Annotated in this window: 97 protein-coding genes and 1 pseudogene (1 of these 98 running past the window's edge); 43 read left to right on the top strand and 55 right to left on the bottom strand. The window is 59.6% G+C overall.

Annotated elements, in window-relative coordinates; all coding sequences use genetic code 11:
- Positions 1-400 precede the first annotated feature (400 nt).
- Entirely contained in the window at positions 401-808 is a 408-nt protein-coding gene (locus tag CQ009_RS08360; RefSeq protein ID WP_064119419.1) for an HPF/RaiA family ribosome-associated protein, read from the bottom strand.
- Between the two features lie 200 nt (positions 809-1008).
- Positions 1009-1956: a LysR substrate-binding domain-containing protein gene (locus CQ009_RS08355; protein ID WP_007914183.1), complete on the bottom strand. Its 948-nt coding sequence runs from the start codon at positions 1954-1956 to the stop codon at positions 1009-1011.
- A 135-nt stretch (positions 1957-2091) separates the two neighbouring features.
- On the opposite strand from CQ009_RS08355, the gene CQ009_RS08350 reads away from it, so the two are divergent.
- The 3 genes from CQ009_RS08350 to CQ009_RS08340 all read left to right on the top strand — a co-directional run bounded on the left by CQ009_RS08350 (position 2092) and on the right by CQ009_RS08340 (position 5479).
- Positions 2092-3468: an L-serine ammonia-lyase gene (locus CQ009_RS08350; RefSeq protein WP_105705538.1), complete on the top strand. Its 1377-nt coding sequence runs from the start codon at positions 2092-2094 to the stop codon at positions 3466-3468.
- An 86-nt stretch (positions 3469-3554) separates the two neighbouring features.
- Positions 3555-4856: a serine/threonine transporter gene (locus CQ009_RS08345; RefSeq protein ID WP_064387955.1), complete on the top strand. Its 1302-nt coding sequence runs from the start codon at positions 3555-3557 to the stop codon at positions 4854-4856.
- Positions 4857-5161: 305 nt separating this feature from the next.
- Positions 5162-5479, top strand: coding sequence for a DUF3509 domain-containing protein (locus CQ009_RS08340; protein ID WP_064387956.1), 318 nt, complete (start codon positions 5162-5164; stop codon positions 5477-5479).
- On the opposite strand, the gene CQ009_RS08335 is transcribed toward CQ009_RS08340, so the two are convergent.
- Positions 5476-5976 (bottom strand): phosphate-starvation-inducible protein PsiE, encoded by a 501-nt coding sequence (locus CQ009_RS08335; protein ID WP_105705536.1) that lies wholly within the window; start codon positions 5974-5976, stop codon positions 5476-5478. The genes CQ009_RS08340 and CQ009_RS08335 overlap by 4 nt on opposite strands.
- 326 nt (positions 5977-6302) lie before the next feature.
- Here CQ009_RS08335 and CQ009_RS08330 point away from each other — a divergent pair.
- A pseudogene (locus tag CQ009_RS08330) lies at positions 6303-6557 on the top strand (YebG family protein); the annotation flags it as partial.
- 176 nt (positions 6558-6733) lie between these two features.
- Here CQ009_RS08330 and CQ009_RS08325 read toward each other — a convergent pair.
- Positions 6734-7753 carry a Glu/Leu/Phe/Val dehydrogenase dimerization domain-containing protein gene (locus CQ009_RS08325; protein WP_105705534.1) on the bottom strand — a complete coding sequence of 340 codons (1020 nt, stop codon included), beginning with the start codon at positions 7751-7753 and terminating at the stop codon, positions 6734-6736.
- A gap of 185 nt (positions 7754-7938) precedes the next feature.
- Here CQ009_RS08325 and CQ009_RS08320 point away from each other — a divergent pair, with 185 nt between their 5' ends.
- Positions 7939-8742: a SirB1 family protein gene (locus tag CQ009_RS08320; RefSeq protein ID WP_105705532.1), complete on the top strand. Its 804-nt coding sequence runs from the start codon at positions 7939-7941 to the stop codon at positions 8740-8742.
- Positions 8743-8821: 79 nt separating this feature from the next.
- Here CQ009_RS08320 and CQ009_RS08315 read toward each other — a convergent pair whose 3' ends face one another.
- The 4 genes from CQ009_RS08315 to hmgA all read right to left on the bottom strand — a co-directional run bounded on the left by CQ009_RS08315 (position 8822) and on the right by hmgA (position 13580).
- The gene (locus CQ009_RS08315) at positions 8822-10177 is read right to left on the bottom strand and encodes an aromatic acid/H+ symport family MFS transporter (RefSeq protein WP_105705530.1); all 1356 of its coding nucleotides are present in this window, start codon (positions 10175-10177) and stop codon (positions 8822-8824) included.
- Between the two features lie 142 nt (positions 10178-10319).
- A complete protein-coding gene (gene maiA, locus CQ009_RS08310) occupies positions 10320-10955 on the bottom strand; it encodes a maleylacetoacetate isomerase (protein WP_064387962.1) in 636 nt (211 codons plus the stop codon).
- A gap of 12 nt (positions 10956-10967) precedes the next feature.
- Complete coding sequence (gene fahA / locus CQ009_RS08305) at positions 10968-12272, bottom strand: fumarylacetoacetase (RefSeq protein ID WP_105705528.1); 1305 nt, start codon at positions 12270-12272, stop codon at positions 10968-10970.
- A 3-nt stretch (positions 12273-12275) separates the two neighbouring features.
- Positions 12276-13580 (bottom strand): homogentisate 1,2-dioxygenase, encoded by a 1305-nt coding sequence (gene hmgA, locus CQ009_RS08300; RefSeq protein ID WP_105705526.1) that lies wholly within the window; start codon positions 13578-13580, stop codon positions 12276-12278.
- Positions 13581-13744: 164 nt separating this feature from the next.
- Between hmgA and CQ009_RS08295 the strand changes: the two genes are divergently transcribed.
- Positions 13745-14527, top strand: coding sequence for an IclR family transcriptional regulator (locus tag CQ009_RS08295; protein ID WP_105705524.1), 783 nt, complete (start codon positions 13745-13747; stop codon positions 14525-14527).
- 21 nt (positions 14528-14548) lie between these two features.
- On the opposite strand, the gene CQ009_RS08290 is transcribed toward CQ009_RS08295, so the two are convergent.
- The 3 genes from CQ009_RS08290 to CQ009_RS08280 form a co-directional block, all read right to left on the bottom strand.
- Positions 14549-17098 carry a LuxR C-terminal-related transcriptional regulator gene (locus CQ009_RS08290; RefSeq protein WP_105705522.1) on the bottom strand — a complete coding sequence of 850 codons (2550 nt, stop codon included), beginning with the start codon at positions 17096-17098 and terminating at the stop codon, positions 14549-14551.
- A gap of 139 nt (positions 17099-17237) precedes the next feature.
- Positions 17238-18605, bottom strand: a complete 1368-nt coding sequence (locus CQ009_RS08285) for a DUF1329 domain-containing protein (RefSeq protein ID WP_064387967.1) — start codon at positions 18603-18605, stop codon at positions 17238-17240.
- Positions 18606-18628: 23 nt separating this feature from the next.
- Entirely contained in the window at positions 18629-20422 is a 1794-nt protein-coding gene (locus tag CQ009_RS08280; protein WP_064387968.1) for a DUF1302 domain-containing protein, read from the bottom strand.
- Between the two features lie 530 nt (positions 20423-20952).
- Here CQ009_RS08280 and CQ009_RS30050 point away from each other — a divergent pair.
- Positions 20953-21381 (top strand): HNH endonuclease signature motif containing protein, encoded by a 429-nt coding sequence (locus CQ009_RS30050; protein ID WP_177430965.1) that lies wholly within the window; start codon positions 20953-20955, stop codon positions 21379-21381.
- Complete coding sequence (locus CQ009_RS08265; RefSeq protein WP_201783034.1) at positions 21378-21644, top strand: bacteriocin immunity protein; 267 nt, start codon at positions 21378-21380, stop codon at positions 21642-21644. The genes CQ009_RS30050 and CQ009_RS08265 overlap by 4 nt, the downstream gene beginning before the upstream one ends.
- A gap of 45 nt (positions 21645-21689) precedes the next feature.
- Here CQ009_RS08265 and CQ009_RS08260 read toward each other — a convergent pair whose 3' ends face one another.
- The 5 genes from CQ009_RS08260 to CQ009_RS08240 form a co-directional block, all read right to left on the bottom strand.
- A complete protein-coding gene (locus CQ009_RS08260; protein WP_105705516.1) occupies positions 21690-22601 on the bottom strand; it encodes an SDR family oxidoreductase in 912 nt (303 codons plus the stop codon).
- 210 nt (positions 22602-22811) lie between these two features.
- Positions 22812-23714 (bottom strand): alpha/beta fold hydrolase, encoded by a 903-nt coding sequence (locus tag CQ009_RS08255; protein WP_064387971.1) that lies wholly within the window; start codon positions 23712-23714, stop codon positions 22812-22814.
- Positions 23714-24496: a class II aldolase/adducin family protein gene (locus tag CQ009_RS08250; protein ID WP_105705514.1), complete on the bottom strand. Its 783-nt coding sequence runs from the start codon at positions 24494-24496 to the stop codon at positions 23714-23716. Before CQ009_RS08250 ends, CQ009_RS08255 begins: the two co-directional genes overlap by 1 nt.
- Before the next feature lie 131 nt (positions 24497-24627).
- Positions 24628-25314: an LrgB family protein gene (locus CQ009_RS08245; RefSeq protein WP_105705512.1), complete on the bottom strand. Its 687-nt coding sequence runs from the start codon at positions 25312-25314 to the stop codon at positions 24628-24630.
- Positions 25304-25690 carry a CidA/LrgA family protein gene (locus CQ009_RS08240; protein WP_064387974.1) on the bottom strand — a complete coding sequence of 129 codons (387 nt, stop codon included), beginning with the start codon at positions 25688-25690 and terminating at the stop codon, positions 25304-25306. Before CQ009_RS08240 ends, CQ009_RS08245 begins: the two co-directional genes overlap by 11 nt.
- Positions 25691-25787: 97 nt before the next feature.
- Here CQ009_RS08240 and CQ009_RS08235 point away from each other — a divergent pair, with 97 nt between their 5' ends.
- Positions 25788-26675: a LysR family transcriptional regulator gene (locus CQ009_RS08235; protein WP_105705510.1), complete on the top strand. Its 888-nt coding sequence runs from the start codon at positions 25788-25790 to the stop codon at positions 26673-26675.
- Here CQ009_RS08235 and CQ009_RS08230 read toward each other — a convergent pair.
- Positions 26665-27120 carry a flavodoxin gene (locus CQ009_RS08230; protein WP_105705508.1) on the bottom strand — a complete coding sequence of 152 codons (456 nt, stop codon included), beginning with the start codon at positions 27118-27120 and terminating at the stop codon, positions 26665-26667. The two genes, CQ009_RS08235 and CQ009_RS08230, sit on opposite strands and share 11 nt — an antisense overlap.
- A 154-nt stretch (positions 27121-27274) precedes the next feature.
- Here CQ009_RS08230 and CQ009_RS08225 point away from each other — a divergent pair, with 154 nt between their 5' ends.
- Together CQ009_RS08225 and CQ009_RS08220 are read left to right on the top strand one after the other, a co-directional pair.
- Positions 27275-27748 (top strand): PAS domain-containing protein, encoded by a 474-nt coding sequence (locus tag CQ009_RS08225; protein ID WP_064387977.1) that lies wholly within the window; start codon positions 27275-27277, stop codon positions 27746-27748.
- A gap of 54 nt (positions 27749-27802) precedes the next feature.
- Positions 27803-28408, top strand: coding sequence for a hypothetical protein (locus CQ009_RS08220; RefSeq protein WP_064387978.1), 606 nt, complete (start codon positions 27803-27805; stop codon positions 28406-28408).
- A gap of 3 nt (positions 28409-28411) precedes the next feature.
- Here CQ009_RS08220 and CQ009_RS08215 read toward each other — a convergent pair whose 3' ends face one another.
- Positions 28412-29371 carry a MerR family transcriptional regulator gene (locus tag CQ009_RS08215; RefSeq protein WP_064388013.1) on the bottom strand — a complete coding sequence of 320 codons (960 nt, stop codon included), beginning with the start codon at positions 29369-29371 and terminating at the stop codon, positions 28412-28414.
- Between the two features lie 211 nt (positions 29372-29582).
- Between CQ009_RS08215 and CQ009_RS08210 the strand changes: the two genes are divergently transcribed.
- The 6 genes from CQ009_RS08210 (at position 29583) to CQ009_RS08185 (ending at position 32674) form a co-directional block, all read left to right on the top strand.
- Positions 29583-30149: an antibiotic biosynthesis monooxygenase gene (locus tag CQ009_RS08210; RefSeq protein WP_064387979.1), complete on the top strand. Its 567-nt coding sequence runs from the start codon at positions 29583-29585 to the stop codon at positions 30147-30149.
- A 133-nt stretch (positions 30150-30282) separates the two neighbouring features.
- Positions 30283-30993, top strand: a complete 711-nt coding sequence (gene folM, locus CQ009_RS08205) for a dihydromonapterin reductase (protein ID WP_105705506.1) — start codon at positions 30283-30285, stop codon at positions 30991-30993.
- 21 nt (positions 30994-31014) lie between these two features.
- Entirely contained in the window at positions 31015-31575 is a 561-nt protein-coding gene (folE, locus tag CQ009_RS08200) for a GTP cyclohydrolase I FolE (protein ID WP_064387981.1), read from the top strand.
- Positions 31576-31947 carry a dihydroneopterin triphosphate 2'-epimerase gene (gene folX, locus CQ009_RS08195; protein ID WP_053117178.1) on the top strand — a complete coding sequence of 124 codons (372 nt, stop codon included), beginning with the start codon at positions 31576-31578 and terminating at the stop codon, positions 31945-31947.
- A gap of 99 nt (positions 31948-32046) precedes the next feature.
- A complete protein-coding gene (locus tag CQ009_RS08190; protein ID WP_064387982.1) occupies positions 32047-32343 on the top strand; it encodes a DUF1244 domain-containing protein in 297 nt (98 codons plus the stop codon).
- Positions 32336-32674, top strand: a complete 339-nt coding sequence (locus CQ009_RS08185; protein WP_064387983.1) for a HopJ type III effector protein — start codon at positions 32336-32338, stop codon at positions 32672-32674. Before CQ009_RS08190 ends, CQ009_RS08185 begins: the two co-directional genes overlap by 8 nt.
- 214 nt (positions 32675-32888) lie before the next feature.
- Here the strand turns inward: CQ009_RS08185 and trxB are convergent, their stop codons facing one another.
- The gene (trxB, locus tag CQ009_RS08180; protein ID WP_064387984.1) at positions 32889-33851 is read right to left on the bottom strand and encodes a thioredoxin-disulfide reductase; all 963 of its coding nucleotides are present in this window, start codon (positions 33849-33851) and stop codon (positions 32889-32891) included.
- 311 nt (positions 33852-34162) lie between these two features.
- Here trxB and cysZ point away from each other — a divergent pair, with 311 nt between their 5' ends.
- Both cysZ and CQ009_RS08165 read left to right on the top strand, forming a co-directional pair.
- Positions 34163-34915 (top strand): sulfate transporter CysZ, encoded by a 753-nt coding sequence (gene cysZ, locus CQ009_RS08170; protein WP_064387985.1) that lies wholly within the window; start codon positions 34163-34165, stop codon positions 34913-34915.
- A gap of 53 nt (positions 34916-34968) precedes the next feature.
- Positions 34969-36168: a glycosyltransferase family 1 protein gene (locus tag CQ009_RS08165; RefSeq protein WP_105705503.1), complete on the top strand. Its 1200-nt coding sequence runs from the start codon at positions 34969-34971 to the stop codon at positions 36166-36168.
- Positions 36169-36276: 108 nt separating this feature from the next.
- Here the strand turns inward: CQ009_RS08165 and CQ009_RS08160 are convergent, their stop codons facing one another.
- The 3 genes from CQ009_RS08160 to CQ009_RS08150 form a co-directional block, all read right to left on the bottom strand.
- Positions 36277-37380 carry an NADH:flavin oxidoreductase gene (locus CQ009_RS08160; RefSeq protein ID WP_105705501.1) on the bottom strand — a complete coding sequence of 368 codons (1104 nt, stop codon included), beginning with the start codon at positions 37378-37380 and terminating at the stop codon, positions 36277-36279.
- Positions 37381-37546: 166 nt separating this feature from the next.
- The gene (locus tag CQ009_RS08155; RefSeq protein WP_064387988.1) at positions 37547-38029 is read right to left on the bottom strand and encodes a glutathione peroxidase; all 483 of its coding nucleotides are present in this window, start codon (positions 38027-38029) and stop codon (positions 37547-37549) included.
- A gap of 123 nt (positions 38030-38152) precedes the next feature.
- Positions 38153-38638: a peptidylprolyl isomerase gene (locus CQ009_RS08150; protein ID WP_064387989.1), complete on the bottom strand. Its 486-nt coding sequence runs from the start codon at positions 38636-38638 to the stop codon at positions 38153-38155.
- Between CQ009_RS08150 and CQ009_RS08145 the strand changes: the two genes are divergently transcribed.
- From CQ009_RS08145 to CQ009_RS08135, 3 genes are read left to right on the top strand one after another with little or no spacing between them, the layout of a single operon-like run.
- A complete protein-coding gene (locus CQ009_RS08145; RefSeq protein ID WP_064387990.1) occupies positions 38607-38933 on the top strand; it encodes a DUF3565 domain-containing protein in 327 nt (108 codons plus the stop codon). The genes CQ009_RS08150 and CQ009_RS08145 overlap by 32 nt on opposite strands.
- A 60-nt stretch (positions 38934-38993) precedes the next feature.
- Positions 38994-41093: a phosphate acetyltransferase gene (gene pta / locus CQ009_RS08140; RefSeq protein WP_105705499.1), complete on the top strand. Its 2100-nt coding sequence runs from the start codon at positions 38994-38996 to the stop codon at positions 41091-41093.
- On the top strand, positions 41094-41999 hold the full coding sequence (locus CQ009_RS08135) for an acyltransferase (RefSeq protein ID WP_105705497.1): 906 nt from the start codon (positions 41094-41096) through the stop codon (positions 41997-41999).
- A gap of 170 nt (positions 42000-42169) precedes the next feature.
- Here the strand turns inward: CQ009_RS08135 and cysN are convergent, their stop codons facing one another.
- The 3 genes from cysN to CQ009_RS08115 form a co-directional block, all read right to left on the bottom strand.
- Positions 42170-44068, bottom strand: a complete 1899-nt coding sequence (gene cysN, locus CQ009_RS08130) for a sulfate adenylyltransferase subunit CysN (RefSeq protein ID WP_064387993.1) — start codon at positions 44066-44068, stop codon at positions 42170-42172.
- 9 nt (positions 44069-44077) lie between these two features.
- Complete coding sequence (gene cysD, locus CQ009_RS08125; protein WP_007912374.1) at positions 44078-44995, bottom strand: sulfate adenylyltransferase subunit CysD; 918 nt, start codon at positions 44993-44995, stop codon at positions 44078-44080.
- 248 nt (positions 44996-45243) lie between these two features.
- Positions 45244-46002, bottom strand: coding sequence for a Nif3-like dinuclear metal center hexameric protein (locus tag CQ009_RS08115; protein WP_038357546.1), 759 nt, complete (start codon positions 46000-46002; stop codon positions 45244-45246).
- Between the two features lie 103 nt (positions 46003-46105).
- Here CQ009_RS08115 and algW point away from each other — a divergent pair, with 103 nt between their 5' ends.
- The 3 genes from algW to CQ009_RS08100 all read left to right on the top strand — a co-directional run bounded on the left by algW (position 46106) and on the right by CQ009_RS08100 (position 50189).
- Positions 46106-47263, top strand: a complete 1158-nt coding sequence (gene algW / locus CQ009_RS08110; RefSeq protein WP_064387994.1) for a Do family serine endopeptidase AlgW — start codon at positions 46106-46108, stop codon at positions 47261-47263.
- A gap of 88 nt (positions 47264-47351) precedes the next feature.
- The gene (locus tag CQ009_RS08105; RefSeq protein WP_105705493.1) at positions 47352-49457 is read left to right on the top strand and encodes a TonB-dependent siderophore receptor; all 2106 of its coding nucleotides are present in this window, start codon (positions 47352-47354) and stop codon (positions 49455-49457) included.
- A gap of 12 nt (positions 49458-49469) precedes the next feature.
- Complete coding sequence (locus CQ009_RS08100) at positions 49470-50189, top strand: DUF4198 domain-containing protein (RefSeq protein ID WP_064387996.1); 720 nt, start codon at positions 49470-49472, stop codon at positions 50187-50189.
- 221 nt (positions 50190-50410) lie between these two features.
- Here the strand turns inward: CQ009_RS08100 and hisC are convergent, their stop codons facing one another.
- From hisC to CQ009_RS08050, 10 genes are all read right to left on the bottom strand, one after another.
- Positions 50411-51463, bottom strand: coding sequence for a histidinol-phosphate transaminase (gene hisC, locus CQ009_RS08095; protein WP_105705490.1), 1053 nt, complete (start codon positions 51461-51463; stop codon positions 50411-50413).
- Positions 51464-51466: 3 nt separating this feature from the next.
- Complete coding sequence (gene hisD, locus CQ009_RS08090) at positions 51467-52804, bottom strand: histidinol dehydrogenase (RefSeq protein WP_064387998.1); 1338 nt, start codon at positions 52802-52804, stop codon at positions 51467-51469.
- 125 nt (positions 52805-52929) lie between these two features.
- Entirely contained in the window at positions 52930-53565 is a 636-nt protein-coding gene (gene hisG, locus CQ009_RS08085) for an ATP phosphoribosyltransferase (RefSeq protein WP_007912384.1), read from the bottom strand.
- Positions 53566-53689: 124 nt separating this feature from the next.
- Positions 53690-54955, bottom strand: coding sequence for a UDP-N-acetylglucosamine 1-carboxyvinyltransferase (gene murA / locus CQ009_RS08080; protein ID WP_007912385.1), 1266 nt, complete (start codon positions 54953-54955; stop codon positions 53690-53692).
- 22 nt (positions 54956-54977) lie between these two features.
- Positions 54978-55217, bottom strand: coding sequence for a BolA family protein (locus tag CQ009_RS08075; protein ID WP_008085051.1), 240 nt, complete (start codon positions 55215-55217; stop codon positions 54978-54980).
- Between the two features lie 115 nt (positions 55218-55332).
- Complete coding sequence (locus CQ009_RS08070; RefSeq protein ID WP_064387999.1) at positions 55333-55638, bottom strand: lipid asymmetry maintenance protein MlaB; 306 nt, start codon at positions 55636-55638, stop codon at positions 55333-55335.
- Positions 55635-56282, bottom strand: a complete 648-nt coding sequence (locus tag CQ009_RS08065; RefSeq protein WP_064388000.1) for a phospholipid-binding protein MlaC — start codon at positions 56280-56282, stop codon at positions 55635-55637. The genes CQ009_RS08070 and CQ009_RS08065 overlap by 4 nt, the downstream gene beginning before the upstream one ends.
- Before the next feature lie 11 nt (positions 56283-56293).
- On the bottom strand, positions 56294-56761 hold the full coding sequence (mlaD, locus tag CQ009_RS08060; RefSeq protein ID WP_053117111.1) for an outer membrane lipid asymmetry maintenance protein MlaD: 468 nt from the start codon (positions 56759-56761) through the stop codon (positions 56294-56296).
- On the bottom strand, positions 56761-57558 hold the full coding sequence (mlaE, locus tag CQ009_RS08055; RefSeq protein WP_064119368.1) for a lipid asymmetry maintenance ABC transporter permease subunit MlaE: 798 nt from the start codon (positions 57556-57558) through the stop codon (positions 56761-56763). The genes mlaD and mlaE overlap by 1 nt, the downstream gene beginning before the upstream one ends.
- Positions 57558-58367: an ATP-binding cassette domain-containing protein gene (locus tag CQ009_RS08050; RefSeq protein WP_064388001.1), complete on the bottom strand. Its 810-nt coding sequence runs from the start codon at positions 58365-58367 to the stop codon at positions 57558-57560. Before CQ009_RS08050 ends, mlaE begins: the two co-directional genes overlap by 1 nt.
- 275 nt (positions 58368-58642) lie before the next feature.
- On the opposite strand from CQ009_RS08050, the gene CQ009_RS08045 reads away from it, so the two are divergent.
- The 10 genes from CQ009_RS08045 (at position 58643) to CQ009_RS08000 (ending at position 65760) form a co-directional block, all read left to right on the top strand.
- Complete coding sequence (locus tag CQ009_RS08045; protein ID WP_064388002.1) at positions 58643-59617, top strand: KpsF/GutQ family sugar-phosphate isomerase; 975 nt, start codon at positions 58643-58645, stop codon at positions 59615-59617.
- Positions 59618-60142 (top strand): HAD family hydrolase, encoded by a 525-nt coding sequence (locus tag CQ009_RS08040; protein ID WP_105705488.1) that lies wholly within the window; start codon positions 59618-59620, stop codon positions 60140-60142.
- Between the two features lie 8 nt (positions 60143-60150).
- Positions 60151-60723 (top strand): LPS export ABC transporter periplasmic protein LptC, encoded by a 573-nt coding sequence (lptC, locus tag CQ009_RS08035; protein WP_105705486.1) that lies wholly within the window; start codon positions 60151-60153, stop codon positions 60721-60723.
- Positions 60710-61255 carry a lipopolysaccharide transport periplasmic protein LptA gene (gene lptA, locus CQ009_RS08030; RefSeq protein WP_064388005.1) on the top strand — a complete coding sequence of 182 codons (546 nt, stop codon included), beginning with the start codon at positions 60710-60712 and terminating at the stop codon, positions 61253-61255. The genes lptC and lptA overlap by 14 nt, the downstream gene beginning before the upstream one ends.
- Positions 61255-61980 carry an LPS export ABC transporter ATP-binding protein gene (lptB, locus tag CQ009_RS08025; RefSeq protein ID WP_008085069.1) on the top strand — a complete coding sequence of 242 codons (726 nt, stop codon included), beginning with the start codon at positions 61255-61257 and terminating at the stop codon, positions 61978-61980. The genes lptA and lptB overlap by 1 nt, the downstream gene beginning before the upstream one ends.
- A gap of 276 nt (positions 61981-62256) precedes the next feature.
- A complete protein-coding gene (locus tag CQ009_RS08020; protein ID WP_064388006.1) occupies positions 62257-63750 on the top strand; it encodes an RNA polymerase factor sigma-54 in 1494 nt (497 codons plus the stop codon).
- A gap of 73 nt (positions 63751-63823) precedes the next feature.
- On the top strand, positions 63824-64132 hold the full coding sequence (gene hpf, locus CQ009_RS08015) for a ribosome hibernation-promoting factor, HPF/YfiA family (protein WP_007912419.1): 309 nt from the start codon (positions 63824-63826) through the stop codon (positions 64130-64132).
- Between the two features lie 12 nt (positions 64133-64144).
- Entirely contained in the window at positions 64145-64609 is a 465-nt protein-coding gene (gene ptsN, locus CQ009_RS08010; RefSeq protein WP_064388007.1) for a PTS IIA-like nitrogen regulatory protein PtsN, read from the top strand.
- A gap of 2 nt (positions 64610-64611) precedes the next feature.
- Positions 64612-65469, top strand: a complete 858-nt coding sequence (rapZ, locus tag CQ009_RS08005) for an RNase adapter RapZ (RefSeq protein ID WP_064388008.1) — start codon at positions 64612-64614, stop codon at positions 65467-65469.
- A 15-nt stretch (positions 65470-65484) separates the two neighbouring features.
- Positions 65485-65760 (top strand): HPr family phosphocarrier protein, encoded by a 276-nt coding sequence (locus CQ009_RS08000; protein WP_008085079.1) that lies wholly within the window; start codon positions 65485-65487, stop codon positions 65758-65760.
- 91 nt (positions 65761-65851) lie between these two features.
- On the opposite strand, the gene CQ009_RS07995 is transcribed toward CQ009_RS08000, so the two are convergent.
- The 6 genes from CQ009_RS07995 to pmbA form a co-directional block, all read right to left on the bottom strand.
- Positions 65852-66745 carry a ZIP family metal transporter gene (locus CQ009_RS07995; protein WP_064388009.1) on the bottom strand — a complete coding sequence of 298 codons (894 nt, stop codon included), beginning with the start codon at positions 66743-66745 and terminating at the stop codon, positions 65852-65854.
- A 30-nt stretch (positions 66746-66775) separates the two neighbouring features.
- Positions 66776-67387 carry a superoxide dismutase gene (locus CQ009_RS07990; protein WP_064388010.1) on the bottom strand — a complete coding sequence of 204 codons (612 nt, stop codon included), beginning with the start codon at positions 67385-67387 and terminating at the stop codon, positions 66776-66778.
- Between the two features lies 1 nt (position 67388).
- A complete protein-coding gene (locus CQ009_RS07985; RefSeq protein WP_016984162.1) occupies positions 67389-67829 on the bottom strand; it encodes a hypothetical protein in 441 nt (146 codons plus the stop codon).
- Positions 67830-67858: 29 nt separating this feature from the next.
- Positions 67859-69235, bottom strand: coding sequence for a lyase family protein (locus tag CQ009_RS07980; protein WP_105705484.1), 1377 nt, complete (start codon positions 69233-69235; stop codon positions 67859-67861).
- The gene (locus CQ009_RS07975) at positions 69216-69623 is read right to left on the bottom strand and encodes a hypothetical protein (RefSeq protein WP_064388012.1); all 408 of its coding nucleotides are present in this window, start codon (positions 69621-69623) and stop codon (positions 69216-69218) included. Before CQ009_RS07975 ends, CQ009_RS07980 begins: the two co-directional genes overlap by 20 nt.
- A 247-nt stretch (positions 69624-69870) precedes the next feature.
- On the bottom strand, positions 69871-71217 hold the full coding sequence (pmbA, locus tag CQ009_RS07970) for a metalloprotease PmbA (RefSeq protein ID WP_105705481.1): 1347 nt from the start codon (positions 71215-71217) through the stop codon (positions 69871-69873).
- A 109-nt stretch (positions 71218-71326) separates the two neighbouring features.
- Between pmbA and yjgA the strand changes: the two genes are divergently transcribed.
- Positions 71327-71851, top strand: a complete 525-nt coding sequence (gene yjgA, locus CQ009_RS07965) for a ribosome biogenesis factor YjgA (protein ID WP_025109468.1) — start codon at positions 71327-71329, stop codon at positions 71849-71851.
- A 114-nt stretch (positions 71852-71965) separates the two neighbouring features.
- Here the strand turns inward: yjgA and tldD are convergent, their stop codons facing one another.
- The 8 genes from tldD to mreB form a co-directional block, all read right to left on the bottom strand.
- The gene (gene tldD, locus CQ009_RS07960; RefSeq protein WP_064387936.1) at positions 71966-73408 is read right to left on the bottom strand and encodes a metalloprotease TldD; all 1443 of its coding nucleotides are present in this window, start codon (positions 73406-73408) and stop codon (positions 71966-71968) included.
- 4 nt (positions 73409-73412) lie between these two features.
- Entirely contained in the window at positions 73413-74273 is an 861-nt protein-coding gene (locus CQ009_RS07955; protein WP_105705479.1) for a carbon-nitrogen hydrolase family protein, read from the bottom strand.
- Between the two features lie 132 nt (positions 74274-74405).
- The gene (locus tag CQ009_RS07945) at positions 74406-78209 is read right to left on the bottom strand and encodes a YhdP family protein (RefSeq protein ID WP_105705477.1); all 3804 of its coding nucleotides are present in this window, start codon (positions 78207-78209) and stop codon (positions 74406-74408) included.
- Between the two features lie 75 nt (positions 78210-78284).
- A complete protein-coding gene (gene rng, locus CQ009_RS07940) occupies positions 78285-79742 on the bottom strand; it encodes a ribonuclease G (protein ID WP_064387933.1) in 1458 nt (485 codons plus the stop codon).
- A gap of 58 nt (positions 79743-79800) precedes the next feature.
- The gene (locus CQ009_RS07935; RefSeq protein ID WP_105705474.1) at positions 79801-80397 is read right to left on the bottom strand and encodes a nucleoside triphosphate pyrophosphatase; all 597 of its coding nucleotides are present in this window, start codon (positions 80395-80397) and stop codon (positions 79801-79803) included.
- A 37-nt stretch (positions 80398-80434) separates the two neighbouring features.
- Positions 80435-80926 carry a rod shape-determining protein MreD gene (gene mreD, locus CQ009_RS07930; RefSeq protein ID WP_064387931.1) on the bottom strand — a complete coding sequence of 164 codons (492 nt, stop codon included), beginning with the start codon at positions 80924-80926 and terminating at the stop codon, positions 80435-80437.
- Positions 80926-82041: a rod shape-determining protein MreC gene (mreC, locus tag CQ009_RS07925; RefSeq protein WP_082355403.1), complete on the bottom strand. Its 1116-nt coding sequence runs from the start codon at positions 82039-82041 to the stop codon at positions 80926-80928. Before mreC ends, mreD begins: the two co-directional genes overlap by 1 nt.
- Before the next feature lie 141 nt (positions 82042-82182).
- Positions 82183-83220 (bottom strand): rod shape-determining protein MreB, encoded by a 1038-nt coding sequence (gene mreB, locus CQ009_RS07920; RefSeq protein ID WP_002555108.1) that lies wholly within the window; start codon positions 83218-83220, stop codon positions 82183-82185.
- A 211-nt stretch (positions 83221-83431) separates the two neighbouring features.
- Between mreB and gatC the strand changes: the two genes are divergently transcribed.
- The 6 genes from gatC to CQ009_RS07890 all read left to right on the top strand — a co-directional run bounded on the left by gatC (position 83432) and on the right by CQ009_RS07890 (position 88642).
- Entirely contained in the window at positions 83432-83719 is a 288-nt protein-coding gene (gene gatC, locus CQ009_RS07915; protein WP_007915356.1) for an Asp-tRNA(Asn)/Glu-tRNA(Gln) amidotransferase subunit GatC, read from the top strand.
- A 16-nt stretch (positions 83720-83735) separates the two neighbouring features.
- Entirely contained in the window at positions 83736-85187 is a 1452-nt protein-coding gene (gene gatA, locus CQ009_RS07910; protein ID WP_105705472.1) for an Asp-tRNA(Asn)/Glu-tRNA(Gln) amidotransferase subunit GatA, read from the top strand.
- 10 nt (positions 85188-85197) lie between these two features.
- Positions 85198-86643, top strand: a complete 1446-nt coding sequence (gene gatB / locus CQ009_RS07905; protein ID WP_105705470.1) for an Asp-tRNA(Asn)/Glu-tRNA(Gln) amidotransferase subunit GatB — start codon at positions 85198-85200, stop codon at positions 86641-86643.
- Positions 86644-86788: 145 nt separating this feature from the next.
- Positions 86789-87160: a septal ring lytic transglycosylase RlpA family protein gene (locus tag CQ009_RS07900; RefSeq protein WP_105705468.1), complete on the top strand. Its 372-nt coding sequence runs from the start codon at positions 86789-86791 to the stop codon at positions 87158-87160.
- Positions 87161-87206: 46 nt separating this feature from the next.
- On the top strand, positions 87207-88268 hold the full coding sequence (locus CQ009_RS07895) for a calcium/sodium antiporter (RefSeq protein ID WP_064387927.1): 1062 nt from the start codon (positions 87207-87209) through the stop codon (positions 88266-88268).
- The gene (locus CQ009_RS07890) at positions 88265-88642 is read left to right on the top strand and encodes a carboxymuconolactone decarboxylase family protein (RefSeq protein ID WP_105705465.1); all 378 of its coding nucleotides are present in this window, start codon (positions 88265-88267) and stop codon (positions 88640-88642) included. The genes CQ009_RS07895 and CQ009_RS07890 overlap by 4 nt, the downstream gene beginning before the upstream one ends.
- Positions 88643-88725: 83 nt before the next feature.
- On the opposite strand, the gene CQ009_RS07885 is transcribed toward CQ009_RS07890, so the two are convergent.
- The 5 genes from CQ009_RS07885 to kdgD all read right to left on the bottom strand — a co-directional run bounded on the left by CQ009_RS07885 (position 88726) and on the right by kdgD (position 95430).
- On the bottom strand, positions 88726-89667 hold the full coding sequence (locus CQ009_RS07885) for an AEC family transporter (RefSeq protein WP_105705462.1): 942 nt from the start codon (positions 89665-89667) through the stop codon (positions 88726-88728).
- Positions 89668-89920: 253 nt separating this feature from the next.
- Positions 89921-91474, bottom strand: coding sequence for a galactarate dehydratase (gene garD / locus CQ009_RS07880; RefSeq protein WP_105705458.1), 1554 nt, complete (start codon positions 91472-91474; stop codon positions 89921-89923).
- A gap of 11 nt (positions 91475-91485) precedes the next feature.
- Positions 91486-92850 carry an MFS transporter gene (locus tag CQ009_RS07875; protein ID WP_064387923.1) on the bottom strand — a complete coding sequence of 455 codons (1365 nt, stop codon included), beginning with the start codon at positions 92848-92850 and terminating at the stop codon, positions 91486-91488.
- A gap of 147 nt (positions 92851-92997) precedes the next feature.
- On the bottom strand, positions 92998-94443 hold the full coding sequence (locus tag CQ009_RS07870; RefSeq protein WP_064387922.1) for an aldehyde dehydrogenase family protein: 1446 nt from the start codon (positions 94441-94443) through the stop codon (positions 92998-93000).
- A gap of 75 nt (positions 94444-94518) precedes the next feature.
- Entirely contained in the window at positions 94519-95430 is a 912-nt protein-coding gene (kdgD, locus tag CQ009_RS07865) for a 5-dehydro-4-deoxyglucarate dehydratase (RefSeq protein ID WP_016984321.1), read from the bottom strand.
- 296 nt (positions 95431-95726) lie between these two features.
- Between kdgD and CQ009_RS07860 the strand changes: the two genes are divergently transcribed.
- A complete protein-coding gene (locus tag CQ009_RS07860; protein WP_105705455.1) occupies positions 95727-96107 on the top strand; it encodes a hypothetical protein in 381 nt (126 codons plus the stop codon).
- Between the two features lie 4 nt (positions 96108-96111).
- Here the strand turns inward: CQ009_RS07860 and CQ009_RS07855 are convergent, their stop codons facing one another.
- On the bottom strand, positions 96112-96261 hold the 3' portion of the coding sequence (locus CQ009_RS07855) for a FadR/GntR family transcriptional regulator (protein WP_175559635.1). 600 nt of this gene lie beyond the right edge of the window; only the last 150 of its 750 coding nucleotides appear in the window; its start codon lies beyond the right edge, outside the window; it ends in the stop codon at positions 96112-96114.

The raw sequence follows: 96261 nt of genomic DNA, 5'->3' as shown, positions 1-96261 counted from the left end.
CTCGGTCGGCCCTCTCCCGGAGAGAGGGGGTACTGATGGCGGGATGCTTCAGAAATTCATAAACCTGAAAGTACATCACCCGAATCCATAATCGACTCGGTCTCTCAGGTCGACGTACCTCTTCAGACACCTCGGTCGGCCCTCTCCCGGAGAGAGGGGGCACTGAATGCGGGATGCTTCAGAAATTCATAAACCTGAAAGTACATCAGCCGAATCCATAATCGACTCCGTCTTTCAGGTCAACGTACCTCTTCAGACACCTCGGTCGGCCCCCTCTCCCGGAGGGAGAGGGCTGGGGTGAGGGGCCGCTCTCTTATGCCCTGCGCAAAAACCGCCACAAACAAAAACGGGCCTGCTTCCGCAGGCCCGTTCTCATTGGGTGGCTTACAAAATCAGCGCATCAACTGTTGATCGCTGCCTGCTCATTCTCATCAAATTCTTCCGCCAAGAGCTTGTCATTGGCCTTGCCGGTGAATGGCACTACAGCGGCGCGTGGTTTACCTCGCAGTTTGCCGAACAGGTGCTCCAGTGCGTGCTCGAGTTTTTCGGCAGCGCCGTCGATTGCCTGTTCCAGCGAATCGGCTTTATGGGTCACGGAAATCGGTTGATGGCCTTTTGGCCGCGCTTCCAGTTGGCAGCGCAAGTCATGGGGACCTGGTTTGTCACCGTTCTCGTCGCTCAGGTGGACTTCGACACGGGTCAGGTCTTCTTCATAACGGTCGAGCGTGCTCTCAATGGTTGTACGTACCCACTCCTCCAGTCGTTTACTGCCTTGAACATGGTTATCGCTGTTGACTTGGATTTGCATAGTTCATCCCTTATTTCAGCTAGCTCGTGAGAGGCCTTGAGTTGAATTTCCTGACCTCCTGGTTACAACAATCGGCCCGACCGGCGAACATTTCAACCCCTGGAAAAAGATAAATATTCATTCGCAAAAAAAGCCGGACAACCGAGCAAAGCACTGTTAAGGTCGGGAGTTGGGTCGCTTTGCAATCCGGCAAAATTTGCTCACAATTGCCCGTCGTTCAACGGGTGCAAGCTGCGAAAAATCCCTGCCTCTTCCACCAGCCAATCATGCACCGCACGCACGCCCGGATGGCTCAAGGCCCCCGGCGCATAGAGCAACACGTAGCGTTTGTGATTGGGTACCGACAGGCCGAACGGCACAATCAACGTCCCCCGTTCCAGCTCATCGTTGAGCAACGTGCGCCGGGCAATCGCCACGCCCATACCGGCAATCGCCGCTTCGATGGTCAGGTGATTGCGATTGAAAGTGTGCCCGCGCCGTACGTCGGCGCCCTCGAAGCCGATCGCGTTCAAATAAAATTCCCATTCCGCGTATTCATAACTGCCACGCCAGGCAGTGATGTCGTGCAGCAGCGGAAAATGCACCAGATCCGCCGGCCCATGCAGTGGCGGTCGTCCACGCAACAGGCTCGGCGCGCACACCGGGAAAATCTGCTCATCGAGCAACGCTGTGGATAACAAACCCGGGTAACTGCCGTCGTTCAAGTCGATAGCCAGATCAAAGTCACCCTCGTGCAACGGCACGCTGCTGTCCTCGGCCACCAGCCGTAGCTGAATGTCCGGATAGCGCTGCTGCAGACGTGGCAAACGCGGCGTCAGCCACTTGCTCAAGAACGAGGGAATCGAACGCACCCGCAAGATTCCGCTGATCATCCCGGCATCCAGTCGACGCAATTCCGCATCAATGCTGCCGTACGCCTCGTTGACGGTAATGGCCAACCGCTGCCCTTCTGCACTCAATTCCACGCCGCGCGCACGCCGGTGAAACAGGCGAAAACCGAGGCGCTCCTCCAGTTGGCGAATCTGCTGGCTGACCGCTCCCGGCGTGATGTGCAGCTCTTCCGCACAGCGGGTGAACGACAGGTGCCGCGCGGCACAGGAAAACACCTGCAGCCAGACGTATGTCTGGGCATGCAATTGACGACTCATCGTTTAGTCCCGCTAAAGGCTTACTTAGGAAGTTTCGTTAGTCACGTAGGACCGAGGTAGGCAGTATCGCCGACATTGCGCTTGTCCTACAAAAAATGGCAGCGATTCCTACTCCATTGCTTGTAAGGGTTTAGCATGGCTATCAGTGTTTTCGATCTATTCAAAGTCGGCATCGGCCCGTCCAGTTCCCACACCGTCGGTCCGATGCGTGCTGCCGCGACCTTCGCTCAGGCGCTGATTGATCAGCATTTGTTGAACGATGTGCGTCGTGTGGAAATCCGCTTATACGGCTCGCTGTCGGCTACTGGCGTCGGTCATGCCACTGACCGCGCCACGGTCATGGGCCTGATGGGTGAGTGGCCGGACAGCATCGATCCGTCGACCATCGATCCACGCATCCAGCAACTGCGCGAGACAGGCCAACTGTCCCTCGCCGGGCAAAGAGAAATTGCCTTCGACTGGCAGCGCGATCTCCTGCTGCTGGACGAGAGCCTGCCCTACCACCCCAACGCCATGTCGCTGACAGCCTTTGGCGAAACGGCCGAGCTGTTCGAGCAAACGTACTACTCGGTCGGCGGCGGTTTCATTATCGAAGCGGCCGAAGCGGAGTCCGGCGTAGCGCCGGCCGGTGATGTGGCGTTGCCGTACGACTTCTCCAGCGCCGCTGAACTGCTTGCACTGTGCAAACAGCACAACCTGCGCGTCTCCGAACTGATGATGGCCAACGAGCGTGCGTGGCGCACTGACGCGGAAATCCGTCAGGGCCTGCTGCACATCTGGTCGGTGATGCGCGAGTGCGTCGAACAGGGTTTGCGACACGAAGGCATCCTGCCCGGCGGGCTGAATGTGCCGCGCCGCGCCGCGAAATTGCATCGCAGCCTGTTGGAAATCGGCAAGCCGAACGTGATCAGTTCGACGCTGTCGGCGATGGAATGGGTCAACCTGTTCGCCCTCGCCGTCAACGAAGAAAACGCCGCGGGCGGGCGCATGGTCACCGCACCGACCAACGGTGCAGCGGGGATCATCCCGGCGGTTCTGCACTACTACATGAAATTCAATCCGGATGCGTCTGACGATGACGTCGTCGCTTTCTTCTTGGGCGCGGCCGCCGTCGGCATTCTCTGTAAGAAAAATGCCTCGATTTCCGGCGCTGAAGTCGGCTGCCAGGGCGAAGTCGGTTCGGCCTGTGCGATGGCCGCTGCCGGCCTCGCGGACGTGCTCGGCGCCACCCCGGAGCAACTGGAAAACGCCGCCGAAATCGGCCTTGAGCACAACCTTGGCCTGACCTGCGACCCGGTCGGCGGCCTGGTGCAAGTGCCTTGCATCGAGCGCAACGCCATCGCCGCCGTAAAAGCGATCAACGCCACGCAAATGGCCCTGCGCGGCGACGGCAACCACTTCATTTCCCTCGACCGGGTGATCCGCACCATGCGCGACACCGGTGCCGACATGCATGACAAATACAAAGAGACTTCACGGGGCGGCCTGGCTGTGAACTGGGTGGAGTGCTGAGGCGCATTCCCTGACTGCCCCGGCAGACCGCATTCGACGGTCTGCCAACCGTGAGCCCGAGCAAGAATAATAACGAGGCGATACCGATGACCGATGTACGTACACCTGCTGCCGAAAAACCCGCTGTAGACCGCACACGCAATACAGAAACCACCCACAAGGGCTGGAGCAAATTCGACACCACCTGGATGCTTGGCCTGTACGGCACGGCGATCGGTGCTGGCACCTTGTTCCTGCCGATCAACGCCGGTGTCGGCGGTTTCTGGCCGTTGCTGATTCTCGCCGTGCTGGCCTTCCCGATGACGTTTTTTGCCCACAGGGGCCTGACTCGCTTCGTGCTGTCCGGGCGCTCCGGGGACATCACCGAGGTGGTCGAAGAACACTTCGGCATCGGCGCCGGCAAGTTGATCACGTTGCTGTATTTCTTCGCGATCTTCCCGATCCTGCTGGTGTACAGCGTGGCGCTGACCAACACCTTGAGCAGCTTCCTCGAACACCAACTGCACATCGCCCCGCCGCCTCGGGCGATCCTCTCGCTGGCGTTGATTCTGGGTCTGATGGCCATTGTCCGCTGTGGCCAGAGCGTCATCGTCAAAGCCATGAGCGTGCTGGTTTACCCGTTCGTCGCCGCCTTGCTGCTGCTCGCGGTCAGCCTGGTCCCGAACTGGAATGGCGCGTTTTTCGCCAGCGCCCAAGAGGCGATGCCGATGTCGGTGTTCCTCAAGACAATGTGGCTGGCGATCCCGGTAATGGTGTTCTCGTTCAACCATTCGCCGATCATTTCCGCCTTCGCCGTTGATCAGAAGCAACGTTACGGCGATCAGGCCGAACGCAAGAGCAGCGGCATCCTTGCCATGGCTCACGGCATGATGGTCATCACGGTGATGTTCTTCTGCTTCAGCTGTGTGCTGGCGTTGTCGCCGGCAGATCTGGCAGCGGCGAAGGCGCAGAATATTTCGATCCTGTCGTACCTGGCCAACCACTTCCAGACTCCGGTCATCGCTTACGCCGCGCCGCTGATTGCACTGGTGGCGATCACCAAATCCTTCCTCGGTCACTACATCGGCGCCAGCGAAGGCTTTCAGGGCATGATCGTGAAAAGCCTGCGCAGCCGTGGCCGGGTGATGTCGGCGAGCTGGCTGAACCGAGCGACCGCGCTGTTCATGATCCTCAGCTGCTGGGCGGTGGCAACGTTCAACCCAAGCATTCTCGGCATGATCGAAACCCTCGGCGGGCCGGTGATTGCCTGCCTGTTGTTCCTGATGCCGATGTACGCCATCCGCCGCGTGCCGGCCTTGCGCCAGTATTCAGGCCAGGCTTCCAACGTGTTTGTGGTTCTGATCGGCCTGATTGCACTGTCAGCGATCATCTACTCGTTTCTGCCCTGAAAACGCGCCATAAAAAAAGGCGAGCCAAGCGGCTCGCCTTTTTTATGCCCGTGTTCATTGTTCGACAATTTTCCCGGCACAGCCCTTGCAAACTCCCCCTGTAGGAGCTGTCGAGTGAAACGAGGCTGCGATCTTTTGACCTTCATGACCGAAATCAAAACATTGAAGATCAAAAGATCGCAGCCTTCGGCAGCTCCTACATGAGCAACAGAGACAGGACACGGAATGGCCGATGATCCGGTTTGGCGAACCAACCCGATCACGGCCGGTCAACAACTGCACGTTCAATCAGGCGGTGACGCATCATGGACAACCCTTTTCAGATCATTACCGATGCCTTCGCGCCGGACTATCAGATCAATCTGAGCATTCAGGGCCTGGACGGCAGCATCATGCTGACCCTGTCCAACAGCGGTCACATCGTGGCCAAACGCATGATCAGTGCCGAGCAGCGCAACGATCCTGCGCGCCTCAAGCGCCTGGTGCAGAGCATTCAATTCGGCATCGCCATCGAACAGGGTCACAGCGCCATGGCAATCCTCGAAGCGATGACCAGCGGCACCGGGCTGACCCCGCCACCGCCACGCGTCATCGGCCAGCCCCGACCGACGGCCGGGCTTTAAAGCTCGCCCTTTTCGACTTCAGGATGCTCGCTGGAACCGCTACCCAGTGTGCGCTGCGGTTTCTCGATCTTCACCGAAGGAAACTGCGACGAAGCGTAACGCACCACCAGAATCGCCAGCGCCAGCAGCAGAATCCCGCCGCACAGGTAGATGATGCCCATGTCCGGCGGGTTGTGGTGCGAGACGTTGGAGATCAGCAAACGGGTCAGCGCGGTGATCGCCACGTAGATCAGGAAGCGCACCGGCATGTGGTTGGTCTTGAAATAAATCCCGACCATCGCCCCCAGTTCGAGATAGATGAACAGCAACAGAATGTCATCGATCTTGATGTGGCCTTCCTCGAGCATGCCGAGAAACTCCATCACCGCCGCGTATGCCGTCACCGCACCGATGGCAAACAGCGCCAGGTAGTGGAAGGTCTCGACGAACAGGTTGCCCAGGGACTCGGCCAGTTGATGCACGTTTTGCCGCAGTTTCTCGGCCCAGTTGTTTTTCACGATGAGGTTCCTTAGCCCGATTCGAGCGGATGATGCGTGTTGGACGTGACGGTTTTCTGCACGTAACGGTTTTCATGCAGAAAAGAGGCCACGCCATCATGGCGAGCCGCCGCGAAACCCGCGCCGTGGCGTTTGGTCGCACCGCTGTGCTTTTGTGGGAGCGAGCCTGCTCGCGAATGCAGCGACACGGTCTCCCTGACAAACCCGAAATCCGGTCTACATTAAAAAGCCACTACCCATGGCGCAGGGATTCGCTTATCCTTTTCGCTGTATATGGATACAGTAGTCGTCAAGACAACTTAATGTGAAGGCATGTGAGGTGGTGAATGGCCGTCGAAGTGGTATACCGCAGCAGCCGAGATCTGGAGCGCTTGTTCATGGATAAAGCCGAAGCTGACCGTCATGACAAAATGCTCGAACTGGCCGAATATCTGGCCGATGTGCTGCAAAAAGCCGTTCCGTCCCTGACGGAGCAGCAAGTGGAAGAAGCCGGGATCTACATGGCGAAGAACCGCGATGTGTTCGCCCGGGCATTCAAGAGCCAGCCTGACGCATTGTCCGAGCTGCTCAACGCCCCGGCCGAGGCTGCTGAACAAGCTGAGGTGGTGGAAGCAGCTGAAGCGCTGGCCAAGCCTGCTAAAGCGGCAAAAGCGCCGAAGTAATCAGCGCCACATCAAAAGATCGCAGCCTTCGGCAGCTCCTACAGGGATAAATATTCCAAATGTAGGAGCTGCCGAAGGCTGCGATCTTTTGCGTTTCAGCGATACAAAACCTTTTCCGCCAACTCATCCGCCACCCGCGCCGGCGAACGCTTCTCCGCCTGTGCATGGGCGAACACCTCGGTCAGCCGAGAACTGATTTTCGACAGATGCGCAGTAATCGTCGGCAATTCCTCGCCACGATGTTTCAGCGAGACGTAAATCAGCCCACCCGCATTGATCACATAATCCGGCGCATACAGAATTCCGCGTCGCTCCAGTTGATCGGCGACATCCAGATGCGTCAGTTGATTGTTTGCCGAACCGGCCACGGCCGAACACCGCAGTTGGGTGACCGTGTGGCTGTTCAGCACACCACCCAGACCGCACGGCGCGAGGATGTCGCACGGCGTGCTGAGCAATGCATCGTTGGCGATCGGATGGGCGTTGAGTTGCTCCATCGCCAGTTGCACCTTGCCGTGGTCGATATCGCTGACCAGCAACTCAGCCCCGGCGGCGTGCAGTTGCTCGGCCAAGGCAAAACCGACATTGCCCAGGCCCTGAATCGCAATGCGCAAGCCTTCGAGATTATCGCTGCCCAGCCGGGCCATCGCCGTTGCGCGAATGCCGGTGAACACACCCATCGCTGCGTGTGGCGCCGGGTCGCCGGCCGAGGTGGTGCTAGTGACATGCTGGGTCTGTTGAGCGATGCAATCCATGTCCGCCACCGACGTACCGCTGTCGATCGCGGTGATGTAGCGGCCGTCGAGCTGATTGATGCAGCGGCCAAACGCTTCAAACAGTGCGCCGCGGTTTTCCACATGCACCGGACGCACGATCACCGCAACCCCGCCGCCCTGCTGCAGACCCGCCAGCGCGGCTTTATAGCTCATGCCCTGAGCGAGGCGAATGGCATCCTCAACGGCAGATTCGTCATTGGGATAGGCAAGATAACGACATCCGCCCAAGGCTGGCCCGAGGCGACTGTTATGAATGGCAATGACCGCCTTCAACCCGGACACCGGGTCAACGCTAAGGTGCAGCGATTCCAGGCGAGTGCTTTGCATGAGCGCAAACATCGTTGGGCTCCCGAATCACTTCTTGTAGAACGCCAGTATAGGCCTGCGCCTGAAAATTGCTGGAGCGCACCGGAATAAGCGCCCGTAGCGACAAGCGCTTTGCGGCATAACCGTTGCGCGGCGAACCCAGGCACTGGACGAATGACACGGACGGGGCTAAAACGAGGCATTCCCCGGAGATTTCAATGAGTCCGCGCCAACGTTTTTTCGACTGTCTGCACCGCTCACCACCTGCGCTGTTCGAAGCCGCGCTGTGGATCGCGGCCGAGCACGATAAAGCCGTCGATCCCGCGGTACTCTTGCTCGACTTCAAAGAGCTGCAACAAAAGGTCAGCTACGGTTTGCCGATGCTGCCGGTCAGTGAACTGGCGCAGCCGCTGCTGCGGCGCATGATTGAACTGGGATTCGCCCAGGACGACTTCTTGCCGCTGCGCCCGCAGGCGGCGTTGCTGCATAAAGTCTTGCAGACGCGGCGCGGTCAGCCCCTGGCGCTGGCGTTGATTGCCCTCGAGCTGGCACGCGGCCTGGAGATTCCACTGGTCGGCGTCAATTTCCCCGGGCATTTTTTATTACGCGTACCCGGCGCGGATCATTTGCTAGATCCTTGCGGCGGTCGACGCCTGTATCCGAATGATTGTCGCGAACTGTTGCAGCGCCAATACGGGCCGAACATGAAAATCAACGCCGAGCACCTGTTGACCGCCACGCCGGTGCAGATGCTCCAGCGCCTGTCGCGCAACTTGCGCCAGTTGCACCTGACGCATGATGACTTTATTGCCGCATTGATCGACGCCGAGCGCGTACTCGAGTTGGGCGATGGCGCTGCCGCCGATTACCTGGCGCGGGCCAGTCTGTATCAGCGGCTTGATTGCCCGAATGCCGAACGCTTCGACCTTGAGCATGCCCTGCTGCTGAGCGACGACCCGATTCAACGACTGCGCCTGACCGAACGCCTCGGCCACCTGCCGCCCAACTCCGTCGTCCATTAAATGCAAAAGATCGCAGCCTGCGGCAGCTCCTACAGGTGATCTCATGTAGGAGCTGCCGCAGGCTGCGATCTTTTGATCTTCAGGATTTGACCGGCGTCCCGACACCCACCGCCGAACCATTTTCGGAGGGCGAGCGCACTTGAATGATCAGCAGCGCAGCAATCACCGCCGGAATCGCGCAGAAAAAGAAAATCTGCTCCACCGGAATGTGCATCGCCAGCAGCAGGCTGCCGAACAGCGGCCCGAGGATTGAACCAAAACGCCCCACGCCCAACGCCCAACCGGTACCGGTCGCGCGCACATGCGCCGGATAGAAATTGCTGGCAAAGGCATTCAACGTCAGTTGCCCGCCAATGATGCAGAAGCCAGCGGCGAAAACGCAGGCCACCAGATAACGCGGATTGTCATGATTGAGTCCGAGCAGAATCGTGCACAGCGCTGCACCTGCCAACACCGCCGACAGCAAACGCACCTTGCGCTGCAAGCGGTCAGCGAACCAGGCCATGCAAATCGCGCCCAAGGTCCCGGCGAACAGGAACATCGACGTCACCAGATTGGCTTCGTTGAGTTTCAGGCCACTTTCCAGCAGCAGCGTCGGCAGCCAGCTGATCATGAAATACAGCAGGATCAGGCTGACAAAAAACGTCGCCCAGATCAGCAAGGTCGGTCGCGCGTAGCCGTTGCGAAACAACTCGACCACCGTCAGCTTGCTGCCCTGCTCGCGTTCGTTCTGCTCGAGGCTGGCAACGGGTGGCTGCCAGTCCGGCAACATCCGCGCGGTGACTTTGCGCAGTCGCGCATACGGCGGCGCATCACGCAGCAGACGTGGCAGCGACTCCGGCAGCATCCACCACAGAAACGGAAACAGCAGCAACGGCGTGACGCCACCGGCGAGGAACACCGCTTGCCAACCGAATTGGTCGATGAAGCCTGCGGCGACGAAACCACCGGCTGCCCCACCGAATGAAAAGCCACAGGCCGCCAGCGTCACCATCAAGGTGCGCAAACGCGGTGGCGAGTATTCCGACATCAACGCCATGGCACTGGGCATCGCCCCGCCCATGCCGATGCCGCAGATAAAGCGCGCGATCATCAGCGTATTGAGCGAATCAGCGAAGACCATCAGCACGGTCAACGTGGCGTAGATCAGTACGCAAGCGAGCAGAATCCGTCGCACGCCAAAGCGATCGGCCAGCGGCGTAACCGCCAGTGAACCAAGGGTGAGGCCAAGCAGGTTGGCACTGAATACCGGGCCGAACGCCGATTTTTCCAGGCCCCAATCCTGCGCCAAAGCAGGTACCACGTAACCGAGAACCTGGGCGTCGTAGCCGTCGGTGACCAGCAACAGCGCGAGCAGGATCAACAGTAACCACTGATAGCGGGACACAGGACGGGCGTCGAGTGCCGTCCGGAAGCTGGCAATCTGGTTGTGCATCGCAAGGTACCTGTTTTGTTTTTATGATTATGCGAATAGCGATATTCCCTTGTAGGAGTGAGCCTGCTCGCGATAGCGGTGGTTCAGTCAGAACATGAGTGACTGACACTCCCTCATCGCGAGCAGGCTCACTCCTACAGGGTTATGGGGTGTCTGGTTGGTTGGCGGGATGGGCCTTGATGAACGCTGGATGTTCAGCCGCAAGTGCGGCGACCCGGCGGATTTTCGGGTAAGCCTCCAGCGAAACATTGAACCGCTGCGCCGCATACAACTGCGGGATCAGGTACACATCGGCCACGCACGGCCACTCGCCAAAACAGAAACCCTCGTCGCCAATCAACTCCTCCACCGTCGCCAACCCTTGACCGATCCAGTGGCTGATCCACTCGACCACCTGCGGCTCGTCCTGCCCCGACTGGCGCAAGCGATTGAGTACGCTGACGTTGTGCAACGGATGCACATCGCAACCGATCACCGCCGCCACACCGCGCACTTGGGCACGGGCAACCAGATCTTCCGGCAATAGCGGCACCTGTGGATAACGCTCCTCCAGATACTCGATGATCGCCGGCGATTGAATCAGCAACTCACCACTATCGGTACGCAGGGCCGGCACGCGGCCCTGTGGGTTGATCGCCAGATACGCCGCTTGCCGATGCTCGCCGCCGGCCGGCGCAATCAGGTTGACCGGCAATGCCTGATAGTCGAGCCCCTTCAACGCCAGCGCGATGCGCACCCGGTAAGACGATGTCGAGCGGTAGTAGGTATAGAGATCCATGAGCCGCTCCTGTCAGCGCGCCGCGAGCACTTTGCCGCGGCACTCACCGAAGCCGATCGACGCGAAACCGTCACGGGCACAACGTGCGCGAAGGATGATTTCGTCACCGTCCTCGAGGAATTTACGCACTTCGCCAGACGCCAGCTCGATCGGTTTTTTACCGCCCTCGGTGATTTCCAGCAGGCTGCCGAACTGACCGTTTTCAGGACCGGACAATGTGCCCGAGCCGAACAGGTCACCGGCCTGCAACTGGCAACCGTTGACGCTGTGATGCGCAACCATCTGCGCCACGGTCCAGTACATGTAACGGGTGTTGCTCAGGGTCAGGCGATGGGCCGGCAGGTTCTGCTCGCGCATGGCTTCGGTGAGCAGCAGCACTTCCAGTTCGATGTCGAAGGCGCCGCCGTCCTGATCACGCTTGTCGAACAGATACGGCAACGGTTGCGGATCACCTTCAGGACGCTTCGGCTGCGCGGTACGGAAGGGTTCCAGCGCTTCGGCAGTGACGACCCACGGCGAAACGCTGGTGATGAAACTCTTCGACAGGAACGGCCCCAGCGGCTGGTATTCCCAGGCCTGGATATCACGCGCCGACCAGTCGTTGAGCAGGCAGAAACCGGCGATGTGATCAGCGGCATCACCGATGGCTATCGAGTCGCCCATCTCGTTGCCCTGACCGATCCAGATGCCCAGTTCCAGTTCATAGTCCAGGCGTGCGCATGGGCCGAAGGTCGGCTCGCTCGCTCCCGCCGGCAAGGTCTGACCTTTAGGGCGGCGTACATCGGTGCCAGAAGCACGCACTGTAGAGGCGCGGCCGTGATAGCCGATCGGCACGTGCTTGTAGTTCGGCAGCAGCGGGTTGTCCGGGCGGAACAGTTTGCCCACATTTTGCGCGTGCTCGATACCGACGTAGAAGTCGGTGTAATCGCTGATGCGGGCCGGCAGATGCAGTTGGCAATCGGCAGCCAATGGCAGCAGTGTTGCGCCTTGGGCTTCGATGCTGCCTCGGTGCGTGCTGCCTTCGCTGAACAGTTCCAGCAGGCGCGTACGCAGGGCAACACGCGCCTCGCGACCGAGATTGAAAAACGCGTTCAGCTGTCCGCCCTGCATGGCTTCCACTGCACTGCGCGCAGCACCGTCGAACAGCCCGGCTTCCAGCGCCACTTGCAGATCGAAGATGTGCTCGCCAATCGCCACCCCAGCGCGCGGTGCCGAACCATCGCTGCTGAACACACCCAGCGGCAGATTCTGCAGCGGGAAATCGGCGTGGCCGTTGGCCGAGGCGACCCAACTGCGGGTGATGGAATTCTGCGTCATGGGTTATCTCCGGGTAGGGTCGAACGTAGCGGGCAGCGTGGCCCAGCAAGCGTCGTAAGTGGATTGCAGTTGTGGGCAGTCGAGGGCGAAGCGGCTTGGGCGCAGCACCTGGCTGGTCTCGAACATGAAGGCCATGGTGTTGTCGATCTTTGCCGGTTTGAGTTCGGCGTTGATTGCTTTGGTGCAGGTCTCGCCATCCGGGCCGTGCGCGCTCATGCAACTGTGCAGCGAGGCGCCACCGGGCACGAAGCCTTCGGCCTTGGCATCGTATTCACCCTGGATCAGCCCCATGAATTCGTTCATCAGGTTGCGGTGGAACCAGGGTGGACGGAAGGTGTTTTCGGCGACCATCCAGCGCGGCGGGAAGATCACGAAGTCGAGGTTGGCCAGGCCGTGCACGCTGGTCGGCGAGGTCAGCACGGTGAAGATCGACGGATCCGGGTGATCGAAACTCACCGTACCGATCGTATTGAAACGGCGCAGATCGTATTTGTACGGCACGTTATTGCCGTGCCAGGCGACCACGTTCAACGGCGAATGATTGAGTTCGGTGGCCCACAACTGACCGAGGAATTTCTGCACCAGCGTGGTCGGTTGCTGGAGGTTTTCGTAGGCCGCGACCGGCGTCAGGAAGTCGCGCGGATTGGCCAGACCGTTGCTGCCGATCGGTCCCAGATCCGGCAGGCGCAGTGGCGCGCCATGGTTTTCGGCGACGTAACCGCGTGCTTGCGGGTCGAGCAATTCAACGCGGAACTTCAGGCCGCGTGGCAGCACGACGATTTCCAGCGGTGCGACGTCCAGCACGCCCAATTCAGTGGCGATGCGCAGACGGCCGAGTTGCGGCACCAACAGCAATTCGCCGTCAGCGTTGAAGAACACGCGCTCCATCGAACGGTTGGCAACGTAGTTGTAGATGCTGATCCCGGCCGGTTTCTCCGCACCGGTGTTCGCCGCCATGCTCACCAGACCGTCAATGAAATCGGTCGGCTCGGCCGGGATCTCCAAAGGATTCCAGCGCAGGCGATTGGGCGTCACTTCTCCCAGCGGCCCACCAGCCAGTTGCCGTTCCAGTTTGACGAACGCCGGGTGATTGGCCGACGGCTGAATGCGGTACATCCAGGTGCGCCGCGCTTCACTGCGGGTCATGGTGAACGCGGTGCCGGAGAACAATTCGGTGTAGAGACCGTACGGGGCTTTTTGCGGGGAGTTCTGGCCGACGGGTAGCGCGCCGGGCAACGCCTCAGAGCTGAATTCGTTGCCGAAACCGGACTGGTACGCCAGCGCCTGCGCGGTTGAATCGAGGTTCATGGAGCCTCCTGAACAGGGAGTCGGCAGTGGCCCATCGCTCTGGCTCAGAGGTTTCGGCACGCCGGGGTTGTTATTATCGTAATTCGATTACGCATAACGTAATTTGCTCGCTATCCAGCGTCAAGCTATAAAGACGCCCATTCGTATCGGAACCCGGCCGCACCATGGAAAAAACCAGCGACAGCAATGGCAAACAGAAAGTCCGCTCCGCCGAGGTCGGCACCGACATCCTCAAGGCCCTGGCCGAGTTGTCGCCATCGACTTCGTTGTCGCGCCTGGCCGAACACGTGCAGATGCCGGCGAGCAAGGTGCATCGCTATCTGCAGGCCTTGATCGCCTCCGGATTTGCCGAGCAGAACGCCGCTACCAACCATTACGGTCTTGGCCGTGAAGCGCTGCGCGTCGGCCTCGCCGCACTCAACAGTATGGACGTGCTGAAAGTCGCCGCCCTGCCACTGGCCGAATTGCGCGATGAGCTCAACGAAACCTGCTTCCTCGCGGTCTGGGGCAATCAGGGCGCAACCGTGGTGCACATCGAACCGGCGGTGCGCGCGGTGACCGTTGTAACGCAATTGGGCTCGGTGCTGCCGCTACTCAGTTCATCGACGGGATTGGTGTTCAGCGCATATCTGCCGCATCGGGAAACCGATGAACTGCGCGAAAAGGAGATCGCCGTAGCCGATCATCCGTTGAAGGATGACAAAGCCTACGCGACGCAGTGCGAACAGATCCGCGCGCGCGGCTTGCATCATGTCCACGGCCTGCTGATGCCCGGTGTCGATGCGTTGTCGGCGCCGGTGTTCAATGCCGTCGGCCAGATCGCGGCGGTACTGACGATTGTCGGCCCGACCTCGTTGTTTCACGCTGACGAAAATGGCCCTGCCGCCCGGCGCTTACTCGCGGCAACGCGCGCGGTGAGCTGGCGCATGGGCTATGACGCGGGCTAATTGACTTCGACCCTGTTCACATCAACACAGCCCGAGCACTTTAGCCTTTGCCACCGCTTGCGTTCTGCGCTCCACGCTTAACTTGGCGTTTATCCTGCGCGCATGGGTCTTGACGGTATGCAGCGAAATGTACAGTTGCTCGGCGATCTTCTGATTGGACTCGCCTTGGGCAATCAGCTTCAGCACTTCAACTTCACGCCGGCTCAACAGCGCCTCGGCGCCGACCGCAGGGGTTGCAGCGATGGCCTCGGCGGCTGCGCGGATCAGCGTTGTTTCAGGATGACGCAAGCGCCACTCGAGCAGCGATTGCTGCAACTGACACCGCGCTACCAACGCTTGCCCCTGATGCAGCGCTCGTTGAGCCAATGACACTTCACCTTTGTGCCAGGCGAGTTGCGCCAGCACCAGGTGCAACTCGGCTTCGAGGTTCAACATGCCTTTTTGCTGCGCGCCGATCAACGCGTGCTGGATCTCAATCAGATCGATCAGCTCAGGCTGCATCTGCGCCCTGGCGGTGAGCAACAGATATTCGAGACGCGGAATCAGCTCCAGAGTCGCCGGTGGCGCTTGCCGTGCCTGCGCCCCTTGAAAGTGGCGCAATACCCTGCTCAGCGCTTCATGCGCCAGCTCCGCCCTGCCCTGCTGCAACCAGAATTGGCTGCTGACCTGCAACAAGACGCCGCGATACACCGTGTCCGGAATCTGCCGCTGCTGCATCAACCGCTCAGCATCGCGCAGGTACACAAATGCTCGCGCGTAATCCTGCTGATTGGCCGCCAGTTGGGCCAGCCCCAGAAAACCATACAGCACGCGCTTGTCATGACTGCGCAGGCAGTCCTCCAGCCCCCTCTGGAATAGCTCGGCGGCGCGTGTTTCCTCCCCCATGCACAGTGCCAGCCTGCCACGCCGCAACGCGATGCGACCAAGCAACGGCACGGGGCGATGTTCACGCTGACAAAGCAATTGCTGCATGCCGGCCAACAAACTGTCGGCGCGGGCCGGCGCACCGCGCTGCTCCAGCAGTTGTGCGTGGTCGAGTTCCAGCAACCCCTCGAACAGCAATGACCCTTGAGCACGCGCCAGACACAACGCCTCGCGGTTTATGCCCTGGGCCAGTTCCAGTTCGCCACAGAGCAAGGCTTGCTGGGTTTGCCCCGACAGGCACAACAGCCGCGCAGGCCAGGCATCGCTTGCCAACTCGGCCAGCGCTTGACGGAAATGCTCACGCGCAGGCGCCATTCGCCCCTGCAAATGTAGCAACCAACCTTGCAGCGCCTGCCATCGCGCCACCCATTGCCGCTGCTTTTGCGCCGAAGGTTGCGGAACGAATCTCGACATATGTTCGATGCTGGCAGCGGCCTGATCAAAACGGCCGGCGAACAGCAGCGCCGCCGTCATCAATCCGACCAATTGCGGCGAGCCCAACGTCAATTCTTCGCCTTGCTGCTCGTGCAGGCGCAACAGCAGCACTACCGTTTGATCGTCAAACAGATGCTCGAAAGTGAAGTGCTGCAACAAGCTCACCGCCACCTCGAACTCTTCGGCCAAAAGAGCTTGCTCGAACGCCGAGCGCCAGTCCTCCCGCGCGGTAAACCACTGGCACGCGCGCCGATGCCAAGAGCGCCCCTGTGGCCAGCGTGACTGCTGAATCACACGGGTCAGCGGCGGAAAAATCTGCAGCCATTGCGCCGAATCCTGCCACGGTTCGATAAAACAACCGAGGCTGTGCAACGTGCGCAAGAGATCAGCGCCTTCGCCGGCTCCGAACAGATGCTCACACAGTTCATTATTGAAGCGCGGTAAATGCGCCAATACACGCCAGGCCTCCGCCAGCTCCGGCGACAGGCTGTTGAACAGTTCGTGTTGCAGGTAATCGAGCAAGGTGTCCACCCGTTGCTGCGGCTGATTGCTCTGCGCCCAATCGCACTTTTGCAGCAACGCCATGCGCACGCCGGCGCACCAGCCACCGGTACGTTGCACAATGCGCCCGGCAACACTCAGCGCTTGCTCGGCAGGCAAATGGTGCAGCACCTGAGCGATTTCACTTTGGCTCAAGGCCAGCGTCACGGGTTCACACTCATACAGCTCATCGTCGAGCAACAGGCGCGGCCAGTTGCACTGCGGGCGCCGGCGCGTGCCGATCCACCAGATCAAGGCCGGACTGCTGACTGCCAACAATCGATCGAGCAAAGCATCCAGCACCGGATCCGGCTGACGGCAATAATCGTCGATAAACAGCCACGTCGATACCGACCAGCGAGCCAGGGCAGCAACCAGGCCGGCTTCATCCGTGTCGATCAAGCCCAGCGCTTGCGTCAACCGCCGACAGAATTCACCCTTACTGAGCGCGCCGCCCGCCAGCGCTATCCAGTGCACCGAACACTGTGCCGGCGCCTGCAACAGACATTCGGTGAGCAGTGCACTCTTGCCGCTGCCGGCCGGCGCGCAGATCAGCCTCACCCGTGCCTCTGACGCCAGCAATGGTTCGCACAAGCGTGCGCGCGTCTGGTGGTGAGAGGACAGTCGGGGAAGAAATCCGGGGCGATCCAGGCACGGTGTCATGGCGGTCATCGGGTGAGCCTTTTTATCGTTGTACGGTCACCCTAGCCCTCTCCAGTGAGCTTGTTGACGAGTATTCAGCGCGCTGATTGCCAGCCATAAAAAAGGCGACCGTGCGGTCGCCTTTTGTACAGCCGGTGTATCGCAAACGTTACCGAACGCCCTCTGCGCGCAGGGCCGACGGGGTGTAGTCGGCGGCCTTGGCTTCGAAGCCGAATTCGAAGCTGTGTTTCTCTTCGTTCTTCATTCCCAAGGCAATGTAGCGGCCGGCAATGATGTCGTAGAGGGCTTCCAGCGTATAAGCCTGAGCCTGGTGATCGTAGTAGTACTGCGCATGTCCTTCGGCGACCCGCCACAGTTGACCGCGGCCATCGTAGTGATCAACCAGTGCCACCTGCCAGCTGTCCTCGTCGATGTACATGTGGCGCTTGGCATAGATATGCCGCTCGCTCGGCTTCACCGTGCCGATGACTTCCCAGACACGGTGCAATTCATAACGGGTCAGGTCCTGGTTGATGTGCCCGGCCTTGACGATGTCGTCGTACTTGAGCGTCGGTGAATCAAGCTTGTAGCTGTTGTACGGAATGTACATTTCCTTCTTGCCGACCAGTTTCCAGTCATAGCGATCCGGGGCACCGGAAAACATGTCGAAGTTGTCCGAGGTACGCAGACCATCCGCTGCGGTGCCCGGACCGTCATACGCCACCTGCGGCGCGCGGCGCACCCGGCGCTGACCGGCGTTGTAGATCCACGCCAGACGCGGCTCCTTCACCTGATCGAGGGTCTCGTGCACCAGCAGCACGTTACCGGCCAGACGCGCCGGCGCAGTCACCGATTGCTTGAAGAAGGTCAGCACATTGGCCGCTTTGTCCGGATCGAGATCCTTCATCAACTGCGGCACGGCGATTTCTTCTTCGAAGCGGATAGGCGTGTAGCTGCCGTTGGTCTGCGGCGTCACCTGCGTGATGATGCGTTTGACGTTGCCACCGTGGTAACGAGTGATGTGGTTCCACAACACCTCGACGCCGTTTTTCGGAATCGGGAAGGCGTAATAGCGATTGCCAGTGAAATTGGCCAGGCCGTTACCATCGTTGATCGTCGTCACGTTCAGCGCACTGCGTTTGGCCGACTCGTAGATGTCCGCGGGGGCGGCGACGGTTCGGTGAGTCGGATAGACCGGGATCTTGTAGGTTTGCGGGTAGCGTTTGAACATCGCCACCTGGCCTTCGGAAAGCTTGTCCTTGTACTTGTCGACGTTGGCCGGGGTGATGGTGAACAACGGTTTTTCGTTGGCGAACGGATCGGCGAGAAAACCCTTGCTGTCCACCGTCCCGGCGTTCTTCGGAATCCCGCCGGTCCATGGCGGAATCGAACCGTCAGCATTACCGGCCTTCTCGGCGCCGAGCGGGGTCAGGCTGGTGCCAAGCTTGTTCGCCTCATCCGCTGACACCGCCGCCATCACGTTGGCCGCCAGCAGACTCAGGGCGAGGACACCACATTGCAGAATCATTTTGCGCATTGCTTTCATCCTTCTCGGGCAGATCAGAAGTTCACGCCGAAGCTCAGGGCCACGAAGTCACGGTCTTCGAGAACGTTGTAGTCACCACCAAAAAAGTCGGTGTAACTGAGGCTCGCGGTGTAGGTGTTGCGATAGTCGGCATCGACGCCGACGCTGATCGCTTTCGCCCCTTCGTTGAACAGCCCGTTAGGGCCGTAGCCGGCGACGTCATGCGACCACGACAGGTTGGGTTTGAGGTTGATGCCGCCGATCACGTTGGCGTAGTCGAGGATGGCCCGGGCGCGGTAGCCCCACGAAGTCGAGGTGACAAAACCGTCGGTGTCGCCACCGAAACCATACTGGCCGTAGACCGAATCGCGGCCATAACGCAGCTGGCTGCGCGACTCCAGACCGCCGACATGCACGACCGCCGCTTCACCGACCACGGTCAGACGCTCAGCGCCCAACACCTGATCGAAGAAGTGCGTGAGCGTGCTCTGGATCTGCGTGACTTCCTTGCGGCGATAGCCCTTGTTGTCCGCACCCGGCGCGGTTACCAGTGGAGATGCCGTGCCACCGGCAATCGGGTTGAGCAGTGCCAGTGTCAGGTCATTGGTGTTGACCTGTACCGGCGCGTTTGGCCGATAGCTGATCTCGCCGGTCCAGGCAGTGCCGGTGGGCAGCGTGGTCGAGAAGCTCGCGCCGTAGAGACGAATGTCTTCCGGGTATTCAAGGTAGTACTGACCGCGCCCGAGCATCACGCTTTGCGCCAGGCCTGAGCCGCTGCCAGGCGCCAGCCCGTTGGCGATACCGACCATCGCCGGCAACGCCGAGAGGGTCGATAGCCCCGCCGTGGTAGTACCCACCGACGGCGTGCGACTGTGGTAATTCATGAAATAGAGACCGTACTCGGTGTCATCACCGAGCCAGCGCAATGCCGTACCCCACTGCCCGGAATCGCGCGCATCGCGGTCGCCGCCACGGGGAATCACCACGCCTTCGCGCGTCACCTGAATGCCTTGGCCAAACGCGGTGGTCAACGGCACCAATGGTGCGATCGCCGGGTTGCCAACGGTGTAACCGTTGTTGCAACCGTCCGCTGCCACATCGACGCCGAAGAACGTGCCGCAGTTGTCGAGAACGGTCTGGTCCCATTCCAGTTGATAGAAACCTTCAACCGAGAGTTTGTCCGTCAGGCTCTGCGAGCCGAACAGCATGTTCACCGGGATCAGGCCTTCCTTGATCTCCGCACCGGGACGCCGGAACGCGGAGACATCGATCGGGTTGATGCTGTTGATCGAGTTGCCAATGAACGTGCTCTCGCCCCAACTCACCACCTGTTTTCCCGCGCGCACGGTGCCCGGCAGGTCAGCGATGGTGTAGTTGTGATACACGAAGGCATCGAGAATCTGCGCACCGGACGACTTGGCGCCCTCCTTGCGGCCACTGTCACTGATCGGCTTGAACTCGCGGTCTTCGTCCTTGAGCTCGAAGTCATACCAATACTTGCCACGCACAAACACACCGGTGTCGCCGTACTTCAGTTCGAGGTCGTGAATACCTTTGAAGATTTTCGAGAAGGTCTCGCCCTTCTTGAAGTTCAAACGCCCGTCATCCCCGGTGGAAGATTGCCCGGTGCCGCCGTTGACCGTGCCGACCAACGACTTGTCGGCATCGCGCAGGCCCCAACTCGCGCCCACCGACAGCGACGAGTCGAACGTCCCCTCGATCTCGCCGATATTGAACGAAACCGCGTGCGCCTGGGCGCAGCAACCCAGAGCCACCGCAGCGGCCAGCGCCTGCGGTGTGAAGATGGCGCGCATTGTTGTTTTTGTCATGCGTCTTCCCCGGTGAGTGACAGAAGACCCCACCCTACTGCCGGGCAATCTGGTCGATAAGCGCTCCAAGGAGGTATTCGCGTTGTCGCTCGAAAGGATGAATGCCCGCACGCACCGTGGCTTTGCGCAACTCATGAGTGAGCTGGATGGAGGATCATCAATGCAGCGCATGGCGCACATCGGGTCACGGGACTGTTGCATGCCCCGCAACAGTGCATGTCCGGAATCGGTATTTTTCCTACGCGCTCATGACCTTATTCTGAACGCGCTTTCACGGCAGCCGCCGAAAAGCGCGAAGCCAGCTACGCTGATTCACTGAAGCGATTGGCAACAGATTTCAGAGGAATCGAAGGATTCGGTTTCTTAACCCCGTGTTCACTGACGTTGATTTGTAGCTCCTTGATCCAACGTCTTACCTTGGCCGCTGCGTTTGCAGCGGCCTTTTTTATGCCTGATGAAAAGTTAAACGCCTCCCTCAGCGAAAAACTTCCGAGAACAATGTCGGACGTTTCTCTGTTCGCAGGAGAACGATGACCGACAAATTGAAAGTCCTGGAAAGTTCTTCCAAAACAAAACCTGTTTACTTACGAAGTTCTCAGATTTTGCAACCTGAAATCTGTTGTAACTTGAAACGCCTCAAACACTCGCCGGTGACATGGACGTCACTATTGGCCGCACTGACTTGCCGGCGACTTATCGCGCACATTCAAAAGGATATGAATATGCAAAAGCCTCCACCATGGGAATTGACCGAAGCTATCCATACAACGGCAATAGCGAGCAAAGGCCTGTCACCAAGTGCAGACATTGCAGAACACATTGGCAAGAGAAGAAAATTTGAAATCCACCATATCAATCCGATAAATGAGGGTGGCTCAGTCTACGATATATCCAACCTGACCCTATTAACACCAAAGCAGCATATCGATGCACATTCCAAAAAAGGCGAGACTCCATGATCAAACTTAAAAGCAAACTTGAAGAGTACACAGAGTCGGAATATGCGAGCCTTATCAACAGATTATTTGAGGGAAATTACTCCTCAGAAAAAGAACACGACGCGATAGTCGATAACATTGTGGATACATCGCAGCATCCCAATGGGACAAATATTTTGTATTATCCTGAAGACGGTGTCGAAGACAGCCCTACTGGTGTGCTGATAGCGATAAAACAATGGCGCGCTGCCAACGGAAAACCAGGCTTCAAACCTGAAGAATAACAACCAAGCGAGCAGGCATCTTGGCCTGCTCGCTTGGTTCTCCATTTACAACGAATACTTCTGCAAATTCGCCATCATTTCCTTCAGCGCTTCGATATTGTCCTTCGGATGCGCCGCCTCCTCAAAATCGCAAATCTGCTGCCAGTGCGCCGCGACATCTTCCGGCGAGAACCCGACTCGTGGATCAAAGCCGGCGCCGAGGCTACGCTCCCAACGCACTTTGCCCATCCAGCCACCGCCGACCTCGAACAACCCGGAAGTCTCCTGGCATTGCTCGCTGGCCAGATACACCACCAACGGGCTGACCAGTTCCGGTTTGAGTTGTTCGAACACTTGCGGCGGGATCAGGCCTTCGGTCATGCGCGTGCCGCCCGTGGGTGCGATGGCATTGACCAGAATGTTGTTCTTGCGGCCTTCGATGGCCAGGGTGCGGGTCAGGCCGTACAGGCCGAGTTTGGCCATGCCGTAGTTGGACTGGCCGAAGTTGCCGTAGATGCCTGAAGTCGAAGCGGTGAAGATCACCCGGCCATAATTTTGCTCGCGCATATGCGGCCACGCGGCGCGGGTGACTTTGTAGGCGCCTTCGACGTGAACCCGGTAAACCAGATCCCAATCGGCGTCATCCATTTTGTGGAAGGTCTTGTCGCGCAAGATGCCGGCGTTGTTCACCACCACGTCAACACGGCCAAACACATCGAGGGCGTTCTGCACCAGTTTGTCGCCGTCGGTGACGGAGTCGTGGTTGGCCTCGGCGATGCCGCCGGCCTCACGGATTTCCGCGACCACGCGGTCGGCGGCGGAGGCATTGGCGCCCTCGCCCTGAGCCGAGCCGCCGAGGTCGTTGACCAGCACTTTCGCGCCTTGTTTGGCGAACAGCAGAGCGTGCGCCCGTCCGAGGCCACCACCGGCTCCGGTGACGATTACGACTTTATCTTCGAAACGCACAGACTCATTCATCAGGGCAACTCCAGCAGTCCAATGGAACATTGACCCCGAGTGTCAGGCACGGGGCTTTTGGTCACAATGAACACGGTTGGGGCTGAATGGTGTGCGATAAGGCTGAGGGATAGTGAGACACGGTAGTACTAAAAATCAAAAGATCGCAGCCTGCGGCAGCTCCTGCACAAATCTATGTAGGAGCTGCCGCAGGCTGCGATCTTTTGATCTTCAGGAGCAGGCGACTTTGCGCGGCGGCTGCACAAAACGCTCGCGAAACTCCAGATAATGCTTGAGCACCTGCACCGGCGCTTCGGTCTGTGGATAGTGACCGATACCCGGTAACTGCACCGTGTCTGCGTCAGGAATCAACTCCCGATAGCGCTCGACCATGTGCGCACCGGAGATCGGGTCGACTTCACCATCAATCAACCGCAGCGGAATTTCCCCACGCTGCATGGCCGCCACCCAGCGGTCGCGCTGAACGCGGCGCTCGGGAATATAGTTGATCAACTTGTGCATGATGCGCGGCCCGCGATTGCTGTCGACCAGGCTCCAGAAATCATCCATCTCGCTTTCACTGGGCCGAGTCTGCGGGCCGAAGATCTGGCGAAAGCTTTTCACCAGGGCATCACGGGTAAACGCGCGGCCGATCATCCAGCCCAGCGGACTGAGCAGCAGCTTTTGCATCAGCACCGGACGATGGGTTTCCGGAAACAGGCCACCGTTGAGGAATACGCAACTGGCGATTTCGATGCGATCTTCGTAATGCCGGGCCAGCAGTTCTTGCGCAACGCTGTCGCCGTAATCGTGCGCCAGCACATGCACCGGTTGCTCGATCTGCAAATGCGCGAGCAATGCCTGTTGCAGATCGGCCTGTTCCAGCAGGCTATAGGTGTGATTGAGTGGTTTCGCCGAGTCGCCAAAACCAAGCATGTCACAGGCGATCATCCGATAGCGCTGAGCCAGTGGCTGCCACAGGTAATGCCAATCCCAACTCGCCGTCGGGAAGCCATGGATCAGCAGCAGCGGCTCACCTTGCCCCGTCGTCCAGTAACGAATCGGCTGGCCACGGAAGACAAACGTCTGGCTGCGTTTGCGCCAGACACACAGAGGAATCTCGGCGAGAGGCATTAGAGTTTATACCCCGGGTCTTGTTTATCGAGTTTGCGCAGCAACGCTGGCCAGGCCAGCGCGCCACCCATGCCTTGAGCACTTTTGGTGACGCCGGCGATCATCGCTTTGGCGCCCGCCAGAATCTGCGGTTCGATGGCGATGAGTTCCGCGCCACCGGTTTGCGCCATCACCTGGATGTCGCAGGCGCGCTGGAAGGTGAACATCATCAGAAAGGTGTCGGCGATGGTGCCGCCACAGGTCAGCAGTCCGTGGTTGTGCAGCATCAGGAAATTGTTTTCGCCCAGATCGGCCTGCAAGCGCGCCTTTTCTTCGTGGTTCAGCGCCACGCCTTCATAGGCGTGACAGGCCAGGCTCGACAGCACGAACAGCGACTGCTGGCTGATCGGCAACACGCCTTGCTTTTGCGCCGACACCGCGACGCCCGACGCGGTGTGGGTATGCAGCACGCAAACCACATCGTGCCGCACTTCGTGCACAGCACTATGGATGGTGTAGCCAGCGGGATTGATCTCGTAAGGGCTGTCCATGAGCTTGTTGCCGGCCTGATCGACTTTCACCAGGCTCGACGCAGTGATCTCATGAAACATCAGGCCGAACGGATTGATCAGGAAATCTTCGGTGCCCGGCACCTTGGCGGAAATGTGCGTGAAGATCAGATCGTCCCAGCCATGGGCGGCGACCAGACGATAACAAGCGGCGAGATCGACACGGGTCTGCCATTCTGCGGCACTGACCTGGTCTTTGACATTCAGGGACGATTGGACGGGGGCTACGCTCACTGTATGCACCTCTGCGTTCTTATTGTTCTGCACGTGACAGCAGTCTAGTCAGGTGCAGGCAATCGCGTAGTTGCATTGGCAGCCAGCTTGATGACTGATCGAGTCAGCGATGCAAACAGCTTGGATCCATGTCAAAGCAACGACGCCAACAAAGGCGCGGCGAACAGATTGAGCAGTCCGGTGAGGACCATCACCAGGCCCGCCACAGAGCCTTCTTCACCGCCGACTTCGTGCGCCCGACTGACCCCGGCACCGTGTGCGCCCACACCGAACAACGCGCCCCGCGCCAGGGCGCTCCGCAACGGCAGCCACTTGAGCAGAACCCCGCCAAGCATCGCGCCGAACACGCCAGTGAACATCACGAACACGGCGGTCAATTCTGGTACGCCGCCGAGGTTTTGTGCCAACGGCATGGCGAACGGCGTGGTGATCGAGCGTGGCACCAGCGACAGGGTCACCGAACTGTCGAGCGCCAATGCCTTGGCCAAGCCGAACGAGGTGCCAATCGAAGCCGCACTGCCCGCCACCATGCCCAGCATCAGCGCCGACCAGTGCCGCATCAATAAATGTCGTTGCTGCCAGATCGGCACGGCGAAGGCGACGGTCACCGGGCCCAGTACCAGCATCAGCCAATGAGTGTTGCTGGAATATTCGGCGTACGCGGTGTGCAGCGGTACGGCGAGTGCGAGAAGCAACGCCGGCACCAGAATCAGCGGCGACAACACATAACGCCCGGTGCGCCGATAAATCCAGCGGCTGAACAAGTACGCCAACAACGTGAAGGCGAGCCAGAACATCGGCATCCATTCAAGCTTCATGGGAACGCCTCGCGCGCACGGCCAGTTCCACGGTGAACGCGGTCACCAGCATCACCATCAGGGTGCTGGCGGCGATCACCAGCAAAATCCGCCAGCCGTCATCGCGCAGCAACGTGCCGTAATCGAGCAGGCTCATCAACGCGGGAATGAAAAACAGCAACATCTCGGCCATCAACAGGCCCGCGCCCAATTGCAGCGCTGCCGGTTTGACCCAGCCGAACGCGAACGCCAGCAGCAACAGCGCCATGCCAATCACCCCGCCAGGAATAGGCCAGGGCAACCACGCGGCGATCAGGCAGCCGAGCAGGTAGAGACCGAGCAGTACGGCAAGTTCGACGAACAGACGGGAAAAGTGTTTGAGACGGGCGGCGTTCATGAGGTTGGCTCCTTACAGAAGCCTATTTTACGAAGCGACCTGCCATCCCCAAAGCGAATTGTTAGACTCGTAGCCATTCCAAACTGGAATCAGATTTATGGAACTCAAACAGCTGCGCAGTTTTGTCGAAGTCATGCATCAGGGCGGTTTTACCCAAGCGGCGAAAACCCTGCACATCAGTCAATCAGCGGTGAGTAAACAGGTCGCGCAATTGGAGCAAAGTCTCGGCACGCCGCTGCTCGAGCGGCTCGGCTCACAGCTGCGCCTGACCGCCGCTGGCAGCGTGGTGCTGCAACGCGCCGAAGCCATGCTGCGTTTGCGCAATGAGCTGCTGGTCGAGTTGGACGACCTCAGTCATCTGGCCCGTGGCGAGCTGCGCCTCGGTCTGCCGCTGTTGGGCAGCGATGCCCTGTTTGCCGGGCTATTCGCCGAATACCGCCGGCGCTATCCGAACATCAGCGTGCAGTTACTCGAGGGCGGCAGCCGTCATATCGAGCAAGCTGTGCTCAACGGTGAACTGGAATTGGGTGGCAGTCTGTTGCCGAAGGATCCGCAGTTTGACTGTCAGCCGTTCTGCGACGAGAAGCTCGATGCGTTGCTGCCGGTCGATCATCCGCTGGCCGAGCGCGGCGAGATCGGCCTGGAGGAACTGGCCGACACACCGTTCCTGCTTTATCAACGCAGCTTCGTGCTCAACGACCGCTTGCTGCAGGCGTGCCAGCAAATGGGCTTCACGCCGAAGGAAGGCGGGCGCAGCGGGCAGGCGGATTTTCTCGCAGCGCTGGTCGCCGCCGGGCAAGGCGTGGTCCTGTTGCCCAGGGTGGTCGCACGCGGGCTGGTGCGGCCAGGCGTGGTGCGCCTGACCTTGCGCGCGCCGGATTATCTGCGTTGGGACATCGCGTTTATCTGGCGTCAGGGCGCTTATCTGTCGAATGCCGCGCAGGCGTGGCTGGCACTTTTACGCGAGCGGCCGATCAGCCCTTGAGTGCGTCGATCAACTGCGCCAGCCATGGCTCGGCGTCGGTTTCCGGGGTCACGCTTTCGCTGGCATCAATGCGCAGCATGTCCTGCACCTCACGCACGCCCAGTTCGCCGAACAGTTCGCGCATCTGCTCGCCACCACCGCAGAACGTGTCGCCATAACTGGCGTCGCCCAACGCAATAACGGCACCGGGCAAACCGCGCCAGGCTGCCGGCAACTGATCGCGAATGGTCGAATACAACGGTTGCAGGTTATCCGGCAACTCACCCATGCCAGTAGTCGAGGTCACGGCGAGCAACGCTTCGGGACCGAACGTTTGAAGGTCCGTCAGGCTGGCGCGCGAGTTGTAGAAGGTTTCAAAGCCAGCGGCTTTCAACAGGTTCTGGGCGTGGCGGGCGACTTCTTCGGCGGTGCCGTAGACCGAACCGGAGAGGATGGCGACTTTCATCAATCTGATCCTGAAACTGAAAAAATGAGCGGCGATAGTAGCAGCCTGAACTGCAAAGCTGCGATTGGATCTCATCTGCCGATAATGGCCAGTAGACAGCGCCGATGGTTCTTCTAGAATGCGAGCCACTGACAACTCTTGAAAGGATTCAAAGATGATCAAAGCCAGTCTGCTGCAAATGGTGATCAATGCGTCGAACGACGGCATCGTGGTCGCCGAAAAAGAAGGTGAGCAGGACAACATTCTGATCTACGTCAACCCCGCTTTCGAACGTCTCACCGGTTACAGCAGCGAAGAGATTCTCTACCAGGACTGCCGGTTTTTGCAGGCAGGAGATCGCGATCAAGAGAGTCTTGAGCTGATTCGCAACACGCTGCGCGACGGCGGAACGTGCCGGGAAATCCTGCGCAACTATCGCAAGGACGGCACGCCGTTCTGGAATGAACTGTCGCTTTCAACGGTGAATGCTGATGATGGAATGACTTATACCGTCGGCGTGCAGAAAGACGTAACGGTTCAGGTCAAAGCTCAGCAGCGTGTTGTACAGCTCGAGGCAGAGATTGCGGCGCTACGTGCAGAGCTGGCGCAGCTGAAAGCGACGAACGGTTCAAACAAAACAGCGAACTAATTGTCATTAACTACAATCACCAATGACTTTGTAACTATTCCTTTCGAGTTAGCCATGCAGCGCGACGCCCTCCTCACTCAGGATGAGCTGGATTTCATCCAGACCATGCAGCACAACCCGCAACTGAACGTGCGGGATGCGACGTCGAGTCTGCTGGTCAATGGCGGATCGCAGATTCGTGATTTGCTCACGCGTCTCGCGGCTCATGAGCAAGTGACCATTCAGGCCAACTTCGAAAATCAGCAAATGACTTTTCCGTTGCACCTGGTGGAAGACGAGTTTCATGCGCTGCATTTGCGCCTCGGCGTTCCGAGCATTTACGAAGACGGCCCGATGGTGCGCCCATGGCGGCTGGTGCTCGAAGAGCCGGTAGCGCTGGAAAATGCCAAAGGCCAGCCAGGCATGATGTGGGTGCACGAGGTGTCGCACAAAGGTGTGTTGCTGGAAATGCGCAACAAGACTAAACCACCCAAGCACTTTGCCTTGTGGTTCAGCCCTTCGGGGTATGAGCGGATTGCATTGCGCGGCAATTTCGAACGGGAAACCGAACACGGCTTCTACGCTTACGAGCTGAACCAGACCGATGCCGATGAAACCGAACGTCTGCGTCAGTTCATCCTGCAACAGCATCGCTTGACCCATCCTGCCCTGCACACCTGATTTTCAGGTATCCAGTTTTCCGGCAAGAAATTGCGTCAGACGCTGACGCATGGTTGCACCTTCGTTACCAATACAGCCAATCGAACTTGCCGCCAGACTGTCCTGCGCCAGATCGGCTGCATCCCCCGCCAGTAACAGCTGACAATCGAGACTCAGCGCCAGCCGATGCAGGCGCCGTGGCAATTGCGCGCTGGGCGCATGATTGGAAAACAGCACCAGCGCTTCGGGTTTGATCTTCTCGCAAATCAGTGTCAGCTCGTCGAACGGCTGGCCTGTGGTCAGCACCCGCACGCCCGACTCGCTGGTACTCAGAAATAACGCCGCCACCAGCAATTCCAGTTCGCGGCACTGACCGGCCAAGGCGCTGACGACGATCCTGCGTGGCTGGGAAGCGCGCAACGTGACGATTCGCTGCAACACTCGCGCGCGGAGAAAACCATCGAAAAACAGCCATTCGCTGGTTTGCCCGAACGCGTCCTGGCGCTGCAACAATGCTCGCCAGAGCGGCATCAGAATGTCCTGAAAGACCACGGCCAATGAATACGAAGAAAATATCTGGCCATAGACCCGATCCATTTCCTGATCATCGAACGAACTGATCGCGCGCTGCACCTGATGCTGCCATTGCAGATAGTCCGCCTGCACCAGATCGTCGGAAATGATGTGCGCCAGCGCTTTCAAGGGTTCGGTCTTGGCGAGAATCCTGCCGATCTTGCTGACCGCTACGCCACGGTCGATCCATTCGACGATGCTGCGAACGCGCTCGATATCGTTCATCGAATACAGCCGATGCCCACTTTCGGTGCGTGTTGGCTCGATTAATCCGTAGCGTCGCTCCCATGCACGCAAGGTAACCGGGTTGACGCCGGTCAACCGCGAGACTTCGCGGATGGGGAACAGATCCTCGCGTTCAATCGCCGTAGATGCCTGAGAAACAGGGAGTACGTCAGTTATGACGGGCATTGTGCGGTCAACTTCCATGCTGGTTAATTGGATCCCATTCTACTCCTGACCGCCCTTCATCGTTCAAGTACAGATCTGCGACGAATGTCGCTGGTGTAATCGCTAAAATCAGGAATAATCCTTGCTTGTTGAAAAGCGCAGGCCTCTACCCCGGCCTGCGTCAGGCGAACTTCCTACCCGGAACGACGCAACCGAAATACGGAGATACACAATGTCTACTTCCCCCGTCACGTTGATGGTTGCGCGTCGCGTTGCCGATGGCCGCTATCAGGATCTGATTGCCTGGCTGCGCGAAGGCGAACAGCTGGCCACCGACTTTCCCGGTTATCTCGGCTCCGGCGTGCTCGCTCCGCCGCCCGGCGATAACGAATTCCAGATTATTTTCCGCTTCGTCGATGAACAGACCCTGCATGCCTGGGAGCACTCCGCTTCGCGCACTGCGTGGCTGGATCGTGGCAGCGATCTGTTTGCGCATCCGAAGGAACATAGAGTCAGCGGTATCGAAGGCTGGTTCGGTGCAGCCGGTCAGCGTCCTGCTCGCTGGAAGCAGGCGGTAGCAATCTGGCTGGCGTTCTTTCCGGTGTCGCTGCTGTTCAACTTTGTCCTCGGCCCACTGCTCGCTGAAATGAGCTTGTTGCCGCGTGTGTTGATCAGCACGGCGTGCCTGACACCGCTGATGGTTTACTTCTTTATTCCACTGTCGACGCGCCTGCTGGCGAACTGGCTGAACAGCACGCCGGTGCGACTGCCGGTGACGGCAGCACCTCAGAAACATTGAAGATCGCAGCCTCGTTGCACTCGACAGCTCCTACGGGAACGTAAGCCGGCCTGTGCAGGAGCTGCCGCAGGCTGCGATCTTTTCCGGCGTGTCGCTGTTATAGTTTTTGCTCCCACCGCGATGCGAGCCGTTCATGCCAGATTCCGCAGCCCCGATCCTCATCACCGGTGCCGGCCAGCGAGTCGGCCTGCATTGTGCGCAGCGTTTGCTCGAGGATGGTCATCGCGTCATCTTCACCTACCGCACTGAACGTCCCGGTGTACAGGCGCTACGAGACCAGGGCGCGCTCGGCTTGTACGCGGACTTTTCCAGCGAAGCCGCCATTCTCGCGTTCATCACCGAGCTGAAAACCCACACCGATAGCCTGCGAGCGATCATCCACAATGCGTCCGAATGGTTAGCAGAATCGCCGGATAACGAAGCCGAAGCCTTCACACGCATGTTCACTCTCCACATGCTTGCGCCCTATCTGCTCAACCTGCACTGTGGCGAACTGCTGCAACGCTCGACGCCTGCCGACATCATTCACATCAGCGACGACGTCACCCGCAAGGGCAGCAGCAAACACATCGGATATTGCGCCACCAAGGCCGGACTCGACAGTCTGACCCTGTCCTTTGCCGCGCGTTATGCGCCAGCCATCAAGGTCAACGGCATCGCGCCGGCCCTGCTATTGTTCAATCCCGACGACGACGCGGCGTACCGCGCCAAGGCCCTGGCCAAATCCGCGCTGGGTATCGAACCCGGCAGTGAAGTGATCTATCAGAGCCTGCGCTACCTGCTCGACAACCCCTATGTCACCGGGACGACCCTGACCGTCAACGGCGGACGGCACATCAAATAAGCCGCTTCGCGAGGATGTTCCATGACCCGCTCACTGCCCGAGAACTACCGCGACATCCTCATCGGCCTCGGTGAAGATCCCGACCGTGAAGGACTGCTCGACACCCCGGCGCGCGCGGCCAAGGCCATGCGGTACCTGTGTCACGGTTATGAACAGAGCGTCGACGAGATCGTCAATGGCGCGCTGTTTGCCTCGGACAGCGACGAGATGATCATCGTCGCCGACATCGAGCTGTATTCTTTGTGCGAACATCACCTGCTGCCCTTCATCGGCAAGGCCCATGTGGCTTATATTCCGACGGGCAAGGTGTTGGGGTTATCGAAGATCGCGCGGCTGGTGGACATGTTTGCCCGGCGCCTGCAGATTCAGGAAAACCTCACCCGACAGATCGCCGATGCGGTGCAACAGGTCACCGATGCCGCCGGTGTCGCCGTGGTCATCGAAGCCAGACACATGTGCATGATGATGCGCGGCGTTGAAAAACAGAATTCGACGATGAACACCTCGGTCATGCTCGGCGCCTTCCGCGAGTCGAGCAACACCCGCCAGGAGTTCCTGCAATTGATTGGACGGAGCAAGTAAATGCCACAACTTCAACCGGGAATGGCGCGCATCCGGGTCAAGGATCTGCGCTTGCGCACCTTTATCGGGATCAACGAGGACGAAATCCTCAACAAGCAGGATGTACTGATCAACGTGACAATCCTGTATGCCGCACAAGAAGCGGTGCGTGACAACGACATTGATCACGCGCTGAACTACCGCACCATCACCAAGGCGATCATCGCCCACGTCGAGGGCAATCGCTTTGCGCTGCTCGAACGCCTGACTCAGGAATTGCTCGATCTGGTGATGAGTAACGGTTCGGTGCTGTACGCCGAAGTCGAAGTCGACAAGCCGCATGCGCTGCGTTTTGCCGAGTCGGTATCGATAACGCTCGCGGCAAGCCGCTGAGCTTCAAGCTTCAAGCTTCAAGCGGTAAGCTAACGGCCGACCCCGATCCAATCTTGCAGCTTGAAGCTTGCCGCTCAAAGCTGTCTCGCAGAGACCACCATGACTGATCAACAACGCCTCGAACTCGAAGCCGCCGCCTTTCGCCGGCTGGTCGCCCATCTGGACAGCCGCAAGGACGTGCAGAATATCGACCTGATGAACCTCGCCGGCTTCTGCCGCAACTGCCTGTCGAAGTGGTACAAGGCCGAAGCCGACGAGCGCCAGATCGAGGTCAGCCTCGACGACGCCCGCGAAGTGGTTTACGGCATGCCGTACGCCGAATGGAAAGCCCAATATCAGCAAGAAGCCAACGCTGAACAACAAGCAGCGTTCGCCAAAGGAAAAACCCATGAGTGATCTGAATACCCTGCGCGCCAGTCTGAAGAGCGGCGATCATGCTTTCGCCGACACCCTGGCCTTCATTGCTGCCGGTTACGACTACCAGCCGCAGGCGTTCAACAACGGTGGCGTGGAAAACGCCGCCGGGCAGAACGAAGGCTCGTGCAAGACCTTGGGTCTGGCGCTGCTGGAAGGGCTGAGCGATGAAGAAGCGCTGTTGGCGTTTGGTGAGCATTACCGTTCGGTGGTCGCGACCCCTGAGGGCAGTGATCACGGCAATATCCGGGCGTTGATCAAGCATGGTCTGGCCGGCGTCAAATTCACCGCGCAACCCCTGACCCGCCGCTGATCAAGATCAAAAGATCGCAGCCTTCGGCAGCTCCTACACCGTGATCGTTCCCACGCTCCGCGTGGGAATGCAGCCGGGGACGCTCCGCGTCCCATCGGACGCAGAGCGTCCAGATGAGGCATTCCCACGCAGAGCGTGGGAACGATCATCACGTGGCTGAATCTGCGGGCACAAAAAAACCGGCCAATATGGCCGGTTTTTTTATGTCTGCGATTTAGAACGAAGCGTTCTGCAGACCGTCCAGGTAACGCTCGGTGTCCAGTGCCGCCATGCAGCCGGCGCCGGCCGAGGTGATCGCCTGGCGGTAAACGTGGTCAGCCACGTCACCGGCGGCGAAGATACCTTCAACGCTGGTCGCAGTGGCATTGCCTTCACGGCCGCCCTGCACCACCAGGTAACCGTCTTTCAGGGTCAACTGGCCTTCGAACAGCGAAGTGTTCGGGGTGTGGCCGATGGCGATGAACACGCCGTCGACGGTGATTTCGTCGAAGCTGCCGTCGTTGTTCTTCAGACGCGCGCCGGTCACGCCCATGTTGTCGCCCAAAACTTCGTCGAGGTTGGCGTTCAACTTGAGGATGATCTTGCCTTCAGCGACGCGAGCGTTGAGCTTGTCGATCAGGATCTTCTCGGCGCGGAAGGTTTCGCGACGGTGGATCAGGGTCACGGTGCTAGCGATGTTGGCCAGGTACAGTGCCTCTTCAACAGCGGTGTTGCCGCCGCCGACCACTGCAACTGGCTTGTTGCGATAGAAGAAACCGTCGCAGGTCGCGCAGGCCGAAACGCCTTTGCCCATGAACGCTTCTTCCGATGGCAGGCCCAGGTAACGCGCGCTGGCGCCAGTGGCGATGATCAGGGCGTCGCAGGTGTAAGTCGCGCTGTCGCCGGTCAGGGTGTAAGGCTTGGCGGCGAAGTCGACGGCGTTGATGTGATCGAACACGATCTCGGTTTCAAAACGCTCGGCGTGTTCACGCATGCGCTCCATCAACACTGGGCCGGTCAGACCGTGGACGTCGCCCGGCCAGTTGTCGACTTCGGTGGTGGTGGTCAGTTGACCGCCGGCCTGCATGCCGGTGATCAGCAGTGGCTTGAGGTTGGCACGGGCCGCGTATACCGCAGCGCTGTAACCGGCAGGGCCGGAACCGAGAATAATCACTCGCGAATGACGGACTTCAGACATGACCTGCTCCTGTTGACCGGGCCGAAAAACAGACCCGGATCGCCGGACTGCCGGCGGGAATAAAAAAGGACTGTGGATAACCTTGGGGAAGGCGTGAGCTCGACAGTCCTGTAAAAAGTTGGGTGCAGCGTATCGAGGGGGGCAAGATTAAGGAAATACGGTTTAACAATCCAGCTCATAGGTGGTCTCTATGCCGACACACTGACGAGATGGACGTCTTTGTTACAGTGAATGTCGATCGCTCTGCCGCGCTTTCGCCACCCGTGCAAAGTCGGTAAGGTCGGCGCGTTTTCCCTTGCTCGGAGCACCTTATGCCCGCCCCCGTTCTGTCCGGCCCGCAATACCTGCGCGAAGGCCTCAAACTGGTCTTGAGCCCAGGCTTGCGCCTGTTCGTGTTGTTGCCGCTGCTGATCAACCTGGTGCTGTTCGTCGGATTGATTTATCTGGCCGGCCACCAGTTCAGCCTCTGGGTCGATACGCTGATGCCGTCGCTGCCCGAATGGCTGAGTTTCCTCAGTTACATCCTCTGGCCTTTGTTCGTGGTGCTGGTGGCGCTGATGGTGTTCTTCACCTTCACCATGCTCGCCAACGTCATCGCCGCGCCGTTCAACGGTTTCCTTGCGGAAAAAGTCGAAGTGGTGGTGCGCGGCACCGATGACTTTCCGGCGTTCAGCTGGGGTGAACTGATTGCGATGGTCCCGCGCACCCTCGCCCGGGAAATGCGCAAACTGGGCTACTTCCTGCCCCGCGCGATCGGTCTGTTCATCCTCTCGTTCATCCCGGTGGTAAACATCATCGCTGCACCGCTGTGGCTGCTGTTCGGCGTATGGATGATGGCGATCCAGTACATCGACTACCCGGCGGACAACCACAAACTGGGCTGGAACGAGATGCTCGCCTGGCTGCGGCAGAAGCGCTGGCAGAGCATGAGTTTTGGCGGGATCGTCTATCTGGTGCTGCTGATTCCGGTGGTCAACATTCTGATGATGCCGGCGGCTGTCGCTGGCGCAACGCTGTTCTGGGTGCGTGAGCGCGGTGCCGAAAACCTGGTAACGCAGCGCTGAGCGCTGACCAACCTCGCGTCATAAATCCATCATCCGAACGTCACAAGCACGACATGGCCTCAGCCGACACTGAGGCCATGACGACAGCTCTACATATCACCCTGATCAGCGAAACCTTCCCACCGGAAATCAACGGCGTGGCCAATACGCTTGGCCGCTTGTGCGATGGACTGCGCGCGCGTGGGCATCAGGTCGAATTGGTGCGCCCGCGTCAGGCCGGCGATCCGCAGCGCAGTGAGGATGATGCACTCCTGTTATGTCGGGGCTGGCCACTGCCGGGGTACCCGGGGCTGCAATGGGGGCAGTCGTCGATGCATAAACTGCTGCGGCGCTGGAAGCGCCAGCGTCCCGATGTGCTGTACATCGCCACGGAAGGCCCGCTCGGGTTGTCGGCGCTGCGGGCGGCGCGCCGTTTGGGGATTTCGGTGGTCAGCGGTTTCCATACCAATTTTCAGCAGTACACCAGTCAGTACGGCCTCGGCTTGCTGACGCGGATGCTCACGCATTATCTGCGCTGGTTTCACAATCGTTCGGCCATGACGCTGGTGCCGAGTGTCAGCCAACGCCTGGAGCTGGAGCGGCGGCATTTCGAGCGGTTGGCGTTGTTGTCGCGTGGTGTCGACAGCCAGTTGTTTCATCCGAGCAAACGCCTGAATGCCTTGCGTGAGCAATGGGGGCTGGGCGAGCGCGATATCGCCGTGATTCACGTAGGACGCCTCGCCCCGGAGAAAAATCTGGGCTTGCTCAAGCGCAGTTTCGACACCCTGCGCAGCAGTTATCCACAGCGCAATCTGAAACTGATCGTGGTTGGCGACGGTCCGCAACGGTTAGCGCTGGAAAAGGAACTGCCCGAGGCGATTTTCTGCGGTGCGCAGCGCGGTGAAGCGTTGGCGGCGCACTATGCGTCCGGGGATCTGTTTGTGTTTCCAAGCCTGACGGAAACCTTCGGCAATGTGGTGCTGGAGGCCTTGGCTTCAGGGTTGGGTGTGGTGGCTTACGATCAGGCTGCGGCGGCGCAACATGTTCGCCATGGCTACAACGGCGTGCTGGCGATGCCGGGTGATGAGCAGGCGTTTTGTGAGGCGGCGGCGTGGTTGCTGGAGGAGGATGAAGCGTTGCGTTGCGTGCGCTTGAATGCGCGGCAGCATGCGAGTCGCCAGGGGTGGGCGGCGATCATTGAGCAGTTTGAGGAGCACTTGCGTGGGGCTTGTGTGGGGGAGCAAGTGGTGCCGAATGCGCAGACATTGCCTTGAGTTCAGGCGACTCGGAGACCGTCATCGCGAGCAGGCTCACTCCTACAGGGGAACGCATTCCAATTGTAGGAGTGAGCCTGCTCGCGAAGGGATCATTGAGAACGCCGCTTAAACCAGCGTCATCAACGCCTCACGGCTGAACGGCAGAATATCCTGCTCACGCCCTTCGCGAACTTTTTGCGCCCAGTCTGGGTCGACCAGCAACGCACGGCCCACGGCCACCAGATCGAATTCCTCTTTGTTCAGACGCTCCAGCAGATTCTCCAGACTGGCCGGTTGCGCGACCTTGTCGGTGTTGACCATGAATTGCAGGAACTCGCCATCGAGGCCAACACTGCCGACGGTGATGGTCGGTTTGCCGGTCAGCTTGCGGGTCCAGCCCGCCAGGTTCAGCTCGGAGCCGTCGAACTCCGGCTCCCAGAAACGCCGCGTCGAGCAGTGGAAAATATCCACGCCGGCGTCAGACAAAGGCTTGAGGAACTCGCCCAGTGCTTCTGGGGTTTGCACCAGACGCGCGGTGTAATCCTGCTGCTTCCACTGCGAGAAGCGGAAGATGATCGGGAAACCTTCGCCGACTGCTGCACGCACCGCTTGAATCAGCTCGATGGCGAAACGTGAACGATTGGCCAGGCTGCCGCCATATTCGTCGGTGCGCTGGTTGCTGCCTTCCCAGAAGAACTGGTCGACCAGATAGCCGTGGGCACCGTGGATTTCCACGCCGTCCATACCGATGCTTTGTGCGTCCTTGGCGGCTTGGGCGAATGCGGCGATTACGTCCTTGATGTCCTGTTGGGTCATGCCGTGCACCACGACCTGACCGTCCTTGAGTTTTTCCGACGGACCGTAAGCCGGCACGCTGGCGTCCGGCTCGGTGCCGATGCGGCGTACGCTGCCGACATGCCAGAGTTGCGGAACGATCTTGCCGCCTTCAGCGTGAACAGCGTCGACGACTTTCTTCCAGCCGGCCAACGGCGCTTCACCAAAGAATTGCGGCACGTTCGGGTAACCGTTGGAGGCGATGTGGCCGACGGTGGTGCCTTCGGTGATGATCAGGCCGACACCGGCGGCTGCGCGACGGCGGTAGTACTCGATGACTTTCGAATTTGGCACGCCACCCGGGGAGAAGGAACGGGTCATCGGCGCCATGACCACGCGGGTCGGCAGTTCGAGGGCACCGAGGTGGAACGGTTTGAACAAGGCTTGAACGGGCATCGAAGGGCTCCACAGAGATGACTTTATGACGACGATAATATGGAGACTCGAAGCCTTTGAACAGCATTATTGATTTTGGTGATTAAGGATCAGAAACGAAAAGACCGCAGCCCCGTCAGTCCCGTGTAGGAGCTGCCGAAGGCTGCGATCTTTTGATCTTGCCGTTTCAGCTCAGCGCTTTTTCAATCGCATGAACAATGGTCGGATCATCCGGCGCCGTGCGCGGCGAGAACCGCGCCAATACGCGGCCGTCCTTGCCGAGCAAAAACTTTTCGAAATTCCAGGTGATGTCACCGGGAAACTCCGCGCCCTCGCCCGCCAGCAGGCGATAGAGCTGATGCCGTTCGTGACCGTTGACTTCGAGCTTGCTCGACAACGGAAACGTCACGCCATAGTTAAGGCTGCAGAAATCCTGAATTTCCTTTTCAGAACCGGGTTCCTGGCCGGCAAACTGGTTGCACGGCAGGCCCAGCACACTGAAGCCTTTGCCTTTGAATTGCTGATAGAGGTTTTCCAGCGCCGCGTACTGAGGGGTCAAGCCGCACTTGGAGGCGACGTTGACCACCAGCACGACTTGGCCCTTGAACGGCGCCAGCGGTAGCTCCTGACCATCCAGGGCTGTCAACTTAAGGTCGTGAAAAGCACTCATGACGAACTCCAGGATTCCGATGTTCTACTCGAAACAGCCACTTGGCGAGGCCACCAAGGACAGCCGCGGACTAAAAAGGCGCCCGCAGGCGCCTCTCCAGTACTCGAAGCTTAGCGCAGAAAATCAGTGGTGATGGCCACCTTCGCCATGGACGTGGCCATGAGCGATTTCTTCCTGGCTGGCATCACGGATGTCAACGATCTTCACTTTGAAGTTCAGGCGCTGACCGGCCAACGGGTGGTTGCCGTCGACGGTCACATCGTCGCCGTCGAGGTCACGGATGGTGACGATCTGCATCTGGCCGTCCGGCGCCGAAGCGTGGAACTGCATGCCGACTTCCAGCTCGTCAACGCCTTCGAACATGCTGCGGCTCAGGGTGCTGACCAGCTCGGCGGCGTATTCGCCGTAAGCGTCTTCCGGTTCAACGGCGACTTCCAGTTCGTCACCAACCGTTTTGCCTTCCAGCGCTTTTTCCAGGCCCGGGATGATGTTGCCTGCGCCTTGCAGGTAGACCAGCGGAGCGCCGCCGGCGGAGCTGTCGATGACCTCACCAGCGTCGTTGGTCAGGGTATAGTCGATGGAGACAGCCTTATTGGCGGCGATCAGCATGGGGCGAGACCTTTTGCAGAAGAATATAGAAAGGCCAAGTTTAGCGAAGCAATCGCGCGAAAGCGAACACAACCCGGACAAACGGGTTTCGACGATCACAGGCTTCCATCAGGACGAAGACGCTCATTGGGTGGTCGAGCTTTCCTGTGGCCACACCCAGCACCTGCGCCACCAGCCGCCGTGGCAATCCCGCGCCTGGGTGCTCGACCCGGCGCAACGTATTGAAAAAATAGGCCAAGCCTTTGCCTGCGGTTGGTGCGCACAAGGCTCGGTTAGCGATAACCTTGGCGACTGAATTTCGGTAGGTCGTCAGACATAAGCGACCGCCATTGCCATGCAACTTTAGAGAATTCGCATGCAAACTTTTTTTATCGCCCCCACCGATTTTGGCGTGGGTCTGACCTCCATCAGCCTCGGGCTGGTGCGCACGCTTGAGCGCGCAGGCCTCAAAGTCGGCTTCTTCAAGCCGATTGCCCAGCCGCATCCGGGTGACACCGGCCCTGAGCGTTCCACCGAACTGGTAGCGCGCACTCACGGTCTGAAACCACCACAACCGCTGGGCCTTGCTCACGTCGAGCGGATGCTCGGCGACGGTCAGCTCGATGAACTGCTTGAAGAAATCATCACCCTCTATCAGCAAGCGGCCATTGGCAAAGACGTGCTGGTCGTCGAAGGCATGGTGCCGACCCGCAGCGCCAGCTACGCCGCACGGGTCAACTTGCACCTGGCCAAGAGCCTCGACGCCGAGGTGATTCTGGTCTCGGCGCCGGAAAACGAAGTGCTCGCCGAACTGTCCGGCCGGGTCGAATTGCAGGCGCAACTGTTCGGTGGGCCGAAAGACCCGAAAGTCCTCGGCGTGATCCTCAACAAGGTCAAAACCGACGAGAGCATGGACGCCTTCGCCACGCGTCTGAAAGAGCATTCGCCGTTGCTGCGCAGCGGTGATTTCCGCTTGCTCGGTTGCATCCCGTTCCAACCCGAACTCAACGCACCACGCACCCGCGACGTCGCCGACCTGATGGGCGCGCAAGTGCTCAATGCCGGTGATTACGAAACCCGACGGATGACCAAAATCATCATCTGCGCGCGGACCATGCGCAACACCGTCGAGCTGCTCAAGCCCGGCGTGCTGGTCGTGACGCCAGGGGACCGCGACGACATCATCCTCGCCGTCAGCCTCGCGGCGATCAACGGCGTGCCGCTGGCCGGCCTGCTGCTGACCAGCGACACGCTGCCGGATCCGCGCATCATGGATCTGTGCCGTGGCGCGTTGCAGGCCGGTTTGCCGGTGTTGTCGGTGAGCACTGGCTCTTACGACACGGCCAACCTGCTCAACGGTTTGAACAAGGAAATCCCCATTGATGACCGCGAGCGTGCGGAGATCATCACCGATTTCGTCGCCAGCCATCTCGACGCCAAATGGCTGCATCAGCGCTGCGGCACGCCACGGGAAATGCGCCTGTCGCCGGCGGTGTTCCGTTATCAATTGATCCAGCGCGCGCAAGCGGCGAACAAGCGCATCGTCCTGCCTGAAGGCAGCGAGCCGTTCACTGTGCAAGCGGCGGCGATCTGTCAGGAACGCGGGATTGCCCGTTGCGTGTTGTTGGCCAAACCTGCAGATGTCGAAGCCGTCGCCCGCGCCCAAGGCATCGTCTTGCCGCCTGGGCTGGAGATTCTTGATCCCGATCTGATCCGCGAGCGCTATGTCGAGCCGATGGTGGCCCTGCGCAAAACCAAAAGCCTTAATGCGCCGATGGCCGAGCAGCAACTGGAAGACACCGTGGTGATCGGCACCATGATGCTCGCGCTGGATGAAGTCGACGGGCTGGTCTCGGGCGTGATCAACACCACCGCCAACACCATCCGCCCGGCTCTGCAGCTGATCAAGACCGCACCGGGCTGCACGTTGGTGTCGTCGGTGTTCTTTATGCTGTTTCCGGAGGAAGTGCTGGTCTACGGCGACTGCGTGATGAACCCGCACCCGAGCGCTACGGAACTGGCCGAGATCGCGTTGCAAAGCGCCGACTCGGCAGCGGCATTCGGCATCACCCCGCGCGTGGCGATGATCAGTTACTCCAGCGGCGAATCGGCGACCGGCGAAGAAGTCGAAAAAGTCCGCGAAGCCACCCTGCTCGCCCACGAACAGCAACACTCGCTGCTGATCGACGGTCCGCTGCAATACGACGCTGCTGCCAACGCCGACGTCGCCCGGCAACTGGCGCCGAACAGTCAGGTCGCCGGTCGCGCCACGGTGTTTGTGTTCCCCGATCTGAACACCGGCAACACCACCCACAAAGCGGTGCAACGCAGCGCCGATTGCGTCAGCCTCGGGCCGATGCTGCAAGGTCTGCGCAAACCAGTGAATGACTTGCCGCGAGGCGCGCAAGTCGATGACATCGTCTACACCATCGCCCTCACCGCGATTCAAGCCGCCAACCGACCTATGGATGTGTAAATGCTGGATTTTCTACCTGCACCCGTGCGCGGCGTGATCGCCTCGCTGCTGTTGGCAGTCAACACGATTCTGCTGTGCTCGTTTCTGTTCTGCGTGGCGCTGATCAAAGTGCTGCCGTTCGACCTCGCCCGACGCGCCTCACGGTGGCTGATGAGCCACACCCACGAAGCGTGGATCAGCAACAACAAGGGCTGGATGAACCTGGTGCGGCGTACACGCTGGCACGTCAGCGGTCTGCAAGGCCTCGACTATCAGCACTCGTATCTGATCACCAGCAACCACCAGAGTTGGGTCGATATTCTGGTGCTGCAATACGTGCTCAACCGCCGGATTCAGCCGCTGAAATTCTTCCTCAAGCAGGAGCTGATCTGGGTGCCGGTTATCGGTCTGGCGTGGTGGGCACTGGGCTTTCCGTTCATGAAGCGCTACTCCAAGGCGTACCTCGCCAAGCACCCGGAGAAGAAAGGCAAAGACCTCGAAACCACGCGCAAGACGTGTGCGAAGTTTCGCAATAACCCGGTGGGGATTTTCAACTTCGTCGAGGGCACGCGGTTTACCGACGGCAAGCATGCGCAGCAGCAGTCGCCGTTCAAGTACCTGCTCAAGCCCAAGGCTGGCGGGATTGCCTTTGTGCTGGATGCGATGGGCGAGCAACTGGAGTCGATCGTCAACGTGACCATTCACTATCCGGCCGGGCGTCCGGGATTCTGGGACTTGCTCTGCGGCAATGTGCGCGATGTGGTGGTGCACTTTGAAGAGCTGAAGATTCCGCAGCAATTCATTGGCAAGAATTACGATCAGGACGGTGAATATCGTTTGCAGTTTCAGGGATGGATCAATCAGCTGTGGCTGGACAAGGATGCGCTGCTGGAACAGATGCACCGCGAATATCCAGCCAAACACTGACCCCCTGTAGGAGTGAGCCTGCTCGCGATAGCGGTGGATCAGCCACCACCATTGTTGAATGACACACCGCTATCGCGAGCAGGCTCACTCCTACAGTTGACCGAGTTGGCCCGAATAAAAAAGCCCGCCGATGATTGCTCATCGGCGGGCTTTTTATTTGTCGCTAACGCTTAGATCGCGCCACGCTGACGCAGCAGATCCAGCACTTGCTTGACGCTTTCTTCCAGACTCAATGTCTGCGTGTCGATCACCAGATCGGCATTCAGCGGCACGTCGTACGGGAAGGATTCGCCCGGGATGTTGTCGCCAGCGGCGGCATACAGACCTTGCGGATCACGCTCGGCGCACACGGCCGGCGAGGCCTGCACGTAGACCGTCAGCAGACGATCCTTGCCGATCAGATCCTTGGCTTGCTCGCGGCCTTCAGCACTCGGCGCAACGAACGCGGCCAGAGTCAGCAGACCGGCTTCGTTGAACTGACGCGCCACGTGCGCGGCACGACGCCAGTTCTCGGTACGCCCGGCGCGATCCTGTGGCAGACCTTTGTTGAGGTCGTGACGCAGGTTCTGACCATCCAGTACAAACACCGCACGCCCCATGTCGAACAGCTTGCGCTCGACTGCATAGGCCAGCGTGCTCTTCCCCGCGCCCGACAGGCCGCTGAACAGCACGGTCGCCGGTTGCTGACCAAAGCGCTGAGCACGTTCTTCCGTCGCCACGTGCGCCAGTTTGCCGTGGTGCGTGGCAGTGCCATGGGTCACCGGCTGGGCGACGATCATGCCGGCGCCAACGGTGCCATTGGTCAAACGGTCGATGATGATGAACGCGCCGGTGGTGCGGTTGCTTTCGTAACCGTCGAGGGCGATCGGCGCGTCGAGCGCGATCTTCACCTTGCCGATTTCGTTGAGCTGCAACGCGCTCGCCGGGCCTTCTTCCAACGTGTTCACGTCGACCTTGTTGACGATGCTGGCAATCGAGCCCGGCACGTAACTGGTGGCGCGTTTGATGTCGTATTTCTTGCCCGGCAGCATCGGCTCTTCAGCCATCCACACCAGCATCGCTTCGAAGCTGTCGGTGACCGGCGGCACGTTGTCGGCATGCACCAACAGGTCGCCACGGGAGATGTCGATTTCGTCTTCCATGGTCAGCGTTACGGCCTGACCTGGACCGGCGTGTTCCAGTTCACCTTCGAAGGTGACGATGGATTTCACGCGGCTGCTCTTGCCCGACGGCAGCACTACGACTTCGTCGCCCTTCTTGACGATGCCGCTGGCCAGCGTGCCGGCGAAACCACGGAAGTTCAGGTTCGGACGGTTGACGTACTGCACCGGGAAACGCAGATCGGTGAAGTTGCGATCGCCCGCGACTTCCACGGTCTCGAGAATTTCCATCAGCGACTGGCCTTTGTACCAAGGCGAGCGCTCGGACTTGTTCACCACGTTGTCGCCTTTGAGGGCTGACATCGGCACGAAGTGCATGCTGGTCGGCTTCATCTTCAAGCCTTCGGCAAACTTCAGGTAGTCGGCCTTGATCGACTCGAACACGCCTTCATCGAAGCCCTTCAAGTCCATCTTGTTGATGGCAACAACGATGTGTTTGATACCCAGCAGGGAGGCGATGAAGCTGTGGCGACGGGTCTGGGTCTGCACGCCGTAACGCGCGTCGACCAGAATGATCGCCAGGTCACAGGTTGATGCACCGGTGGCCATGTTGCGGGTGTACTGCTCATGGCCGGGGGTGTCGGCGATGATGAATTTGCGTTTGGCGGTGGAGAAATAGCGATAGGCGACATCAATGGTGATGCCCTGCTCGCGCTCGGCCTGCAGGCCGTCGACCAGCAACGCCAGGTCGATGTCGTCACCGGTGGTGCCGACTTTCTTCGAGTCACGGGTGATCGCTTCGAGGTGATCTTCGTAGATCATCTTCGAGTCGTGCAGCAGGCGCCCGATCAGGGTGCTCTTGCCGTCATCGACGTTACCGCAAGTCAAAAAGCGCAGCAGCTCTTTACGTTCGTGCTGGCCCAGGTAGGCGAGGATGTCCTCGCTGATCAAATCAGATACGTGCGACATGACAGCCCCTTAGAAATAGCCTTGACGTTTTTTGTCTTCCATTGAGCCTGCGCCATCGTGGTCGATGACTCGGCCCTGGCGCTCGGAAGTTCGCGTCAGGAGCATTTCTTGAATGATGTCCGTGAGGCTTTCGGCCTCGGACTCCACGGCACCCGTCAACGGGTAGCAGCCAAGGGTACGGAAACGCACTTTCTTTTTGACGATGCGCGCTTTGTCTTCGTCGGACAGGTGCTCGAGGATGCGCTCGTCGTCGATCATGATCAGCGTGCCGTTCTTCTCGATCACTTCGCGTTCGGCGGCGAAGTACAGCGGCACAATCGGGATGCCTTCGAGGTAGATGTACTGCCAGATGTCCAGTTCGGTCCAGTTCGACAGCGGGAACACACGAATGGATTCGCCCTTGTTGACCTTGCCGTTGTAGACGTTCCAAAGCTCCGGGCGCTGGTTTTTCGGGTCCCAGCGGTGCTTGCTGTCGCGGAACGAGTACACGCGCTCTTTGGCGCGGGATTTCTCTTCATCGCGACGGGCACCGCCGAAGGCTGCGTCGAAACCATGCTTGTCGAGCGCCTGCTTCAGGCCCTCGGTTTTCATGATGTCGGTGTGCTTGGCGCTGCCGTGGGTGAACGGGTTGATGTTCTGCGCCACGCCATCGGGGTTGATGTGGGTGATCAGGTCCAGGCCCAGTTCTTCGACCATCTTGTCGCGGAACTTGTACATCTCCTGGAATTTCCAGCGGGTGTCGACGTGCATCACCGGAAACGGCAGTTTGCCCGGGAAGAACGCCTTGCGTGCCAGGTGCAGCATCACGGCGGAGTCTTTACCGATGGAGTACAGCATCACCGGGTTATCGAACTCGGCGGCCACCTCGCGGATGATGTGGATGCTTTCCGCCTCCAGCTGTTTCAGATGCGTCAGTTTGTCGACCATGGCTACTCACGAAAGCTTTCTTATGAACGGCCAGCGGGCCGTGTTCGAGCGAGGAATCCTAGCACAGCGACCTCTTCTAATCAGGACGCCAACTAGATCGAAAGGGTATATGAATATGCCTGCCAGTTCGGCCGTCCACCCCTGTAGGAGTGAGCCTGCTCGCGATAGCGGTGTGTCAGTCACCGCTATCTTGAATGTGACAAAGCTATCGCGAGCAGGCTCACTCCTACAGGGGAAATGCGGTGGATTCAGATCGGGTTGGGGCAGTCGATGAAGATGTGTTCGACGGCGAAGCGTTTTGCCAGGTAATCGCCCAGCGCCTGCACGCCGTAGCGTTCGGTGGCGTGGTGGCCGGCGGCGATGAAGCTGATGTCGTTCTCGCGCGCGCTGTGGAAAGTCTGCTCGGAGGCTTCACCGCTCAAATACAGATCGACGCCTGCGGCGACGGCTTGATCGATGTAGCCTTGGCCGCCGCCAGTGCACCAGCCGACTCGACGGATCATCGGATTGCCTTCAATCAGCAGCGGCTCGCGCCCCATGACTTCCTGCACCTTGCGGGCGAAATCGCGGGCGGTCATCGGCTCTTTCAAAGACCCGACAAGGCCGACGATTTTCAGGTTATCCGGATCCAGTGGTCCTTCGACGGTAATGTCCAGTTGGCGAGCAAGCTGCACGTTATTGCCGACATCCGGATGCAAATCCAGCGGCAGGTGGTACGCGAGCAGACTGATGTCGTGCTTGAGCAGGGTCTTCAGTCGACGTTGCTTCATGCCGGTGATGCACGGGTTTTCGCCCTTCCAGAAATAACCGTGATGCACCAGCACCAGATCGGCCTCGGCCTCGACGGCTGCATCGAGCAACGCCTGGCTGGCGGTGACGCCGCTGACAATGCGCATCACCTGCGGACGGCCTTCGACCTGCAATCCATTCGGGCAATAATCGGCAATTTTCGCACTGCCAAGGTAACGGTCGGCTTCTTCGACGAGGGTGCTGAGGGCAACGGCCATGAAAGACTCCTAAATATCCCGTTCAGAGGCACGCGCGGCCTCGTATAATGCGCGACATTATGGGCGGTCTGACCCCGCCTGCAACTCTTCCAGGACGTGCTTAATGTTCAAGGCGCTGCGTTTTATGGGCTGGCCGCTGTTGGCCGGCGTGCTTATCGCTCTGTTGATTATTCAGCGTTACCCGCAGTGGGTCGGGCTGCCGAGCCTCGACGTCAACCTGCAACAGGCCCCGCAAACCACCAGCGTGCAGCAGGGCCCGGTGTCCTATGCCGATGCGGTGACCATCGCGGCGCCCTCGGTGGTCAACCTGTACACCACCAAAGTCATCAACAAACCGGCGCATCCGTTGTTTGAGGATCCGCAGTTCCGCCGTTTCTTCGGGGACAACTCGCCGAAGCAGAAACGCATGGAATCGAGCCTCGGCTCCGGCGTGATCATGAGCCCGGAAGGCTACATCCTCACCAACAACCACGTGACCAGCGGCGCTGATCAGATTGTCGTGGCCCTGAAAGACGGTCGCGAGACCCTTGCCCGCGTCATCGGCAGCGATCCGGAAACTGACCTTGCGGTTCTGAAGATCGACCTGAAAACCCTGCCGGCGATCACCGTCGGCCGCTCCGACAACATTCGCATCGGCGACGTCGCGCTGGCCATCGGCAACCCGTTCGGCGTCGGCCAGACGGTGACCATGGGTATCATCAGCGCCACCGGCCGCAACCAACTGGGCCTGAATAACTACGAAGACTTCATCCAGACCGACGCGGCGATCAACCCGGGTAACTCTGGTGGCGCGCTGGTCGATGCCAACGGCAACCTCACCGGCATCAACACGGCGATCTTCTCCAAGTCCGGCGGTTCGCAGGGCATTGGCTTTGCGATCCCGGTGAAACTGGCGATGGAAGTGATGAAGTCGATCATCGAGCACGGTCAGGTGATTCGCGGCTGGCTGGGCATTGAAGTGCAGCCGCTGACGCAAGAGCTGGCCGAGTCGTTTGGTCTGTCCGGACGTCCGGGGATTGTTGTTGCGGGGATCTTCCGTGATGGCCCGGCGCAGAAAGCTGGCCTGCAATTGGGTGATGTGATTCTGAGCATTGATGGCGAGCCGGCCGGCGATGGTCGTCGTTCGATGAACCAGGTGGCGCGCATCAAACCGACAGACAAAGTGACCATTCAGGTGATGCGCAACGGCAAAGAGCTGAAGCTCACGGCTGAAATCGGCCTGCGTCCGCCACCGGCGCCGGTGAAAGAAAAAGAAGAGTAAAACTTTTCTCGCGCCAGATGCGCGAATAAAAGACATTCTCAAAAGATATGTTATATTGTTTCAATTCTAAGAATTGGAACAACATAACATGTCGTCTCGAACAAAGGCCTCCCTGCTCGGTATGAGCCTTGGCTTGCTGGTCGATCCAGCCTTCGCCGAAGAATCAAAACCCCTCGAACTCGACGCCATCAGCGTCATCTCCGACTACGAATCGCCGACTGGCCCGGTCAAAGGCTATCGCGCTACGCGCTCGTCCAGCGCGACCAAAACCGACACGGCGATCCGCGATATCCCGCAGGCAATCAGCGTGGTGCCCGCCAGCGTGCTCAAGGATCTAGGCAGCACCAGCGTCGAACGCGCGCTGGATTTTGCCGGCGGTGTATCGAAGCAGAACAACTTCGGCGGCCTGACCCTTTACGAGTACAGCGTGCGCGGCTTCACCACGTCCGAGTTCTACAAGGACGGTTTCAGTGCCAATCGCGGCTATCCGAGCACGCCGGATGCAGCCAATATCGAGCGCATCGAAGTGCTTAAAGGCCCCGCCGCCAGTCTGTACGGCCGCGGCGATCCCGGCGGCACAGTGAACATCGTCACCAAGAAACCGCAGCCCGAAGCCTTCACCACGTTGCAAACCAGCGCCGGCAGTTGGGACCGCTATCGCACCGCGCTGGACGTCAACACGCCGCTGGATGATCACGGCAATGTGCTCTCGCGCATCAACCTCGCGGTCGAAGACAACAACAGCTTCCGCGACCACGTCGACAGCCAGCGCGTATTCGTTGCGCCTTCGATCAGTTGGCAACTGAACCCGGACACCTCGTTGCTGGTGGAAAGCGAAATCGTCCGCCACAGCTCGACCTTCGATCGCGGCATCGTCGCACCGAACAACAAATGGAGCGGCGTGTCGCGCTCGACCTTCCTCGGCGAGCCCAACGACGGCAACATCGATAACCACAACAATCTGCTGCAGGCCACGCTCGAACATCACCTCAATGACAGCTGGAAACTGCGCCTGGCCAGTCACTACAAGGAAGGCAAACTCTGGGGCGACGCCTCTGAATCCCGTCCGTTGAACGCCGATGGCCACACCGTCAACCGCCGCTATCGCGAGCGTGATACCAACTGGCATGACAGCATCACCCAACTGGAGCTGCGCGGTCTGTTCGACCTCGGTCCGTGGCAGCACGAACTGCTGATCGGCACCGAGTACGAAAACTTCCGCAAGAACGAACGTGTCACCACCATTGCCGGCGGCCCCTACGCCATCGACATCTACAAACCGATCTACGGCCAGCCAAAACCCAACGGCGCCCGCTCGGGCACGGATACGTTCGAACACGTCGAAAGCCATGCGCTGAACCTGCAGGATCAGATCGTCTTCACCGACAAACTGCGCGGGATGATCGGCGCACGCTTCGAGCATTTCGATCAGCACATCGACGATCACAGCCGCAACGCCACGAGCAACCAGCGTCACGCTGCCCTCACCCAGCGCGCCGGCCTGCTCTACCAACTGACGCCGAACACCGGCCTGTTCGCCAACGCCTCGACCTCGTTCAAACCGAACAACGGCCTCGACGCCTCCGGCAAATCCTTCGACCCAGAAGAAGGCGTCGGCTACGAAGTCGGGATCAAGAACGAACTGTTCGACGAGCACCTGAGCAGCACCCTCGCCTTCTTCCACATCGACAAGGAAAACGTCCTCGCCCTCGACCCTGGCACCGACACCAGCCGCGCGATGGGCAAGGCGCGCAGTCGCGGTTTCGATTGGCAAGTCACCGGGCAAGTCACCGAAGCCGTGCGGATCATCGGCGCCTTTGCCTGGATCGACGCCGAAGTGACCCAAGGCGACGCGGTAATTCCCACCGGCAGCCGCATCCTCGGCGTGGCCAAGCGCAGCGGCAGCCTGCTCGGGGTTTATGAGTTTCAGGATGGGCATTTGCGCGGCTCGGATGTCGGCGCCGCGTTCACATATGTCGGCGACCGCTCGGGTGAATCCGGCAGCGACTTCCAATTGCCGGCCTATCACACCGTTGACCTGCTGGCGCATTACAAGGCCAGCGATAACGTCACGGTCGGTCTGAACCTGAACAACCTCTTCGACGAAAAGTATTACGAGCGCTCCTACAGCAACTACTGGGTCAACCCCGGCGAACCGCGCAACTTCACCGTCAGCCTGACACTCAACCTGTAAAAGGACGTCACCATGCAATACGGCAAAACCTTTGTGCTGATCGCTGCGCTGTTCGCAGGCGAAGTCTCGGCCCATGGCCTGTGGACCGAACAACGGCGCGGCAACATCGAAGTGGTCTACGGCCATGGCGCTGAAGACAACGCGTTCAAGGCACAGAAAATCAGCGGCGCGTGGGCTTATGACGCGGGCGGCAAGATGATTCCGGTCAGCGTCGAGCGTCTGGCGGATCACGCGCGTTTGAAACCTTTGAAGGCGCCTGCGGTGATGGCCGTGGCGCTGAATAACGGCATGTGGTCGCAAACCACCGACAAAAAGTGGGTCAACGAAGGTCGCAGCAAAGTGCCGGGCGCTGTCGAGGCAACCGAGACGTTTAAATACAGTCTGGCGATTTATCAGCCGGGGGCGAAGTTACCCAAGCTTGATCAGATCAAGTTGCTGATTCTGCCGGAGGTTGATCCGCTGACGGTTGGGCCGGGCAAGTCATTGCCGGTGCGGGTGTTGCTCGATGGCAAACCGGCGGCCGGGGTGAAGTTGATTGGCGACTATCGCAGTGCGCCGAACACGTTGAGCACCGAGACTGACAAGGATGGTCGGGCGCAGGTGCTGGTGCGGAATGAAGGGTTGAATGTGATTGCGGCGCAGGTTGAGGTGCCGGTGAAAGGCAGCGCTGATGTGGATAGTCGTGGGTTGTTCAGTTCGCTGACATTCCTTGGCGAACCGCATCACGAATAAGTGGTGTACTCGAGATATTTGTTGAATCCGAAAATTACCCCCTCACCCCAACCCTCTCCCCCAGGGGGGCGAGGGGGAAAGGGGGCAGATTTGTTTGCTCTTCAAACCAGAGTTCGACTCGATATCTCAAGTCGGTGTATCTATAAAGTGCGCCTCGGTCAGTCCCCTCTCCCTCTGGGAGAGGGTTAGGCGGGCGGCGTTCCGATGAGGGGCTTTTGCTTTTAGAGGTCGCCAAGCCCATCGATCAGCGCCTGATTCTGCTCCGGCGTGCCAATCGAAATCCGCAGGAACTGCGCAATCCGCTCCTGCTTGAAGTGCCGCACGATCACGCCCTGCTCACGCAGCTTGGCCGCCAGCCCCGCCGCATCATGGCGTGGATGCCGGGCGAAAATGAAGTTCGCCGCCGACGGCAGCACTTCAAAACCCTTGGCCTGCAACTGCGCGATCACCCACTCACGGCTCTCGATCACCAGTCGGCACGTATTATCGAAATAGTCGCGATCCTCGAAGGCGGCTGCCGCACCAACAATCGCCAGACGATCCAGCGGATACGAGTTGAAGCTGTTCTTGATCCGCTCCAGCGCCTCGATCAGGTCCGGATGCCCCACCGCCAGACCAACGCGCAAGCCCGCCAGCGAGCGCGATTTGGACAGGGTCTGCGTTACCAGCAGGTTCGGATAACGGTCCACCAGACTGATTGCCGTCTCGCCGCCGAAGTCGATGTAAGCCTCATCCACCACAACCACCGAATCCGCGCTGGCCTTGAGGATTTGCTCGACCGCTTCCAGCGCCAGCAGGCAACCGGTCGGTGCGTTCGGGTTGGGAAAAATGATCCCGCCGTTCGGCTTGGCGTAGTCGGCCGGGTCGATCTGGAACTGCGCGTCCAGCGGCACCGCGTCGAACTCGATGCCGTACAGACCGCAGTAAACCGGATAGAAGCTGTAGCTGATGTCCGGGAACAACAGCGGCTTATCGTGTTGCAGCAAACCGTGGAAAATGTGCGCGAGCACTTCGTCCGAACCGTTGCCGAGGAACACTTGGTTGCTCTGCACGCCGTAGTAGTTGGCGACCGCAGTTTTCAGCAGATCGCTGTTCGGGTCCGGGTACAGGCGCAGGTTGTCATTCAGTTCGACCTGCATCGCCGCCAAGGCTTTTGGCGACGGGCCGTACGGGTTTTCGTTGGTGTTGAGCTTGACCAGTTTGGTCAGCTTCGGCTGTTCGCCCGGCACGTACGGCACCAGATCTTTAACGAACGGGCTCCAGAATTTGCTCATCGCTCAGTTCCCCTGCCCTTTTAGAAAGTCTGCGTCTTTGATGCGGTACTCGGCGCTGCGCGCGTGGGCGCTCAGCGATTCGCCACGGGCCAGTACCGATGCCGTTTTACCCAGCTCGGAAGCACCGGCCTCGGAGCAAAAGATGATCGACGAACGTTTCTGGAAGTCATACACGCCCAGCGGCGACGAAAACCGCGCAGTGCCGGAAGTCGGCAATACGTGGTTCGGGCCTGCGCAGTAATCGCCCAGCGCTTCCGATGTGTGACGGCCCATGAAGATCGCGCCGGCGTGGCGGATCTGCGGCAGCCAGGCCTGTGGGTCGGCGACCGACAATTCCAAGTGCTCCGGAGCGATGCGGTTGGCGACTTCGATGGCTTGCGCCATGTCCTTCACGTGAATCAGTGCACCACGGCCATTGATCGACGTTTCGATGATGGTCGCGCGATCCATGGTCGGCAGCAGTTTGTCGATGCTGGCGGCAACCTTGTCGAGGAACTCGGCGTCCGGACTGACCAGAATCGCCTGCGCATCTTCGTCGTGCTCGGCTTGCGAGAACAGGTCCATGGCGATCCAGTCTGGATCGGTCTGGCCGTCGCACACCACGAGGATTTCCGAAGGGCCGGCGATCATGTCGATGCCGACCTGACCGAACACGTGGCGCTTGGCGGTGGCGACATAGATGTTGCCCGGGCCAACGACCTTGTCGACTTTCGGCACGCTTTCGGTGCCGTAGGCCAACGCAGCGACGGCTTGCGCACCGCCGATCGTGAAGACGCGGTCAACGCCAGCGATGCAAGCGGCCGCCAGCACAAGTTCGTTGATTTCACCGCGCGGGGTCGGCACGACCATGACCACTTCGGTCACACCGGCGACCTTGGCCGGAATGGCGTTCATCAACACCGACGACGGGTACGACGCCTTGCCACCCGGCACGTACAGACCGGCGCGATCCAGTGGCGTGACCTTCTGGCCGAGCACGGTGCCGTCAGCCTCGGTGTAGCTCCACGAATCCTGCTTCTGTTTTTCGTGGTAGCTGCGCACGCGGGCGGCGGCTTTTTCCAGTGCTTCGCGCTGTGGCACAGTGATGCGCGTCAGGGCCAGCTCGAGACGTTCACGCGGCAGGATCAGGTCAGCCATCGAGGCCACTTCGAGGCCGTCGAATTTCTGGGTGAACTCGACCAGCGCCGCGTCACCACGCTCGCGCACAGCCTTGATAATGTCCAGCACCCGCTGATTGACCGAATCGTCAGACACACTTTCCCAGCTCAGCAGATGATCCAGATGATGCGCGAAATCCGGGTCAGCAGCGTTGAGTCGGCGAATTGCAGTCGTTGCGGTCATAGCGAGAGCCTCATAGGAATGGCAAAAAACTCAGGCGCCCGAAACTATCATTCGATCCGCTTAGGCACCTGAGAATTCTGGCTATGAGGCGGATAGACGGCGCGACCTGGGGTCGCGCAGGTAAATCAGCCGCGGTGTCGCGATTCCACTGCGTTGCGCAGGGTATCGATCAACGCCTGGATTCGGGCATGTTGCATTTTCATCGAAGCCTTGTTGACCACCAGGCGCGAGCTGATCGTGGCGATCAGTTCCTGAGGTTCCAGGCCGTTGGCGCGCAAGGTGTTGCCGGTGTCGACCACGTCGATGATCTTGTCAGCCAGACCGATCAGTGGCGCCAGCTCCATCGAGCCGTACAGCTTGATGATGTCGACCTGACGGCCTTGCTCGGCGTAGTAGCGCTTGGCAACGTTGACGAACTTGGTCGCTACGCGCAGACGGCCCTTGGGCTCCGGCGCGCCGATCTTGCCGGCGGTCATCAGTTTGCACTGGGCAATCTGCAGATCCAGTGGTTCGTAAAGACCCTGGCCGGTGTATTCCATCAGCACGTCTTTACCGGCAACGCCCAAATCGGCCGCGCCATGCTCGACATAAGTCGGCACATCGGTAGCGCGCACGATCAGCAGACGAACGTCGTCCTGGGTCGTGGGGATGATCAGCTTGCGGCTCTTGTCCGGATTCTCGGTCGGCACGATGCCCGCTTCGGCGAGAAGCGGCAGGGTGTCGTCAAGGATGCGGCCCTTGGACAGTGCGATGGTCAACATGGGAAACGTCAGTCCTTATCAAGGTACTCATGTCCGGTCGCAATCGGCGCCGGACACACATCGAGCCGGAAACCGGCTCGACTCTTAAACTCAGTGGACACGTCCCTGTGTCCCAATCCAGCAATCAGCCCGGAACGCGACGGATCTTGGCGCCCAGCATCTGCAGTTTTTCTTCGATGCACTCGTAACCACGGTCGATGTGGTAGATGCGGTCGATCAGCGTATCGCCTTCGGCAACCAGTGCCGAGATCACCAGGCTGGCCGAAGCACGCAGGTCGGTGGCCATCACTGGCGCGCCCTTGAGGACTTCAGTACCGGTGACGATGGCCGTGTTGCCTTCGACCTGGATCTTGGCGCCCATGCGGTGCAGTTCGTACACGTGCATGAAACGGTTTTCGAAGATCGTCTCGATCACCGCACCAGTGCCTTCGGCAATGGCGTTGAGCGAAATGAACTGCGCTTGCATGTCAGTCGGGAATGCAGGGTACGGCGCAGTGCGCACGTTGACTGCTTTCGGACGCTTGCCGTGCATGTTCAGCTCGATCCAGTCCTCACCGCAGGTGATTTCTGCGCCGGCTTCACGGAGTTTTTCCAGAACGGCTTCGAGGATGGTCGGATCAGTGTCCTTGACCTTGACGCGACCACCGGTCACGGCAGCAGCCACCAGGTAGGTGCCGGTTTCGATACGGTCAGGCATGACCTTGTAGAAAGCCGAACCCAGACGCTCGACGCCATCGATGGTGATGGTGTCGGTGCCAGCGCCGGAAACCTTGGCGCCCATGGCGTTGAGGAAGTTCGCCAGGTCAACCACTTCAGGCTCGCGGGCGGCGTTCTGCAGCACGCTGCGGCCTTTGGCCAGAGCCGCGGCCATCATGATGTTCTCGGTACCGGTAACACTGACGGTATCGAAGAAGAAGTGTGCACCGCGCAAGCCGCCTTCAGGCGCCTTGGCCTTGATGTAGCCGCCTTCGACGTCGATGACCGCGCCCATGGCTTCAAGACCACGGATGTGCAGGTCGACCGGGCGCGAACCGATGGCGCAACCGCCAGGCAGTGCCACTTCGGCTTCACCGAAACGGGCAACCATCGGGCCCAGTACCAGGATCGACGCACGCATGGTTTTCACCAGTTCGTACGGGGCGATCAGGGTCTTGATGGTGCGCGGGTCGATTTCGACGCTGAGTTTCTCGTCGATCACCGGCTCAATGCCCATACGACCGAACAGCTCGATCATGGTGGTGATGTCGTGCAGGTGCGGCAGGTTGCCAACGGTCACCGGGCCATCGCACAGCAGGGTGGCGGCCAGGATCGGCAGGGCGGAGTTTTTTGCGCCGGAAATGCGGATTTCGCCATCAAGACGAGCGCCACCGGTAATAATCAATTTATCCATAAGAATCTCGACGCCCTTAGGCTCAGGTGCGCTCGGCCCAGGCCGCGCTGCTGAAAAATTTCATAGTGACCGCGTGGATGCTGCCATCGGTGATCCACGGGTTCAAATGGGCATAGACCTGCTGCTGACGCTTCACCGGGCTCAACGCCGCCAGTTCATCGCTAATCACGTTCAGCTGGAAATTGCAGCCTTCGCCCTCAACTTCTACCAACGTTCCGGGCAGCTTTCCTTCAAGGAAGCTCTTCACTTCTACGGCCTGCATGCTCAACCTCAATCGGCGCCCTGTGCGCACGGGTCGGACATCATACAAAAAAGCCCCGCGCCTGCGAACCCCGCATGGCAGGACTCTGACGGGGGGCTTCTTTATAGATGCGGGTTCAGGGGTGCGCCAACAGCTCGGTCAGTTCACTGACCTGGGCGATTTCGCGCATGTCTTCGGGCATCGCGCGGATGCTCACGGCCTTGCCGGCCGCCTGGGCATCACGCATGAAGCACAGCAGCAACGACAAGCCGACGCTGCTGGATTTCTTCACCGCCGAGCAATCGATGACCAGCGATGAGGCCTTGCTCGACTTGATCAGCGCCTGGCCTTCCTTGCGCAAGTCAGGGCCGGTGCGGTAATCCAGCACTCCACTGAGCAGAAGCTCATCGACATCACTCATACGAACGGCGGCCTCACTCATTGTGCTGGGTTCTTTTCGGTGGATTCCTTGGCCTTCGCCACTTCACCGGCCCAACCATTGATGGTCTTGTCCAGATCGTTGCCATTGCGCTGCATCGCGTCGGCGAACTGGTCACGGAACAGCTTGCCGATGTTGATGCCGTTGATGATCACGTTGCGCAGTTTCCACTCGCCGTTGATCTTCTCCAGCGTGTACTGCACAGGGTAGATCGCGCCGTTGCTGCCCTTGACGGTCATGTTGACGCTGGTGCGATCGCCCGACTCGTCCTTCGCCGGATCTACGGTGATGCCCTGGTTGTTGTACTCGAGCAAGGCGTTGCCGTAGAACTGGAACAGTCCTTTCTTGAAGTTTTCCTGGAAGGTCTGCATCTGCGCAGGGGTGGCCTTGCGCGAGTATTTGACCGTCATGATGCTTTTGGAAATGCCTTCGGCGTCCACCACCGGCCCGACGATGCTGTTGAGCGCGGCGTAGAAATCAGTCGGATCCTGCTTGTATTTCTCTTTGTTGGCAGCCAGGTCGGTCAGCAACCGGTTGGTTGTGTCCTGCACCAGATCGTGTGCCGAAGTCGCAGCCGCCACGGCGTTACCCATCAACGGCAAGGCTGCCAACAGCACCAACAGGCTGCGTCGCAAGATAGAGATCATTCAAAAGCTCCTCATTTGGCGTCTTTGCTAACGGTATTGAGCAGGAATTTACCGATCAGGTCTTCCAGTACCAGAGACGACTGCGTGTCGTGGATGGTTCCGCCATCCGTCAGCGGTTTGTCTTCACCGCCAACGCTGATACCGATGTACTTCTCGCCCAGCAGACCCGCGGTCAGGATAGACGCTGTGGAATCGGTCGGCAGGTTGTCGACCTTTTTATCCACTTGCAGGGTGACCCGACCGGTGAAGCTGTCGCGATCCAGATCGATCGCCGTGACCTTGCCAATGGTCACACCGGCCATGGTCACTTTGGCTCTGACCGTCAAACCGGCGATATTGTCGAAGTAGGCATACAATTTATAGGTGTCGGTGGTCGACGTCGGAGACAGGCCACTGACCCGCAACGCAAGCAGCAACAAAGCCAGGATCCCTGCCAGCAGGAACAGGCCGACACCGATTTCCAGGGTGCGGTTTTGCATCAGAAATCTCCAAACATCAAAGCGGTCAGAATAAAGTCCAGGCCGAGTACTGCCAGCGAGGCGAACACCACGGTCTTGGTAGTGGCACGACTGATCCCCTCGGAAGTGGGCTCACAGTCATAGCCTTGAAATACGGCGATCCAGGTCACGACAAAGGCGAAAACGATACTTTTGATGACACCGTTGAGCACATCACTGGTGAAGTTCACGCTGTTCTGCATGTTCGCCCAGTAGGAACCTTCATACACGCCCAGCCAGTCGACAGCCACCCACGAACCGCCCCAGATGCCCACCACGCTGAAAATCATCGCCAGCACCGGCAGGGAAATGAAGCCCGCCCAAAGCCGCGGCGCAATGATGTACTTGAGCGGGTCGACACCGATCATTTCCAGGCTGGAAAGCTGCTCGGTGGATTTCATGTTGCCGATTTCTGCGGTCAATGCCGAGCCGGCACGTCCGGCAAACAACAGCGCGGTCACCACCGGGCCGAGCTCACGCAGCAGGGTCAAGGCAACCATCTGCCCCACCGCCTGCTCCGAACCGTAGCTGGAGAGAATGCTGAACCCCTGCAGCGCCAGGACCATGCCGATGAAAATGCCGGAAACGACGATGATCACCAGCGACATGACGCCGACCGAATGCAACTGTTTGACCAGCAGACCGAAGCCGCCGCTGATCCCGCCACGACCGAGCAGTGCGTGGAACAGGAACAGCGTCGCGCGACCGAACACCGCGACGGCGTCGATCGCCGACTCGCCGAACCGGCGTACGCGTTCTATCAATGAAATTCTGCGCATCAGCGCTTCCCCAGAAGATCTGCGCGGTAATCCGTCGCTGGAAAATGGTACGGCACCGGGCCATCGGGATCGCCACTCATGAACTGACGGATACGCGGCTCGTCCGAGTTCATCAATTCATCCGGCGTGCCCTGCCCCAGTACCTGACCATCACCCACTACATAGATGTAGTCGGCAATGCTCGCGGTTTCGGCCAGATCGTGGGAAACCACGATACTGGTGATCCCCAGCGCATCATTGAGCAGACGGATCAGGCGCACCAGCACGCCCATGGCGATCGGATCCTGGCCGACGAACGGTTCGTCGTACATGAGAATCTGCGGGTCGAGCGCAATTGCCCGGGCCAGCGCGACGCGACGCTTCATGCCGCCGGACAGCTCGTCGGGCATCAGCTCGATAGCGCCACGCAGACCGACCGCCTGCAATTTGAGCAGGACGATGTCGCGGATCATTTCTTCCGGCAATTCGGTATGAACGCGCAGGGGAAAAGCGACGTTCTCGAAAACATCGAGGTCGGTGAACAGCGCGCCGCTCTGGAACAGCACGCCCATATGCTTGCGCGCATCGAACAGATCACTGCGCGACAGCTTCGGCAGGTTCTGGCCGTTGACCCAGACTTCGCCGCTGGTTGGGCGCAACTGTGCGCCCATCAACCGCAGCAGCGTGGTCTTGCCACACCCGGAAGGTCCCATGATGCCGGTGACCTTGCCGCGCGGGATGCGAATATCGACGTTATTGAAAATGCTCCGCGCACCGCGCTTGAAGGAGACTCCCTTCAGCTCGACCGCGTAGGCGTTATCGGCACTCATCTAAACTCCTTGCGATGCAGCCTCTCACTCGGACGCCTGGCTTTCCTGAGAAAGCACATACCCTCCGGGCAGGCCGAACTGGCGGCGAACTATATCACTGCAAAGGCCAAGCGCCCAAGGTCTGTGCCGGCCTGTGTTCGGCGATCTGACAGGGTTGGAGCGGCTTTTTCAGGGTTTTGGTAACGAGGAATGACAAAGCACGACGAACTTGCGTGAGGCTTTGCAACATAACCGCTATAATCGCCGCCTTTTCATCGGGCTATACGATTTCTGACATGAGCCAATCCAGCGACCTGATTCAATCGGCACAACGCACCATTCGCCTCGAAGTGGAAGCCGTACAAGGCTTGTTGCCCCATATCGACGCCGATTTCGTACGCGCTTGCGAGATGATTCTGGCCAGCAAGGGCCGTGTGGTCGTAGTCGGCATGGGTAAATCCGGGCATGTCGGCAACAAGATTGCCGCGACGCTTGCCAGCACTGGCACTCCGGCTTTTTTCGTACATCCAGCCGAAGCCAGTCACGGCGACATGGGCATGATTACCCGCGACGACGTGATTCTGGCCCTGTCGAACTCAGGCTCGACCAACGAAATCGTCACCCTGCTGCCGCTGATCAAACGACTGGGCATCCAGCTGATCAGCGTCACCGGCAACCCGCAATCGCCGCTGGCCAAGGCTGCCGAAGTCAACCTCAACGTTCACGTCGAGCATGAAGCCTGCCCGCTGAACCTGGCGCCGACCTCATCGACGACAGCGGCACTGGTGATGGGTGATGCGCTCGCCGTAGCGTTGCTCGAAGCGCGCGGTTTCACTGCCGAAGATTTCGCCTTTTCTCATCCGGGTGGCGCACTGGGCCGTCGCCTGCTGCTGAAAGTGGAGAACGTCATGCACGCCGGCCAGGAGCTGCCGCAAGTACAACGCGGTACGCTGCTCAAGGACGCACTGATGGAAATGACCCGTAAAGGTCTGGGCATGACCGCCATTCTCGAAGCCGATGGCAAGCTCGCCGGGATCTTCACCGACGGCGATTTGCGCCGCACGCTGGATCGCAGCATCGACATCCGCAGCGCCACCATCGACCAGGTGATGACCGCGCACGGCAAGACCGCCCGGCCCGAGATGCTCGCCGCCGAGGCCCTGAAAATCATGGAAGACCATCGAATCAACGCATTGGTAGTCGTCGACGAAGAAGATCGCCCGATTGGCGCCTTCAACCTCTCCGATCTGCTGCGCGCAGGAGTCATGTAAATGAGCAACGATCTGCTGCAACGCGGCAAAGCGATCAAACTGGCGGTTTTCGACGTTGACGGCGTCCTCACCGACGGGCGCCTGTACTTCCTTGAAGACGGCAGCGAATTCAAAACCTTCAACACCCTCGACGGCCAAGGCATCAAAATGTTGATGAACGCCGGCGTGCAGACCGCCATCATCAGCGGTCGCAAGACTCCGGTGGTCGAACGGCGCGCAAAAAATCTCGGCATCCCGCACCTGTTTCAGGGGCGTGAAGACAAATTGGTGGTTCTCGACGGTCTTCTCGAGCAACTGGGCCTAAGCTATGAACAGGTCGCCTACCTCGGTGACGACCTGCCCGACCTGCCGGTGATCCGCCGCGTAGGCCTGGGCATGGCTGTTGCCAACGCTGCCGATTTCGTCCGCGAACACGCCCACGGCGTTACTTGCGCCCGTGGTGGCGAAGGTGCTGCACGCGAATTCTGCGAATTGATCCTGCGCGCCCAGGGCCGCCTCGATGCGGCCAACGCCGCGTACCTGTGAGCCAAACCATGTTTAGCAAAAAATTTCGCAACTTCCTGCTGTTCGGCTGCATTGCTGCGTTGTTCGCAGCGGTAGGCTACTGGAACATCAGCCCGGAGCGCTTCCTCGACAAGCCTCCGGTCTCGTCCGTGGACACCCCGATCGACTGGTACGCGACCAACACGCATACCCTGCAATACCTGCCGGACGGTAAAGTGCAATACGAAATGACCTCCGACAAGGCCGAGCACGTCAAGGCGACCGACATCACCCTGGTCACCAAACCCGACCTGAACATGTACCGCGGCACCGATTTTCCGTGGCACGTGACCAGTGAGCGTGGCGAAGTGAACTCGGGCGGCACCGAAGTCGAATTGATCGACTCCGTACGCGTCAAACGCACCGATGAAAAGAAGCGCGACACGCTGATCACTTCCACCCGCATGACAGTGTTCCCGCAGCAGCAATATGCGCAGACCGAGCAACCCGTTAGAATCGACGGCGCTGGCGGTGTATCAACTGGCGTTGGAATGAAAGCGTACCTGAAGGAAAGCAGGATACACCTGCTATCGAACGTAAGAGGACAGTATGAGGCTCGTTAAAACCCTCCCTATTTTGCTCAGTCTGGGCGCAGCACTGGGAAGCGTGAGCGCCTGGGCTCTGCCGAACGATCAAGAGCAGCCAATCCGCATTCAGGCCGACGATGCCCAACTGGACGACAAGAATGGCGTTGCCACCTATAAAGGTGACGTGATCATCACCCAGGGCTCGATGAAGGTTACCGGCAATACCGTGACCATCACGCGCACCCCGACCGGTGATATCGACGTGGTGACTTCGGTCGGCAACCTCGCCTACTTCGAACAACTGCAGACCGCTGGCGATACCAAGCCTGTTCAAGGCTGGGGCGTGACGATCCAGTATCACGCCGCGCAAAACCGCGTCGTGCTGATCGACAAGGCCAAGGTTGTCGACAAGGACAACAACACGACTCAGGGCGAGAAAATCGTCTACGACACCGTGAAGAAACTGGCCAGCGCCGGTCGCGCTACCGGTAGCAAGGTCACCGAAGCGCGTCCGCGTATCGACATGGTGATCCAGCCGAAGAAGAAAACCGACGAGAAAACCCAGTAATGGCAACTCTGAAAGCTCAGCACCTGGCCAAGGCCTACAAAAGCCGCCAGGTCGTGCGTGACGTCAGCCTGTCGATCGACAGCGGCCAGATCGTCGGCCTGCTCGGCCCCAACGGCGCCGGCAAGACCACGTGCTTCTACATGATCGTCGGCCTGGTGCAGGCAGATCAGGGCCGCGTGCTGATCGATGACCTGGACGTCAGCCACCAGCCAATGCACGGTCGTGCCAAGGCCGGTATCGGCTATCTGCCGCAAGAAGCGTCGATCTTCCGCAAACTGTCGGTGGCCGACAACATCATGGCCATCCTCGAGACCCGTCAGGAACTCGACAAGGCCGGTCGTCGCAAGGAGCTGGAAAGCCTGCTGCAGGAATTCCACATCAGCCACATCCGCGACAACCTCGGCATGAGCCTGTCCGGTGGTGAGCGCCGCCGGGTGGAAATCGCCCGTGCACTGGCGACTGCACCGAAATTCATCCTGCTCGACGAACCGTTCGCCGGTGTCGACCCGATTTCGGTCGGCGACATCAAGCAGATCATCCACCATCTCAAGGCCAAGGGCATCGGTGTGTTGATCACCGACCACAACGTGCGTGAGACGCTGGATATCTGCGAAACCGCTTACATCGTCAACGACGGTCAACTGATCGCCGAAGGTGACGCAGAAACCATCCTGGCCAACGATCTGGTCAAGGAAGTCTACCTGGGTCACGAGTTCCGTCTGTAAGCATGCTGGTGCCCCGGTGAGCTGCGAGGGCGCTGTATCGATGAAGCAGCCTTTTTATACGCTTTGATTGTTACAGCGCTCCAGGCAAGCACCTCGCCTCAAAGGTCTTCAGCGCTCGCTTGAGCGATGCGTCAATAAAGTTTTCTATCTTTTTATTGTTACAGCGCTCTAGGCAAACACTTCAGTTTCAGGCATATAATTTGCTTAAGTTTGGCGCTCCGGCGCCCTGTAGTGGATGGCGCATAGCGCCGGCGAATAAGGTGTTAAGCCCCTGCCATGAAACCATCGCTAGTCTTGAGAATGGGCCAGCAGCTGACGATGACACCGCAGCTGCAACAGGCCATCCGTCTGCTCCAATTGTCGACCCTGGATCTGCAACAGGAAATCCAGGAGGCTCTGGAATCCAATCCGATGCTCGAACGCCAGGAAGAAGGCGACGACTTCGACAATTCCGATCCGATGGCCGACAACGTCGAGCAGAAGCCCAACACCGAAATCCAGGAACCCTCCTATCAGGAAACGGCCCCGACGGTAGATAACCTCGAGGACGGCGAATGGAACGAACGCATTCCCAATGAGCTTCCGGTCGACACGGCCTGGGAAGACGTCTACCAGACCAGCGCCAGCAGCCTGCCCAGCAGCGATGACGACGAATGGGATTTCACCACCCGCACCTCCGCTGGCGAAAGCCTGCAAAGCCATCTGCTGTGGCAATTGAACCTGGCCCCCATGTCCGACACCGATCGACTGATCGCTGTGACCCTGATCGATTGCATCAATAATCAGGGCTACCTGGACGAAACCCTCGAAGAAATTCTCGAAGCTTTCGACCCGGAACTGGACATTGAACTGGACGAGATCGAAGCCGTACTGCACCGCATCCAGCAGTTTGAACCGGCCGGTATCGGTGCACGCAACCTCGGCGAATGCCTGCTGCTGCAATTGCGCCAGTTGTCTGCCAAGACCCCGTGGCTGGCAGAAGCCAAACGCCTGGTCAGCGACTACATCGACCTGCTCGGCAGCCGCGACTACAGCCAGCTGATGCGCCGCATGAAGCTCAAGGAAGATGAGCTGCGTCAGGTTATCGAACTGGTCCAGAGCCTCAATCCACGCCCTGGCTCGCAGATCGAGTCCAGCGAAGCCGAATACGTCGTCCCCGACGTCATCGTGCGCAAGGACAACGAACGCTGGCTGGTCGAGTTGAATCAGGAGTCGGTGCCGCGCCTGCGGGTCAACGCGCAGTACGCCGGTTTCGTACGCCGCGCCGATACCAGCGCCGACAACACTTTCATGCGCAATCAGTTGCAGGAAGCCCGCTGGTTCATCAAGAGCCTGCAGAGCCGCAACGAAACCCTGATGAAAGTTGCCACCCAGATCGTCGAGCATCAGCGCGGTTTTCTCGAGTACGGCGACGAAGCCATGAAACCGCTGGTCCTGCATGACATCGCCGAAGCGGTCGGCATGCACGAGTCGACGATTTCCCGGGTGACCACACAGAAATTCATGCATACCCCGCGCGGTATTTATGAACTGAAATACTTTTTCTCCAGCCACGTCAGCACCTCCGAGGGCGGGGAATGCTCGTCCACGGCGATCCGCGCGATCATCAAAAAACTGGTTGCAGCGGAAAATCAGAAAAAGCCGTTGAGTGACAGCAAGATCGCTGGTTTACTGGAGGCACAAGGCATTCAGGTGGCTCGCCGCACCGTCGCCAAGTACCGCGAATCTCTCGGGATCGCGCCTTCGAGCGAACGCAAGCGGTTGATGTAAGCCACGTTACAGCGTTCCAGTGGCAGGCTATCCCGCCTGCCGCTTTATGCACTGGCAACGAAGGAGAAGCTGTATGCAAGTCAACATCAGTGGACACCAACTGGAAGTGACCCAACCTCTGCGTTCCTACATCGAGGAAAAACTCCAACGACTGGAGCGCCATTTCGACAAGATCACCAACGTGCAAGTCACGATGTGCGTCGAAAAGCTGAAGCAGAAAATCGAAGCCACCTTGCATATACCCGGCAGCGAAGTGGTCGCCAACGCAGAAGATACCGACATGTATGCTGCGATCGACTCACTGACCGACAAGCTGGATCGCCAACTCAAAAAGCATAAGGAAAAGACCCAGAGCCTCCTTCAGGGCGCGACCGGTCGTTAACATCCCTAACCCATGATCCGACTTGAAACCATCCTGACCCCCGGCCGTTCCCAAGTGAACGCGCCGGGCGGCAGCAAGAAAAAAGCCCTCGAACAGATTGCCAACCTGATCCATCGCGAAGTGCCGGATCTGGCGATGCAAGATGTCTTCGAGGCGTTGATTGCCCGTGAAAAACTCGGTTCTACCGGTTTTGGCAACGGCATCGCCATTCCACACTGTCGCCTCAAGGGCTGTGAAGCGCCGGTCAGCGCGCTGATGCACCTTGAAGCCCCTATCGATTTCGACGCCATCGATGGCGCTCCGGTTGACCTGCTGTTCGTATTGCTGGTGCCCGAAGCTGCGACCGATGCGCACCTGGAGTTGCTCCGTCAGATCGCCAGCATGCTGGATCGCAAGGAAGTGCGCGACAGACTGCGCAGCGCCCAGACAAACGAAGCCTTGTATCAGGTTGTCCTGGACGAGCAAAGCGGGCAGTAATCATGCGTTTGATCATCGTCAGTGGCCGTTCCGGCTCGGGTAAAAGCACCGCACTGGATGTTCTCGAGGACAACGGTTACTACTGCATCGACAACCTGCCGGCGGGATTGCTGCCAGAATTGGCAGAGCGCGCCCTGATCCACACCGAACTGGCGCAACCGCTGGTGGCGGTGTCGATCGATGCGCGTAACCTGCCAAGTCATCTGTCGCGTTTTCCCGAACTGCTTGAAGATGCCCGAAGCAAGCATATTCAGTGCGATGTCCTGTATCTGGATGCCGACGAGGAAACCCTGCTCAAGCGTTTTTCCGAGACCCGCCGCCGCCACCCCTTGAGCAATGCCAATCGCTCACTGGCCGAAGCGATCCACGACGAAACCGCTCTGCTCGGCCCGATTGCCGATCTCGCCGACCTGAAAATCAATACCACCAATCTGAACCTTTATCAGTTGCGCGACACCCTCAAGCTACGCTTGCTGAATCAACCGGAGCCGGGCACCGCCTTTCTGGTCGAATCATTCGGTTTCAAGCGCGGCATGCCGGTCGATGCCGACCTGGTGTTTGACGTGCGCTGCCTGCCTAACCCGTACTGGAAGCCGGAATTGCGCGAGCAATCCGGTCTTGATGCACCAGTGGCCGAGTATCTGGCGGTTCAGCCGGAGGTCGAAGAAATGTTCCAGGACATCTTTACCTACCTGCACAAGTGGCTACCGCGCTTTGCCGCGAGCAACCGTGCCTACGTCACCATTGCCATTGGCTGCACCGGCGGGCATCACCGCTCCGTCTACCTGACCGAACGTCTGGGTCAGGCCCTGCAGAAAACCCTGAAGAACGTCCAGGTTCGCCACCGCGACCTCACTTAAAGGATTCACACCGCGATGCCTGCTCTGGAAATCGAAATCATCAACAAACTGGGCCTGCATGCCCGCGCGTCGGCCAAGTTCGTTGGCGTGGCGGGTCAGTATCCGGATTGCACGATCAGAGTAGGCCGCACGCCGGAGACGACGGTCGACGGCAAAAGCATCATGGCGATGATGATGCTGGCGGCTGGCAAGGGCACCAAAATTTATTTGAGCACTGAAGGGCATCAGGAACAGGAAGCGCTCGATGCGCTGGTGGCGTTGATCAACAACTACTTCGATGAAGGTGGCTGACCGCCAGAAAAAAGAGTTCGCAGCCTGCGGTAGCTCCTACGCAGGAATGCATTCCCTGGAGCTGCCGCAGACTGCGATCTTTTGATCGACTTCAACCCAACGCGGTATCCATCACCATCATCAGACAGAACCCGATCAACAAGCCAAGACTCGCCAGTTTGTCATGACCATTGCGTCGCGACTCGGGAATCACTTCATGGGTCACCACCAGCAACATTGCCCCCGCCGCCAATGCCAGCCCTAATGGCAACAACACCTGCGCCAGGCTGACCAGCCACGCACATAACAGTGCAAACACTGGCTCGACCAGACCTGACGCCGCGCCGATCAGGAACGCCTTGACCCGCGACATCCCGGCCCCGGCCAATACCAGCGCAATCACCAGACCTTCCGGCACATCCTGCAAAGCGATGCCCATGGCCAGGCTGTCGGCGTCTGGCATGCCGCCGCCAGCAGAAACGCCGACGGCCATGCCTTCAGGGATGTTATGAGCAATGATGGCGAACACGAACAACCAGATGCGCGGTGGAATAACCGGGTGCTCGACGGTGCCGACGAGCATTTCCGCAGACGCGCCAGACACCTTGCGATCGACCAGATACAGGCCGAAGGCTCCAAGCATGATGCCGAAGCAGATCAGACCACTAGCGCTCCAGGGTGTCAGACCAAGGCTTTCGGCGGCGGCGATGCCCGGCACGATCAGCGAAAACGCCGTCGCCGCCAGCATCACTCCCGCACCAAAGCCCAGCAACGTATCGCTGAGTGCCTGAGGCATGCGCCGAATCACCAACACCGGGACAGCGCCCAGCGCCGTGCCAAGGGCACAGATCGCACCACCCTGCAACGCCCGTGACAGCCTCGGTTCGAGATTCAGCCATTGCAGCCCGTGGGCGACCAGCAAGGTCATACCCGCCAACAGCAATAGCGATCCCACTGCGTAACGAAACATACGCCCACTTCCGATCGCCAGTGTTTCAGTGCCCATAGTCAGCCTTGGATTGTTTTTATAGAAGACTTAAACCAGTGCGGCCTGATAGCGCGCAGCCACTTCAGGCCAATTGATCACGTTGTAGAACGCGTTGATGTATTCCGGGCGACGGTTCTGATAACGCAGGTAATAGGCGTGCTCCCAGACGTCGAGACCGAGAATCGGCGTGTTGCCGTTCATCAACGGGCTGTCCTGGTTACCGCTGCTTTCCACGATCAACGCCTTCTCGGGGGTCACGCTGAGCCAGGCCCAGCCGCTGCCGAATCGGGTCAGTGCGGCTTTGGTGAAGGCTTCCTTGAAGCTGTCGAGGCCACCCAGATGCTCATCGATGGCCTTGGCCAGTGCGCCATCCGGTTTGCCGCCACCGTTGGGCACCATCACTTCCCAGAACAACGAGTGGTTGGCGTGTCCACCGCCCTGGTTGATTACCGCTGCGCGGAGTTTTTCCGGCAATTGCTGAACGCTGGCGACCAGTTTCTCCACCGGCCACTCGGCGTATTCGGTGCCTTCAACCGCCGCGTTGAGGTTGTTGATGTAGGTCTGGTGATGCTTGGTGTAGTGAATCTCCATGGTCTGCGCATCAATGTGCGGTTCCAGTGCGTCGTAGGCGTAAGGCAAGGCAGGCAGGGTAAAAGCCATTTCAGTGGACTCCATGGTGATGAGGGGCAGGCGCGCGGCGCGCATTGCCGGTATCCGGGTGCAGCAGGCGCTGGGTACGCGGGTATTCGCCGTGCTCGCTGATGAAATTCAGCAGCTCGACGTAGGTCTTGCTGCTCTGGCGCAGCGCCGCTTCGCGCAATGCCAGACGCTGGCGTTCGTCCTGCATGGTCTGCAACAGCCGTTGATGGATAGCGCAAAGGTATTCGGCGCTCTCCTCCGGCTGGTTCAGGCGCAAGTGCAGATCCGCCAGGTTGTGATGGGAGATGACGCAAGCCGCCACCGCTTCGTCGGCGTCCGCCCAGCGCTCGAACAACACTTGCGCCAGGGCCAGGGCTTGCAGGTAAGCCTCACGGGCGTCGATCAGTTCGCCCAGCATGAAGCAGCGATTGGCCCGTTCGATCGTGCGTTTCCAGTGCTCCATGGTGAGCCTCCAAAGCGGTTGCGGGGGGGTTACACGCCGCCGGCGGTGAGTTTCTCGGGATTGAGCAACTCTTCCAGTTGGCTGCGCGAAAGGTCGGTGTGTTCCAGGGCAACGTCGATCACCGCGCGGCCTTCCTTGTAGGCCTGCTTGGCGATTTCAGCGGCTTTCTGGTAACCGATGATCGGGTTGAGCGCGGTAACCAGAATCGGGTTGCGCGACAACGCTTCTTTCAAGCGAGAGTCATTGACCTTGAAGCTGGCGATAGCCTTGTCAGCGAGCAAACGGCTGGAATTGGCCAGCAGCTCGATGCTGCTCAACAGGTTCTGCGCGATGATCGGCAGCATCACGTTCAATTCGAAGTTGCCCGACTGGCCAGCAATGGTGATCACCGAATCGTTGCCGATGACCTGCGCGGCGACCATGGCGGTGGCTTCCGGGATCACCGGATTGACCTTGCCCGGCATGATCGACGAGCCCGGTTGCAGGGCTTGCAGTTCGATTTCACCGAGGCCTGCGAGCGGGCCGGAGTTCATCCAGCGCAGGTCGTTGGCGATTTTCATCAGCGACACGGCGGTGGCTTTGAGCTGGCCGGAGACGGCAACGGCGGTGTCCTGCGAACCGATCAGCGCGAACAGATCCTTGCCCGGGGTGAATTGCACGTCGGTCAGTTGGCTGAGCTGGCGGCTGAAGCGCGCGGCGAATTCAGGATGCGCATTGATCCCGGTGCCGACTGCAGTGCCGCCCTGCGCCAGGGATTGCAGACTGGGCAGCAAATCCTGCAGATGGCCGATGTTGGCCTTGAGTTGCTGCGCCCAGCCGTTGAGCACCTGGCTCATGCGTACCGGCATTGCATCCATCAAATGCGTGCGACCGGTTTTGACATGGTGATGCACTTGCCCGGCCTTGTCCTCGATCACTTGCACCAAGTGCAGCAGTGCCGGCAGCAACTGCTCGTGCAGGGCCAGCGCAGCGCTAACGTGGATGGTGGTCGGGATGATGTCGTTACTGCTCTGGCCACAGTTGACATGATCGTTGGCATTGACCGGTTCATCGAGCAGGCGGCTGGCCAGCGTAGCGATCACTTCGTTGGCGTTCATGTTGGAACTGGTGCCGGAACCGGTCTGGAAGATATCCACCGGAAAATGTTGCATGAAGTCGCCTTCGAGCAGGTCTTGCGCGGCATCGCTGATGGCTTTGCCTTGTGCGGCGCTGATCTGGTTGAGTTCGACGTTGGCGCGCGCGGCAGCGGCCTTGGCGAGGATCAGTGCGCGGATGAATTGCGTCGGCATCGGTTTGCCGCTGATCGGAAAGTTATCCACTGCGCGCTGGGTCTGCGCGCCGTAGAGAGCGTCCACCGGCACCTGCAGTTCGCCCATGCTGTCGCGCTCAATACGTGTCTTGGTCATCGGTAAATCCTTGGACTAATTCAATGAGAGGAATCGATGGAAGCAGTTCGCAGGTGGCGAGCTGCCAGGTGTAGCGTTGCCAGCGCTTGAGCCGGCAGTTGCACAGGGACAGGCGCTCCATTTCACGTAATGGGCGCCAGGCTTGATCGAGACAGAAGCTGCGCCAGTGCCACGGCAGTGCGATGTCGGTGGCGGTGTCGAGCAGCAGACGGAAAGAGGTTTCGGCGACCGTCCAGGGTGAGGTCGCGGTGCAACAAGACAGATACCGGCCTTCAGCCAGGTAATGTTCGATCAGGCGCGGCTCGTCGGGATCCATCGCGCAACGGATCTGGCGACTCATCCAGCGCCAGCTTTCGAGATAGGGCTGCTCGTGCAAGGCAGAACTCATGATTCGGGGCTCGTCCGATAATGAGATTTATTATTAGATGATAATGAGAACCAAAACAAGAGTCCCGGTTACACGGACTCCATTGTGGGAGCGAGCCTGCTCGCGAGGGCGTCGTGTCAGTCGCCGTTGCGGTCGGCTGTTACATCGCTTTCGCGAGCAGGCTCGCTCCCACAGGGTATTGTGTGGAGCCAATAAAAAAAGCGCGCCACCCGATGGGGTGGCGCGCCTTTTTTGTGACGGTTGGAGCTTAGCTACCCGCCACTGTCATCCGCTCGATCAACACCGAACCGGTGCGAATGTTGCTGCGCAGTTCCAGGTCATTACCCACCGCAACGATCTGCTTGAACATGTCGCGCATGTTGCCGGCGATGGTGACTTCCTGCACCGCGAACTGGATTTCACCGTTCTCGACCCAGAAACCTGCCGCACCGCGCGAATAATCGCCGGTGACCATGTTCAGTCCATGGCCCATCAATTCGGTAACCAGCAAGCCACGGCCCATGCGCTTCAACAGCGCCGCCTGGTCTTCGTCGCCGTGGGTGACAAACAGGTTATGCACGCCGCCAGCGTTGGCAGTACTCGGCATACCCAGTTTGCGACCAGAGTAGGTGCCGAGAATGTAGGAGACCAATTCGCCCTTTTCGACGAACGGTTTAGCGTACGTCGCCAGACCATCACCGTCGTAGGAGGCGCTGCCCATCGCGCGCATCAGGTGCGGACGCTCATCGATGGTCAGCCATTCCGGGAACAGTTTCTGCCCCAGGGAGCCTTCAAGGAACGACGACTTGCGATACAGACTGCCGCCGGACACTGCCGAGAGGAAACTGCCGAACAGGCCGCCCGCCAATTCCGCGGAAAACAGCACCGGCACTTCACAGGTCGGTACCGGACGCGCGCCCAGACGGCTCGCCGCCCGTTGCGCTGCACGCTGACCGATGCTGACCGGATCAGCCAGCAAAGTGCCCTGGCGGCTAACGTCATACCAGTAATCGCGCTGCATCTGGCCATCGGCCTCGGCGATCATCACGCAACTCAGGCTGTGGCGAGTCGACGCATAACCGCCGATAAAACCGTGACTGTTGCCGTAAACCCGGCAGCCCTGGTGGGTGCTGAGGGTGGTGCCGTCGGCGTTCTTGATCCGCGCGTCGGCGTCGAATGCCGCCGCTTCACAGAGCAACGCCTTCTCGATGGCCTGCTCCGGGGTGATGTCCCATTCGTGGAACAGGTCAAAATCGTGCTGTTCCTTGGCCATCAGCGCAGCATCAGCCAGACCCGAGGCCTCGTCTTCTGAAGTGTGTTTCGCGATGGCCAGTGCCGCGGCGACGGTTTCGCGAATCGCATCCGGGCCAGTCGCCGAGGTGCTGGCCGAGCCCTTGCGCTGGCCAACATACAACGTGATGCCGAAACCCTGATCGCGGTTGAATTCGACCGTCTCGACCTCGCGCTGACGCACCGACGTCGACAGGCCCTGCTCCAGCGACACCGCGACTTCACAGGCACTGGCGCCCTGACGCTTGGCTTCGGCGATGATCTGTTCGACTTGATCCTGCAGTGCCGGCAACGCCTGCGGGCCGACGCTTTCAACTGCACTCATGCTCATCTCCACTCAAATTCTGCTTTCGGCTAGGGTCATCGAGCGACCGGGCCGGACAAGCGGCCCCCGACTGGTTATCATGGCGGCGTTTCTTTGCGGACTGCCACCAATGGTTGATTCTTACGACGACTCCCTCGATACGGGAGAAAAAAGCAAATCTCAGGTCAAACGCGAGCTGCATGCTCTGGTTGACCTTGGCGAGCGCCTTACAACACTCAAGCCCGACTTGCAGGCAAAACTGCCATTGACCGACGCTTTGCGCCGGGCGCTGGCCGATGCGCCGAAGCACACCGCGAACATCGCGCGTAAACGGCACTTGCAGTTCATCGGCAAGCTGATGCGCGATCAGGACACTGACGCGATTCTCACGCTGCTCGATCAACTGGATGCCTCGACTCGTCAGTACAACGAGCGTTTCCACAACCTCGAACGCTGGCGTGACCGCCTGATCGCGGGCGACGACGCCGTGCTGGAAAAATTCGTCGTCGAGTACCCGGACGCCGACCGCCAGCAACTGCGTTCCCTGATCCGTCAGGCTCAGCACGAGGTTGCGCAAAACAAACCTCCTGCTTCCAGCCGCAAGATCTTCAAGTACATCCGTGAGCTGGACGATACCCAACGCGGTCTGCGTTGAGATATCGCCACTTGCAGGAGCTGCCGCAGGCTGCGATCTTTGCTTTTAAAGATCAAAAGATCGTCCGATCGCGGCCCAAGCCTGCGGCAGCTCCTGCACAGGATGTTTCCATTCTTATGCGCCCGTACCACCCACGGTGATCGCATCGATCTTCAGCGTCGGCTGACCGACACCCACCGGCACCGATTGCCCATCCTTGCCACACGTGCCCACACCGCTGTCCAGCGCCAGATCGTTACCGACCATCGACACCCGGCTCATCGCCTCGGGGCCGTTGCCGATCAACGTTGCGCCTTTCACCGGAGCGGTGATTTTTCCGTCTTCGATCAGATACGCTTCGCTGGTGGAAAACACGAACTTGCCGCTGGTGATGTCGACTTGGCCGCCGCCGAGGTTGGCGCAGTAGATGCCCTTCTTCACCGAAGCAATGATTTCCGCCGGATCGCTCTCGCCGCCGAGCATGTAAGTGTTGGTCATGCGCGGCATCGGCAGATGCGCGTAAGACTCACGACGACCGTTACCGGTACGGGCCACGCCCATCAGACGCGCGTTGAGCTTGTCTTGCATGTAACCCTTGAGCACGCCGTTTTCGATCAGCGTTGTGCACTCCGTCGGGGTGCCTTCGTCGTCGACACTCAGCGAGCCGCGACGGCCACTCAAGGTGCCGTCATCGACAATGGTGCAGAGTTTCGAGGCAACCATTTCACCCATGCGTCCGCTGTAGGCGGAACTGCCCTTGCGGTTGAAATCGCCTTCCAGACCGTGACCGACCGCTTCGTGCAACAACACGCCAGACCAGCCTGAGCCCAAGACCACCGGCAATGTGCCGGCCGGCGCAGGAATCGCTTCGAGGTTCACCAGCGCCTGACGCAACGCTTCACGGGCGTAACCCATGGCGCGGTCTTCGGCGAGGAAATAGCGGTAGTCGGTACGCCCGCCGCCGCCATGCCCGCCGCGCTCGCGACGGCCATTTTGTTCAACGATCACGCTGACATTGAAGCGCACCAGCGGTCGTACGTCGGCAGCCAGGCCACCGTCAGTGGAAGCCACGAGAATGCGCTCCCAGACACCGGCCATGCTCACGCTGACTTGTTGAATGCGAGGATCGAGCGCCCGAGTGGCGACGTCGATGCGTTTGAGCAACTCGACTTTCTCGGCGCGAGTCAGCACTTCCAGGGGGTTATCCGGCGCGTACAACTGCGCTACGTCTTGAGTGCTGAACGCCTGCACCGTGCCGTTTTGCCCGGCGCGGGAGATCGAACGTGCGGCACGGGCTGCGGCTCCCAAAGCTTCGAGGGTGATTGCGTTGCTGTAGGCAAAACCGGTTTTTTCACCGGACTGCGCACGCACGCCAACGCCCTGATCGAGGTTGAAGCTGCCTTCCTTGACGATGCCGTCTTCCAGCGCCCACGACTCGGATATCTGGCCCTGAAAATACAGGTCGGCGGCATCGATGCCCGGACCGGCCAGATCGCCGAGCACGCCTTGCAGGCTCTCGATCGTCACGCCACCGGGCGCCAAAAGATGATCACTGACTGAGGACAACAACTCGCTCATAGGTTTACGCCTTAAATTCGTGTTCTGAAGCAGGTCGCTGTGCGCCCTGCGAGAAAAACCGCCGATGACGCGTCACCGGCATTCGCGCCCTGATGGACGCTTGTTCATCGCTATCGCGTTCGGCCAACAACACCGCTTCGCCTTGATCCTGATGCGCCAGCACGCGGCCCCACGGGTCGACGATCGCCGCATGCCCGAAGGTTTCGCGCGGTCCCGGATGGGTGCCGCCTTGCGCTGCGGCCAGCACATAACATTGTGTCTCGATGGCCCGCGCCCGAATCAGAACATCCCAATGCGCAGCGCCGGTCACCGCAGTAAACGCCGCCGGTGCGGTAATCAATTCGGCACCGGCGGCGCGCAATTCGCTGTACAGCTCGGGAAAGCGCAGGTCGTAACACACGGTCAGACCCAGTTTGCCAACCGGAGTGTCCGCGACCACCACGCCACTGCCATAAGCATAGTCATCGGATTCGCGGTAACGGCCGCGATTGTCCGCCACATCGACATCGAACAGATGCAGCTTGTCATAGCGTGCAACGATTTCGCCGTGTTCATTGACCAACAACGAGCAGGCATTGGCCTTGGCCGTCGGCTGATCCACCGGCGGCAACGGCAAAGTACCGGCCACTATCCATAACTTGAGGTCGCGGGCGGTCCGTTTCAACCATGGCAGGATCGGCCCCTCGCCCAAAGCCTCGGCACGGCCGATGTCGGCGACGTCGCGACGGCCCATGGCGGCGAAGTTTTCCGGCAGCACTGCGAGCTTCGCGCCGCCGGCCGCGGCCTGTTCGAGCAGGCGGCGGGCCTGTCCCAGGTTGGCCAGCACGTCGCTCTGGCTGACCATTTGAATCACCGCTAAAGACATGGCCGTTCCTCGGAATCTGCACACAACCTTGTAGGAGCTGCCGCAGGCTGCGATCTTTTGATCAGGCTCTTAAAAAACAAAATCAAAAGATCGCAGCCTTCGGCAGCTCCTGCCGAGGGTAGTGTCTGCTAGTTAAAAAGGCTTGTCGAAGGTGATTTTCGGCTCTTTCCACGGGCCTTTGACGGTGTATTTAACACTGGCAAAGCGCGCCACGCGATCACCGATCAACTTGTCGATCAAGAACAATGCGCCGCCAACCGCCGGAGCGCCCACGAGTAGCGCGGCAATCGGCAAGTTGTTGGTCACCGGCAAAGTCACCAGCAACTTGGCGTCGACCTGTTCCGCCACCAGATCCAGCTTGCCGTTGAGCTCGATATTGCTCGATGGCCCAGTCAGGCGAATCGGCTCTTTCGTATCGTAAACACCGTTGGTCGCCACCAGCAGGCCTTTGACCCGGTCGTAGCTCAAGCCTTTGCCGAACAAGTCGGAGAAATCCAGACGCAGGCGTCGGCCAATGGAGTTGAAGTTGAGCAGACCGAACACGCGCAATGCCTGCGCGCCGCCATCCACTTCAACGAACTGGCCCTTGTTCAGTGACGCGTCAAGGGTGCCGGAGAAGCGCTTGGTCGCCAGCCATGCCGGTGAACCCGGCCAGCGGCCATCAACATCCATGTGGAACTCTTCGCTGGTCACACTCGGCGCAAAGCCCCAGCCCTTGAGTACATCGGCGAGGTTCTTGCCGCCGATTCGCCCCTTGAACCAGCTATTGGTCGAGCCCGGCGCCCCTTCCCAGCCGCCATTGCCTTGCAACAGGATGCCTTTAAGGCCCATATCAAGATTATTCAGGGCGATACCCTTGGCCGTCGGACGCACCTTGAGCGACCAGCCGCCAACCAGATCCGGCCCCTGGAACAGTTGATTGATGGTGATATCCAGCGCCGGAATCTTCGTCGGGTCGACGGACACCAGTGGATCAGGAGCGTTCTCGTCAGCCTGCACCGTAGGATCCGGCGCCGGCAGTTTCACGTATTGCAGGTTCACCGCAATGGGCGTGCCCTTGGCATCCGGCAGACTGGCCGTGCCTTTGGCCTGCTGACTGTCGAGCGCCAGATTCCACGCCGCCTGCTTGCGATTCAATTGCACCGAAGCCTGATCCAGCGTGGTGCCGAACGCCGTCAGCTTGCCGACCTTGAAGTCTGCGCTGCTGAGCAACTTGCTGGCACTGCCACCCGGATCCTGTCCGGCGTATTTGCTAACCAGATCCTGCCACGGCGCCACGTCCAGCTCCGACAGCACGCCGCGAATCCGCAAGCCTTTGGCCCCCGGCAGCACAGCTTCGCCAGCGCCGAGGAACAATTCGCCACGACCGTCGGCAAAATTGCTCGGCGGCGCGGCAAAGGTGAAATTGGCCAGTTGGTCATAGTTGACCCAATAACGCCGCTCCTGCCCTTGCAAGGTCATGCGGAACACCGTGTCGCGCCCCGTTTCCGCCGTCATGCCGAACGGCGCCGGCAGATCGATCGCTACCCCCTGCATGCTGGAGCTGACCATCAATTGGCTGTCAGCACCGTCGAGGTTCAGTTGCAACTGATACGGAATCGTCCCGGAAACCGGCAGTGGCTGCGTCACGCCCAACCAATCGGTGAGTTTCTTCACCTCGACCTGCCCCGACGCCGCGACCCGGGTTCTGAGCTTGCCAGGGCTGCCATCGGCAAAAATCTGCGCGGTGACCGGTTTGTCGAAAGCGCGCGCCGCGATGTTCTGCCCGCTGAGGCCCTTGGCGCTGTCGAAGCGGAAATCGCCCTTGAGCTGAGTCAGCTCCAGCTTGGGTTCGGCGAGTTTCAATCGCGCATTGGCGGTCTTGAAGTCAACGAGGATCTTCGGTTGATCGCCCTTGGCCAGCGGTACGTCCAGTTTGAGCTTGCCTCGCAGGTCGCCCGAACCTTCCCAGCCGGCGAACGTGTCCGCCGTGCCGATCGGTGCTTCCTGAAGAATTTTCAGTCCGTCCCCCAAACCACCGGAAAATGCACCGTCGAGGAACAGGTGGCTGTTCTGCCCGCTCGGCACATGGGGAATATTAACGAAGACATCTTTGACCTGAGTGTCGAGCAACTGGCCCTTGCTGGCCCAGATGCGCACGCCGCTGTCTTCGATAAACACATCGCCGCTGACGTTGCTGACATGCGGCCAGCCTGGCTGAAACGCCAGCTCGGCGTCATGCACTTTGAAGAACAGGCTGATGCTGCGGTCAGCCTCCCCCGCATTCTTGCTCAACGACCCCTGATACTGGAAAAAACCCTGATCGACCGCGCCCTTGAGAATCGCTGTACGCAGCCACTCGTCGAGCGCCGGGCTCAAGACTTCGGGCAGGTATTTGGCGGTGTAGCGACCATCGCCATCGACCAGACCGACGCGCAGGTCCATGTAGTCTTCCTGGCTGTGATCGAAATGCAGGCGGATCAGGAAGTCACCGGCAATCTTGCCCTCCTCGCCCAACACCTTCAGGTACGGCGCGATCAGGGTGAAGCCTTCCTTATCGAGCTTCCAGGTCAGCCGCGCATTGGCTTGCAGGTATTGCCACGGTTTGGCGAAAATCGGGTCGAGGTGCAGAACGAAGTCCTTGCTGTCCATGCGCAGCTCGCCACCGTCGAGGTTACCGGTGAGGCTGCCGCTGACATTTCTTGCCGCTGGTGCACCATGATAGGCATCGAAGCCGACGTTATCGAGATTGGCGGCAAAGCTGAATTTAGTGCCGTCAGTGGCCGCTGGCCGGAAATCCAGCAGCACGTTGCGCAGGCCGCCGGTCACGTTCAAATGATCGACCACCTCAGCGAAACCTTTTGGCAGCGGTCCAAGTGCATTGAGCAACGGCGTGATCGGTGTCAGATCGAGGCGATCGGCCTGCAAGTGCCAGAGCTCTTCGACTTTATCGGTGGCGCGGGTCTGTTGCAGCTGGACGCGAGACTCCCAACGGTTTTCGCCGAAGTTCATCGCCAGCGAATCGAGGGTCACCGACGCGCCTTCGTCACTGTTCCGGTAATACGCGTTGAGTGCCAGATTGTTGATCTGGATTGGCTTGCGCTCGGCGTAGGCGCCGGTCACTTGTGGTGCATTGAGGCGCAGCGCGGCGCTTTGCAAAGTGCCGTCGCCCCAGTTGACCCAAAGTTCGCCACCGGCGTTGATCGCGGAAAAATTCCATTGTTGGGTCATGCGCTCGGGCAGCCATTTTGCCCAATCGCTTTGCGGCAGACTGGCGTAACCGTCGACGACGCTGTTCTGCCATTGGTCTGGACGCAGGCGCGTGCGCAGGCTCAGCGCGACCGGCTGACCATCGGGCAATGTCAGGCGCGCATCCAGGCGTTGACGACTGGCACCGGTCTTCAGATTGAGGCCGACATAGGTCAGGGTCATCGGCGCGTGATCCTGCGGCTGCAGCGTGACCTGACTGTCGAGCACCGAGAGTTGCTGAATCATTTGCGAACGATTGAACAACTGCTGCGCATCGAGTGGTTGATCTTTCTTCACGGGCAGACCTTCCAGCGCCCAACTGCCGTCCTCCGCTTCCTTGAGGCTGATCTTCAGGCCATTGAGTTCCAGATGCGCGATGCGCACTTCGCGAGCCAACAGGCTGGCCCAAAGATCCGGCACCGCGCGCACTCGGTCCAGGCGCAAGGCATTGGCACCGTCCCCGACCATAACGTCATGGGCCAGCAAGATCGGTGCAAAACCGCTCCAGTTACCTTCCAGCTCGCCGATCTGCAACGGCATCCCGAGCGCAGCACTGGCTTTGGCTTCGATATCGGCACGATACTCGGCCACCAGCGGGGTCAGTTCACGGCCGAGACTGACGTACAACGCCATCAATACCAAAACCAACGCGCACAGGCCCAGCCCCCAGCGGGTGATTGCGGCCAAAATGCGTGTCAGACGTTCCATGTCAGTTGGCTCCCATGGCAAAAATACTGCGAAAAGCTGAGGCCAGCCGCGGTGAAAAGGGTGTGACGCAGGGGTTCAGAGCAGCACCACGTCATATTGTTCCTGGGAATACATGGTTTCCACCTGGAAGCGAATGGTGCGGCCGATAAACCCTTCAAGCTCGGCGACGTTGCCAGACTCTTCATCCAGCAAACGGTCGACCACTTTCTGGTTCGCCAGTACGCGATAACCCTCGGCCTGATAGGCACGGGCCTCGCGAAGAATCTCGCGGAAAATCTCGTAACAGATGGTTTCCGGGGTTTTCAGCTTGCCGCGCCCCTGGCAGCTGCTGCACGGCTCGCACAACACTTGCTCAAGGCTTTCGCGGGTGCGCTTGCGGGTCATCTGCACCAGGCCCAATTCGGTGATGCCGATGATGTTGGTCTTGGCGTGATCGCGCTCCAGCTGTTTTTCCAGCGTGCGCAGAACCTGACGCTGATGCTCTTCATCTTCCATGTCGATGAAGTCGATGATGATGATCCCGCCGAGATTACGCAGGCGCAGTTGCCGGGCAATCGCCGTCGCGGCTTCGAGATTGGTCTTGAAGATGGTTTCTTCGAGGTTGCGGTGACCAACGAACGCCCCGGTGTTGACGTCGATGGTGGTCATGGCTTCTGCCGGATCGACCACCAGATAGCCACCGGATTTCAGCGGCACCTTGCGTTCAAGGGCTTTCTGGATTTCGTCTTCGACACCGTAAAGATCGAAAATCGGTCGTTCGCCCGGGTAGTGTTCCAGACGATCGGCGATTTCCGGCATCAGCTCGGCGACGAACTGCGTGGTTTTCTGGAAGGTTTCCCGGGAGTCGATGCGGATCTTCTCGATCTTCGGATTGACCAGATCGCGCAGGGTGCGCAACGCCAGGCCGAGGTCTTCGTAGATCACGCTCGGCGCGGAAATGGTCTTGATCTGTTCATTGATCTGATCCCACAGGCGTCGCAAGTAACGGATGTCCATAAGGATCTCGTCGGCGCCGGCACCTTCAGCGGCGGTACGCAGAATGAAACCGCCCGCTTCTTTGATCCCTTCCTTGGCCACGCAATCGCTGACCACTTGCTTGAGGCGCTCACGCTCGGCTTCGTCTTCGATTTTCAGCGAGATGCCGACGTGGGCAGTGCGCGGCATGTACACCAGATAGCGCGACGGGATCGACAACTGCGTAGTCAACCGCGCGCCTTTGGAACCGATCGGATCCTTGGTGACTTGTACCACCAGGCTTTGACCCTCGTGCACCAGGGAGCTGATGCTCTCCACCGCCGGGCCCTCACGCAGAGAGATTTCAGCGGCATGGATGAACGCGGCGCGATCCAGGCCGATGTCGACAAATGCTGCTTGCATGCCCGGCAGCACCCGGACGATCTTGCCTTTATAGATGTTGCCGACAATCCCGCGCTTTTGCGTGCGCTCGACATGGACTTCTTGCAGCACACCGTTTTCGACCACCGCCACGCGCGATTCCATCGGCGTGATGTTGATCAGAATCTCTTCACTCATGGCAGGATCTCGTTCAGGCATGTTCACGATAATGGCCGCATCTGGATGGGTACGACGCTTATTGCGCGTTCAGGTTTTGCCAACAGGGTATGCCGAAATGGCCCAACAGTTCTGCGGTTTCGCAAACGGGTAACCCGACCACTGCCGAATAGCTGCCATTGAGCCCGGCAACGAACACCGCGCCGAGGCCTTGAATGCCATAACCGCCGGCCTTGTCGCCGGGCTCGCCGCTGGCCCAGTAGGCGGCGGCTTCTTCGCGGCTGATCGGCCGGAGCCGCACCAGGCTGCGGACCACTCGCGACTCGCAGCGCTCACCTTCGAGCACGGCGATGGCGGTCAGCACTTCATGTTCCTTGTCGGACAACATCATCAGCATGGCGCATGCGTCGGCTTCGTCCACCGGTTTACCGAGAATTTTGCCGTCGAGCACCACGGCGGTATCCGCGCCCAGCACGCAGAAAGGCCGGGCGCAATTGACCGTGCGTCGGCCGGCCTCGGCCTTGCCACGCGCGAGACGCTCGACATAGGCCGATGGCAGTTCTGCGGGAAGTGGAGTTTCGTCGATATCCGCACTGATGGCGGAGAACGCAACGCCGATCTGCGTGAGCAATTCACGTCGACGCGGCGATCCGGAGGCAAGGTAAAGCGGCTTCATCAAAACATCTCCCTGTTCAGTGCCCTGCTTCACCGGCTCAATTGATCTTGTAGCGTCGGCGTAATCCGCGGAGGGCAAAGCTGACCCAAGGCCAGAGCAAGGCACTGACCAGCGCCGGTAGCACCAGTGCCAACGTTGGCTGACGATTACCGGTCAAAGCGCTGAGCCACAATTGCACCAGTTGCGCGAGGCCGAAGATCACCAGAATCACCAGGCATTGCTGCCACATCGGGAACATTCGCAAGCGTTGCTGCAACGACAGCACGAGGAAGGTGATGAGCGTCAGGATGAGCGCGTTCTGGCCGAACAAGTCGCCCTGCAGCACGTCTTCAGCCAGGCCCAGGCAAAACGCCGTGACCATGCCGACCGTGTGCGGCATGTACAACGCCCAGAATGTCAGGAGCAACGCCAGCCATAACGGGCGCAGGATCTCCATGAAAATCGGCAAAGGTGACACGCTGAGCAGCAGGCCAACGAGAAACGTCAGCCAGACAATCCAGCCGTTTCGCGATGCGGTAGCGCCGACCATTATTCTTGTCTCCCGGTTGTCGCCGGGGCACTGACAGGCGGTTTCGCCGCTGGTCGCACCGCTGGCTGGGCAGCTGGAGGTTTGCTGGCCGCCGGCGTCGCTGCCGGTGGTTTGCTCGCAGCCGGTTTGGCCGGTGCAGTGGTCGCAGCAGGCGTGACAGCCGTCGCCGGGGTTGGCGCTGCAGCAGGGGCGGTCACCGTCTTGGGCACGGTGGCCGGAATGACCGGACCGCCGCCAAAGGCATCGAGATTTTCCTGAGCCTGCGCGGCATCGTTGATGCGTTCTTCAGCCGTGCGGTTGTCACTGAACACCAGCAGCAGGTAGCGGCTGCGGTTCAACGCAGCAGTCGGCACCGCGCGAACGATCGCAAACGGCTGACCGGAATCGTGAATGACTTCTTTCACCGTGGCGACCGGGTAACCCGCCGGGAAGCGCTGGCCAAGACCCGAGCTGACCAGCAGATCGCCTTCCTTGATGTCCGCCGTGTCGGCAACGTGACGCAATTCCAGGCGTTCCGGGTTTCCGGTGCCGCTGGCAATCGCGCGCAGACCGTTACGGTTGACCTGCACGGGAATGCTGTGGGTGGTGTCGGTCAACAACAATACACGCGAGGTGTACGGCATCAACTCGACCACCTGGCCCATCAAGCCGCGCGCATCGAGCACCGGCTGACCGAGCACCACACCGTCACGCTCACCTTTATTGATGATGATGCGATGGGTGAAGGGATTGGGGTCCATGCCGATCAACTCGGCCACTTCGACCTTTTCGTTGACCAGTGCGGAAGAATTGAGCAACTCGCGCAGCCGAACGTTCTGCTCGGTGAGAGCAGCAAGCTTTTGCATGCGCCCCTGCAGCAGCAGGTTTTCGGTCTTGAGTTTTTCGTTTTCGGCGACAAGCTCGGTGCGGCTGCCGAACTGGCTGGCAATCCCTTCCCACAGACGTCCGGGCAGGTCAGTGATCCAGTAGGCATCCATCAGCACCAGCGACGCTTGTTTGCGCGCAGGCTTGAGCAGATCAAAGCGGGCATCGACCACCATCAGCGCGACCGACAGCACGGCCAGCACCAACAGGCGTACGCCCAACGAAGGGCCCTTGGCGAAAAGCGGTTTAATAAGCCGCTCCTCCCAGGCAAATGTTCTGTTTATTCATACGGCATCAAACCGGCCTGGATGAAGACTGACAGAAGATAAACGCCAACAGGCAGCACTGCAAAGTGCTGCCTGCGCGTTCACCCACGTATTGCAAACCAGCACTTATTCGCTGGAGAGCAGATCCATGGTGTGCTTATCCATCATTTCCAATGCACGGCCACCGCCGCGAGCAACACAGGTCAGCGGATCTTCGGCAACGATCACCGGCAGGCCGGTTTCCTGGGCCAGCAGCTTGTCGAGGTCACGCAGCAGCGCGCCACCACCGGTCAGCACCAGGCCACGCTCGGCGATGTCGGAAGCCAGTTCCGGCGGCGATTGCTCCAGGGCGCTTTTCACAGCCTGAACGATGGTTGCCAGGGACTCTTGCAGAGCTTCCAGCACTTCGTTGGAGTTCAGGGTGAATGCGCGTGGAACGCCTTCGGCCAGGTTGCGACCGCGAACGTCGACTTCGCGTACTTCGCCGCCCGGGTAGGCCGTGCCGATTTCCTGCTTGATGCGCTCGGCGGTGGACTCACCGATCAGGCTGCCGTAGTTACGACGTACGTAGGTGATGATCGCTTCGTCGAAGCGGTCGCCGCCAACACGGACGGATTCGGCATAGACCACACCGTTCAGGGAGATCAACGCGATTTCGGTAGTACCACCACCGATATCCACGACCATCGAACCGCGCGCTTCTTCTACCGGCAGGCCGGCACCGATCGCAGCCGCCATTGGCTCTTCGATCAGGAACACTTCACGGGCACCGGCACCGAGGGCCGATTCACGGATGGCACGACGCTCAACCTGGGTGGATTTGCATGGAACGCAGATCAGCACACGAGGGCTAGGCTGCAGAAAGCTGTTTTCGTGAACCTTGTTAATAAAGTATTGCAGCATCTTTTCGCAGACGCTGAAGTCGGCGATCACGCCGTCCTTCATCGGACGAATGGCAGCAATGTTGCCCGGTGTACGGCCGAGCATGCGCTTGGCCTCGGTGCCGACAGCAACGACACTTTTCTGATTACCGTGTGTCCGAATGGCCACAACCGATGGCTCATTCAGGACGATACCGCGCTCGCGCACGTAAATAAGGGTGTTGGCAGTGCCCAGGTCAATGGAAAGATCGCTGGAAAACATGCCACGCAGTTTCTTGAACATGGGAAAGGGACCCTAGGCAACGCGTGGGTAAAAAAGTGCGGCAAACTCTAACAACGACAGGGATTTTGGGCAAGGCGCCAATATGTTAAATTGGCCGCTTTTCTGTGCACCAAGCCCCACAATCGCGGCCTTATGACCGTAGAAGTGCGGTAGTGTTCCGACAATCTAACACACGGACGCCGTCCGTTCTGTTTTCCACAGGAGAATCCCGATGGCGCTAGAACGCTCCGACGTGGAAAAAATCGCTCATCTGGCCTGCCTTGGCCTCAATGATGCCGATCTTCCACACATTACTTCCGCTCTCAACAGCATTCTCGGTCTGGTCGACGAAATGCAGGCTGTTAATACCGACGGAATCGAGCCTCTGGCCCACCCGCTGGAAGCCAGTCAGCGCCTGCGCGCCGACGTCGTGACCGAGAGCAATCACCGCGAGGCCTACCAGTCCATCGCACCAGCGGTCGAAAACGGCCTGTATCTGGTTCCGAAAGTCATCGACTAAAGGGAAAGAGCCTGCAATGCATCAAATGACTCTGGCCGAGATCGCCCGCGGTCTCGCCGATAAAAAGTTTTCCTCCGAAGAGCTGACCAAAGTCCTGCTGGCGCGTATCACCCAGCTCGATCCGCAGCTCAACAGTTTCATCAGCCTCACCGAAGAGCTGGCCCTCGAGCAGGCGAAAGCTGCCGATGCACGCCGCGCCAACGGTGAGAGCGGCGCCCTGCTTGGCGCGCCGATCGCTCACAAAGACCTGTTCTGCACTCAGGGCATTCGCACCAGCTGCGGCTCGAAGATGCTCGACAACTTCAAAGCCCCGTACGACGCCACCGTGGTCGCGAAACTGGCCGCTGCCGGCGCCGTGACCCTGGGCAAGACCAACATGGACGAATTCGCCATGGGTTCGGCCAACGAGTCGAGCTGGTATGGCGCGGTGAAAAACCCGTGGAACCTCGAACACGTACCGGGCGGTTCGTCCGGTGGTTCGGCGGCGGCAGTTGCCGCGCGTCTGTTGCCAGCGGCCACGGCCACCGACACTGGTGGTTCGATTCGTCAGCCGGCGGCGTTCACCAACCTCACTGGCCTGAAACCGACGTACGGTCGCGTTTCGCGCTGGGGCATGATCGCTTACGCCTCCAGCCTCGATCAGGGCGGCCCGTTGGCGCGCACTGCCGAAGACTGCGCCATTTTGTTGCAAGGTATGGCTGGCTTCGATCAGAACGACTCCACCAGCATCGATGAGCCGGTTCCGGATTACTCCGCAAGCCTGGGCGATTCGCTGCAAGGTCTGCGCATCGGCGTGCCGAAGGAATACTTCAGCGCCGGTCTCGACCCGCGCATCGCCGAGCTGATCCAGAACAGCATCCAAGAGCTGCAGAAACTCGGTGCCGTGATCAAGGAAATCAGCCTGCCGAACATGCAGCACGCGATTCCTGCGTATTACGTGATCGCCCCGGCAGAGGCTTCCTCGAACCTGTCGCGTTTCGACGGCGTGCGTTTCGGCCACCGTTGCGAGCAACCGAAAGACCTGATCGACCTGTACAAGCGCTCGCGTGGCGAAGGCTTCGGCGCAGAAGTGCAGCGCCGGATCATGGTCGGTGCCTACGCACTGTCCGCCGGTTACTACGACGCCTACTACCTGAAAGCGCAGAAGATCCGTCGTCTGGTGAAAAACGATTTCATGGCTGCCTTTAATGAAGTCGACATCATCCTCGGCCCAACCACGCCGAACCCGGCCTGGAAGCTTGGCGCGAAGAACAGCGACCCGGTTGCTGCCTATCTGGAAGACGTCTACACCATCACCGCCAACCTCGCCGGCCTGCCAGGCCTGTCGATGCCGGCCGGTTTTGTCGACGGTCTGCCGGTTGGTGTGCAGTTGCTGGCGCCGTATTTCCAGGAAGGCCGTTTGCTCAATGTTGCGCACCAGTATCAGTTGAACACTGACTGGCACACCCGCACCCCAACCGGCTTCTGAGGAGACACACATGCAATGGGAAGTCGTGATCGGGCTGGAGATTCACACTCAGCTCACTACCCGGTCGAAAATCTTTTCCGGTAGTTCCACCACGTTCGGTTCCGAGCCGAACACCCAGGCCAGCCTGATCGACCTGGGCATGCCCGGCGTTCTGCCGGTGCTGAACCAGGAAGCCGTGCGTATGGCAGTGATGTTCGGTCTGGCGATTGACGCCGAGATCGGTCAGCACAACGTGTTCGCCCGTAAGAACTACTTCTACCCGGACCTGCCGAAGGGCTACCAGATCAGCCAGATGGAATTGCCGATCGTCGGCAAGGGCCACCTGGACATCGCCCTGGAAGACGGCACCGTCAAACGTGTCGGCATCACCCGCGCGCACCTGGAAGAAGACGCCGGCAAGAGCCTGCACGAAGAATTCAACGGTGCCACCGGCATCGACCTGAACCGTGCCGGCACGCCGCTGCTGGAAATCGTTTCCGAGCCGGACATGCGCAGCGCCAAGGAAGCCGTGGCTTACGTCAAGGCAATCCACGCGCTGGTGCGTTATCTGGGCATCTGCGACGGCAACATGGCCGAAGGCTCGCTGCGTTGCGACTGCAACGTGTCGATCCGTCCGAAAGGTCAGGTTGAGTTCGGCACGCGCTGCGAGATCAAGAACGTCAACTCGTTCCGCTTCATCGAGAAGGCGATCAACTCCGAGATCCAGCGGCAGATCGAGCTGATCGAAGACGGCGGCAAAGTGATCCAGCAGACCCGTCTGTACGATCCGAACAAGGACGAAACCCGTCCGATGCGTTCGAAAGAGGAAGCCAACGACTACCGTTACTTCCCCGATCCGGACCTGCTGCCGGTGGTCATCGAAGAGTCGTTCCTCGGCGAGGTGCGCGCCACCCTGCCGGAACTGCCTCCGCAGAAACGCGAGCGTTTCCAGGAGCAATTCGGTCTGTCGGTCTACGACGCCAGCGTGCTGGCCACCAGCCGCGAGCAAGCCGATTACTTCGAGAAAGTCGCGAGCATCGGCGGCGACGCCAAACTGGCGGCGAACTGGGTGATGGTCGAGTTGGGCAGCCTGCTCAACAAGCAAGGCCTGGACATCGACGAGTCGCCGGTGTCGGCGGAACTGTTGGGTGGCATGCTGCTGCGCATCAAGGACAACACCATCTCCGGCAAGATCGCCAAGGTTGTGTTCGAAGCGATGGCCAACGGTGAAGGCAGCGCGGACGAGATCATCGAGAAACGTGGCCTGAAGCAAGTGACCGACAGCGGTGCGATCTCGGCCGTACTGGACGAAATGCTTGCGGCCAACGCTGAGCAAGTTGAACAGTATCGCGCGGCGGATGAAACCAAACGCGGCAAGATGTTCGGCTTCTTTGTCGGTCAGGCGATGAAAGCGTCGAAAGGCAAAGCCAACCCGCAGCAAGTGAACGAACTGCTGAAAAGCAAGCTCGAAGGCTGATTCTAGCCCCGCGCCCTGGGATCGTTCCCACGCTCTGCGTGGGAATGCCGCCCCGGACGCTCCGCGTCCATTGCGGTGTGACGCAGAGCGTCACGGGATGCATTCCCACGCTGGAGCGTGGGAACGATCACTTTGGAGTATTCGAATGAAACGTCTGCTCGGCGCCTGCGCCCTGCTCTCTTTAATGGCCGGTTGCGCCAGCACCGACACCATCGACCCGCACGGTTACGACCAGACCGGCGTCGCTTCCTATTACGGTGCCAGGCACCACGGTAAACGCACCGCCAGTGGCGAACCGTTCAACCAGAATTCCCTGACCGCTGCCCATCGCCAACTACCGTTCGGTACACGGGTGAAGGTCACCAACCTGAAAAACGATGAATCCGTCGTGGTCCGTATCAACGACCGCGGCCCGCACACCCGTGGACGTCTGATCGACGTGTCCCGCGAGGCCGCCGAACAGCTCGGCATGCTGCGCAGCGGCACCGCACGGGTTCGCGTGCAGGCTCTCGACTGATGGAGCGCTGACCATTTACGGACTGAGCGATTTACCGCTGATCAGCGTGATCGAACTGCTCGCCGGCCTGTGCCTGCTGATCTTCGGCGCCGAACTGATGGTGCGTGCGGCTGTGCGCCTGGCTGAACGCTTGCACGTACGTCCGCTGATCATCGGCCTGACCATCGTCGCCCTCGGCAGCAGCGCGCCGCAGATGGCAGTCAGTGTGCAAGCCGCGTTGGCGCACAATCCCGACATCGCGGTCAGCAGCGTGGTCGGCAGCAGCATCTTCAACATCCTTGTGACCCTCGGCCTGTCGGCGCTGATCATCCCGCTGCGCGTGTCACGGCAGCTGGTGCGCCTCGACATTCCGCTGATGATCGGCGCCAGTCTGTTGGTGTTCGTATTGGCGTGGAACGAAGAGATCGGACGCTTCGACGGCATCCTCTTGCTGGCTGCATTGGCGTTGTACCTCGGTCTTTTACTGCGTCAGTCGCGGCATTCGACGCGCCCGCACTCGGCACAGACAGACGCTGCGCAAGTGTCCTGGATTGGCAGCTCGCTGATGATCATCGTCGGTTTGGCGATGTTGGTGTTTGCCGGGCATCTGCTGCTGGGCGCGGCGGTGGTAGTGGCGACGGATCTGGGTTTCTCCGAACGGGTGATCGGTCTGACCGTGGTCGCCGTCGGCACTTCGCTGCCGGAACTGGCGACCTCGCTGATCGCCGCACTGCGCGGGCAACGGGACATCGCCGTGGGCAACGTGATCGGCGCCAATCTGTTCAACCTGCTCGGCGTGCTTGGCCTGACTGCGTTGATCGCACCGACGCCGTTATCGGTGTCGCCGAACGCGCTGGATTTCGACTTGCCGGTGATGCTCGGCGTCGCCGCGCTGTGCTTGCCGGTGTTCTATTCAGGCTACCGCGTGACACGCACCGAAGGTTTGTTGCTGCTCGGTTTGTATCTGGTCTACGGGCTGCATGTGGTGTCGTTCACCACCGGCATGCCGCTGGCCGGCAAGCTGGAGCGCTTGATGCTGTTTTACGTTCTGCCGCCGTTGCTGGCGTTTCTGCTGTTCACCTCCATCCGCGCCTGGCGCCGCCAACACCACAAGAGTGATATGCCATGACCGAATCGAAGCAATCCGGGGTAGACGTCCGCCGCCAGGTAATGGGCGATGCGTTTGTTGATCGCGCCTTGGGCAACGCCACCGAATTCACCCAACCGCTGCAGGATTTCGTCAATGAACACGCTTGGGGCGGGGTATGGAATCGCGAAGGTCTGCCGCTGAAGACGCGCAGTTTGATTACCCTGGCCGCGCTGACGGCGCTGAAGTGTCCGCAAGAGTTGAAGGGCCATGTGCGCGGTGCACTGAACAATGGCTGTACGGTGGACGAGATTCGTGAAGCGCTGCTGCATTGCGCGGTGTATGCCGGGGTGCCGGCGGCGATTGATGCGTTTCGCGCGGCGCAGGAAGTGATTGATACCTACCAGAAAAGCTAAAAGATCGCAGCCTTCGGCAGCTCCTACAGGAACGCATGCCCATGTAGGAGCTGCCGCAGGCTGCGATCTTTTGATGTTGCCCTTTAGATCCACCCACCCCACTGCAAAACAAAGACCCCGATATTGGTAGTAATCGCCGCCATCAACGTGGTCAGCACAATAATCGCCGCCGCCAGTTCATGATTGCCTTGCGCCGCCCGCGCCATGACAAAACTTGCCGCCGCCGTCGGGCTGCCGAAGTACAGAAACAGAATCCCCAGCTCCGCCCCGCGAAAACCCCACAACCACGCCCCCAGCGTCGCCAGCACCGGCAAACCGACCATCTTCACCAGACTCGAACTGAGCGCCATGTTGCCGCTCTTGCGCAACGCTGCCAGCGACAGCGTGCCGCCAATGCAGATCAGCGCCAGCGGTAAGGTGGTCTGTGCCAGATACTGGCCGGATGTCTCCAGCCAGCCCGGCAAAGCAATCTTGAAATAGGCAAACGGCGCCGCCGCAATCACGCTGATGATCAGCGGATTACTGAACACGCTTTTGCAGATGCTCCACGGATCAGACTTGATCACCGGGCTGTACACCGCCAGCACGATGGTCGACAGCGTGTTGTAGAACAGGATCACCAGCGCCGCGAGAATTGCCCCAAGGGAAATCCCGTAATCGCCGTACATGCTCGCCGCCAGCGCCAGACCGATCACGCCGTTATTGCCGCGAAACGCGCCCTGGGTGTAGATGCCGCGATCTTCCCGCGGGCAGCGGAAAATCGCCCAGCCCCAGGCCAGGGCAAAGCTCACCAGCGTGGCAAGGGAGAAATAGATCAGCAGGGACGGTTGCAGTGCCGCATGCAGGTCGGCGTGCAGAATGCCGAGGAACAGCAGCGCCGGCATGGTCACGTTGAACACCAGCGACGAGGCGGTGTGGATGAAGTTGTCGTTGATCCAGTCGATGCGCTTGAGCAGCACACCGAGAAACAGCATGGCAAACACCGGCGCGGTGATGTTCAGGGTTTCGAGGAAGATTGCCAGCATGCCGGGGAGCCTTGGGTGAGCGTCGTTAGGGGGCTAATGATAAGCCAAAAGCTTGAAAAGCCCCTCACCCTAACCCTCTCCCCGAGGGAGAGGGGACTGACCGAGGTGTTTTGCGGCATACATCGACCTGCAAGACCGAGTCGATTATGGATTCGGCAAAGCACTTTCAGATTGATGTACTTCTAGAATATCCCTGGATCGGCCCCCTCTCCCCCCGGGAGAGGGCTGGGGTGAGGGCCAAGCCGATCACGCATCAAGTAATCGGCGCCGGGTTGAACAACGTAATGTCGTTATGCAGCTTGTGCTTCTCCGCCCATGTCTGCTGCTTGCCGCTCGCAACATCCAGATAGTAGTGAAACAACTCCCAGCCCAACTCTTCGATGGTCGCACGCCCGGTGGCAATCCGCCCGGCGTCGATGTCGATCAGATCCGGCCAGCGCTGCGCCAGCTCCGTGCGTGTCGAGACTTTCACCACCGGCGCCATCGCCAAACCGTACGGCGTGCCACGCCCGGTGGTGAACACATGCAGGTTCATCCCCGCCGCCAACTGCAACGTGCCGCAAACAAAATCACTCGCCGGCGTCGCACAGAAAATCAAACCCTTCTGCTTGAAGCGCTCGCCCGGGCCGAGCACGCCATTGATCGCGCTGCTGCCGGATTTGACGATCGAACCCAGCGACTTCTCGACAATGTTCGACAACCCGCCCTTCTTGTTGCCCGGCGTCGTATTTGCGCTGCGATCCGCTTCACCTTTGGCAAGATAGCGGTCGTACCAGTCCATCTCGCGCACCAGTTCCTCGGCGACGGTCTTGGTCTCGGCACGTGAAGTGAGCAGATAAATCGCATCGCGCACTTCGGTGACTTCGGAAAACATCACCGTCGCCCCCGCACGCAGCAACAAGTCCGAGGCATAGCCCAGTGCCGGGTTGGCGGTGATCCCGGAGAACGCATCGCTGCCGCCGCACTGCATGCCGAGAATCAACTCGGACGCCGGCACGGTTTCGCGGCGGCGCTGGTCGAGTTTCTTCAGTCGCACTTCGGCCAGCGCCATGATCTGCTCGATCATCTCGGTGAAACCGTGACTGGAATCCTGCAAGCGATACAGCCACGGATCGCTGAGATCCACCGAAGCGTCGTCCTCGTGCATCACCTGCCCGGCCTGCAATTTCTCGCAGCCCAGACTGATCACCAACGCCTCACCACCGAGGTTGGGGTTGCGCGCCAGATTGCGCACAGTGCGAATCGGGATGTAAGCGTCGGTGGCGGTGATCGCTACACCGCAGCCGTAACTGTGAGTCAGCGCCACCACGTCATCGACGTGTGGGTACTTCGGCAGCAGTTCTTCCTTGATCCTTTTCACCGCGTGATCGAGCACGCCCGTGACGCACTGCACCGTGGTGGTGATGCCAAGAATATTGCGCGTGCCGACGGTGCCGTCGGCGTTGCGATAGCCCTCGAACGTGAAGCCTTCCAGCGGTGCCTGCGCGTCCGGCACCTCGGTGGACAGCGGCAGGCTGTCCAGCGGCGGCGCGGTCGGCATGCGCAGTTGATCTTCCTTGACCCAACTGCCCCGGCGGATCGGCTGCAACGCGTAGCCGATCACCTGACCGTAGCGAATCACCGGACCGCCCTCGGGAATGTCTTCGAGGGTGACCTTGTGGCTCTGCGGCACAAATTCCAGCGTCACCAGGCCATCGGCAAACTCAGTGCCGGCCGGTGCGCCCTGGTCGTTGACCACTACCACCACGTTGTCCCGCTCGTGCAGGCGGATGTGGCGCGGCGAGTCGGAATGTTCAATCAACTGCATGACGCCGCTCCTCAGGAATGCGCTTGGGACAATTTACCACTGGCTTCAACACCGCCGTTGGTTGGCGGCTCTTTGAGTACCACACGTTTGATCGGGCCAACGATGACCAGATAGCTGAACACCGCGACCAGTGCGTTGGCACCGACGAACACCAGCGCCCATTTGAACGAACCGGTGGAACTGATGATGTAGCCAATCACGATCGGCGTGGTAATTGAAGCGATGTTGCCGAAGGTGTTGAACAGGCCACCGCTCAGACCGGCGATCTGTTTTGGCGAGGTGTCGGAGACCACCGCCCAACCCAGTGCGCCAACGCCTTTGCCGAAGAAGGCCAGGGCCATGAAGCCGACGACCATCCATTCCACTTCAACATAGTTACAGGCAACGATGCTGCTGGAAACCAGCAGGCCGGCGATGATCGGCGCTTTGCGAGCGAAGGTCAGCGAGTGGCCCTTGCGCAGCAGGTAGTCGGAAATCACCCCACCGAGCACGCCGCCGATGAAACCGCAGATTGCCGGCAGCGAGGCGATGAAACCGGCCTTGAGAATGGTCATGCCACGCTCTTGCACCAGATACACCGGGAACCAGGTCAGGAAGAAGTAAGTGATGCCGTTGATGCAGTACTGGCCCAGATACACGCCCAGCATCATGCGATTGGTCAGCAACTGACGGATGTAATCCCATTTCGGACCGTCGGACTTTTTGCCCTTCTGGTCCATGTCGACCATGCCGCCGTTTTCAGCGATGTGCTTGAACTCGGCTTCGTTGATGCGTGGGTGTTCACGCGGGCTGTAGATCACTTTCAGCCAGACCAGCGAGAAGATGATCCCGAGGATACCCATGACGATGAACACGTGTTCCCAGCCAAAGGAGTAAACGATCCAGCCCATCAGCGGTGCGAACAACACGGTGGCAAAGTATTGCGCCGAGTTGAAGATCGCCGAGGCGGTGCCACGTTCAGCGGTCGGGAACCAGGCGGCCACGATGCGCGCGTTGCCGGGGAACGAAGGCGCTTCAGCCAGACCGACCAGGAAGCGCAGCATGAACAGCGCAACGATGGCCGTGGACATGCCGAATTCACCGACAAAGCCTTGCAGCACGGTGAACAGCGACCAGGTGAAGATGCTCAGGGCATAGACTTTTTTCGAGCCGAAACGATCGAGCAGCCAGCCGCCGGGGATTTGCCCGGCCACGTAGGCCCAACCGAATGCGGAGAAGATATAGCCGAGGGTGACCGCGTCGATGCCCAGATCTTTTTGCAGGCTGGAGCCGGCGATGGCGATCGTGGCGCGGTCAGCGTAGTTGATCGTGGTCACCAGAAACAGCATGAGCAGGATCAAATAGCGGACGTGAGTCGGCTTTTGAGTCGATTGCATGTAGATGTACTCCCACTGATTATTTTTATGCGCGGGTGAATCTTCTTTGGTCTTGCATTTATTTCCTGTAGGAGCTGCCGCAGGCTGCGATCTTTTGATCTTGAATGATCGCAGCCTGCGGCAGCTCCTACAGGGGTATTGCGTAGATCAGGAACCGATGTAGCTGGTCTTCACGACCGTGTAGAACTCTTGCGCATAGCGGCCTTGCTCACGTGAGCCATAGGATGAACCTTTACGGCCACCAAACGGAACGTGGTAATCGACGCCAGCGGTCGGCAGATTGACCATGACCATCCCGGCTTGCGAATGGCGTTTGAAGTGGTTGGCATACTTCAGCGAAGTGGTCGCGATACCCGCCGACAAACCGAATTCGGTGTCGTTGGCCATCGCCAGCGCCGCGTCGTAATCGGCCACGCGAACAATGTTCGCCACCGGGCCAAAGATTTCTTCGCGACTGATGCGCATCGACGCTTCACTGTCGGCAAACAGCGTTGGCGCGAGGAAGTAGCCCTCGGTATCGCAAGTCACCACACCGCCGCCGCTGACCAGACGTGCGCCTTCGGACTGGCCGATGTCGATGTACTTCATGTCTTGTTCAAGCTGCGCTTGCGAAACCACTGGACCGATGTCGGTGCCGGATTTCAGCGCGTGGCCGACCTTGATCGACTTCATGCGCTCGGCCATCGCTTCAACGAACTTGTCGTGAATACCGGCGGTAACGATCAAACGGCTCGATGCGGTGCACCGCTGACCGGTGGAGTAGAACGCGCTCTGCACCGACAACTCGACCGCTTGTTTGAGGTCGGCGTCGTCGAGAATGATCTGCGGGTTCTTGCCACCCATTTCCAGCTGAACCTTGGCCTGGCGCGACACGCAGTTGACCGCGATCTGCCGGCCCACGCCGACGGAACCGGTGAAGCTGATGCCATCGACCTTCGGGCTCTGCACCAGCGCATCGCCAACCACGCGACCACTGCCCATCACCAGGTTGAACACGCCAGCCGGGAAGCCTGCGCGGGAGATGATTTCCGCCAGCGCCCAGGCGCAACCCGGAACCAGATCTGCAGGTTTCAGCACCACGCAGTTGCCGTAGGCCAGCGCCGGGGCAATCTTCCACGCAGGAATCGCAATCGGGAAGTTCCACGGGGTAATCAGACCGACCACGCCCAGCGCTTCGCGGGTCACTTCAACATTGACGCCCGGACGCACCGACGGCACGTAGTCGCCGGACAGGCGCAGGCATTCACCGGCGAAGAATTTGAAGATATTGCCGGCGCGAGTCACTTCACCGATGGCTTCGGGCAAGGTCTTGCCCTCTTCCCGGGCCAGCAGGGTGCCGAGCTCTTCGCGACGGGCGAGGATTTCCGTGCCGACTTTATCCAGCGAGTCGTGGCGAGCCTGAATGCCCGAAGTCGAATACGCCGGGAATGCTGCGCGGGCGGCGTCGATGGCGGCGTGAACCTGAGTCAGGTCAGCCTTGGCGTAATCGCCGATGGTGTCGCTCAGCTCGGACGGGTTGATGTTGGCCGAGTAATCGGCACCGGCAACCCATTCACCGTTGATGTAGTTGTCGTAGCGTTTTGCATTTGTCACAGGGGCAGCCCTCAAATCTCAAAGCCTTTACGCAAAAAGCCGCTGATTACTCAGCGGCCGCGTTTTTGTCGGGTGTTACTGCGCACCTTGCTTGTCGATCAGCGCAGCGAGCATTTCGTACTCTTCGCCTGTCAGGTCGGTCAGCGGCGCGCGCACCGGACCTGCGTCATAGCCGGCGATTTTTGCGCCTGCCTTGACGATGCTCACGGCGTAACCGGCCTTGCGGTTGCGAATGTCGAGGTACGGCAGGAAGAAGTCGTCGATGATCTTGCCGACGGTGGCGTGATCTTCACGGGCGATCGCGTGGTAGAAGTCCATCGCGGTTTTCGGGATGAAGTTGAACACCGCCGACGAGTAAACCGGTACGCCCAGCGCTTTGTAAGCCGCAGCGTAAACTTCGGCGGTCGGCAGACCACCCAGGTAGCTGAAGCGATCACCGAGGCGGCGACGGATCGACACCATCAACTCGATATCGCCCAGACCGTCCTTGTAACCGATCAGGTTCGGGCAGCGCTCGGCCAGACGTTCCAGCAGCGGCGCGGTCAAGCGGCAAACGTTGCGGTTGTAAACGACCACGCCGATGTTGACCGATTTACACACCGCTTCAACGTGAGCGGCAACACCGTCCTGGCTCGCTTCGGTCAGGTAGTGCGGCAGCAGCAACAGGCCTTTGGCGCCCAGACGCTCGGCTTCCTGTGCGTATTCGATGGCCTGGCGGGTCGAACCACCGACACCGGCGAGGATCGGCACGCTGGTTTCGCAAGTGTCGACGGCAGTCTTGATGATTTCCGAGTATTCGCTGGCAGCCAGGGAGAAGAACTCACCGGTGCCGCCGGCGGCGAACAAGGCTGAAGCGCCATACGGAGCCAGCCATTCCAGGCGTTTGATATAGCCCGCGCGGTTGAAATCGCCCTGCGCGTTGAAATCGGTCACCGGGAAAGACAGCAGGCCGGCAGAGAGGATGGACTTCAGTTCTTGTGGATTCATTATTCGAACACCCTGGTAGCAACGTTTTTTGTGATTGGTCCGTTCAGCCTTCGCTGAAGTTGTAGGTCATCGTACAACTTAAAAGATAACCGTCAACTGCATTTCATCGTTGTGGGTGGTTTTTTGTCGGACAAGATTGTTCATGCAGCCGGCACTTTCGTTGAAAAGGCCCGTATTTACTGGCTCTTGTCGCAGAAACTTCTGGTCAGGATTCGTTTACTGAGCGACGCACAGACGCCGGGTAAGGTGCGACGACTGCCACGAAGGATCGTGGCGGACCTTAGAAGGAAACCGAAATGGTTGTGAATTGTGCTGCGCCGACCCTCGCGCAAGTGGCCTCTTCTGCCTCCGGCACTCTCACCCTTCAGCTATCCGTGCTGCCTGATGTATTGATCGTACAGGTCCCGGATTCGAGCGATTTTCCGGCGAACTGGAGTGTTTATCCGATTCTCGGCGACGACCCGGAACAGCCGGAATGGGCAGGTGACGAAGTGGACACCGGCACTTGGGACGATGCCGAAGATGACATGGAGAAACTGACGGGGATCGAATTGCAGATTTCCAGACAGGCACTTCATGCGTACCTGAATACGGATGTCGAATTGCGTTACAAGTTTGTTGATGAGTCGAGTATGGAGCCGTTTTCGCAGCCGTTGCGTTTACGGATCGTGGGCTGACGACTCAGCCCCTCTGCGCCTGCGCCTCTTCATGCGCCTGGCGCAGTCTTTCACGGCTGTTGGTCAGGTGCAGACGCATCGCCGCACGCGCTGCATCGGAATCCTGACGGGCAATCGCGTCATAGATTTCTTCGTGCTCACGGCTCAGGCGGCT

Origin of the sequence: Pseudomonas sp. MYb2 (genome assembly GCF_002979955.1) — a bacterium.
In the GTDB taxonomy this organism is placed as follows: Bacteria; Pseudomonadota; Gammaproteobacteria; order Pseudomonadales; family Pseudomonadaceae; genus Aquipseudomonas.
This window is presented reverse-complemented; position numbering and strand designations above follow the sequence as displayed.

What these genes read in the sequence shown, in the direction of transcription:
- CQ009_RS08360 (WP_064119419.1), bottom strand. Translation starts at nt 808, where the DNA reads ATGCAAATCCAAGTCAACAGCGATAACCATGTTCAAGGCAGTAAACGA.
- CQ009_RS08355 (WP_007914183.1), bottom strand. Translation starts at nt 1,956, where the DNA reads ATGAGTCGTCAATTGCATGCCCAGACATACGTCTGGCTGCAGGTGTTT.
- CQ009_RS08350 (WP_105705538.1), top strand. Translation starts at nt 2,092, where the DNA reads ATGGCTATCAGTGTTTTCGATCTATTCAAAGTCGGCATCGGCCCGTCC.
- CQ009_RS08345 (WP_064387955.1), top strand. Translation starts at nt 3,555, where the DNA reads ATGACCGATGTACGTACACCTGCTGCCGAAAAACCCGCTGTAGACCGC.
- CQ009_RS08340 (WP_064387956.1), top strand. Translation starts at nt 5,162, where the DNA reads ATGGACAACCCTTTTCAGATCATTACCGATGCCTTCGCGCCGGACTAT.
- CQ009_RS08325 (WP_105705534.1), bottom strand. Translation starts at nt 7,753, where the DNA reads ATGTTTGCGCTCATGCAAAGCACTCGCCTGGAATCGCTGCACCTTAGC.
- CQ009_RS08320 (WP_105705532.1), top strand. Translation starts at nt 7,939, where the DNA reads ATGAGTCCGCGCCAACGTTTTTTCGACTGTCTGCACCGCTCACCACCT.
- CQ009_RS08315 (WP_105705530.1), bottom strand. Translation starts at nt 10,177, where the DNA reads ATGCACAACCAGATTGCCAGCTTCCGGACGGCACTCGACGCCCGTCCT.
- maiA (WP_064387962.1), bottom strand. Translation starts at nt 10,955, where the DNA reads ATGGATCTCTATACCTACTACCGCTCGACATCGTCTTACCGGGTGCGC.
- fahA (WP_105705528.1), bottom strand. Translation starts at nt 12,272, where the DNA reads ATGACGCAGAATTCCATCACCCGCAGTTGGGTCGCCTCGGCCAACGGC.
- hmgA (WP_105705526.1), bottom strand. Translation starts at nt 13,580, where the DNA reads ATGAACCTCGATTCAACCGCGCAGGCGCTGGCGTACCAGTCCGGTTTC.
- CQ009_RS08295 (WP_105705524.1), top strand. Translation starts at nt 13,745, where the DNA reads ATGGAAAAAACCAGCGACAGCAATGGCAAACAGAAAGTCCGCTCCGCC.
- CQ009_RS08290 (WP_105705522.1), bottom strand. Translation starts at nt 17,098, where the DNA reads ATGACCGCCATGACACCGTGCCTGGATCGCCCCGGATTTCTTCCCCGA.
- CQ009_RS08285 (WP_064387967.1), bottom strand. Translation starts at nt 18,605, where the DNA reads ATGCGCAAAATGATTCTGCAATGTGGTGTCCTCGCCCTGAGTCTGCTG.
- CQ009_RS08280 (WP_064387968.1), bottom strand. Translation starts at nt 20,422, where the DNA reads ATGACAAAAACAACAATGCGCGCCATCTTCACACCGCAGGCGCTGGCC.
- CQ009_RS30050 (WP_177430965.1), top strand. Translation starts at nt 20,953, where the DNA reads ATGACCGACAAATTGAAAGTCCTGGAAAGTTCTTCCAAAACAAAACCT.
- CQ009_RS08265 (WP_201783034.1), top strand. Translation starts at nt 21,378, where the DNA reads ATGATCAAACTTAAAAGCAAACTTGAAGAGTACACAGAGTCGGAATAT.
- CQ009_RS08260 (WP_105705516.1), bottom strand. Translation starts at nt 22,601, where the DNA reads ATGAATGAGTCTGTGCGTTTCGAAGATAAAGTCGTAATCGTCACCGGA.
- CQ009_RS08255 (WP_064387971.1), bottom strand. Translation starts at nt 23,714, where the DNA reads ATGCCTCTCGCCGAGATTCCTCTGTGTGTCTGGCGCAAACGCAGCCAG.
- CQ009_RS08245 (WP_105705512.1), bottom strand. Translation starts at nt 25,314, where the DNA reads ATGAAGCTTGAATGGATGCCGATGTTCTGGCTCGCCTTCACGTTGTTG.
- CQ009_RS08240 (WP_064387974.1), bottom strand. Translation starts at nt 25,690, where the DNA reads ATGAACGCCGCCCGTCTCAAACACTTTTCCCGTCTGTTCGTCGAACTT.
- CQ009_RS08235 (WP_105705510.1), top strand. Translation starts at nt 25,788, where the DNA reads ATGGAACTCAAACAGCTGCGCAGTTTTGTCGAAGTCATGCATCAGGGC.
- CQ009_RS08230 (WP_105705508.1), bottom strand. Translation starts at nt 27,120, where the DNA reads ATGAAAGTCGCCATCCTCTCCGGTTCGGTCTACGGCACCGCCGAAGAA.
- CQ009_RS08225 (WP_064387977.1), top strand. Translation starts at nt 27,275, where the DNA reads ATGATCAAAGCCAGTCTGCTGCAAATGGTGATCAATGCGTCGAACGAC.
- CQ009_RS08220 (WP_064387978.1), top strand. Translation starts at nt 27,803, where the DNA reads ATGCAGCGCGACGCCCTCCTCACTCAGGATGAGCTGGATTTCATCCAG.
- CQ009_RS08215 (WP_064388013.1), bottom strand. Translation starts at nt 29,371, where the DNA reads ATGCCCGTCATAACTGACGTACTCCCTGTTTCTCAGGCATCTACGGCG.
- CQ009_RS08210 (WP_064387979.1), top strand. Translation starts at nt 29,583, where the DNA reads ATGTCTACTTCCCCCGTCACGTTGATGGTTGCGCGTCGCGTTGCCGAT.
- folM (WP_105705506.1), top strand. Translation starts at nt 30,283, where the DNA reads ATGCCAGATTCCGCAGCCCCGATCCTCATCACCGGTGCCGGCCAGCGA.
- folE (WP_064387981.1), top strand. Translation starts at nt 31,015, where the DNA reads ATGACCCGCTCACTGCCCGAGAACTACCGCGACATCCTCATCGGCCTC.
- folX (WP_053117178.1), top strand. Translation starts at nt 31,576, where the DNA reads ATGCCACAACTTCAACCGGGAATGGCGCGCATCCGGGTCAAGGATCTG.
- CQ009_RS08190 (WP_064387982.1), top strand. Translation starts at nt 32,047, where the DNA reads ATGACTGATCAACAACGCCTCGAACTCGAAGCCGCCGCCTTTCGCCGG.
- CQ009_RS08185 (WP_064387983.1), top strand. Translation starts at nt 32,336, where the DNA reads ATGAGTGATCTGAATACCCTGCGCGCCAGTCTGAAGAGCGGCGATCAT.
- trxB (WP_064387984.1), bottom strand. Translation starts at nt 33,851, where the DNA reads ATGTCTGAAGTCCGTCATTCGCGAGTGATTATTCTCGGTTCCGGCCCT.
- cysZ (WP_064387985.1), top strand. Translation starts at nt 34,163, where the DNA reads ATGCCCGCCCCCGTTCTGTCCGGCCCGCAATACCTGCGCGAAGGCCTC.
- CQ009_RS08165 (WP_105705503.1), top strand. Translation starts at nt 34,969, where the DNA reads ATGGCCTCAGCCGACACTGAGGCCATGACGACAGCTCTACATATCACC.
- CQ009_RS08160 (WP_105705501.1), bottom strand. Translation starts at nt 37,380, where the DNA reads ATGCCCGTTCAAGCCTTGTTCAAACCGTTCCACCTCGGTGCCCTCGAA.
- CQ009_RS08155 (WP_064387988.1), bottom strand. Translation starts at nt 38,029, where the DNA reads ATGAGTGCTTTTCACGACCTTAAGTTGACAGCCCTGGATGGTCAGGAG.
- CQ009_RS08145 (WP_064387990.1), top strand. Translation starts at nt 38,607, where the DNA reads ATGGAGACAGCCTTATTGGCGGCGATCAGCATGGGGCGAGACCTTTTG.
- CQ009_RS08150 (WP_064387989.1), bottom strand. Translation starts at nt 38,638, where the DNA reads ATGCTGATCGCCGCCAATAAGGCTGTCTCCATCGACTATACCCTGACC.
- pta (WP_105705499.1), top strand. Translation starts at nt 38,994, where the DNA reads ATGCAAACTTTTTTTATCGCCCCCACCGATTTTGGCGTGGGTCTGACC.
- CQ009_RS08135 (WP_105705497.1), top strand. Translation starts at nt 41,094, where the DNA reads ATGCTGGATTTTCTACCTGCACCCGTGCGCGGCGTGATCGCCTCGCTG.
- cysN (WP_064387993.1), bottom strand. Translation starts at nt 44,068, where the DNA reads ATGTCGCACGTATCTGATTTGATCAGCGAGGACATCCTCGCCTACCTG.
- cysD (WP_007912374.1), bottom strand. Translation starts at nt 44,995, where the DNA reads ATGGTCGACAAACTGACGCATCTGAAACAGCTGGAGGCGGAAAGCATC.
- CQ009_RS08115 (WP_038357546.1), bottom strand. Translation starts at nt 46,002, where the DNA reads ATGGCCGTTGCCCTCAGCACCCTCGTCGAAGAAGCCGACCGTTACCTT.
- algW (WP_064387994.1), top strand. Translation starts at nt 46,106, where the DNA reads ATGTTCAAGGCGCTGCGTTTTATGGGCTGGCCGCTGTTGGCCGGCGTG.
- CQ009_RS08105 (WP_105705493.1), top strand. Translation starts at nt 47,352, where the DNA reads ATGTCGTCTCGAACAAAGGCCTCCCTGCTCGGTATGAGCCTTGGCTTG.
- CQ009_RS08100 (WP_064387996.1), top strand. Translation starts at nt 49,470, where the DNA reads ATGCAATACGGCAAAACCTTTGTGCTGATCGCTGCGCTGTTCGCAGGC.
- hisC (WP_105705490.1), bottom strand. Translation starts at nt 51,463, where the DNA reads ATGAGCAAATTCTGGAGCCCGTTCGTTAAAGATCTGGTGCCGTACGTG.
- hisD (WP_064387998.1), bottom strand. Translation starts at nt 52,804, where the DNA reads ATGACCGCAACGACTGCAATTCGCCGACTCAACGCTGCTGACCCGGAT.
- hisG (WP_007912384.1), bottom strand. Translation starts at nt 53,565, where the DNA reads ATGTTGACCATCGCACTGTCCAAGGGCCGCATCCTTGACGACACCCTG.
- murA (WP_007912385.1), bottom strand. Translation starts at nt 54,955, where the DNA reads ATGGATAAATTGATTATTACCGGTGGCGCTCGTCTTGATGGCGAAATC.
- CQ009_RS08075 (WP_008085051.1), bottom strand. Translation starts at nt 55,217, where the DNA reads ATGCAGGCCGTAGAAGTGAAGAGCTTCCTTGAAGGAAAGCTGCCCGGA.
- CQ009_RS08070 (WP_064387999.1), bottom strand. Translation starts at nt 55,638, where the DNA reads ATGAGTGAGGCCGCCGTTCGTATGAGTGATGTCGATGAGCTTCTGCTC.
- CQ009_RS08065 (WP_064388000.1), bottom strand. Translation starts at nt 56,282, where the DNA reads ATGATCTCTATCTTGCGACGCAGCCTGTTGGTGCTGTTGGCAGCCTTG.
- mlaD (WP_053117111.1), bottom strand. Translation starts at nt 56,761, where the DNA reads ATGCAAAACCGCACCCTGGAAATCGGTGTCGGCCTGTTCCTGCTGGCA.
- mlaE (WP_064119368.1), bottom strand. Translation starts at nt 57,558, where the DNA reads ATGCGCAGAATTTCATTGATAGAACGCGTACGCCGGTTCGGCGAGTCG.
- CQ009_RS08050 (WP_064388001.1), bottom strand. Translation starts at nt 58,367, where the DNA reads ATGAGTGCCGATAACGCCTACGCGGTCGAGCTGAAGGGAGTCTCCTTC.
- CQ009_RS08045 (WP_064388002.1), top strand. Translation starts at nt 58,643, where the DNA reads ATGAGCCAATCCAGCGACCTGATTCAATCGGCACAACGCACCATTCGC.
- CQ009_RS08040 (WP_105705488.1), top strand. Translation starts at nt 59,618, where the DNA reads ATGAGCAACGATCTGCTGCAACGCGGCAAAGCGATCAAACTGGCGGTT.
- lptC (WP_105705486.1), top strand. Translation starts at nt 60,151, where the DNA reads ATGTTTAGCAAAAAATTTCGCAACTTCCTGCTGTTCGGCTGCATTGCT.
- lptA (WP_064388005.1), top strand. Translation starts at nt 60,710, where the DNA reads ATGAGGCTCGTTAAAACCCTCCCTATTTTGCTCAGTCTGGGCGCAGCA.
- lptB (WP_008085069.1), top strand. Translation starts at nt 61,255, where the DNA reads ATGGCAACTCTGAAAGCTCAGCACCTGGCCAAGGCCTACAAAAGCCGC.
- CQ009_RS08020 (WP_064388006.1), top strand. Translation starts at nt 62,257, where the DNA reads ATGAAACCATCGCTAGTCTTGAGAATGGGCCAGCAGCTGACGATGACA.
- hpf (WP_007912419.1), top strand. Translation starts at nt 63,824, where the DNA reads ATGCAAGTCAACATCAGTGGACACCAACTGGAAGTGACCCAACCTCTG.
- ptsN (WP_064388007.1), top strand. Translation starts at nt 64,145, where the DNA reads ATGATCCGACTTGAAACCATCCTGACCCCCGGCCGTTCCCAAGTGAAC.
- rapZ (WP_064388008.1), top strand. Translation starts at nt 64,612, where the DNA reads ATGCGTTTGATCATCGTCAGTGGCCGTTCCGGCTCGGGTAAAAGCACC.
- CQ009_RS08000 (WP_008085079.1), top strand. Translation starts at nt 65,485, where the DNA reads ATGCCTGCTCTGGAAATCGAAATCATCAACAAACTGGGCCTGCATGCC.
- CQ009_RS07995 (WP_064388009.1), bottom strand. Translation starts at nt 66,745, where the DNA reads ATGGGCACTGAAACACTGGCGATCGGAAGTGGGCGTATGTTTCGTTAC.
- CQ009_RS07990 (WP_064388010.1), bottom strand. Translation starts at nt 67,387, where the DNA reads ATGGCTTTTACCCTGCCTGCCTTGCCTTACGCCTACGACGCACTGGAA.
- CQ009_RS07985 (WP_016984162.1), bottom strand. Translation starts at nt 67,829, where the DNA reads ATGGAGCACTGGAAACGCACGATCGAACGGGCCAATCGCTGCTTCATG.
- CQ009_RS07980 (WP_105705484.1), bottom strand. Translation starts at nt 69,235, where the DNA reads ATGACCAAGACACGTATTGAGCGCGACAGCATGGGCGAACTGCAGGTG.
- CQ009_RS07975 (WP_064388012.1), bottom strand. Translation starts at nt 69,623, where the DNA reads ATGAGTTCTGCCTTGCACGAGCAGCCCTATCTCGAAAGCTGGCGCTGG.
- pmbA (WP_105705481.1), bottom strand. Translation starts at nt 71,217, where the DNA reads ATGAGTGCAGTTGAAAGCGTCGGCCCGCAGGCGTTGCCGGCACTGCAG.
- yjgA (WP_025109468.1), top strand. Translation starts at nt 71,327, where the DNA reads ATGGTTGATTCTTACGACGACTCCCTCGATACGGGAGAAAAAAGCAAA.
- tldD (WP_064387936.1), bottom strand. Translation starts at nt 73,408, where the DNA reads ATGAGCGAGTTGTTGTCCTCAGTCAGTGATCATCTTTTGGCGCCCGGT.
- CQ009_RS07955 (WP_105705479.1), bottom strand. Translation starts at nt 74,273, where the DNA reads ATGTCTTTAGCGGTGATTCAAATGGTCAGCCAGAGCGACGTGCTGGCC.
- CQ009_RS07945 (WP_105705477.1), bottom strand. Translation starts at nt 78,209, where the DNA reads ATGGAACGTCTGACACGCATTTTGGCCGCAATCACCCGCTGGGGGCTG.
- rng (WP_064387933.1), bottom strand. Translation starts at nt 79,742, where the DNA reads ATGAGTGAAGAGATTCTGATCAACATCACGCCGATGGAATCGCGCGTG.
- CQ009_RS07935 (WP_105705474.1), bottom strand. Translation starts at nt 80,397, where the DNA reads ATGAAGCCGCTTTACCTTGCCTCCGGATCGCCGCGTCGACGTGAATTG.
- mreD (WP_064387931.1), bottom strand. Translation starts at nt 80,926, where the DNA reads ATGGTCGGCGCTACCGCATCGCGAAACGGCTGGATTGTCTGGCTGACG.
- mreB (WP_002555108.1), bottom strand. Translation starts at nt 83,220, where the DNA reads ATGTTCAAGAAACTGCGTGGCATGTTTTCCAGCGATCTTTCCATTGAC.
- gatC (WP_007915356.1), top strand. Translation starts at nt 83,432, where the DNA reads ATGGCGCTAGAACGCTCCGACGTGGAAAAAATCGCTCATCTGGCCTGC.
- gatA (WP_105705472.1), top strand. Translation starts at nt 83,736, where the DNA reads ATGCATCAAATGACTCTGGCCGAGATCGCCCGCGGTCTCGCCGATAAA.
- gatB (WP_105705470.1), top strand. Translation starts at nt 85,198, where the DNA reads ATGCAATGGGAAGTCGTGATCGGGCTGGAGATTCACACTCAGCTCACT.
- CQ009_RS07900 (WP_105705468.1), top strand. Translation starts at nt 86,789, where the DNA reads ATGAAACGTCTGCTCGGCGCCTGCGCCCTGCTCTCTTTAATGGCCGGT.
- CQ009_RS07890 (WP_105705465.1), top strand. Translation starts at nt 88,265, where the DNA reads ATGACCGAATCGAAGCAATCCGGGGTAGACGTCCGCCGCCAGGTAATG.
- CQ009_RS07885 (WP_105705462.1), bottom strand. Translation starts at nt 89,667, where the DNA reads ATGCTGGCAATCTTCCTCGAAACCCTGAACATCACCGCGCCGGTGTTT.
- garD (WP_105705458.1), bottom strand. Translation starts at nt 91,474, where the DNA reads ATGCAGTTGATTGAACATTCCGACTCGCCGCGCCACATCCGCCTGCAC.
- CQ009_RS07875 (WP_064387923.1), bottom strand. Translation starts at nt 92,850, where the DNA reads ATGCAATCGACTCAAAAGCCGACTCACGTCCGCTATTTGATCCTGCTC.
- kdgD (WP_016984321.1), bottom strand. Translation starts at nt 95,430, where the DNA reads ATGAATCCACAAGAACTGAAGTCCATCCTCTCTGCCGGCCTGCTGTCT.
- CQ009_RS07860 (WP_105705455.1), top strand. Translation starts at nt 95,727, where the DNA reads ATGGTTGTGAATTGTGCTGCGCCGACCCTCGCGCAAGTGGCCTCTTCT.